General features: G+C 40.2%; 75 protein-coding genes and 2 pseudogenes (1 of these 77 only partly in view). 56 read left to right on the forward strand and 21 right to left on the reverse strand.

All coding sequences use genetic code 11. The features are described 5' to 3' along the window. From murJ to ICL16_RS14485, 13 genes and pseudogenes are all read left to right on the forward strand, one after another. Window positions 1–1,130: the 3' portion of a murein biosynthesis integral membrane protein MurJ gene (murJ, locus tag ICL16_RS14425; protein WP_190828754.1), read on the forward strand. Its footprint begins 241 nt before the window's first position; 1,130 of the gene's 1,371 nt are visible here — the last part of the coding sequence; the start codon falls outside the window, past its left edge; the stop codon is at window positions 1,128–1,130. 93 nt (window positions 1,131–1,223) lie between these two features. Continuing rightward, entirely contained in the window at window positions 1,224–2,330 is a 1,107-nt protein-coding gene (locus tag ICL16_RS14430) for a glycosyltransferase family 4 protein (RefSeq protein WP_190828912.1), read from the forward strand. A gap of 80 nt (window positions 2,331–2,410) precedes the next feature. Then, a complete protein-coding gene (locus tag ICL16_RS14435; RefSeq protein ID WP_190828756.1) occupies window positions 2,411–3,502 on the forward strand; it encodes a glycosyltransferase in 1,092 nt (363 codons plus the stop codon). A 39-nt stretch (window positions 3,503–3,541) separates the two neighbouring features. Continuing rightward, window positions 3,542–4,900, forward strand: a complete 1,359-nt coding sequence (locus ICL16_RS14440) for a hypothetical protein (RefSeq protein WP_190828758.1) — start codon at window positions 3,542–3,544, stop codon at window positions 4,898–4,900. Between the two features lie 39 nt (window positions 4,901–4,939). Continuing rightward, on the forward strand, window positions 4,940–6,085 hold the full coding sequence (locus ICL16_RS14445) for a glycosyltransferase family 4 protein (protein ID WP_190828760.1): 1,146 nt from the start codon (window positions 4,940–4,942) through the stop codon (window positions 6,083–6,085). A 40-nt stretch (window positions 6,086–6,125) separates the two neighbouring features. Then, a complete protein-coding gene (locus ICL16_RS14450) occupies window positions 6,126–7,082 on the forward strand; it encodes an NAD-dependent epimerase/dehydratase family protein (RefSeq protein ID WP_190828761.1) in 957 nt (318 codons plus the stop codon). A 27-nt stretch (window positions 7,083–7,109) separates the two neighbouring features. Further along, window positions 7,110–8,273, forward strand: a complete 1,164-nt coding sequence (locus ICL16_RS14455) for a glycosyltransferase family 4 protein (protein WP_190828763.1) — start codon at window positions 7,110–7,112, stop codon at window positions 8,271–8,273. A 51-nt stretch (window positions 8,274–8,324) separates the two neighbouring features. Then, window positions 8,325–8,864: pseudogene (locus ICL16_RS14460) on the forward strand (sugar transferase); the annotation flags it as partial. A gap of 111 nt (window positions 8,865–8,975) precedes the next feature. Beyond that, window positions 8,976–9,161: pseudogene (locus tag ICL16_RS14465) on the forward strand (ISKra4 family transposase); the annotation flags it as partial. Window positions 9,162–9,240: 79 nt separating this feature from the next. Next, on the forward strand, window positions 9,241–10,314 hold the full coding sequence (locus ICL16_RS14470) for a GNAT family N-acetyltransferase (protein WP_190828765.1): 1,074 nt from the start codon (window positions 9,241–9,243) through the stop codon (window positions 10,312–10,314). A 37-nt stretch (window positions 10,315–10,351) separates the two neighbouring features. Then, a complete protein-coding gene (locus ICL16_RS14475) occupies window positions 10,352–11,110 on the forward strand; it encodes a class I SAM-dependent methyltransferase (protein ID WP_190828767.1) in 759 nt (252 codons plus the stop codon). A gap of 1 nt (window position 11,111) precedes the next feature. Further along, complete coding sequence (locus tag ICL16_RS14480) at window positions 11,112–12,266, forward strand: DegT/DnrJ/EryC1/StrS family aminotransferase (RefSeq protein ID WP_190828768.1); 1,155 nt, start codon at window positions 11,112–11,114, stop codon at window positions 12,264–12,266. Window positions 12,267–12,355: 89 nt separating this feature from the next. Further along, window positions 12,356–14,563, forward strand: a complete 2,208-nt coding sequence (locus ICL16_RS14485; protein ID WP_190828770.1) for a GumC family protein — start codon at window positions 12,356–12,358, stop codon at window positions 14,561–14,563. A 66-nt stretch (window positions 14,564–14,629) separates the two neighbouring features. On the opposite strand, the gene ICL16_RS14490 is transcribed toward ICL16_RS14485, so the two are convergent. Both ICL16_RS14490 and ICL16_RS14495 read right to left on the reverse strand, forming a co-directional pair. After that, window positions 14,630–16,762, reverse strand: coding sequence for a pentapeptide repeat-containing protein (locus ICL16_RS14490; protein WP_337907008.1), 2,133 nt, complete (start codon window positions 16,760–16,762; stop codon window positions 14,630–14,632). A gap of 136 nt (window positions 16,763–16,898) precedes the next feature. Beyond that, a complete protein-coding gene (locus ICL16_RS14495) occupies window positions 16,899–17,903 on the reverse strand; it encodes a zinc-dependent alcohol dehydrogenase family protein (RefSeq protein ID WP_190828915.1) in 1,005 nt (334 codons plus the stop codon). A gap of 117 nt (window positions 17,904–18,020) precedes the next feature. On the opposite strand from ICL16_RS14495, the gene ICL16_RS14500 reads away from it, so the two are divergent. After that, entirely contained in the window at window positions 18,021–18,212 is a 192-nt protein-coding gene (locus ICL16_RS14500) for a hypothetical protein (RefSeq protein ID WP_190828775.1), read from the forward strand. Between the two features lie 109 nt (window positions 18,213–18,321). On the opposite strand, the gene ICL16_RS14505 is transcribed toward ICL16_RS14500, so the two are convergent. After that, on the reverse strand, window positions 18,322–18,507 hold the full coding sequence (locus ICL16_RS14505; protein ID WP_190828777.1) for a hypothetical protein: 186 nt from the start codon (window positions 18,505–18,507) through the stop codon (window positions 18,322–18,324). A 110-nt stretch (window positions 18,508–18,617) separates the two neighbouring features. On the opposite strand from ICL16_RS14505, the gene ICL16_RS14510 reads away from it, so the two are divergent. Next, window positions 18,618–18,788 (forward strand): type II toxin-antitoxin system Phd/YefM family antitoxin, encoded by a 171-nt coding sequence (locus tag ICL16_RS14510; protein ID WP_190828779.1) that lies wholly within the window; start codon window positions 18,618–18,620, stop codon window positions 18,786–18,788. A 186-nt stretch (window positions 18,789–18,974) separates the two neighbouring features. Then, complete coding sequence (locus ICL16_RS14515; protein ID WP_190828781.1) at window positions 18,975–20,117, forward strand: RRXRR domain-containing protein; 1,143 nt, start codon at window positions 18,975–18,977, stop codon at window positions 20,115–20,117. Here the strand turns inward: ICL16_RS14515 and ICL16_RS14520 are convergent. From ICL16_RS14520 to ICL16_RS14540, 5 genes are all read right to left on the reverse strand, one after another. Then, entirely contained in the window at window positions 20,030–20,737 is a 708-nt protein-coding gene (locus ICL16_RS14520; protein WP_190828784.1) for a helicase-related protein, read from the reverse strand. The two genes, ICL16_RS14515 and ICL16_RS14520, sit on opposite strands and share 88 nt — an antisense overlap. A gap of 99 nt (window positions 20,738–20,836) precedes the next feature. Continuing rightward, window positions 20,837–21,028: a hypothetical protein gene (locus tag ICL16_RS44855; RefSeq protein ID WP_202895555.1), complete on the reverse strand. Its 192-nt coding sequence runs from the start codon at window positions 21,026–21,028 to the stop codon at window positions 20,837–20,839. A 213-nt stretch (window positions 21,029–21,241) separates the two neighbouring features. After that, window positions 21,242–22,981, reverse strand: coding sequence for an ABC transporter permease (locus ICL16_RS14530; RefSeq protein ID WP_190828786.1), 1,740 nt, complete (start codon window positions 22,979–22,981; stop codon window positions 21,242–21,244). A gap of 13 nt (window positions 22,982–22,994) precedes the next feature. Continuing rightward, complete coding sequence (locus tag ICL16_RS14535) at window positions 22,995–24,335, reverse strand: AAA-associated domain-containing protein (RefSeq protein WP_190828788.1); 1,341 nt, start codon at window positions 24,333–24,335, stop codon at window positions 22,995–22,997. A gap of 100 nt (window positions 24,336–24,435) precedes the next feature. Then, window positions 24,436–25,293 carry a hypothetical protein gene (locus tag ICL16_RS14540; RefSeq protein WP_190828790.1) on the reverse strand — a complete coding sequence of 286 codons (858 nt, stop codon included), beginning with the start codon at window positions 25,291–25,293 and terminating at the stop codon, window positions 24,436–24,438. A gap of 407 nt (window positions 25,294–25,700) precedes the next feature. Between ICL16_RS14540 and ICL16_RS14545 the strand changes: the two genes are divergently transcribed. The 17 genes from ICL16_RS14545 to ICL16_RS14625 all read left to right on the forward strand — a co-directional run bounded on the left by ICL16_RS14545 (window position 25,701) and on the right by ICL16_RS14625 (window position 48,268). Beyond that, window positions 25,701–26,105, forward strand: a complete 405-nt coding sequence (locus ICL16_RS14545) for a hypothetical protein (protein WP_190828792.1) — start codon at window positions 25,701–25,703, stop codon at window positions 26,103–26,105. A gap of 155 nt (window positions 26,106–26,260) precedes the next feature. Further along, window positions 26,261–28,048, forward strand: coding sequence for an aspartate--tRNA ligase (gene aspS / locus ICL16_RS14550; protein WP_190828794.1), 1,788 nt, complete (start codon window positions 26,261–26,263; stop codon window positions 28,046–28,048). 1,480 nt (window positions 28,049–29,528) lie between these two features. After that, the gene (locus tag ICL16_RS14555) at window positions 29,529–29,954 is read left to right on the forward strand and encodes a hypothetical protein (protein ID WP_190828920.1); all 426 of its coding nucleotides are present in this window, start codon (window positions 29,529–29,531) and stop codon (window positions 29,952–29,954) included. 49 nt (window positions 29,955–30,003) lie between these two features. Next, on the forward strand, window positions 30,004–32,232 hold the full coding sequence (locus ICL16_RS14560; RefSeq protein WP_190828796.1) for a GumC family protein: 2,229 nt from the start codon (window positions 30,004–30,006) through the stop codon (window positions 32,230–32,232). Window positions 32,233–32,304: 72 nt separating this feature from the next. Beyond that, window positions 32,305–33,642 carry a flippase gene (locus ICL16_RS14565; RefSeq protein WP_190828798.1) on the forward strand — a complete coding sequence of 446 codons (1,338 nt, stop codon included), beginning with the start codon at window positions 32,305–32,307 and terminating at the stop codon, window positions 33,640–33,642. After that, window positions 33,639–34,844: a hypothetical protein gene (locus tag ICL16_RS14570; protein WP_190828800.1), complete on the forward strand. Its 1,206-nt coding sequence runs from the start codon at window positions 33,639–33,641 to the stop codon at window positions 34,842–34,844. The genes ICL16_RS14565 and ICL16_RS14570 overlap by 4 nt, the downstream gene beginning before the upstream one ends. A 222-nt stretch (window positions 34,845–35,066) precedes the next feature. After that, window positions 35,067–35,984, forward strand: a complete 918-nt coding sequence (locus ICL16_RS14575) for a glycosyltransferase family 2 protein (RefSeq protein ID WP_190828802.1) — start codon at window positions 35,067–35,069, stop codon at window positions 35,982–35,984. Between the two features lie 102 nt (window positions 35,985–36,086). Then, window positions 36,087–37,340: a glycosyltransferase family 4 protein gene (locus tag ICL16_RS14580; protein WP_190828804.1), complete on the forward strand. Its 1,254-nt coding sequence runs from the start codon at window positions 36,087–36,089 to the stop codon at window positions 37,338–37,340. A 129-nt stretch (window positions 37,341–37,469) separates the two neighbouring features. Next, window positions 37,470–38,720 carry an O-antigen ligase family protein gene (locus tag ICL16_RS14585; RefSeq protein WP_190828806.1) on the forward strand — a complete coding sequence of 417 codons (1,251 nt, stop codon included), beginning with the start codon at window positions 37,470–37,472 and terminating at the stop codon, window positions 38,718–38,720. Between the two features lie 269 nt (window positions 38,721–38,989). Further along, window positions 38,990–39,673, forward strand: a complete 684-nt coding sequence (locus ICL16_RS14590) for a methyltransferase domain-containing protein (protein ID WP_190828808.1) — start codon at window positions 38,990–38,992, stop codon at window positions 39,671–39,673. 119 nt (window positions 39,674–39,792) lie between these two features. Next, entirely contained in the window at window positions 39,793–40,671 is an 879-nt protein-coding gene (locus tag ICL16_RS14595; RefSeq protein WP_190828810.1) for a glycosyltransferase family 2 protein, read from the forward strand. Window positions 40,672–40,734: 63 nt separating this feature from the next. Continuing rightward, window positions 40,735–41,913, forward strand: a complete 1,179-nt coding sequence (locus ICL16_RS14600) for a glycosyltransferase (RefSeq protein WP_190828812.1) — start codon at window positions 40,735–40,737, stop codon at window positions 41,911–41,913. Window positions 41,914–41,994: 81 nt separating this feature from the next. Then, complete coding sequence (locus ICL16_RS14605; RefSeq protein WP_190828814.1) at window positions 41,995–43,167, forward strand: glycosyltransferase family 4 protein; 1,173 nt, start codon at window positions 41,995–41,997, stop codon at window positions 43,165–43,167. Between the two features lie 181 nt (window positions 43,168–43,348). Beyond that, entirely contained in the window at window positions 43,349–44,158 is an 810-nt protein-coding gene (locus ICL16_RS14610) for a WecB/TagA/CpsF family glycosyltransferase (protein ID WP_190828817.1), read from the forward strand. A 65-nt stretch (window positions 44,159–44,223) separates the two neighbouring features. Beyond that, a complete protein-coding gene (locus ICL16_RS14615) occupies window positions 44,224–45,399 on the forward strand; it encodes an endo-1,4-beta-xylanase (RefSeq protein ID WP_190828819.1) in 1,176 nt (391 codons plus the stop codon). A 165-nt stretch (window positions 45,400–45,564) separates the two neighbouring features. Beyond that, window positions 45,565–46,992 (forward strand): sugar transferase, encoded by a 1,428-nt coding sequence (locus ICL16_RS14620; RefSeq protein ID WP_190828821.1) that lies wholly within the window; start codon window positions 45,565–45,567, stop codon window positions 46,990–46,992. A 199-nt stretch (window positions 46,993–47,191) separates the two neighbouring features. Then, window positions 47,192–48,268 carry a glycosyltransferase family 47 protein gene (locus tag ICL16_RS14625; protein WP_190828823.1) on the forward strand — a complete coding sequence of 359 codons (1,077 nt, stop codon included), beginning with the start codon at window positions 47,192–47,194 and terminating at the stop codon, window positions 48,266–48,268. Window positions 48,269–48,381: 113 nt separating this feature from the next. On the opposite strand, the gene pirA is transcribed toward ICL16_RS14625, so the two are convergent. Continuing rightward, window positions 48,382–48,537 (reverse strand): arginine synthesis PII-interacting regulator PirA, encoded by a 156-nt coding sequence (gene pirA, locus ICL16_RS14630; protein ID WP_190828825.1) that lies wholly within the window; start codon window positions 48,535–48,537, stop codon window positions 48,382–48,384. A 181-nt stretch (window positions 48,538–48,718) separates the two neighbouring features. On the opposite strand from pirA, the gene ICL16_RS14635 reads away from it, so the two are divergent. From ICL16_RS14635 to ICL16_RS14645, 3 genes are read left to right on the forward strand one after another with little or no spacing between them, the layout of a single operon-like run. Beyond that, window positions 48,719–49,510: an SAM hydrolase/SAM-dependent halogenase family protein gene (locus tag ICL16_RS14635; RefSeq protein WP_190828827.1), complete on the forward strand. Its 792-nt coding sequence runs from the start codon at window positions 48,719–48,721 to the stop codon at window positions 49,508–49,510. A 45-nt stretch (window positions 49,511–49,555) separates the two neighbouring features. After that, window positions 49,556–50,197, forward strand: coding sequence for a DUF2301 domain-containing membrane protein (locus ICL16_RS14640; protein ID WP_190828829.1), 642 nt, complete (start codon window positions 49,556–49,558; stop codon window positions 50,195–50,197). Window positions 50,198–50,215: 18 nt separating this feature from the next. Further along, window positions 50,216–50,893 carry a YdcF family protein gene (locus ICL16_RS14645; RefSeq protein WP_190828831.1) on the forward strand — a complete coding sequence of 226 codons (678 nt, stop codon included), beginning with the start codon at window positions 50,216–50,218 and terminating at the stop codon, window positions 50,891–50,893. Here ICL16_RS14645 and ICL16_RS14650 read toward each other — a convergent pair. The 7 genes from ICL16_RS14650 to ICL16_RS14675 all read right to left on the reverse strand — a co-directional run bounded on the left by ICL16_RS14650 (window position 50,879) and on the right by ICL16_RS14675 (window position 56,816). After that, complete coding sequence (locus ICL16_RS14650) at window positions 50,879–51,133, reverse strand: UPF0175 family protein (protein ID WP_190828833.1); 255 nt, start codon at window positions 51,131–51,133, stop codon at window positions 50,879–50,881. The two genes, ICL16_RS14645 and ICL16_RS14650, sit on opposite strands and share 15 nt — an antisense overlap. 145 nt (window positions 51,134–51,278) lie before the next feature. Further along, window positions 51,279–52,148, reverse strand: a complete 870-nt coding sequence (locus tag ICL16_RS14655) for a glycosyltransferase family 2 protein (protein WP_190828836.1) — start codon at window positions 52,146–52,148, stop codon at window positions 51,279–51,281. A gap of 81 nt (window positions 52,149–52,229) precedes the next feature. Then, entirely contained in the window at window positions 52,230–53,408 is a 1,179-nt protein-coding gene (locus ICL16_RS14660) for an acyltransferase family protein (protein ID WP_190828838.1), read from the reverse strand. A gap of 444 nt (window positions 53,409–53,852) precedes the next feature. After that, a complete protein-coding gene (locus ICL16_RS46815; protein WP_273038741.1) occupies window positions 53,853–53,981 on the reverse strand; it encodes a hypothetical protein in 129 nt (42 codons plus the stop codon). Between the two features lie 134 nt (window positions 53,982–54,115). Next, window positions 54,116–54,835, reverse strand: a complete 720-nt coding sequence (locus ICL16_RS14665) for a diacylglycerol/polyprenol kinase family protein (RefSeq protein WP_190828922.1) — start codon at window positions 54,833–54,835, stop codon at window positions 54,116–54,118. Between the two features lie 8 nt (window positions 54,836–54,843). Continuing rightward, on the reverse strand, window positions 54,844–55,998 hold the full coding sequence (locus ICL16_RS14670; RefSeq protein WP_190828840.1) for a family 10 glycosylhydrolase: 1,155 nt from the start codon (window positions 55,996–55,998) through the stop codon (window positions 54,844–54,846). A gap of 2 nt (window positions 55,999–56,000) precedes the next feature. Beyond that, on the reverse strand, window positions 56,001–56,816 hold the full coding sequence (locus ICL16_RS14675; protein WP_190828841.1) for a DUF1206 domain-containing protein: 816 nt from the start codon (window positions 56,814–56,816) through the stop codon (window positions 56,001–56,003). A 174-nt stretch (window positions 56,817–56,990) separates the two neighbouring features. Here ICL16_RS14675 and ICL16_RS14680 point away from each other — a divergent pair, with 174 nt between their 5' ends. From ICL16_RS14680 to ICL16_RS14690, 3 genes are all read left to right on the forward strand, one after another. Continuing rightward, complete coding sequence (locus ICL16_RS14680) at window positions 56,991–57,860, forward strand: alpha/beta fold hydrolase (RefSeq protein WP_190828843.1); 870 nt, start codon at window positions 56,991–56,993, stop codon at window positions 57,858–57,860. 363 nt (window positions 57,861–58,223) lie between these two features. Continuing rightward, the gene (locus ICL16_RS14685) at window positions 58,224–58,682 is read left to right on the forward strand and encodes a pentapeptide repeat-containing protein (protein WP_190828845.1); all 459 of its coding nucleotides are present in this window, start codon (window positions 58,224–58,226) and stop codon (window positions 58,680–58,682) included. Between the two features lie 837 nt (window positions 58,683–59,519). Then, window positions 59,520–59,966: a CAAD domain-containing protein gene (locus ICL16_RS14690; protein ID WP_190828847.1), complete on the forward strand. Its 447-nt coding sequence runs from the start codon at window positions 59,520–59,522 to the stop codon at window positions 59,964–59,966. A 79-nt stretch (window positions 59,967–60,045) separates the two neighbouring features. Here ICL16_RS14690 and ICL16_RS14695 read toward each other — a convergent pair whose 3' ends face one another. The 3 genes from ICL16_RS14695 to petH all read right to left on the reverse strand — a co-directional run bounded on the left by ICL16_RS14695 (window position 60,046) and on the right by petH (window position 63,960). Continuing rightward, on the reverse strand, window positions 60,046–61,074 hold the full coding sequence (locus ICL16_RS14695) for an S-layer homology domain-containing protein (protein WP_337907007.1): 1,029 nt from the start codon (window positions 61,072–61,074) through the stop codon (window positions 60,046–60,048). 113 nt (window positions 61,075–61,187) lie between these two features. Then, window positions 61,188–62,513, reverse strand: a complete 1,326-nt coding sequence (locus ICL16_RS14700) for a homoserine dehydrogenase (protein ID WP_190828852.1) — start codon at window positions 62,511–62,513, stop codon at window positions 61,188–61,190. Window positions 62,514–62,652: 139 nt separating this feature from the next. Beyond that, a complete protein-coding gene (petH, locus tag ICL16_RS14705; RefSeq protein ID WP_190828854.1) occupies window positions 62,653–63,960 on the reverse strand; it encodes a ferredoxin--NADP reductase in 1,308 nt (435 codons plus the stop codon). A 665-nt stretch (window positions 63,961–64,625) separates the two neighbouring features. Here petH and ICL16_RS14710 point away from each other — a divergent pair. From ICL16_RS14710 to ICL16_RS14720, 3 genes are all read left to right on the forward strand, one after another. Beyond that, window positions 64,626–65,627: a phosphoribulokinase gene (locus tag ICL16_RS14710; RefSeq protein WP_190828856.1), complete on the forward strand. Its 1,002-nt coding sequence runs from the start codon at window positions 64,626–64,628 to the stop codon at window positions 65,625–65,627. Window positions 65,628–65,888: 261 nt separating this feature from the next. Then, window positions 65,889–67,151 carry a methionine adenosyltransferase gene (gene metK / locus ICL16_RS14715; RefSeq protein WP_190828859.1) on the forward strand — a complete coding sequence of 421 codons (1,263 nt, stop codon included), beginning with the start codon at window positions 65,889–65,891 and terminating at the stop codon, window positions 67,149–67,151. A gap of 245 nt (window positions 67,152–67,396) precedes the next feature. Then, complete coding sequence (locus tag ICL16_RS14720; RefSeq protein WP_190828861.1) at window positions 67,397–69,052, forward strand: ATP-binding protein; 1,656 nt, start codon at window positions 67,397–67,399, stop codon at window positions 69,050–69,052. 86 nt (window positions 69,053–69,138) lie between these two features. Here ICL16_RS14720 and ICL16_RS14725 read toward each other — a convergent pair whose 3' ends face one another. After that, entirely contained in the window at window positions 69,139–69,510 is a 372-nt protein-coding gene (locus ICL16_RS14725) for a hypothetical protein (RefSeq protein ID WP_190828863.1), read from the reverse strand. Between the two features lie 160 nt (window positions 69,511–69,670). After that, window positions 69,671–70,831, reverse strand: coding sequence for a chymotrypsin family serine protease (locus ICL16_RS14730; protein ID WP_190828865.1), 1,161 nt, complete (start codon window positions 70,829–70,831; stop codon window positions 69,671–69,673). Window positions 70,832–71,195: 364 nt separating this feature from the next. On the opposite strand from ICL16_RS14730, the gene ICL16_RS14735 reads away from it, so the two are divergent. The 14 genes from ICL16_RS14735 to ICL16_RS14800 all read left to right on the forward strand — a co-directional run bounded on the left by ICL16_RS14735 (window position 71,196) and on the right by ICL16_RS14800 (window position 83,767). Then, the gene (locus tag ICL16_RS14735) at window positions 71,196–71,528 is read left to right on the forward strand and encodes a helix-turn-helix domain-containing protein (protein ID WP_190828867.1); all 333 of its coding nucleotides are present in this window, start codon (window positions 71,196–71,198) and stop codon (window positions 71,526–71,528) included. 26 nt (window positions 71,529–71,554) lie between these two features. Further along, window positions 71,555–72,871, forward strand: coding sequence for an NB-ARC domain-containing protein (locus tag ICL16_RS14740; protein WP_337907009.1), 1,317 nt, complete (start codon window positions 71,555–71,557; stop codon window positions 72,869–72,871). A 5-nt stretch (window positions 72,872–72,876) separates the two neighbouring features. Then, window positions 72,877–74,517 carry a serine/threonine-protein kinase gene (locus ICL16_RS14745; RefSeq protein ID WP_190828877.1) on the forward strand — a complete coding sequence of 547 codons (1,641 nt, stop codon included), beginning with the start codon at window positions 72,877–72,879 and terminating at the stop codon, window positions 74,515–74,517. Beyond that, entirely contained in the window at window positions 74,514–75,431 is a 918-nt protein-coding gene (locus ICL16_RS14750; RefSeq protein WP_190828880.1) for a tetratricopeptide repeat protein, read from the forward strand. Before ICL16_RS14745 ends, ICL16_RS14750 begins: the two co-directional genes overlap by 4 nt. A 167-nt stretch (window positions 75,432–75,598) precedes the next feature. Further along, window positions 75,599–75,886 (forward strand): hypothetical protein, encoded by a 288-nt coding sequence (locus tag ICL16_RS14755; protein ID WP_190828882.1) that lies wholly within the window; start codon window positions 75,599–75,601, stop codon window positions 75,884–75,886. A 143-nt stretch (window positions 75,887–76,029) separates the two neighbouring features. After that, complete coding sequence (locus ICL16_RS14760; RefSeq protein ID WP_202895557.1) at window positions 76,030–76,224, forward strand: hypothetical protein; 195 nt, start codon at window positions 76,030–76,032, stop codon at window positions 76,222–76,224. Next, complete coding sequence (locus tag ICL16_RS14765) at window positions 76,221–76,481, forward strand: type II toxin-antitoxin system VapC family toxin (protein ID WP_190828884.1); 261 nt, start codon at window positions 76,221–76,223, stop codon at window positions 76,479–76,481. The genes ICL16_RS14760 and ICL16_RS14765 overlap by 4 nt, the downstream gene beginning before the upstream one ends. A gap of 33 nt (window positions 76,482–76,514) precedes the next feature. Continuing rightward, window positions 76,515–76,775 carry a hypothetical protein gene (locus ICL16_RS14770; protein ID WP_190828886.1) on the forward strand — a complete coding sequence of 87 codons (261 nt, stop codon included), beginning with the start codon at window positions 76,515–76,517 and terminating at the stop codon, window positions 76,773–76,775. Window positions 76,776–76,833: 58 nt separating this feature from the next. Continuing rightward, the gene (locus ICL16_RS14775) at window positions 76,834–79,701 is read left to right on the forward strand and encodes a tetratricopeptide repeat protein (RefSeq protein ID WP_190828888.1); all 2,868 of its coding nucleotides are present in this window, start codon (window positions 76,834–76,836) and stop codon (window positions 79,699–79,701) included. Window positions 79,702–79,918: 217 nt separating this feature from the next. Then, the gene (locus ICL16_RS14780) at window positions 79,919–82,219 is read left to right on the forward strand and encodes a cytochrome-c peroxidase (protein ID WP_190828890.1); all 2,301 of its coding nucleotides are present in this window, start codon (window positions 79,919–79,921) and stop codon (window positions 82,217–82,219) included. A 250-nt stretch (window positions 82,220–82,469) separates the two neighbouring features. Continuing rightward, window positions 82,470–82,640, forward strand: a complete 171-nt coding sequence (locus ICL16_RS14785) for a hypothetical protein (RefSeq protein WP_190828892.1) — start codon at window positions 82,470–82,472, stop codon at window positions 82,638–82,640. Continuing rightward, window positions 82,630–82,848 carry a cysteine hydrolase family protein gene (locus tag ICL16_RS14790; RefSeq protein ID WP_238360780.1) on the forward strand — a complete coding sequence of 73 codons (219 nt, stop codon included), beginning with the start codon at window positions 82,630–82,632 and terminating at the stop codon, window positions 82,846–82,848. Before ICL16_RS14785 ends, ICL16_RS14790 begins: the two co-directional genes overlap by 11 nt. A gap of 266 nt (window positions 82,849–83,114) precedes the next feature. Beyond that, a complete protein-coding gene (locus ICL16_RS14795) occupies window positions 83,115–83,486 on the forward strand; it encodes a GIY-YIG nuclease family protein (protein ID WP_190828897.1) in 372 nt (123 codons plus the stop codon). A gap of 5 nt (window positions 83,487–83,491) precedes the next feature. After that, complete coding sequence (locus tag ICL16_RS14800; protein ID WP_190828899.1) at window positions 83,492–83,767, forward strand: hypothetical protein; 276 nt, start codon at window positions 83,492–83,494, stop codon at window positions 83,765–83,767. Window positions 83,768–83,867 lie beyond the last annotated feature (100 nt).

The following is an 83,867-nucleotide window of genomic DNA, read 5'->3' on the forward strand; positions in this document are numbered from 1 at the left end:
TTAATGCTGCTCTTATCCCTACCTACATTAAAGTGCGAGAGCAGGAAGGTACAAAGGCAGCGCAAAAACTTTTTTCTGGAGTCATAGTCTTGAGTTTGGCACTGCTGTTAATCACAACATTATTCATCGTGATGACAGCATCGCTGTATCTGCCCAGGATTGCTACAGGGTTCAGTGCGGAAAAATTAGGTCTAACTTTTCAGCTACTCTGGGCGATCGCACCAACTGTTGTGCTGTCAGGAATCATCACTTTATGGAGTGCTGTTTTGAATGCCGGAGAGCGTTTCGCTTTAGCTGCTGTTTCTCCAATTATCACTCCAGCTATTAGTATCTTATTTCTCTTACTGGCTAATTCTTGGGGTGTGTTTGCCTTGGTAGCTGGTTTAGTTTGCGGTGCAGTGCTGGAAATGATTGTTGTCGGAGCAGCACTACACCGACAAGGTATTTCATTGCTGCCAAAATGGTATGGATTTGATGCTCACCAGCGTGAAGTAGCTAACCAGTATCTCCCCATGATTGCTGGAGCTTGTTTAATGTGCAGTGCAGGTTTAGTGGATCAATCAATGGCGGCGATGTTGTCACCCGGAAGTGTGGCGGCACTAAACTACGGTAATAGGGTGACGGCATTGCCAATTAATCTAACTACCACAGCTTTAAGTACTGCTGTCATGCCCTATTTTGCCAAAATGGTCGGTCATCAAGATTGGCAAAGTATACGTCATACACTTAAGCGCTACATGGGACTCGTATTTGCAATTACTGTACCACTGACGGTATTATTGGTTGTATTCTCTGAACCTATAATTCAGATACTCTTCCAAAGAGGTTCCTTTACAGCTAACGATACTCAACTAGTAGCTCAAATTCAATCTTGTTTGGCTTTACAAATACCTTTTTATGTAGCAAATATATTAGTAGTTAGATTAATTTCTTCTCTGCAATTTAATCAAATATTAATGTGGGTATCTGGATATAATTTGCTAATAAATGTAGTTTTAAACTATCTATTGATCCAGTGGATAGGAATTAAGGGAATTGCTTTATCTACAAGTTGTGTATATGTCTTTTGTTTTTTCTACTTATTAAGTTTTATTATTAGAAAAATCCCCAAATATAATAATGTTGATTAAAATCAGGTGAAATTAAATGAATTCAAAAACTTGTTTCTCGGCTATTTCTAATCGGTTTGATATCTCTTTAACGATGAATTGTGGGAAAGAATGATGCATTTAACATTAGTAACCCCATCTCTAGCATGTGGTGGTGCCGAGCGATCTGTGGTTTTGCTAGCTGAAGGCTTTGTGAAAAAAGGTTATCAGGTATCTCTAGTAACAATTTCTGGACAAGAAAAGGATTTTTTTAGAGTACCAAGTGGAGTTAACAGATTAGCTCTGAACATAGATAGGATTTCACCAACACTGATTCATTCCTTGTGGAATAACTTGTATCGCCTTTCAATATTAAGACGAACTATTTGCTCAATTCAACCAGATATAATTATCTCTACTTTAGATAGAACTAATATATTAACATTGCTAGCTCTCTTTAAGACCAAATATTCCATAATAGTGAATGAGCAAAATAATCCAATTGCAACTGAAAACTTATGGAAGAAGTTGCGACGTTTAACCTATCCCCTAGCTACTAAAGTGGTTAGCTCAAGTCAAGGAGTTGATAACTATTTTCATTGGTTGCCAAAAACAAAAAGAACAGTAATCTACAACCCATTAGCAGCAGTTGAAGATAACCGAAGCACAATCAACTTACCTAAAGGTGCCGATCCAAACAAAAAGTGGATTATTTCTATAGGACGCTTAACCTATCAAAAAGGTTTTGATATTTTATTAACTGCATTCCAAAGAATTGCTGACAAATATCCAGACTGGCAACTTTTAATCTTAGGAGAAGGGGAACTACGCTTAGAGCTTGAAAATCTTAGAGATAATTTAGGCTTAACTTATCAGGTTTTTCTACCAGGGTTGATCGACAATCCCTTCCCATTTTTAAAACAATCCAAGTTATTTGTCTTGTCTTCTCGTTTTGAAGGTTTTGGAAATGTCTTAATCGAAGCAATGGCATGTGAGCTACCAGTAATCTCTACAGATTGTCCTAGTGGACCACGAGAGATTATTCGTAATAATGTAAATGGAATTTTAGTACCGAATGAAGATATGTCGGCATTAGCCGCAACAATGGATCGTCTTATGTCTGATGGGGAAGAGCGGCAACGTCTAGCTACTCGTGCACCAGAAGGAGCGAAACTTTTCAGTTTAGAAAAGATAGTGGAAATGTGGGAAGCATTATTCAGTGAAGTAACACAAGAGAAATGAATCTGGTTTACTTAAGGGGTAAACACATTTATTACCCTCTCTTTTAAAGTTTAAATACCTTGATTTTTACTTAAAAATTTATGAAACGAATTGCTTTTTTTCTTCCTACTTTAAATGGCGGTGGTGCAGAGAGGGTAACAGTTAATCTTCTCAAAGGAATGTTAGAACGCAATCTATCTTTAGATTTAGTTATAGCTACTGCTAAGGGACCGTTTTTGAAGCAAATACCTAAGCAAGTGCATGTAGTTGATTTGACAGCAGGACGGGTGATCAAGGCTATCCTACCTTTATCACGTTACTTACAACAACACAAACCCTGTGCGCTAGTGTCACATACAAGTGATGCAAACGTGGTGACAGTATTAGCCAAAAAGCTTGCTCGCACAAAAACAAAATTGATGTTGGTAGAACACAATACCTTATCAGTTGATAAGTCAAAGTTATTCCGAGCTAAATTTGTACCACCGTTGATGAAATGGTTTTATCCTAGCGCAGATGATATCGTGGGAGTTTCTCAAGGCGTAGCTCAAGACTTGGAGTTGCAACTTGGTTTTCCAAAAGGAAAGGTTAGTGTAATCTACAATCCAGTTGTTGATCGTGAGTTGATTACTAAAGCAAAAACTCCCCTGAATCATCCTTGGTTTCAAACAGGCACTCCCCCTGTGTTTTTGGCTGTAGGGCGGTTAACGGAACAAAAAGATTTCCCAACTTTAATTAAAGCTTTTGCACTATTAAGAAAACAAAGATTAGCTCGGCTACTAATTTTAGGTGAAGGGGAATGTCGGGCTGAACTTGAGAGGATGATCGATCTTCTGGAAATCGCTAATGATGTCTCCCTACCTGGGTTTGTCGAAAATCCTTATGGATACATGCACAACGCTAGTGCATTCATACTTTCTTCTCTCTGGGAAGGATTGCCAACGGTGTTAATTGAAGCAATGGCTTGCGGTTGCCCTGTAGTTGCTACAGATTGTCCTAGTGGACCAAACGAAATTTTAGCAGGAGGAAAATATGGGCGTTTAGTGCCTGTTGGCAATTCTGAAGCGTTGGCGGCTGCAATGTTTGAAGTGCTTGAGTCTCCTGTAAGTCGCGATGTATTATTGCAACGGGCAATGCATTTTTCTGTTGAGTCTGCAGTTTCTGAATATTTAGCACTATTGGGCTATCCTTAAATTTTCCTGAGCGCACAAACTAATTTAATAAAATTATATATGCTAGCGATAACTTACTTAGGACTAATAATTTTTATAGTTTTTTTTGAGATTACTCGCTCGAAAGAAACCAAAATCGATTTTTTAACTTTGTTTCATCTTAATTTTTGTCTTTTCTATGCTTTGCCTGGAGCTATTTTGGAGGCTTCATTAGGAACATCATCTTCAGCAACTCGGTTTAATAATGAATTTCAGGTAAGTGATTTACAAATTGCTTTGGCAATATTTGGAGGATATTTTTTCATACTACTCGGCTTTCATTCAAAAACTGCTGAAAATTTAGGTAAAAAAATTATTATTAAATCCTCTAGTCCCACAAAAGTTTTTTTATATGCTGTGTGCTTACTCTTATTTGCTTGCTTTTCAATTTATATATACAGCTTGCAGTATGGTGGATTTATGGTTGCCATCTCAAAAGCAAATTTAATCCGAGCGGGGGCAGAAGAACGTGGCATATTTTCCTTTTTTAAAAGGTTTATCTTGTGTTCATTTGTTTCTGCTTATTTATTAGGTTCTTACATATTTTGCCAAAAAATCAAAAAAGGAAAGTGGGCATACATAATTTTTGGTATTTCTGTCATTGCTTCAATTATTGCGTTTTTAATGTCAAGTTCTCGCGCACCCTTAGTCAACTTTATCCTCGTATTTTATTTAGGTTACGTACTGAAAACTGGAAAATTCTCCTGGTTGTTTACTATTTCTTTTACCTGGATTGCTGCTCTTTTTATTTTTTATGGTAAAGCATTCTTTTTTAGTCTTACTGCACTACCGGAAGGATTTACTGCCTTTATTAATAGATTTGTAGAAGCAAATAATTCTCCAGATAGTTTAGGATTTAATGTTTACGAATTATTAAAGCAGAATTTTGCTTATCCTGTTGATTCACTATATGTGGCTTTTCATAAAGTGTATAATCCACGGCTTTTCGTCGATTGGTATTATTCTTTTATTTCTTTAGTTCCCGAAAAATTATCAAATATAGAGAAACCAGAAACTATTAGTGAAATAAATACTAGGTATCTGACACAAGGAAATGAGTATGTCATACAACCCGGTTTACTAGCCTATGGAATTTATGTTATGTCATGGCCCGGAATGATGATTAATTGCATTGTATATGGATGGTTTGGTCGCTACGTTCAAAGTATTTTAAGCAATTATCTTCAAAAAATATTTTGGATGCCATTTATTTATATATTAATAATACAAATATGGATAGATATTCTGCTGGTAGGAGATCCAGTACTTTTGATCCAAATTAATTTTTGGTCTTTGACATCAATTGGTTTATTACTTTTATTAACTACAAAATTATCCATAATTAACCAAATAATTACTTTGCCTAAAAGGCTGAAATAAAAAACATTAGAATACTAACTTAAGAGGAGAAGAGAACACATGAAAAACGCTTATTTTACAACTGGACTTTACACTGGTGGCGCTGAAATGATGCTTTATCATCTCCTATCTAAGATGAATCGAGAGCGGTTCAGTCCGGTTGTGCTTTCTTTAATGGATGGTGGTACGTTGAGCGATCGCATTGCCGCCTTAGGCATACCTGTTTATACCATCGGCATGAAACCAGGATTACCACCTACACCCGCTGCCCTTTGGCGGTTACTCCACATAGTGCATCACCTTAAACCCGATCTCATTCAAGGATGGATGTATCATGGCAATCTTGCGGCACTATTAGTAAGTATTTTTTCTTTCCATAAAATACCTGTTTTATGGGGAATTCATCATTCAATTAATTCCTTACAATCTGAAAAGAAAATGACCGCAATGATTATTAACTTTTCCGCCAGTATTTCTAAGTGGGCAGAGAAAATTATTTATGTATCTCACAATAGTAAAATTCAGCATGAAGCCATTAACTATTGTTGTAAAAATAGTTGTATAATTCCTAATGGGTTTGACACATCGTTATTTAAACCATCGCTTGAAGCTAGATTAAACCTTCGCTCAGAACTAGGTTTGTCCAATGAATCTTTTCTGATTGGTTTGATATGTCGTTATCATCCAATGAAGGATCATGCTAATTTTCTTAGAGCAGCTGCACTGTTATTAAAGAACTTTCCCAATGTACACTTTGTTCTAGCTGGCACAGATGTTAATCAAGAAAATCCTGGTTTGCAGCAGTTAATCAAAGAGTTGGGAATTGTGAATAACATCCACCTACTAGGAGAGCGTAAAGATATGCCTCGTCTCACTGCTGCTCTCGATATTGCTACCTCCTCCTCTGCCTTTGGTGAAGCATTTCCTTTAGTTATAGGAGAAGCAATGTCTTGTGGTGTGCCTTGTGTGGTTACAGATATCGGTGATTCAGCTTGGATTGTCGGCAATACAGGGCGAGTCATACCTCCACAAAACTCCGAGGCTTTAGCTAAAGCTTGGCAAGAGTTGATTCTTCTAGATGCAGAAAGTAAGGAAGCTTTAGGAAAAGCAGCACGCGCCAGAATTATTGAATCCTTTTCTTTAGAAACTGTTGTTACTCAATATGAAAAATTGTATGAAAGTGTGTTAACTAAAAAATTCAACTAAAAGACAAAAGCTTACAAAAAATCAACAAAATTCTGAATTTATGGCTAAAAGTATCGTTACCGGATCTGCCGGGTTTATTGGTTCTAATCTTGTAGAAGCATTGTTGCAACAAGGTGAAGAAGTCATTGGCATTGATGAATTCAATGATTACTACTCCCCGGTATTAAAGCGTAAAAATATTGCGCACTTGCAAAACCATCCTAACTTTCAACTAGTAGAGGGAGACATTCAGTTTTTAGACTGGCAGACACTCCTAACTGATGTTGACGTAGTTTACCATCAAGCAGCACAAGCAGGCGTAAGGGCGAGTTGGGGTCAAAGTTTCCGCGTTTACACTGAACGCAATATTAATGCTACACAAGTATTGCTGGAAGCGGCAAAAGATGCAAAACACCTGAAAAGGTTGGTATTCGCTTCTAGCTCTAGTGTATATGGTGATGCCGAAACCCTGCCCACATCTGAGGAAATATGTCCCCGGCCCGTTTCGCCTTATGGTATTACCAAGCTAGCAGCCGAGCAATTGTGTGGACTATATCATCAAAACTTTGGCGTACCGATTGTAGCCTTGCGTTATTTCACAGTTTATGGTCCCAGACAGCGCCCCGATATGGCATTTCATAAGTTTTTTCAAGCGGTTTTGCTGGGGGAGGCGATTCCTATCTATGGCGATGGTTCCCAAACACGAGACTTTACATTTGTCAGTGATGCTGTCGCTGCTAATTTAGCAGCCGCCACCATACCTGAAGCTGTGGGCGAAATCTTCAATATCGGCGGCGGTAGCAGGGTGGTTTTAACACAAGTTTTAGACACACTTGCAGAAATTGTTGGGCGTACCGTGAAAATCAATCAGATTGAAAAGGCGATGGGAGACGCCCGTCACACTGCGGCAGATGTCTCTAAAGCGCGGAAGATACTCGCTTATCAACCGCAAGTTTCCCTGAGGGAGGGTTTAATTCAAGAGTGGTACTGGGTTAAGGAGTTGTATGCATCCAAATGATTTGAATAAATATAAATAGGTATCAGCATGAAAATTTTACATATTTGTGCAATTGCGCCCACTGCCACAATCCTTTTACAACCTCAGCTTAAATACTTGTTGTCCCGCCAATTAACAGTAGGAATAGCTTGTTCTCCGGCATCGGAATTAGCAGAGCTACAAAAAAATGGCGTCAAAGTACATCCAGTTAAGATTGAGCGGAAGATTTCTGTAAATTCTAATTTACAAACCATCTATCAGCTCACAAAAATTATCCGAGAGCATCAATACGATCTCGTTCATGTCCATACTCCAATTGCTGCTGTCTTAGGACGCATAGCTGCTAAACTCGCTCAAGTTAAACGAATTGTTTATACTTCTCACGGTTTTCCGTTTCACGATTTATCATCTCCCAGCCAATATCTTTTCTACTTTACAGTGGAAAAACTTACTGCTTTAATCACTGATTTGATTCTGAGCCAAAATCATGAAGATATCGCCACTGCTGAAAAATTTGGTCTTTGTCCCCCAGACAAACTACGTTACCTTGGCAACGGTATAGATATTGATCGTTTTCAGCGCTCGCGCCTTAATTCCACTACTCAACAAGAATTACGCAAATCCTTAGGTATCCCTGAAACTGCTAACTTAATAATTGGCACTATTGGACGTTTAACCCGTAAAAAAGGCAGTGGATACCTAATTGAAGCCGCCGCCCAGCTACTTCCTCACTTTCCTAATTTGCATGTTCTATTAATTGGTAGTCAACTTAGTAGCGATCCGGAACCTTTCCAAACAGAACTGATCGAAAGAATTCACACTCTGGGAATTGAGAAACACGTTACTCTTACAGGCGAACGTCAAGACATACCAGAGCTTTTAGGTCTTTTGGACATCTTTACCCTACCTACCTTTACTCATGAAGGATTACCGCGCTCTATTCTCGAAGCCATGTCAATGAGCTTACCAGTTGTTGCCACAGATATTAGAGGTTGTCGAGAAGCAGTAGTGCATGGAAAAACAGGCGTAATTATACCGCCGAAAAACAGTGAAAAGTTAGCTTCTGCTTTGCGAACACTTCTAGTTAACCCTGCATTAAGACAAAGTTATGGAGAAGCAGGGCGTCAGCGCGTTGAAGCTGAATATGATGAACGCTTCGTATTCCAAAGACTAGAGGATTTTTATCAAGAACTGGGGATTTCGTTCTCATAAAATTTTTGGCAAAAATAGTCTCAAAAATTACACACGTTTACTTGAAAGGATATGAACAGATTGCAGAAGCTGATTAAAATAATTGCAGATAAAGTCGTGTCTACCATCGCCTTAATTGTTCTTTCTCCTGTGTTCTTGGTTGTGGCGATCGCTATTTACAAACGCATGGGTTTCCCGATTGTTTTCACCCAACCCCGTCCCGGTAAAGACGCTCGAATTTTCAACTTCTACAAGTTCCGAACAATGACAAATGAACGGGATGCCGAAGGTAATCTTCTTAGTGATGAAAAACGCCTAACTTCCTTTGGTAAATTCCTTCGTAAAACTAGTCTTGACGAACTTCCTCAACTTTGGAACGTCCTCAAAGGTGACATGAGTTTTGTTGGTCCGCGTCCCTTATTGGTAAGGTATCTTGATCGCTACACTCCTGAACAAGCACGCCGCCATAATGTTATACCCGGAATCACGGGTTTGACTCAGGTGAAAGGTCGCAATGCCCTAAGTTGGGAAGAAAAATTCAAACTAGATGTCTGGTATGTCGATAATTGGAGTTTATGGCAAGACTTGAAAATTCTTTTCCTTACGCTGTTCAAAGTATTGCAACAAGAAGGAATCAATCAAGAAGGTTACGCTACAGCCGAAGAATTTAAAGGTCAAGGAATACCAATTCTTGGCGGTAGAGAAATACTGAAGCCCTACGCTATGACTCCGGAAAAACAAGAGCGTCTACAAATCTGCTTGCAAGAACTAGCTACCTTGCTATATGAACAGACAAACAAGAGTGAACTGAAGGACACAGAAAGCATTGAAAAAACCGTGCGGACTCAGATTTTAGAATACGTTAGTCCCCAAATCGCCCTTTTGTATCAAACAAGAACTAAAACAGGTGATGTACATTAGGATCAATATGGCTGGTACAGAGCAAAAAAGATTTTCTGCGCTGAAATATTAGGAAATGGATAATGTTATGAATAGTCAGGTAATTAGTTTGTCAGATAGTGTGTGGATAAATATTTTGCAAGAGTTACGTCATGATATTTATCATTTACCAGAGTATTTAGATGTAGAAGCAAGAAAAACCACTGCCATTCCCGAAGCTATTTTAATATTTGAGGATGATAAATTATTTTGTTTACCTTACTTGTTGCGTTCTTGTGATAACTTATTTGATGAAGGTATAGCAAACCAAGAAGTTTTTGATGTGGTATCTCCTAATGGATATCCGGGAATTTTATTGAATGACGCAGCGGCTAGTACACCTGAGTTTTTAAAGTCGGCGATCGCGCAGTTAATCAATTTATTGCAAGCGAGAAATGTCTGTTCAGCATTCTTACGACTGCATCCCATACTTAACCACGGCTTTCATGAAGTTTTATCTTCTCAATTGTGTGAAGTCAGCGGAGAAACTGTATCTATCGATTTAATGCTTTCTGAAACAGAAATGTGGCATCAAACTCGCTCAGAACATCGCAATCATATCAATCGTTGTAAACGTGCTGGATTTACAGCAAAAATCGTACCATTTAAGGAGTATATAGATGAATTCATTTTGATATATAATCAAACAATGGATCGCGTAGACGCGAAACAATATTTTTATTTTGAGCGTGAATATTTCACAATTCTAGCAAATCTGAATGAAAAAATTCACTTGTGTATTGTAGAGTTAGACGCTCAAATTGCCTGTGCCGGAATCTTTACAGAATGCTGTGAAATTGTTCAATACCACCTGGGCGGAACAAAAAATGAGTTTTTGAAACAAGCTCCCAGCAAGTTAATGTTTGATTACGTTAGATTGTGGGCTAAAGAACGTGGGAACAAAGTTTTGCATTTAGGTGGTGGTGTTGGCTCTGCTAAAGATAGTCTATATCATTTCAAAGCAGGCTTTTCTAAACAGAGGCATCCTTACTTAACAATGCGCCTGATCACAGACAAAGAAAAATATCATTCTTTAGTAGAATTACGGGCAAAATCTTTAAAAACTCAGCCAGAAGTTTTACTTGATGCCAAATTTTTTCCAGCCTATCGTTCTCTTAAATAAGGGAGAACAACGTCAAATAATTTAGGAGTTTATACTGATGGTTAATAATAAGGAAGCTTATCGCACTGTAGATTTTGATTACTGGGCACATAAAGAAACTTTATCAGAACAGGAAAAATTTCTGATCGAAACTTATTTAGATCGGCGTGGTAAAACGGTAGAGGCTGGGACAGCAGGAGGCAGAATAGTATTAGAAATGCAAAAATTAGGGTTTACATCCCTTTACGGCTTTGATTATGTACCAGAATTTGTTGAACAAGCTAAACAGAGAGATTCGACAAATAGCATTTCTTTTGCTGTAGAGGATGCCACGGCATTAAACTACGATGATGGTTTTTTTGATCAACTAGTTTATCTCCAGCAAATCATTTGTTGTATTGAGGATGACTTAGGCAGATTAAGTGCTTTTAAGGAAGCTTATCGCACTTTAAGAAAAGGAGGTACTGCACTATTTTCATTTTTAAATTTTGATTATAGGGCGAGAAAGCCAGCTTATCTGCCATACTTAATATATATACGAATTTTGAGACAGCTTGGTAATTCTCCCTGGTCACTTCAATACATTCCTAGACTAAAACTAGGCGGAAAATTGAATTTTAATGCCCTGACTGATAAACAACCGTATATGTATTGGTATAAACTAGAAGAAGCATACCAAAGTTTAAAAGCAGCAAATTTTGAGATAGTTGGGGTTGGCTCAGATTTTCAGCTTAGTCAAAGAAAAATACTTCCGTCTTGGGAAACTGTCAGGCTTGAACCAATTCAAGGAATGTTGTACTTTATTTGTAAAAAATGAAATGAGCAAACGAATTCTCCTCTCAACACCTCATATGGGCGATCGCGAACTAGAGTTCGTATTGGAAGCCTTTGACACTAACTGGATTGCCCCCGTTGGGCCCCATGTAGATGCTTTCGAGCAAGAATTCGGTGAAGTTACTGGCGCTAGTCATGCAGCAGCTTTGAGTTCTGGCACAGCGGCTCTGCATTTGGCTTTACAATTAATAGGTGTCGAGTCGGGAGATGAAGTTTTTTGTTCTACCCTGACTTTTGTTGCCACCGCTAACCCAATTACTTATTTAGGGGCAAAGCCAGTATTTATTGATAGCGATCGCACTACTTGGAACATGAATCCCGACTTGTTGCGGGAAGCGCTCGAACATCGCGCCCGCATGGGCAAATTGCCCAAAGCCGTTGTGCTTGTACATTTGTATGGTCAAAGTGCGGATATCGACCCCATATTGTCAGCGTGCAATCAATATAATATTCCCTTAATTGAAGATGCTGCCGAATCTTTAGGAGCTACCTACAAAGGGCGTTCCCCAGGAACATTCGGACACATCGGCATTTACTCATTCAATGGTAATAAAATCATCACCACCTCTGGCGGTGGGATGTTAGTTTCCCAAGACTCAGAACTAGTAACCAAAGCCCGTTTTTTAGCAACCCAAGCACGCGATCCCGCTCCCCATTACCAACACAGTGAAATTGGCTACAACTACCGCCTGAGCAACGTTTTAGCTGGTATTGGGCGCGGTCAATTGCGCGTTCTGAGTGACCGAGTAGCCGCGAGAAGACGCAATTTTGAGATTTACGCCTCTGCCTTGGCAATGCCAGGAATAGAATTTATGCCAGAAGCTAGTTTTGGACAAGCTACTCGCTGGCTTACATGTCTAACAATAGATCCTGAGGCTTTTGGTGCAGATCGAGAAAAAATCCGCGTAGCACTAAACGAACAGCAAATTGAAACTCGTCCAGTGTGGAAGCCATTGCATTTACAGCCTGTGTTTGCTGAATGTGAATGTATTGGCGGTGCAGTTGCTGAAGACTTATTTGCACGCGGGCTTTGTTTGCCTTCTGGATCTAATCTTACAACCTCAGACTTAGAGCGAGTTATTGGTGCGATCTCTTCCCACAATAAAACTGGAAAAACTTACACTCCCCTGATGGTTTAGTAAATTTACTTGTGTTCTTTCATCTGCTGGCAAAATTTAATAGTCTACTATAATAGCATCTATATATACTCAACAATTTTAAGTGATTTATGGAATCACGTGAATCTTTTGTCTTTGATAAATACTGGCAAGTTATGAAGCGCCGTTGGCTGCCTGCTTTTGGAATATTTTTGCCAGTTTTCCTGATTTCACTAACAGCTTCATCTTTGAAAAAGCCTTCTTATATAGCAGAAGGAAAACTACTGTTTAAAAGAATAAATACGACGAGTTCCCTCACAGGAGTAGGAACAGAAATAGGTAAGCTAGAGCCACTAGTGCAAGACAAAACTAATCCTCTCAACACAGAGGCAGAAGTTATACGTTCTTTGCCTGTTGTGCAAAAAACCATAGAAACACTCAACTTAAAAGACAAAAATGAAACACTTCTAAAACCAAAGAAATTTCTGGAACGGTTGACTGTAAATGACATTCAAAAAACAGACGTTCTGAAAATTTCCTACACAGACACAAACCCTAAAACAGCCGCACAGGTTGTTGATACCCTAATTGCTGTTTATTTAGAACACAACATATCTTACCACCGCTCCCAAGCGGCGGCTGCCCGTAAGTTTATCGAAAAACAGCTGCCAAATGCTGAATTAGTGGTTCGCAGAGCAGAAGCACAACTAGCGGAGTTTAAAGAAAAGAACAAAGTTGTTTCCTTGCAAGAAGAAACAACTAAGGCAGTGAACGTGATGGCAGATTTGCAAGAGCAAATTAACCAAACTCAATCTAAAATTGCCGATGTCAATTCACAGTCTCTTGAAATCCGCAAGCAATTAAATATGAACTCCCAGCAGGCGGTTACTAATACTTCGCTCAGCCAGTCTGGTGGAGTGCAAGATTTACTCAAAGAAGTTCAGCAGCTAGAGTCGCAACTTGCAGGTAAACGCACTGTTTTGCTCGATACCCATCCGGAAATTATTAATTTAGAAAACAAATTACAAGCTTTAAAAGGGATACTACAACAGCGAATCAAACAAGTTGTGCGATCAAATCAACCACAACTAAATGGTAATCTGCAAATTGGAGCGCTGCAACAACAACTCACCGCAGATCTGATTAAATTAGAATCAACCCGTCAGGGTTTAGCTAGTCAAGCCACCATTTTATCCAACGTCCAAGCTACCTACAAACAACGGCTAAATATTCTGCCCAGATTGGAACAGCAACAGCGCCAGTTAGAACGCCGAGTACAAGCAGCCCAAACTACTTATTCACTTCTGCTCCAAAAGCTAGAAGAGAGCCGAATAGCAGAAAGTCAGAACTTAGGTAACGCTAGCTTGGTATCCAAAGCCGAAGTTCCTGACAAACCGATTTCTTCTCCTACGGTTTCCTACGTAAGTGCAGGTATACTAGGTATATTGGCTGCTTTGGCAACTATCTATGTTTTAGAAGCAAGAGATAAATCAATCAGGACTGTTGATGCGGCGAAGGAATTACTAGGATTGACTTTATTGGGGGTAATTCCCACATTTAACAAGTCGAAAAAATCTAGTCGTGGCAGTGAAGAGCCAGAATTATTTAGCGCTAGGCTTGTTGTTAGGGATACTCCTCGCTCCCCAATTAGTGAAGCTTACCGGATGCTACGGGCAAATTTAAAGTTTTTGAGTGCCGATAAAGAGCTAAAAGTTATTGTTGTCACTAGTTCTGTACCTAAAGAAGGTAAGTCAACAGTAGCTGCTAATTTAGCTTTGGCAATGGCTCAGATGGAGCGTAAAGTTTTACTGGTAGATGGAGATTTACATCGTCCAGTACAGCATAAAATCTGGGAACTGCATAATAGTGAAGGTTTAAGCAATGTGATTGTCGCTCAAGCTGAAATCAAAACAGCTACCAAAAAAGTTACGGATAATTTGTCTGTCCTCACTTCTGGAGTAGTGCCACCTAACCCAGCATCCCTCCTCGATTCAAAACGAATGGCTAATTTAATAGAAAGTTTTGCTGCCAACTACGACTTCGTAATCATTGACGCTCCATCGTTGACAGTTGCCGCTGATGCTGCTACTATCGGTCAAATGGCTGACGGTGTTTTGTTGGTAGTTCGACCAGGGGTTGTTGATTCTGTAAATGCCGCTTTTGCCAAAGAGCTTTTGGAAAAATCTGGTCAGAATGTGCTAGGACAAGTGGTGAATGGAGTTATTCCCAATAATGAGCGCCATAGCTACTACTACTTTGCCAAGGAATACTATCCTCAAGAAAAAGATACTACGGATGAATCGCCAGAATACAATCGTAGAGATGGGATGGTAAATTGACTAACCAGGAGTCAGGAGTCAGGAGTTTTGGATTAAGGTAACAAAACTCAATGCTCAAATTACTAACTACTTTAAATAGATTAACAAGTTCAATCCGGGAATTGTGCGGGAGAGTGTCCACAGAAGTAGGGTGAGGTAAAGTAGTCCAAGTGTCCATTGATACCATGCTAATATGGTGATGATACCAGGGAGGTGTTCGTCGCGCAGGCGAATGTCGTTAAAGCCTAATCGCAGCAGGTTGTTAAGGCTAAAGTCGTAGTAGTTGAGCCAGTTCCAATCGCGATGCCATAATAGGGGCAGGTATCGATCGCGGAATGTATCATATCTGGGGATGACTGGTAAGCGTCCAATTAGTAAGCGTAACTGCCGCATTGTACCATCTTCTGTAAAGTAGGATACGTCCATTAAGTCATGATATCTACCTTGTTGGTACAGTCGGAACAATAGAAATGTTGGGATGGGGATGATGACAATGAAAAGACATAAGAGTGTGAGCCACGGTTTTTCTGCTGTGTGAAAGATGGCAAAGATGCTAAAAAATGATAAACTAGTAAAGCTAGTTAGGATCCAGATTGTTTCGTTAGTGGTGGGAATAATTGCTACTGGACGCAGGCGGCGCATTCGATCAACTAACCAAAATAATAAGCCGAAGTAGGCGATCGCTACTCCCCCTACTCCAAACACCAACCAAAAATTCGTACCATACCCAGAAAGTAGCAGCAGTAGACTCAACGCCAACCAACTCAATGAGTTTAATAACCACCCAGTTGGTGAGACACCAACTACTACACGGGAGTCTATTTTGTGATAAGTTTCTAAATCGATATCTGCTAAAGTAAGTAACTCACTTTGATTGCGAAACGGTTTGATTTGACGGCGCTGAATAATAGCTTTTGCTTGAGTTGGGGAAAAACCTAAATTTCTCAGTTGAGATGGAGAAGCACTATTGATATTCGTACCAACTAGACGACGGCTTAACTCTTCTAGCCGCAACCGTTGCTTTGTGTATTCCAAGTGATTAGCATCAGCAATTTGTTGCAACTGACGGAAATTTTGCCCTAAATTACGCAAGACGTTTTGATTACCTTGCAAAGAAGATACAGCCAGCATTTTGCCAATTTCTCCGGGATTACCTAAAATTTTGGCTTGGTTGGAGTTAAAAGCTAAACCAGATACATTTAAATAAGCTTCCTCGGCAAAATCAGTATCGCTAAAATCTGCTTGGTTGAGAATACTTGCACCTTGCAGATTCACTGGTTGATTAAATTGTGCTTCTCGGAAACTGACAGCTTGCTCAAACGTAGCTTCGCTCAGGAGTAATATCTGATAGAAAATGGATTTAGTAAACTGTGCTTGATGGAAGCGCACCTGGGAAAAATCAGCATTTCCTTGCCACTGCACAAGATTGAATTTAGCCAACTCCTGAAAATTTGCCTCGTTAAAATTAGCAATGTTCTCAAAGGTACTTTCTTGAAAATAAACGCTGTCTTGAAATTGCGTTTGTTTAAAATTCGCCTTATCAAAGAAAACGCTACCATAAAACTTACTTTTTTGGTGAAAAGTAGTACCTGCAAAGCTAGCTGTACGACTAAATCTTGTTTCACTCCAGTTGACTGATTGGTCAAAAATAGCACCTTGAGCATCTACAGGCTGGAGAAAAAATGTATTGGGAAACTCTACATTACCATCGAAGCGCGTTTGCACTAATGTTAACGAACCACGGAAAACACTGATTTCACTAGCTGCAGTTGTTGCCAAAAGTGATTTACAGTCTTTGGAACTAGGTATCGTTACGGCAAGTGACTGTAAACAAACTATACGCAAGCGTTCTAGTTGTTCTTGTTCGCTTGGGGTGAAAATGGGAGCAATGGCTTGCGCGTATAGGGGTGTTCTCAAACCCAAATCACTACCAATAAAATCTCCTTGAATGAGAGAATAGCTCAAGTCTAACCCTAAAGGTTTTGAACCAGCTTTTTGCAGTTCTTTACGTAGAATTTGGTAGAAAGCATCGCGGAAGCTGGCATTTTCTGGTCGCAAATCAATCACCATCTCCCGCAAATCTACTGTCAAGTTACCTTCACGGATTGTAGGTGTATGTATTCTCTCTTGCAATAGTTCTAAAGTCAAGATAGTGCGCTCTGGTTGTGCAGGTGCGCCCCACGCTGGTAGAGGTAGTATTAAAATAAACAGCGTACATATACAAATTAGCGAGACTATCTCGTTACCAGGCTCCTGCCTGGTAATGCACTTCCAGAGGCTCTGCCTCAACTTGAACAACTGGAGGCTCTGCCTCCTAGTTTTCGTTACCAGGCTCAGCCTGGTAACGAGGTGTAAATCAATCATCACCCATCAGCAGAACAATCTTACCCATCGTAGATCCAGTTTCAAGTAACTTGTGCGCCTCTTTTGCATCTTCTAAAGGAAAAGTTTGACTAACGTGAATTTTCAACTTGCCCGCATCCATCCATCTCGCACATTGTTCTAAAATTTCTGCGTGGTGTTGTTGTGCTTCCACCATTCCCAGTAACATCGGTGTGAGCATTAATTCTAAGCCAATGCGGAGATTGCGTTGTCGCGCTACTTTCCAAATTGTATTGGCGTCTGGTTCCAAAATCGTCACTACATCGCCATATACCCTTACTGCCGGAAAAGTTTTATGCAAAATCTCTCCGCCCACGGTATCAAAAGCCAAGTCTACACCTTCGCCATTCGTCCAGTTTAATACTTCTTGCACGAAGTCTGTTTGTTTGTAAAAAATTACGTGGTCAGCACCTAGTTGTTTGACAAAATTAGCTTTTTCTTGAGAACTTACCGTTGTACAGACTTCAGCACCTTTAAGTTTAGCTAATTGAATCGCTACATGCCCCACACCGCCAGCACCTGCATGAATTAATACTCGTTCTCCAGGTTCTAGTCGTCCCCTTTCATACAAAGCCTCCCAAGCAGTGATGAGTACTAAGGGTGCTGCTGCTGTATCGTTAAAGGATACTGAAGCACCTTTGCGGGAAACAAACCGCTCATCTACAGTCGTGTATTCAGCATAATTGCCTTGGTGTGCGCCTAAACCACCATTACAAAAGTATACTTCATCGCCTACGCGAAATTGCTGGACGCGATCGCCTACTGCCTCAACCACACCTGCACCATCACAACCCAGAATAGCAGGCATTTGTTCGGGGTAGAAAGTGCCGCGTTTACGTAGTTTGGTGTCAATTGGGTTAATACCGGCTGCTCTCAATTTTACCAGAAGTTCAGTTGGTTCGAGAGAATCAGGTTTTGGTACGTCCTGCACTTGCAAAACTTCGGGACTTCCGGCTGCTGTCATTAATACTGCTTTCATCATATACACATTATTATGCCAATAAATGATTATAAAGCTGCACTAAGACAGGTAGGAGAATTATTCTATAAAATTAATTAGAGTTAAATCATTTATATATATGTTGGATAACTGCCAATGAAACTATCATTTAAAGACATTCAATTTATCATCGAAGCAATTGATAATTTAATTAAGACATACGAAGAACGCCTTAATAGAGAAGATATAAATGAAGATGATACTTCTGCTCTAGGCAATGATTGTATGTTTTTAGAAGCACTTCGCAACGACTTAGCTAAAAGTTTGGAGAATAATTATTCAAAATAAAAAAATAGACAATTATTCTTGTGGAGGCAGGCATCCCTGCCTGCTTTTATATAGGGGCGGGCAAGGATGCCCACCCCACAAATTGGATAATTTATTTCTTGGTAATCCCTTATTCTTTTTCAGTCTCTGCAAACAAATCGTCAACACCCAAGACTCCACCTACTTCAGAACTCTTGAAAAGGGTTTGCCAGTCATCATAAGTTCTAACTACCCCTGTGCCTGCTCTAACTTGCTCCTGTGTCAAGTAATTTTGGGACTCCCCATTCCTCAAGCTGCTGTGAGTACGCCGTTGCATACGTGCGCGAAAACCCTCCAAGTCCCAAGTCTACAGTATTGTCATTCTCACGTCTAGTGACAACAGGGGAAAAGGTTATAATAGTGTACACTTAAATGTATACTTTTTATATGCCAAAGTACTTAACAATTACGGAAGCACGACGACAACTGCTAGATTTGCCGGATGAGTTGAAGGATGAGCCAGTAATTATTACTAAGCATGGCAAACCTGTGATGGCGGCGCTTAGCTTCGAGCAATGTCAACTACCTACACCAACCGATAGCGGCGGTATGGTGTAGGCTTGGAAGAAACAGCTTGCAACGTAAGAGATGACTAGCCCTTAAGCCATTACCTGGTACGCACTTCCGAATGTTTCTCCTAGTTCGGATTATCTGCAAGCTATCTGATTAATAGCGCCTGAAGAAGGGACATCTTGGTAGCGGTGGGCTAAGGGACTTATTACTTTTACTCGGAGGTTTATCACCATGCAACGAGTACCCGTATTATCACCAGACGGCAAGCCACTTATGCCAACAAAAAGCAGTCGTGCTAGACGTTGGCTCAAGGAGGGTAAAGCCAAAATTGCACATAACGACCTGAATGTTTTTTGCATTCAACTATTAGTAGAGCCATCGGGAACGGATATACAACCAATTGCTTTAGGCTTAGACCCTGGCAAGAAATTTACTGGCGCTGCGGTGCAATCCGCAAAGTTTACATTGTTTATGGCACACCTAATTCTGCCTTTTCCTGAAATTACTAAAAAAATGTCAGTCCGACGTATTTTACGTAGGGCTAGACGAGGTAGACGCATTAACCGTAAAGTACCATTCGAGCAAAGAGCGCACCATCAAAAGCGTTTCAACAACCGTAAACAGAACAAATTGCCACCAAGTATTCGCGCTAACAAAGAGTTGGAACTACGAGTAACTAAGGAATTAGTAAAGTTATTCCCCGTCTCACAAATTACTTATGAATATGTCAAAGCTAAGGGGGATAAAGGGTTTAGTCCTGTTATGGTGGGACAAAAAGTGATGATAGAATGGATTTCTTCACTTGCTCCAACCAATACCCAAGAAGGTTGGCAAACCTCAATCTTAAGGCAGCAATTAGGATTAGCTAAAGACAAGAAAAACAAAGAAAAACAAACCCCAGAGACTCATGCTCATGATGGGATTGCATTGGCAGCAAGTAATTTTATGCAGTTTGAGAAATTCCATACTGCCAACAGTCATGGACACCTTTGGGTAGGAGAAGTCACCATTACCAATTCCCTATTTTGTGTTATTTCTCGTCCTAACTTGTTTCGTCGTCAACTACATTTTGAGAATCCAGTAAAGGATGCAAAGTCTGCCGGACAGAAGTTTCGTGGGAGCGAGCTTTGCACTCCAAATAACAGAAAACGCAAAGGCGGAACGGTAACACCATTTGGTTTTCGTTCTGGTGACTTAGTTAAAGCAGAAAAAGCTGGAAAGACTTATATAGGTTGGATTGGTGGTTACACTCAAACTGAGAAAACCAATAAAGTCTCTGTGTACGATCACAACTGGCACAGGCTAGGACAATTTAGTCCGTCCAAAGTTAAGTTGCTCAAACGTAGTTCACGTCTATGTGTAGCCATCTTGTAGTTGTGAATCATGGGCGCTGTCCGAATTTGACGTATTTTGGAAAGGTCCATAGAATGAGACATCAGTGCATTTTCTTCTAATAATTTCCGCAAACTCTCTATATCAAGCCGAGCCGCAGCTTGGTATGATCGTTCTCGCACATCTTGTCGATCGCCATAGCGGATGGCATCAATTAACAATTGCCGCAGTTTCTCACCATTAATAGCTTCACCTAAAACATCAAAAACCTTACCGCCCAGAGCATCTCGTGCAGTTTCTAGTTTTTCCAGCAGTGTTTTGTAAACCTCTCCCTCTCGTGTATCGTCAGCTACCAAGTTCCAGAGATGACAAACCTCTGTTTGTCCAATCCGGTGAATACGACCAAAACGCTGTTCTAGGCGATTGGGATTCCAAGGCAAATCATAGTTAACCATCAAATGACATGATTGCTGTAGGTTAATACCCTCACTAGCAGCATCAGTAGCCACTAAAACTATCACATTGGGATGTTGATTAAACGCATTCTGTATTCGCTGACGCTCCTCTAATCGCATACTACCGTAAATCGTTACTATGGCTTGAGAACCGATCAGTTTACTCAACCCCCCCTGAGAATGAGGCAGACATCTTGTGAGCCTCATCACAGATGATTAAGTCCCAGTCAATTTGTTTCAAATCTTCTTGGAGTTTTTTATCCTGAGATGATTTGTTCCTTTTTAACTTGTCCACCCTAGCAATCACTAAAGGCATCTTGGTAAAAACATTGCCAGTGTTAGCTGATTGAATATGACTGCGACTTCCTGTGCCACTACTGTATAAATGACACTTACAGCATCTGAACCATATTTTTCTACATCTACTAATGTGACGATGCTGCTTGGCAGGATACCTTTAACTTTAACGCCGCGCTTCAAATCCTCAAGTCGAGCCATGATTGAGATGCTTTCCCTTTGGGTAGTAAATAGTGCTATTGTCAATCAAATATCTTTTAAATACCTATTTACCACCGTAATAGTACGTAAAAAGAGTGAGGGCAAATTCCAGATTGCTATCAAAAATAAGCGTTAACAGCAAGCTTTGGGCGATCGCAATTGTGTTGTGAGCGATCGCTTTTGCTCGGGTTATCTTTACAACTCTATATTGTGCTAAAGCAAAAGTTGATATTTTTCTTGAGCTAAGCGGTAAAGGGGACGCCAAACCAGACGATTGGTAGTCACTACTAGCAAAGACATTACCCCTGTTGCTGCTAGAAGTAACGATAAATTACCTTTAGCTGTAGCTTGAGAAATTGTCGCTCCTAATCCATCTGTAGCAATCACTTGCCCTTGAAAGGTGACGTACTCGCTGACGATGCTAGCATTCCAAGCTCCACCTACAGCAGTGATAATGCCTGTAATTAGGTAGGGGAAAATTGCTGGTAAAATTAAAGTCTGCCACCTTTGCCAACGTGATAATTTATAAACCCAAGCGGCTTCGAGTAAGTCTGAGGGAATTGACTGCGCCCCAGCTATGACATTAAATAGTAGATACCACATTGTCCCCAGCATCATCAAAGCAACGGAACCAATTTCTAAGCCACCAGCGATGCGGGTTAAAGCTAGTAATAGTATGGGAAACAAGGCTGTAGCGGGTACGGAAGCGGCAATTTGTACTATGGGTTGTAATACTTGCGCTAAGCGGGGATTACGACCGATCGCCACTCCTACTGGTACTGTCCATAATAAAGATAATACCAAAGCAATCGTTACTCGCAAAGCTGTGAACACAGCCCCAAATAATACTGTTTGCCAATCAGCCCAATTTAAAACTCGTAGCAGCAAGACTGCTTCCCAAGTTCCCCACAAAACAATAAAAGCAAAGCCACTGACAAACACCCAATTAAATAAACTTGGCAGGTGAATGTTTCTTTGGGCGTTGACTGGTAAGGTGCGCACGGGAAACGCCCGAATTAATCCGTAGTCGAGGGCATTTTGGATGGGCTTGAATGCGCGATCGCTTATGATACGTAAAGTTGGGGATCGCCTTAATATATCCAACACTGATGATTGTGGTGTATTTTGCGCATCAACCATCTGAAACTTAAATTTTTCTGCCCAAGCGATCAGTGGTCGCCACACCAAATAATCAATAATTATAATTACCCCTATCAGTACCACCAAGCCCCAAAAAATTGCATGATAATCTCCTCGACTAGCTGCTGCTCCTAAAAAAGATCCCAACCCTGGTAAGCGAAAATCTTTACCCTCCAAAGTAAACGACTCAATCGCAATTAAAAAAAACCAACCCCCAGCTACTGACATCACACTATTCCATACCAAACCAATCACACCTGCGGGTAATTCCAAAGTCCAAAACCTTTGCCATAAATTCAGCCGATACACTCTTGCTGCTTCCAGCAATTCTGCGGGAATGCTACCCAAAGACTGGTAGAAACTAAATGTCATGTTCCATGTCATACCAGTAAATATCAGTAAAATTGCGGCTATTTCTATGCCAATACGTTGTCCGGGAAATAAAGCAATCAGCGCCAGCACAACACCAGGTAAAAACGATAACACTGGAATTGATTGTAGGATATCTAATAGAGGAATCAAAATGAGGGCGGCAATGCGCGATCGGTAAGCCGTGTAGGCATAAACTAAAGTAAACCCCAAAGATAAAAAATACGCCAAACCTATACGTACCAAAGTTTGAGCCGTATACCCAGGTAAAGCACTTAGTTCAGTAGAAATGACAAAATTAGGGTCAAAATTGCCACGGAAAGTAGCTGCTGTTCTGACAATTGCCACAATCAAGCTGATGATAGCAAGAATCAACAATCCATCTTGCCAAGTCCAATTTACACGACCAATAGTTTGATTTGCTGGAGTAAGAGGGCGAGTCATAATAATTATTTTTCTAACTAACAGCTACGGGTTCACTGGTAACAGGTTGTTCTAGGAAAATTTGTCCTGCTGGTTCGTCGTAGCTGTATATTTCGGCATAACGTCCCCAATCAATGGCGGTTTTTAATTGTCGTTGGGCTTCTTCAGGACTAAAGTGATGTTCGAGAATATCTAAAACTAATTCTTCAGGAACACGTTGATTGCGTTTTGCTTGTAGGAGGCGATAAATTTGTTGGACTATGCGAAGACGTTCGAGTAGTTGTGTGCGCATAATTTGTTTACGCTGATCGATTCCTCCTGCGATAAACTCTTGTCCAAGTGGAGTGAGGCTGATGTCACCTTCAGCAACCTCTACAAAATTCATTAATTTCGCTGCTTCAACAATAGGTAAAATGTCATCTACCTCAAGTTGTAATTCTTGCCCTAAACGATATAAATCTGTCTTGGGACGATCTTCCAATAGTTCGACAAGCCCAGCCATTGAGCCGATGCGGACTTGTGGTAAAGCTTGATATTTTGGTTCTGGTGCTGGTTGTTGGGTAGAAACTGTGGGTGGTGCTTCAATTTGCTCTAGGTCAGGATTGGTGATAATTTTGTAAACTTGATCTACTATGGCTTGGAAACTGGGGTGCTTGCGATCGCGATAATGAGGTAAAGTCACAGCGAAGTCAGAACGTATTCTCCCTGGGTTGCGCCCCAAAACAATAATTCTATCTGCCAGAATTACCGCCTCCTCAATCCCGTGGGTAACTATTAATACAGCTTGCGTAGGTATACGCCTGTCTAACCACAAATCCAACAACTCAAAGCGCAAGTTTTCTGCCGTCAGCACATCCAAAGCAGAAAAAGGCTCATCCATACATAATAATTCTGGTTCCACCGCTAAAGCTCTAGCAAATCCCACCCGTTGACGCATTCCACCAGAAAGTTCTTTAGGATAAGCATTTTCAAACCCGTCCAAACCGATAATATCAATCATCCGTGTCGCTTTTTGTCGGCGGGAATCTGAGGGTTCTCCCTTCGCCTTTAAACCTAGTTCCACATTCTCCAGTACAGTCAACCAAGGATAAAGGGCAAAACTTTGGAAAACGATCGCTACTCCAGGATTAAGTCCTACCATCGGTTGGTTATGATAAAGAATTTGACCTTCAGTTGGTGGAATTAATCCAGCAATCATCCTCATTAAGGTAGATTTTCCCGAACCCGAAGGACCTAGCAAAGCCACTATTTCCCCTGAACGTAATTCCAGGTTAATATTTTCTATGATGACGATTTGCTGACCATTGGGCTGCCGATAAGATTTACTGACACCTTGTAGGGCAATAAGGTGTTCAGTTGCTGTTTTGAGCGCCACGGCTAGTCCCTCTATACTGATAAATACACTCCTATGCAGATGTTATCTTATCAGGGAAAGGGTATTTGGGTATAGAGGATTTGCATAGCTGCCTTTTTTCCTAAACCATCTGCCTTCTGCTGTGTGCTCTTTGCCTTTCTTCCGTCAAGTAATCGCTCACATAGTTAAAACATTTCCTTAACTCAATAGCTGCTTGAGGCGACACTCGCTCTTGTGATTCCCAATCGCTGACTTGTTTCGTAATTAAATCAAATGCTTGCAAATATATTTCTACTGGTGGATGTTGGTGGGTAACTACTTGTTGATACAATAATTTCGGCTCTATACCATTTTCTAAGCAATGTCCCAGCAACTTTAAATATTGACGGATGTTACGGTTAAATTCTTCTGTGTGGGTATCATAGGGATTCAATAAGCTCACAGATAACATCTGCGCTAATTCTGCCCGATGAGCCAATAACCACTTTCCGGCTTCTAAGGATGCTATTCTTTGTAATTCTAGTTGTGGAAGTGATGAAGTTAAACTCTCTAATTGTCTGAGCGTTTGTTGCAGTCTTGATTGAATCTCTGTAGCGCTATGCTCATGTATACCCTGTTGTTTATCTTCTAGTTCGCGCTGCAAAACTTCAACTGTAGGTTTGAGGATTTGACTGATATTAACTGTCTTTTGAATGTCTTCCTCTTGGTTGGGCAGATTAGATTTGATATTTTCTATTTGAGTTTTTGTTTCCTCTTTAAATTGCTCAAGCTGTTGTTGCAATTGTCCAATCATTAACTCCAAACGTTTTTCAACTTTCAGTATATCTTTATACATATACTGTTCAAGTTGGTAGACTTTTTCTTGCAGTGGTTTGGTGTTTTTTCTATATAACCAAGGACCGATGATAAATTCAACAAGTTCTTGCAAAATTCTGTTAATCCTTGGCAACACCCTGATTTTATCGGCTTTCTGCGCCATTAATTTCTTCCCCAAAAATTACTACTTATCTAGCGGTGACATTACAACTGACTTGTCAAAATTTTTTACTTGCCTTTATGGAAAGATGATTATAAGCTAAGTTATATTTAGAGTGTATAATTAAGAATACAGCATTATTTGACTTTTTTTTATCAAATAAATAATAATTTTTGGTCAGTTTTATGAAGCAAGACTAACTGAGAAGATGCTCAAGAACGTTGCACCCTCTGGCGGTAAGTAAATGATGAGTTAAGTGGGAAAACCGTACTTAAGAGGAGCGTTATTTCTACAAGATGAATCTTTGGTAAGGTAGATAAAATCAAATTATAAATCTATTTATCACAGAATCAAAAGGTAAAAAGGCAAGAGTTAGAAGAAAAACACTCATTAGGTAAGGAGAGTTATCTATGACATACGATGCAGGTAATGGCGAAAACTTGGTAGTCGTTCAAGTCAGCCCACAAACTAATGAAGTAGTGGAAAGGGAAATGGCTGGCGAAACTGATGAGGTGAAGCAAGAAACCAAGGCGCTGATTGAAGCAATTAGAAGACGCGCCCAATCGGAGGCAGAATCGGCAGGTACGTTGACTTTGGAAACTTATTTAAATGCGGTACGTCGAGCACGGGAAGCGATTGAAGGCGATAAAATAATAGAGCGCGATCGCTTGGAACGTTCATGGTTAAATATCCAAGAGGAAGCAGAGCGCAACTGGTATCTACTAGTTAAAGAAGTATCACAATTAGGCGATCGCTTTCAAGATGCAGCTAAAGCGGCTTGGGATGCATTCACCGCTCCTCGTCCCAATTCTTAATTTTTGTTGAAATCTAGAGACGTTCCGGCGGAACGTCTCTACGGGCGGGTTTGGATTTATTGTTTTCTTAAAACGGAATTACTATATTAACAGTTGATGCTAGATAATGGGAGAGATTTAAGAGCAGTCTCTAGCATCAACTAGAATTAGTACCTATGCGAACTTACTATTGCGGCGAACTCCGAAAAGAACACATTGGAGAAACTGTCACATTATATGGATGGGTAGACCGTCGCCGTGACCACGGAGGCGTGATATTTTTAGATTTACGCGATCGCTCTGGCATTGTTCAAGTTGTCAGCGATCCCCAGCGTACTCCAGATTCCTACACCCAAGCAAACACTCTGCGGAATGAATACGTTGTGGAAATCATTGGCAGGGTAACGCAGCGCCCGGAAGAATCTCTCAATGCTCGCATCCCTAGCGGGTTTGTGGAAATTTACGCCGATAAAATTGAAATACTCAACGCTGTTAATAAACAGCTACCGTTTCAGGTATCTACTTTTGATCATGAGACAGTCAGAGAAGACTTGCGGTTGAAGTATCGTTATTTGGATTTACGACGCGATCGCATGGCACGTAATTTACAATTACGTCATCAAGTTGTTAAAGCTATCCGCCGCTACTTGGAAGATGTGGAAGGGTTCATGGAAATTGAAACTCCTGTTCTTACTCGTTCGACTCCTGAAGGAGCGCGGGATTACATTCTTCCCAGTCGCGTTAACCCTAGTGAGTGGTTTGCCCTACCACAATCACCTCAGATATTTAAACAGTTGTTGATGGTGTCAGGTTTTGACAGGTACTATCAAATCGCTCGTTGCTTCCGCGATGAAGATTTACGTGCTGACAGACAACCGGAGTTTACTCAGTTGGACATGGAAATGAGCTTCATGTCTCAAGAGGAAATTTTTGCACTGAGTGAACGGTTAGTTTATCACATTTTTAAAACAGTTAAGGGAATTGAGTTAAACCTTCCTTTTCCTCGTCTCACCTACGAGTACGCGATGGAGCGTTATGGGAGTGATAAACCAGATACGCGATTTGGTTTGGAGCTAGTTAATGTTTCAGATGTTGTGAAAGACTGTGGTTTTAAAGTCTTTCGAGAAGCGATTGCTAGTGGTGGGATCGTCAAAATTCTCCCGATCCCCAATGGTAATGATCTCATTTCTAATGTGAGAATTAAACCCGGTGGTGACTTGTTTAAAGAGGCAAGCGAAGGTGGCGCTAAGGGTTTAGCTTATATCAGAGTTAGAGATGATGGTGAAATTGATACCATTGGGGCGATTAAAGATAACTTGAGTGAAGCACAAAAACAGGAGATTCTCAGCCGTACAGGTGCAAAACCCGGTCATTTGTTGTTATTTGGAGCAGCGGATGCAACAACTGTCAATAAGACTTTAGATAGATTGAGGCAGGCGATCGGCAAAGAATTGGGGTTAATTGATGCAGAGAAAGTTAACTTGCTGTGGATTACAGAATTCCCCATGTTTGAGTGGAATGCTACTGAACATCGGTTAGATGCACTCCATCACCCATTTACTGCTCCCCACCCAGATGACATTAATGACCTCAAAACTGCCAGAGCGCAAGCTTATGATTTAGTTTACAACGGGTTTGAGATTGTTAGTGGTAGCCTACGGATTTATCAACCAGAATTACAACGACAAGTGTTTGAGACAATTGGCATCTCTGTTGAGGAAGCTTATAAGAAGTTTGGATTTCTGCTGGAGGCGTTTGAGTACGGTGTTCCTCCCCACGGTGGGCTAGCTTACGGTTTAGATCGATTGGTGATGTTGTTGGCTGGGGAAGAGTCAATTAGAGATGTGATTGCTTTTCCCAAGACACAGCAAGCCCGTTGCTTGTTAACAGATGCACCTTCCAAGGTAGATGACAAGCAGCTCAAAGAGCTACACGTTGCATCTACATATAAGCCAAAGTTGTAGAGACGCAAAATTTCGCGTTTCATGTGTAACACACTCACGGTAGGGGCAGAACAATGTTATGTCCCTACTAAAATTAAATCGTTTTTTAAAATCAATTTTTTAATCTTTTGACAGTTGCCAAAATTGAATTCTTTGACTGCTGTCAACTACCATTAGATTTATTTTTTTACTTTATAAATATTGTTACACGTGTAATTAATTATAAAGCTTATAGTACAGGGATCAAAGCCTTTTTTTTAAAGATAGTATCAAGACAACAGATTTGTTTAAAGTAAATATGAAGACAAAATCTGAGTAGTATTAAGTTATTAATTTGTTACGGATTTAAAGTAATATAATATACACCATTTAATGAAATGGTATATATTATATTACTTTGTTTTTTTATACATGTATGCTTAAATTCTTAACAGGTAATTGTTTTATTAAATTACGTACTTGAAAAATAAGTATATTTGTTTATACATATAAATTATGTATTTATCAAGCACTTATAATGTTATTTTACCAAATTAGATTGCTTATCTACTTATGATTACATAGATAATAAGAAGGTATTACCCAGAAATATAAGCGTAAGTGAAGTAAAGATAACTATATAATTACACAAACAAATACATACAAATTTAAGAATCTATGATAAGCTTTTCGGTATATCCTACAAAAAGAGGATAAGTTTCAGGGAGGGAAAGTATTTCTGTTAGTTTTCATAAAAACTACAAGTAGAGAGCTTAGTTATGACCACAAACGTGAAAGAGATACAAAATCAAGCTAAAGAAGTATTGTTGTTCATGATAGAGATTGTGTTCCTACATAAGTGTAAAGTTCCCAAGAAAAACAACTAATGCTTGATATTGTCGCTAATATAGTTTTGTGGAGTTAACTGACAGCTTTTGCTGTGATTCCAATTTTAAAAATCACATCACAACCAATCATTTGACCAAAACTGAATATTTGATTATATTGGAATATTGTTGATACATGATGGAGTTGGGCTTCGATGGTCTATTTGATCTCAGTCCCTCCAAGGTAACCTTCTGTTGACGGTATTTATTACCAAAAAAAGAAGGTCGAATTGCAGAGAAGGTGTATCTAAAATTAGGAGTTAGGAGTAAGGAGTCAGAAGTCAGAAGTCACCGAATCAGGAGAAATAAGGTTTAAGCTAATCGTCATTCATTTTTCAAAAGTAACTTGTTCGTAGTAAGGGCTAAAGCCTTTTCTTTATGCAACTTAAATGCTCATTAGCTTAGTACTCTTTCCTACCTTCACAATCATCAGGATTTTCAGATAACTTTAAGTGGTGTCAATCCTAAAACCTTCATTAACAATAGTAGGGTGGGCATTGTCCACGAACATTAAACAAGTAATTACTTTAATTAAATAGTTTTTTAGGAATTAGGCTAAGCTTTGTGCTTGGCTCTAATTCCCAATCGCGAAATATTTATTTTGGGTGGCACATTTACCAATGAGGAAAATAGAATTGCAAAAAAGGTGCGATCGCAATCGAAAGCGTTCAAAGCGTCGGGCTATTTACTGTCCAATTCATGGATGCTATCTCCATAGTGTGAGTCAAAAGTATCCATTGTTTGCCAATCACGCAGGGCAACTCCAACAACGAGGAATGAGCCGTCAGAATGCCTTGATTTTAGTAGCAGCAAAAACAGCAGTGCCGATAGAAGGTGAATGGTTAGAAGCTTTTTGGTGTGATGAGTGCGACGAAACGAAGTGGTATCACGTAAAGAAGTATGATACGACTTATAAAGTGTCATTAGCAGCACCAGAACTTTGGCAACAGGCGATTGGGGTAATTGATCCCGACGGTAATCCAACTGTGGGCGAGTTTACTCGTAGACATGCAAGGATGGTGAGTTATAACGGTAGCAAAGATTTTCGGTTTCATGGTTAAGCCAGTTGAGTTGTAATTTAAAGTACAAATACGATCAATATCTGCCATAATGGATAATTTCACAAACGCGGAAGAAATAGATCTTCAAAAATACTTACTTGTTTTACAACGACGCTGGATGCCCGCAGTCGGGGTTTTTGGAGTGGTTTTAGCCTGTGGATTTTTGTATACATTAACTTTAAAGCCCACATACAAGGCAGAAGGAAGTTTGTTGATCAAGTCAAATCATACTTCCGCTTTAACAGGTTTAGGTGAATCTATAGGAAAGATTGAGCCTTTAACTCTGACAAACAATCCGTTAGATACTCAAGCAAAAATAGTGACATCTATTCCTGTAATTCAGGAAACGATCGCAGCGCTTAATCTCAGAGATAAACAAGGTAAACTCCTCGACACCGAAGCATTAATCAGCAAACTTAAGGTTACAAGTACCAAAGGAACTGAAGTTTTGGAAGTTTCTTACACTGACAACAATCCTAAATTAGCAGCAAAAGTTGTCAATAAAGTGATGTCCGCTTATATCAAAAATAATATAGAGGCGAATCGGGCAGAGGCAGTTGCAGCACGTACATTTGTCATGCAACAACTACCTAGAACAGAGTTATCTGTTAAAGAAGCAGAGTTAGCCTTGCGTAAATTTAAAGAAGACAATAACGTAATTGCTCTACAAGAAGAAGCAAATATAGCAGTCAATGAGATTTCAAGACTAGAGCAGCAAGTTTCTCAAGCTCAAACACAATTAAGCGATGCTAATGCGCGATCGCAAAAACTACAAAATCAAGCTGCTGTAAATTCGCAACAAGCTGTAACGTTTGCCTCTTTGAGTCAGATACCTGGAGTTCAGCAAATACTCACTCAACTTCAAGAAGCACAAAGCCAGCTTGCAGTTGCACGCACCATTTTTCAACCACAGCACCCTACTGTTCTGAATTTGGAAGAAAAAGTTACTGCTCTCAACAGCTTGTTACAACAGCGGATAGAGCAGGTAGCTGGGAAGAATCAGCAGATACCTCAAGGAAATTTACAAATTGGGCAACTGCGACAAAAGCTCATAGAAGACTATGCTTTGTCGGAGGCTCAACGAGTCGGTTTAGAACAACAAATCTCTACACTATCTAGTAAGTTATCTGCCTATAGGATACGCGCAAATGTTTTACCTAAGCTAGAACAAACCCAGCGGGAGCTAGAGCGAAAGCTCAAAGCATCTCAAACTACTTATGAATCTCTGTTGACGAAACTGCAAGAAATTCAGGTAGCGGAAAATCAAAATATCGGCAATGCTCGTGTCGTCTCCCCTGCTTTAGTGCCAAATAGTCCAGAAGCTTCTCGAAAGATGTTGGTTTTTGCAGGTGCAGGAGTTCTTGGTATTATACTTGGTATAATTGCTGCTTTCTCTTTAGATTTGACCGATCGCTCGGTTAAAACTGTTAAGGAAGCTAGAGAGTTGTTTGGATACACTTTACTTGGTGTTATTCCTTCTATCGGTAGAAGTAGTAAAAAAAGTTTCGATTTAAGAGGGGTAGATGCATCAGTTCCCAAGGTAATTGGCAGGGATATTCCTCAATTTCCCGTGGGTGATGTATACCAAATGCTACAAGCTAACTTAAAGTTTTTAAGTTCAGATACGGAAATAAAGGCGATCGCTGTGACAAGTTCAGTATCTAAAGAGGGGAAATCTGAAGTTTCGGCAAATTTAGCTGTAGCAATGGCTCAAGTAGGGCGAAAAGTACTGTTAGTAGATGCAGATATGCGTCATCCCATCCAACATCATATCTGGGAAAAAACAAATGCGATCGGTCTAAGTAATGTGTTGATTGATGTGCTTTTACTCGATCAAGCAATACATGAGGTGATGCCCAACCTACACGTTTTGACATCTGGAGTTGTACCTCCTAATCCGGTTGCACTACTGGATTCTAAACGTATGGCTGCATTAGTAGATGCCTTTGCACAGGAGTATGATTTCGTCATCTTTGATACACCTCAACTATCAGGTACGGCAGATGCTGCGGTTTTGGGCAATATGGTTGATGGGATGTTATTGGTGGTTCGTCCTGGTGTAGTTGATGTTGCTAGCGCTAATGCGACTAAAGAATTCCTGCGTCAGTCAGGTCAAAATGTTTTAGGCATGGTAGTTAATGGAGTGAATACTAAAAATGAACCAGATAGCTACTTCTACTACACCAAAGAACAGGCTGAGCCAGATTCTGTGTCTCTAAATTCTTTACTTACTAGACCAGTTTCTTCTAGACGTAGAAACAATAGCAATGTCTCCTAATAGTCATTAGCTATACTTTGTAAGTTTTAGGTAACACATCATGGATATTTCCTCGTCTACTCTTTCATACTAATGCTCAACAAACTCACTGCCACAGGGAAGAAACTTAGCCCCGACCTGCGTAAAATTATCAGTAATCTAGGTTGGTTGCTAGCTGACAAGATTCTACAGATGGGCTTAGGACTATTTGTGGGAATCTGGGTAGCACGATATTTAGGACCTGAGCAGTTTGGTATCTTCAACTACGCAATTTCTCTTGTAGGAATGTTCAGTCCTTTAGTTAGCATGGGGCTGAGTTCAATTGTAGTTCGTGACATAGCTAACGATCCATCACAGAGGGATGAAACTCTTGGAACTACTTTCACGCTCCACCTACTTGGTGGAGTATTAACGCTGTTGCTCTCAGTTACATCGATTTCACTGCTAGAACCTAATAATAATTTGACTCGTTGGCTAGTAGGAATCTTTGCAGCAGGAACATTATTCCAAGCCTTTGATACTATTGACTTTTGGTTTCAATCACAAGTTCAGTCTAGGTACGTTGTATTTTCTAGGCAAGCAGCATATATATTGATGTGCGCTGTGAGGGTTGGATTGATTCAGCTACATGCTCCACTCCTAGCTTTTGCTTGGGCGAGGCTAGTTGAACTAGCTTTAAGTGGAGTAGGAATGGTAATTATTTATAGAGCGCGGGGCAATCGCCTAACCTCATGGAAGCTCAACCTTCAACGAGCAAAAGATTTACTTCGAGAAAGTTTCCCTTTAATTTTGTCAGGATTTGCAATTTATGCTTACTCTAAAATTGATCAAATTATGCTTGGTTCTTTACTGGAGAATAAGTCTCAATTGGGATTTTACTCGGTGGCGGTAAAACTAGCGGAAATATTTGACTTCTTACCAATAATAGTTGCCTCCTCTATTCTTCCTAAGCTAGCAAAGCTCAAAGAAAAAGGTGAGGATTATATGCGGAAGATGCAAATATATTTCGATGTGATGCTTTGGCTATGGTTAATAGTTGCATTACCAGTTTCTTTACTCTCTTCTTTTATAGTCACTAGATTATATGGTGAATATTACGCTCCGGCAGGACTTATATTGTCAATATATGTATGGGGACAATTTTCTTCTAATCTAGGTGTAGCCAGAAATTCTTTCTTAACAGTAGAAAATAAGTTATATTACTCTCTATACTTTAGTGTTGCTGGTGCATTCATAAACATATTTTTAAATAGTTTTCTCATCCCAAAGTATGAAGCATATGGAGCAACAATAGCAACGCTAATAACTTATTTTTCTGTCACCGTAATCCCTAACTTTTTGATTAGTGATTTAAGACCTGTTGGGACTTTTATAATACGTTCTCTTAATCTATATCGTGCCACTTTAAGAGTTTTTGAATTATTCCGATGATTGAAGTCAAACCTTTTATTCAGCATCACTCAAACTGTCCACACTGTGGTGCAGATCTAAAGCCGTTCAATCTAATATGGCAAGGTATGCACATTTGTGTTGAATCTAAGTGCATTCAATGCAATGCCAAAATTATTGAAGATCTGAAGGTTGGTCATGCTACATTATGGAACTACCAAGTTGATTTAGAAAAAAATTTGCTCTTTGGTCCTGAAGGAAATGCAAGAGTATGGTTGGGGGACACGCTTATTCAATCTCTTCGGAATCCCCTGCATGAACAGTTAAAAATAAACAAAGAAATATTGAAACAATGTAAGCGTGTTATCATATTAAATTGCCTTGATTTTCTTTATGGACATTGTTTGTTAAAATTACTTAATGCTCAAGTTTACCTAAGCCCAGTTTCTAATTATGGGCTAATTGTTATAGTGCCAACATTTTTGAGATGGATGGTTCCAGATGGAGTAGCAGAGGTTTGGACAGTCAATATACCTTTAAAACAGGGACAGTCTTATTACTTAAAATTTCATGAATTTGTTTCAACCGAAGTGCATCGTTTTGATGAAGTTTATGTTAGTAAAGCTTACTCACATCCAAGGGATTTTGATATTTCTAAATTCACTAAAGTATCCAAGCATGATTTTGATTCAGAAATATTGAGAATTACCTTTATTTGGCGAGAGGATCGTCTCTGGTTTAACTCTCTTTTCTTTCAGATATTAAGGAAGCTTGGGATGCTGCAAGTAGCCTTGTTATTCCAAAACTGGAAGATAAGGAGGCTATTCAAAAAAATGCAATTTATGCTGCCATCAGCTAAATTCACAGTTGCAGGACTAGGTAAAAAAACTAAATTTCCTGATTGGATTGAAGATACAAGAGTAGATCGGTTTGATGAAGAAACAGAGGGGCAAGCTTGTAAACTCTACAGTGATAGTCGCCTAGTTATTGGAATACATGGTTCAAATATGTTACTGCCCTCTAGTCATGCTGGTATGACAATTGACATCATGCCAAAAGACAGATGGAGTAATTTTGCTCAAGATATCCTGTATCAGGAGAAAGATTCAAGACTTGCTGCTTTCAAATATCAGTATCTACCCATAGAAATTAGTGTTAATCTATTGGCAAATATAGCCTCATCTATGATTATTAAGTATCCAGAATTTATAATGACCATGACAGCAGCAGAAAAACAGCTATGAAAATACCTTTTGCTTTTATCATCTTTAAACGAACATATATAACTGAAAGGGTGTTTTAAGCAATTTGCTAGGCAAAACCACTAAAACTTTTTGTAGCAGATGGACTACAAACCGAGAGTCCTGATGAGGTAGAAAAGTGTGAAGCTGCTTGGGCAATTATTGAGCGAGTTGATTGGGATTGCTGTGTTTTTTCCTAAAAGTCGATAATATATCAATACACTTATGAAAACTTCAATTGCTTTTATAATTTTCAATAGACCACAGACAACTGAAAAGGTGTTTGAAGCGATTCGCCAAGCAAAACCACCAAAGCTTTTTGTAATTGCAGACGGACCGCGTGCTGATCGTCCAGATGAGGCATCTAAGTGTGAAGATACTCGTGCAATTATTGAGCGAGTTGATTGGGATTGCGAAGTAATAAAAAATTACGCTGATACTAATCTGGGCTGCAAGCAACGGGTATCAAGTGGAATAGATTGGGTTTTCAATAATGTTGAAGAAGCGATCATTCTTGAAGATGATTGCTTGCCACATCCTACTTTCTTCACATTTTCTGAAGAACTACTAGAAAAGTACCGATATGATGAACGCATTATGATGATCACCGGTTTCAATATACTGGGTCAATGGAAGTCAGATATTCAAAGTTATCATTTTGCTTATTATGGCTCAATTTGGGGATGGGCTTCTTGGAGAAGGGCATGGCGTTATTACGATGTTAATATGGAACTTTGGTCGAAGCCCGAAACTAGAGAGAGACTCAGGGATATAATTTGTGAAAGTAAGCAATATTTAAACCGTGAGAAAGATTTTGAACATGTTTACTATGGCAGAATTGATACCTGGGATTATCAATGGGATCTTGCTCGTTTCTTGCAATCTGGTTTATCAGTTGTTCCAGCGCATAATTTGATTTATAATATTGGTTTCAATCAAGCAGCAACAAGAACTACAGAGGATGTAAAAGGTTTTTCTAAAATACCTTTATTTCCCATGTCATTTCCCTTAATAGAGCCATATGCTATGACTACAGATCGAGATTATAGTTATTATTTTTATAAAAAAGCATATACCTGTAGCTTAAAACAAAGAATTATTGGGAAAATAAAACGCTTATTTTATAAGAAGACTAATATTTAATAATCATATTCCGGGTCTATCAATTGAGGCTTTATCTTGAGCACTCAATCGATTGAGAAAATAGAGAAGGATTGTGAAGAATAGTTTATGCGAGGGGGAGACATGAAGGTTTTACACCTCAGCACTTTTGACATTAAAGGAGGTGCTGCCCGGGCTGCCTATCGACTACATCAGGGATTACAGGATATTGGTGTAAATTCACAGATGTTAGTGTTAGAAAAATCCAGCGATGACAAGAGCGTAATCGAACCTAGAACTAGGCTCTCTCAGGGCATAGCTCGCTCAAAAATTACATTTGATGCTTTGCCTTTAAAACTTTATCGTCAGCGGCAAAATACACTGTTGTCTCTTCAGTGGCTACCAGATAGAAGTGCACAGAAAATTGCTCAACTGCATCCCGATATCATTAATCTTCACTGGATTAGTTGTGGCTTCATGCAGATAGAAACACTTGCTAAACTTAATCGACCTTTGGTTTTTACACTTCATGATATGTGGGCATTCACCGGAGGTTGCCACTATAGTGGGGACTGCGATCGCTACACAATTTCTTGTGGTGCTTGTCCTCAGCTTGGCAGCAGTAAAGACAAAGATTTATCTCGTTGGGTATGGCAGCGTAAAGCTAAAGCTTGGAGAAATTTGAATCTAACAATTGTTTCACCTAGCTGTTGGTTAGCCAAGTGTGCCAGTTCCAGTTCCCTATTCCGGAATTTGCGAATTGAAGTAATTCCTCATGGGCTTGATACTCAAATGTATAGACCAATTGCTCAGCACCAAGCAAGAGAACTGCTTAAATTACCGCAAGATAAACAACTCATTCTATTTGGAGCGATACAGGCAACTCGTAACCAAAATAAAGGATTTAATCTATTGCAACCAACTCTACAAGAATTAAGCAAATGCGGCTGGAAAGATAAGTTGGAGATAGTTATTTTCGGTGCAGAACAACCTGAAAATCCGCCTGATTTAGCCTTGAGGACACATTACCTGGGACACCTCCATGATGACTTATCCTTAACAGTTGTTTACTCAGCGGCTGATGTGATGATAGTGCCATCTATTCAAGAAGCTTTTGGACAGACTGCTGCTGAGTCCCTAGCTTGTGGCACTCCGGTTGTTGGGTTTAATGCTACTGGGTTAAAAGATATTGTTAATCATCAACAAAATGGCTACTTAGCTAAACCTTATGAAGTTGAGGATTTAACAAAAGGAATTGCTTGGGTACTAGAAAACCCGGACAGACATCAAAAGCTATCTCACTGCGCTCGTAAAAAAGCAGAACAAGAATTTCGCATGGAAATTCAAGCACGTCGTTACTTAACTCTTTGTCAGGAGATTGCGATTGAAAGTAGTTGATAAAAACCAGGTGTCTTAACAATAAAATATCTAAAGAACCGGGTGAATTTTTACTTATTCATTTTTTTGTTTAACTTACTAAATAATTACAATTTTTTCCGAAAATGAGCGAATATTTGAGGTGATAAATTGAAGAATAAATCAGTTAATAAATTACTGAAAAATTTAGAAGTTTTTAGTGTTATCTTATTGCTTTTATTAGCCGAATTTATCAATATCCCAATTCCACCAGGTATTATCAACACAATTACTTATGGAACTGTAATTCTTCTAATTATTGGGCGGTTAAAACGGTTTGCTTATGTTGCAACGAGAGATGTATCTTTACTGCTCTTAGTTGGGGTTGCTGTTGCTTCAGTTTTATGGTCTGCCAGTCTATCTAATACTGTGGCTCAGATCAGAGCAGTAGTACGTTCAATTTTATTTGGCGTATATTTGGCGATGCAATACACGCCTAGTAATCAGATACGCTTGTTATCTTGGATAACTGGTATCGTAACTATTCTTAGTTTTACTCTTGGTTTAGCTCTACCATCTTATGCCATATCTAGTGATGTGAATCTCATTTCTGCTTGGCAAGGTATTTTTCTCCACAAGCAGACTTTAGGGCGCTATATGAGCTTTGCAGCTTCTATTTTTCTCATTACTGCTTTTGACAAAAAAAGTAACCGTTGGTTTGCTCTGGCTGTGCTTTGTTTAGTATTTATTCTTATTCTGCTTTCTCAAAGTAAAACAGGATTAGTAGCTTTCATACTCTTACTTTTGCAAATGCCTTTATACACAATTGCAAAGCAAAAGAGAATGCGAGCCTTACATATGGTTTTTGTGTTGTTACTACTTACCACTGTAGCTATCATATTTTCGCTTAATCTAGAAACTATAGTAGTTGACTTTCTTGGCAAAAATCTTGAATTTAATGGACGCACTCCAGTCTGGGAACTAGCTATCGAGAAGGGAATGGAACGTCCTTTTCTCGGGTATGGATATAACGGATTTTGGACTTCTGAAGCATCTGATTTCATCATTATGAATACTTGGTACGGTCTGTCTGAAGCGGTTGCAAATCGTACTCTAATTTTTCACGCTCATAACTCTTTTATAGACATATTTTTACAACTTGGCTTAATAGGATTAATCTTAGTTACATGGAATTTAATAGCAGTTATAATTAGAGTAGTTAAACTCATTTTAATAACTAGGAAAATAGAGTACTTTTGGATGTTTCAATTTATAGCAGTTTTTTTAGTTTATGGAATGGTAGAGGGTGGGGCAATATTAACTACGAACAGTATATTGTGGATAACATACATATCAATAGTCTTTTCATCAGCTATTGATTACAGTAAAATTAAAACTAAATTTGCCAGTAACTGGCACTAATAAGGAAGCACAAATGCACACATGGACGCAAAGTTATTGTGATAGCGTTTCTAGCAAATCCTTACGTCATATTAAGCTCTGAGCAGGCAAGATAATTTGCTTTTCCAAATCAATTGAGATGTATGACCTGGTGATTGGCTTGTTTATCAACCGTTATGAATTTAGACAGGCGATTTAATTGATACTGATCCACAGGTCTGAGGTACTACCTGTATTAGGTTCTGATTGAGAGTTTATAGTTCACATCTTTACAGTTCAACTTGATAGCCATGAAAAAACTCAACTATTACTTGAGTAAAGCCATAAAAAAGATTCCTGTACTAGGAAGTTACCAGATAGTTCCAAGAGCAGAAAAATTTAATGCTGAAACATTTTACAACAAAACAAGCTCTATTCCGCTTCTTAATACCTATAATTTGACAAAAATTCATTACGCTTGCGGAGAAAATTTTATAGCCGATTGGTTGAATGTAGATTTTACTATTAAACAAGGCATTATACCAAAGCAGGAAAGAAGTAAATATGTATGTTCTGAAGTGAATCTAATTGTAAAACATCCTTTTCCTGATAATTGTTTTTCATTTGGTTTTGCAGAAGATTTCTTGGAGCATCTCCAGCAAGCAGACTCTATAGTTTTTCTAAGTGAATGTTTTCGTACTTTAATAGCAGATGGTGTCCTGAGATTATCTTTTCCTGGTTTGGAAGGTGTACTTAACAAGCATTACAAGGTATACGATTATAGGAATACAATACAGGCAAAACAGGAAGCTTACACGATGTGGGAACATTTACATTTCTACTCTAGGGAGGAATTGAGATTAGTAGCAGAACAAATTGGATACCGGGCAATTAATTTTGTGGATTATGGTGTATCTAATTATCCAGAACTTAATGGTTTGGACACTCGTAAAGAACAAATTGGTTTAAATACATACGTTGAGCTAGTGAAATAAGAGGTGACAACTTTCAAAGACAGATGGCTAATAAAGTTTTGAAATCTATAATTTCCAAACTTTCATTAACGCTGATGAAGGCTAGTAGTTCAATAACTAACAGTACTCAGTAATCCATTATGCAAACCTTGCATTTAGCTGTAATCATGACCTGTCATAATCGGCGGGCAAAGACTTTAACCTGCTTAGAGGCGTTATACAAGCAAGAATTACCATCAGATGTTGAGAGTCAGGTCTACTTGGTGGACGACGGGAGCACTGATGGTACAAAAGAAGCAGTAAGAGCTTGCTACCCAGCAGTTAAAGTACTACTGGGAAATGGAAATTTATTTTGGAATGGAGGGATGCGACTTGCCTTTGCCTCTGCTATCAAGTCCGACTATGATTACTACCTTTGGCTAAATGACGACACACTACTTTACCCCAACGCTCTAAATACTTTGCTGAAAACATCTCGTCTGTTGATCGACCAAGGGTATGAACGAGCGATTGTCATAGGTTCTACCCAAGATCCAGAAACTGGAGTATTTACTTACGGAGGCATGGTCAGAAAGAGTCGGTGGCACCCACTCCAGTTTGCTCCACTAGAGCCAAGTGAAGAAGCAAAACCTTGCTTAACGATGAATGGCAACTGTGTCCTGATTCCTCGATCAGTGGTTAAAGCAGTAAGCAACCTTGACGAAGCTTTTACCCACAGTATAGGAGATATAGATTATGGACTACGATCTCAGCAACAAGGTTGTTCGGTTTGGGTGGCACCTGGGTATGCAGGAACCTGTAAACATAATGTAATGGGAGTCCGGGCTTGGGCTGAGCCAAATATAACTTTGCGTGAGCGATGGAATCAGGTGAATCAACCCAAAGGCTTGCCAATAAAAGAGTGGAAAATGTTTGCTTATCGGTATGCAGGTTTGCTCTGGCCAATCTATTGGCTTTTACCGTACACAAGGTTGTTCTGGAAAGCAACATTCAAAAAGATCAACAGCCAACAGGCGTGAGCATGTTTTTGACAACAAGTATTAGATGGCTGAGTATTTAGCTCTCTTGTAAGAAGAACTTAAATGGATAATAAGAGTAATATCCGGGTCGCTTGGCTGTTCCCAAGCATGAGATTAGGAAGTTATTGGCATCCCGTTTTGTCCAAATTTACTCAAAATTTCAAGAATACGATTGTCTACACTGGTGAATGGCCTGGATTTACTACAGGATATGAAGAGACTTTTACTGTTGAAGTAGTTGGAAAAACGAAACGTATACAAACAAGTCAATCACCTTTAGGTTACAATCCTGGTTTTGACCTTGTGTCTCCAGAAATTATTAGTCACCTATTTAAATTTAAACCCCAAGTTATCTTCGCAAATGCTTTTTCCCTCTGGAGTCTCTTGGCAGTGTTGTTTAAATCTTTTGGTGGTTGGCAAATTGTTATTGCTTATGAAGGCAGTACACCAACAGTTGATGCTTGTAACTCAACACTTCGCATCTTCTTACGACGTATAATTACTCGCTTTGCCGATGCCTTCATTACTAATAATCAAAGAGGAAAGCTTTATCTTACTAATATTTTAAAAGCAAAAGAAAACTTGGTTTTTGTTAGACCATTTGAAGTACCGGATGTAAAAGCGATGTCAGCACGACTGGGAGATTTTGAAATAATCAGACTAAAGTCCCAGCATCCGATTTTTCTTTTTATAGGTCAAGTCATACCTAGAAAAGGTATTCATCTACTCTTAGAGGCATGTGTACTCCTTAAAAAACAGAACTTTTACGATTACACTCTCATAATTATAGGTGATGGAGAACAACGAAATGATCTGGAGTTATTCACTCAACAGCATGGTTTACAGACATGTGTCAAATGGTTGGGATGGTTAGACTATAGTGTTTTGAGTGCTTACTTTCAAATGGCGGACGTTTTTGTTTTTCCAACTTTGGAAGATACCTGGGGTATGGTGGTGCTGGAAGCGATGGCTTTCGGTAAGCCTATTCTCTGCTCTAAATGGGCAGGAGCATGTGAAATGGTTGTTGAGGGAGAAAATGGTTATGTCTTTGATCCTCATAACCCTGAGCATTTAGCGAAGCTGATGAAGTACTTCATCGAGAATCCAAGTTTAGGAACTTCCATGGGTTATCAATCAAAACAACTTATATCTCAACATACACCAGAGGCAGCTGCAACCTTTCTAAGTGAGGTCGTAGATGTTGTATTAGGTTGCCCAAAGGAATTACTTAATCAAGTATAGAGACTTCACCCAACACGTCTTTACACTAACCACTTTGAACTAATTCGATCATTGCCTATACCTGTAAGGAAGCTCAACTTTATGAAGATACTACTTTTACATAATTACTATCAGATCTCTGGGGGTGAGGATGTAGTAGTGCATACAGAGAAACACTTGCTAGAGGCAAATGGTCATGAAGTAGTTCTTTTGGCGGTTAACAACGACAACATCATCAATCCTCTAGAAAAAGCTAAGGCTGCAGTTAATGCTATCTACTCACTTTCATCAAAGAACTTGGTGAGTGAGAAAATTGCTAGCTTTCAACCAGACCTCGTGCACATACATAACTTTTTTCCATTGCTTTCGCCATCAGTTTACTACGCCTGTAGGGAGGCGAATGTACCAGTAGTCCAAACTCTACACAATTACCGCCTGTTTTGCGCCAATTCTTATTTATTTCGCTCAGGTAAAGTTTGTGAAGACTGTCTGGGAAAATTTTTTCCTTTGCATGGCGTTATTCACGGTTGTTATCGGGATAGTAAAACAGGTACGGCTGTTGTTGCAACAATGCAAGTTGTACATCAAGTTCTGCAAACCTGGGAAAAGATGATAGATCAGTACATCACCCTTACAGAATTTGCTCGCCAGAAGTTTATTCAAGGAAATTTGCCCTCCTCAAAAATTGCTGTCAAGCCAAATTTCATCTATCCTAACCCGGGTGTTGGTAATGGGCAAGGTAAATACGCGCTGTTTGTGGGTCGCCTCTCGCCCGAAAAAGGAATAGAGACACTTCTAAAAGCGTGGGAAAAACTTGGGAAACAAATTCCGCTCAAGATTGTTGGGGATGGTCCTTTAGCAGACCAAGTGGTGGAAGCGGTAAAACGACTTGACCAGGTGGAATGGCTTGGACGCAAATCTATGCTAGAAGTGTATGCCCTGATGGGGGAGGCTATGTTTTTAGTCTTCCCGTCACAATGGTATGAAACCTTTGGTCTGGTCGCGGTTGAGGCTTTTTCCAAAGGTACTCCGGTGGTAGCTGCAAATATCGGTGCGATCGCAGAGCTAGTAGATTCTGGTCGAACTGGGCTTTATTTCCATCCTGGTGATGCGGAAGATCTCACAGCCCAGGTGGAATGGATTTTGGCAAATCCAGCAAAGCTTGCTCAAATGCGCCGAGAAGCTAGAGCTGAGTTTGAAGCTAAATACACAGCCCAGAAGAATTATCAGATGTTAATGGAAATTTATGAGCGAGCGAGGAGCCGCAAGAGATAAGTGGGAAGTTAGAAATATCTACAGCCTTCAATCTGCTTGTACTAAAAGATCTGAAATACTTTGACACTAAAGCTGATTGACTGACAAATCTCTTACTGGCGATTAAATTCGCTCGGTAAGGGCTGTTCTGTTATGTGCCTATACATTCGGTAGTTAACAGCCGCTATGGAGATACTAAGAAATGAAACTAACAAGTAGAGAACGTAATCCTATAGCGCACCGCTATATTTTAGGTATGCGAGTGGACGCTACCAGTTACGAAGACGCCACACAGCGGATTTTGGATTTGGCTCAGGCAAGAAAAAATTGCTATATCTGTGTCGCCAACGTCCACATGACTATGGAAGTTTACGACGATCCAGCATTTGCTGATGTAGTTAACAATGCTGCCTTAGTGACACCCGATGGTATGCCCTTAGTGTGGGCATTAACTGCGCTTGGTGTGAAAGATGCGAACAGAGTCTACGGTCCTACACTAACCCTCCACCTATGCTCAACGGCTGCGCAAGCTGGTATACCAATTGGTCTCTATGGTGGCACACCAAAAAGCTTGAGCGCATTTGTAACATTCTTGCACCAGCGTTTTCCTGGCATTCAGATTGTCTGTCAGATTTCGCCACCTTTTCGCCCGTTAACACCTGAAGAAGATCATACCTACACCCAGCAAATTGTAGAGTCAGGCGCACGAATTCTATTTGTGGGCATCGGTTGTCCTAGACAAGAATTGTGGATGGCAGCACACAAAAACCAGATTCCTGCCGTCATGGTCGGTGTCGGTGCCGCCTTCGACTTTCATTCGGGTCGTGTTAAGCAAGCCCCTAGCTGGATGCAGAAAAGGGGTATGGAGTGGATGTTTAGGCTGATCATGGAGCCAAAACGTTTATGGAAACGTTACTTGAAACACAATCCACGGTTTTTGCTGTTTTTTTTGATACAATGGCTAGCAAGCTGGTTTGGTTGGAGACTGTTTAAAACAAACTCTGTAGACTAACTAAACATGAGTTTAATACGGTTATTTTATTGTATTACTTTATGCATTATTGAGTTTACGTTTTTATGCTCAAAAACCGGAAACTATTTAGACGGCGCAATGTTCTGCTAGGCTTGGGAGCTTTGGCGAGTACAGTCACCTTTGCTAGTATCAATAAATTTAGAGAAGATAAACAAGTTCAAGCTCTATCTCAAAGGGATTTCTCTGTGGACGGTAATACTTCTTTACGTGAACGAGCAGCAGCTAAGGGATTAATCTATGGAGCTTTTTCAGAGGGTGGTTACAAAGTATTATCCTCAAATCAACAACTGCGGTCTACTTTCATGGAGCAGTGTGGTCTTGTCGTAGGGGGATTCTATTGGAGTGGTACTCAGCCTAGTGCTGGTACTTTCAATTTTACTGAAACTGACTCTTTTGCCCAATTTGCGTCTGAGCATAAAATGCTCTTCCGAGGACATCCTTTAATTTGGCATGATCTTAATCCTCAGTGGTTAACTGATAAATTCAAAGACCCCAACACTACCTCTAAAGAAATTGAAGGCATTTTAAGAAACCATGTGTCAACTATTGTTAGACGGTATGCTGGACGAATCCATTCGTGGGATGTGGTGAACGAGGCAATTAACCCCGATCACGGAAGAACTGACGGCTTGCAAAACACACCATGGCTAAAGTTTTTAGGTCCAGATTACATTGATCTGGCATTTCGGGTTGCTGCTGAGGCAGATCCTAAAGCGAAGCTAGTTTACAACGATAATGCAGTGGAGTATGACATTCCATCAGAAGAAGCTAAGAGAACCTTCACTCTCAAACTACTAGAACGTTTGAAATCTAAAGGAGTACCAATTCATGCCTTGGGTATTCAATCTCATCTTCGGGGTACACAAACTTATTTTAATCCTAAAAAACTCAGAAAATTTTTAGCAGATGTTGCTAGTTTGGGTCTAAAAATTTTGATTACTGAGCTAGATGTAGCAGACAATGAGTTGCCTCAAGATATAGGTGTTCGCGATCGCAACGTTGCCAGTGTCTACGAAGACTATCTTTCCGTGGTGCTAGATGAACCTGCGGTGATTGCGATCATAAATTGGGGGTTAAGTGATCGCCACACTTGGCTTGCAACTCACACTCCCCGCTCAGATAGTACACCAGTACGTCCTTTGCCATTTGACTCCAACCTCAAACCTAAGTTGGCATGGAATGCTATAGCAAGAGCGTTGGACAAAGCTCCAAAACGTTGAAGGTGGCTTTCCTTTAATTAGAAGTTTATCTTGTAGTGTCCCCACATAGGCTGTAATTCTTGACTGTAATTAAGTACACAGTAATTTTTAATTAATCTACCATGTCTAAATATCAATTTTACCAAAAGTGCATTTAACAGTAGAAATACAGGAGGGATAGGAATTATGGCTGCTAAATCTGTAACAGTAGTCAGCTTAAAGCCAGACTTAAGATCGCCTAAAGGTACAAGGATACAGAGAGGATTATCTACCAGAGTACTGCGGATATTAACACTTATTTTGCTAGATGTTCTTTCTCTCACATTAGCATGGAAGTTGGCAGTATTTTACGGAACTCCTTTAGAGTCTCCTTGGACACACGAAAAGACTTTTTTCCTACTAACACTAGCAGTTGAAATAGGCACGATCGCTGCCAAAGGACTTTACCAAGCTGGCACTCATCGTCGTAACTATTCTAGTTTAATTGTCGCCGTCTCCCTATCAGAAGTTTTCCTGTTGCTCATTGCTTTTTTCTACGAACCAAATTACTACGTTTCACGTTCAACTTTTCTATTGTTTTGGTTGTTTTCTGTAATTTTTATCTGTACTGCTCGCATTTTATTTGATTTGGCTACTAAATTGCTGCGGAACAAAGGAGCAATTCGTTATCCTGTTTTTCTCATCACTGAAAGCCAAGATCAAGAGATTCACACTAAATTAGTAGAAAAAGAGAATTGCTACATTGTCCAAGGAATAGCTGATTGTAGTTGCTTAGATAGAGCTAAAAGAGAAGCAACTTTTGAGTATCTTCGCCACCAGGAGATCGTAGAGGTTTTTGTATCTTGGAATGCCATTAAAAATCGTCTATATGTTTGCTGGAATTTTCATACAGCAGGTATTACCTTGAGAATTCTTCCTACACAAAGTGAACTGCGTCACCCCAAATCCGTAATGTGGATGATGGGTGGAGTTCCCTGTATGACAATTCCAGCCCCAATTATCGCAGGCAGTGATTTTTGGGTAAAGCGGTGTTTTGACCTTTCTTGTTCTGTAGTTTTGTTAATCATATTCTCTCCTCTCTATCTGTCAATTGCCCTCTTAATCAAGCTAGATTCTCCAGGTCCAATCTTCTTTCAACAAAAACGAATTGGCTTACATTGCAAGGAATTTAAGATTTGGAAATTCCGGACAATGGTTGCGGATGCAGAAAAGTTGCAAAAAGCTTTAGAAGCAAAGAATGAAATTAAAGATGGTGTTTTGTTTAAACTTAAAGAAGACCCCCGCATCACAAAAGTTGGCAAATTCCTACGCCTTTACAGTCTTGATGAGTTGCCGCAACTGTTTAATGTTGTACTTGGACAGATGAGTCTAGTTGGTCCGCGCCCTCTTCCACAGAGAGATGTAGAGAAGTTTCAAACAGCGCACTTTATTCGACAAGAAGTTCTACCCGGTATCACTGGATTGTGGCAAGTTTCAGGTCGTTCAAATATTGAGACGTTTGAAGATGCAGTGAAATTAGATCTTTCCTACATTGAAAATTGGTCACTTTGGCTAGATTTGAAAATTTTGCTTATGACGGTGAGGGTTGTGCTGCAAAAAACAGGAGCTTACTAACCAGTTGAGAAGAACATACACAGAACTCAGCTTGGCTTCCCATTGATAAATCCGCTCTATAAAGCTCATGCAAAGAAGCGTATCCTGTAAGAAAACCCGTACTGTCGTAGAACCTAAAGGTTAGGGTGGCGTAGAGTTTTCTTTGTGCCTTTGTGTGAGACACAAAAATAAATTCATATGTAATCAAGGATTAATAACTATGTGTGTTGACTTGATAGAGCTACATCCAGGTACTTTACGTAGTAGTTTATGGATTTCCGATATTTTTCAACACCAAATTAGAAAATTCGATGGTTGTCTCAATAAAAATACATTCCCAGTATTTATAGTACATGGAGACATGGCACTTGGACTGAAAGATAGAAGTTTAAATTTTCGGCTATTTTCCTATCTTAATCAAGAAAGTCATAGTTTTGGTTTAATTCATATATACGATGAAAACTATGACCACGATATATCTAGTTATTATCTAGAAAAATGCGTTTTGGTCTTTAGAAACTTTTTCAGACCACAGGGTGGTATGTTTCAGTTCTTAAAAGATTACAGCAAATCATTCTCTTATCCAATTTATTCTCAAAGTAAACATTCTGGTATCAAGTTGCAAGCTTCAAAATTGCGTACACGTTTTTATGGATTTCAATTCATGAAACGTCAATACTTACCAAGCTTACCTACAAAAAAAATATTTCATTTTCCTCTAGGATATATAGATAGATTTGCTATAGAAAAAAAAAATAATCTTCTTAAGATAACTGATCGAGAGTATAAATGGAGTTTCTGTGGAGATAGTTTTAAAACTGATAGAAAATTAATGGTTGAATATCTAAGCAATTGTCAACCAAATTTTATTCACGAATACAAAGGGTTCACAGGTAAAGGTAGCTTGTCTGGTGAAGATTACTGGATATTTTTAACTAAATCTATATTCATTCCCTGCCCATTTGGTAATGTTAATATTGATAGTTATCGCTTATTTGAGGCACTTGAAGCAGGTGCTATTCCTATTATTTTAAAATCCTATGCGTTTCAGCCTTATGACTACTACAAAAATTTACTAGGCGAACATCCAATTCCAACATTTTATTCCTGGCAAGAAGTAAAATTATTTATAGATAATATAAATATTACTACAATAGAAGAATTATATGAAAAAGTTAGTAAATGGTATGCAAATTTTAAATTTAATCTCAAACAAGAGATACGAGAAACTCTCTTAAAAACTGCTAAAGGTAACTTACTCTCTCATGATGTTAAACAACTTGATAAATATATGTAGCAAAGCAACAACAAATTAAGTTGTGGTAGCTCCAGCAATCCTCTAATAAAAACAAAAAAACCCGCTATAAGCGGGGTTGAACACAACAAAACTATGAACAACAAACTTTTGGTTTAACGAGAATAATTCATCTCAGCTTCTAATTGATGAATTAGTTTTTCATCGCCGTTGGCTCTAGCTACTTGCAGGCGATGCTCTAAAATTCTTTGAATATTCTGACGGTGCAGTTCTCTAGCTTGTTTCACTGCCTCCGCCCTGGTTCTGGACATGACGGTTTCCCTCTCTCAATCTTGGCTCTTTTGTTTTATTTTCCTAACATAACATATGTTTCGTTACTTATGCTACAGAAAATAAAGATAAAATAGACAAAAGCTATTCTGACCCCCCAACCCCCCTTGAAAGGGGGGCAAAAGAGGAGCTTTTGGAGAAATGGTATAAGATATCACGCTTATGTCCGAGCAGCAGAGCAAACCCCTAATCACCTTGCTGAGCGATTTTGGCTCTAGCGATGTGTATGTGGGCGTGATGAAGGGAGTAATTGCCCAAATCAACCCAAGCATAACGGTGGTAGACTTAACGCATCAAATTCCACCGCAAAACATTGCTGCTGCTAGGTTTTGTTTGATGAATGCTTACCCCTATTTCCCAGTAGACACAGTGCATGTGGCGGTAGTAGATCCGGGAGTGGGTGGTTTGAGAAGAGCGATCGCACTACAACTACCCAACGGATTTCTCATCGGACCAGACAATGGTATACTTAGTGGAGTACTCTCTCAAACTCAGGCGATCGCCGCAGTAGAACTGACAAACCCTGAATATTGGCGCACAACAGAACCTAGCAAAACCTTCCACGGTAGAGATATCTTTGCCCCAGTAGCAGCACATCTAGCCAGTGGCATACCGCTTCAACAGCTAGGAAACCCAATTGACCCAGCCACTTTGGTACAATTAGATATCAGCGAATGCCACCAAACAGAAACTGGTGTATCGGGAAGCATACAATATATTGATCATTTCGGCAACTTAGTTACAAATATTCACGGAAGTTATGTACACAGCAAAACATGGTGCGTCAAAGCAAAAGAATTGACAATACCAGGTTGCCAAACTTATAGTGAAGTCCCAGTCGGCGATGCACTTGCCCTAGTAGGCAGTCATGGCTGGGTAGAAATAGCCATCAATAGCGGTAACGCCCAATCACAGTTGCAGATGCAGTTAGGAAATATTGTAAAAATAGAGTAGAGACGCTCCGTCGGAGCGTCTCCACACCCCACCCATACATCCCACATGACTACTACATCCGCACCAGAAATTTATCAAGGACAATTTGGGGAATTTACCATCACAGATAGCGATCGCACAGGCGTTATCATTTACCGTACTGGATTAATGGTAGCCGCCCTCAGCTTTGCCATAGGCAGCGCCTTAGTTTTGTTAGATCCTAACCCAACAACCATCCAAGCAATTACCCCTATATATACCTGTTTCAGCTTAGCACTCGGAGTCAGTTTACTAACCATCCATATATATATGGCAGCGCTGCACCGAGTTTTGCAAATTTTCTGGCTGATTGGTAGCCTCAGCTCATTCATCCTCGCACATTTTGACAGTCAACCTTTTGCTATCACCATTTACACTCAACCCCTCTCCGTACTTGGAATTGGTTTTACCTTCGCCGCTTTAACAGGAATATACTTCAAAGAAGCATTTTGCTTCAACCGCTTAGAAACAAAACTACTAACACCAATCGTACCGTTACTCCTACTCGGACATTTAGTGGGAATATTACCAACTCAATGGGAACAGGTTCTATTAGGAACTTGGGCAATTTTATTTGTAGTATTTGCTCTACGTAAAGCATTGCAAGCAATTCCTCCGGATATTGGAGATAAATCTGTATTTGCCTACTTGAAAGCAAATCATGATTAGCACTGTCATCATCAGCTAATGCCCAGGAAATTTCTTAAATATAAAAAACTACCAAGAGTCCGCCTCATCAAACGTCAACAAATGTGGACTCTCACACTACAGGGATGGGGAATCTTAATTGCCACAACTGCCCTGCTAGTATTTTTTACCTTTACTCATTTATACCCATTCCTGTCAGTTACCTCTCCAGTCAAAGCAGAAGCATTAGTTGTTGAAGGATGGATATCAGACGAAGGAATCAAACAAGCTGTAACAGAACTTAATAAAAGTTCCTATAGCAAAATATTTACTACAGGTGGTAAATTCACCAGAGCATTCTACCTAGTAGAATATAAAAGTATGGCAGAAATTGCCGCCGCAACATTACAAAAATTGGGTGTACCAGAAGAAAAAATAGTAGTTCTTCCTACACCAGATGTCATCAAAGATCGTACTCGCGCATCTGCTGTAAGATTACGTCAATGGCTATCAGATTCAAACTACCCACTAGAGTCCTTAAATTTATTTACTAGTGACGCTCATGCCCGCAGAAGTTGGTTAATATATCAAAAAATATTAGCACCAAAAATCAAAGTAGGCGTAATTGCCGCGACAAACTCTAATTACGATTCAAAGAAATGGTGGGCATCCAGTGAAGGTGTAAGAATAGTCTTGTCTGAAACCATAGCATATGTATATGCATTAATTGCAAATTAGTAGACCCATTGATTGCAAAGTCCTAACATCTGTCTGGAAATCTTCCACATCATAATTGATGCAAAGTCCTCGCTTGGCAAGCTCATGTTGAAACTCAATGACGCTTAATCCAGTCCATGCACGAGCTTTGCCACTACTAATTTTGTCCTGCTTGTAGAGCAAGATAGCGATTTCTAACTTCAGTTCATCTTCGGTCATTTTCGTTGCCTGAAAGATGTCATCAGGAATCACGACGTTCATAGGCGTTCTTTGTTTTATAAGCAGATAATTACAAGGTAGCAATTAATTCCCCAATATGACGCATAATTTTTAACACATTATATAAATCTCCCTCATTTATAATGCTGAATTTACGAGATAATCCATAAACAGGAGCGCAGATAATCTATACAGGTGGTAAATAGCCAAATTTAAAGCATCCTTGTAACTGTCCAGCACGCCAAGCCAACATCGGTAGCCATTTTTGTATTGCAGAGCGATCGCGAATTTTGAGAGATACTGCTTCCAAAACAAAGTCGAGTGGTACTTTAATAAAGCTTCTTGAAGACATTAATATTTTTGGCATACCGTAATGTTTATGTTTTTTATAGAGCAATGCTTCATATAAACCCACACCCCAAGCACGCTGACAAATCGCTGAGAAACTTTTTCGTAGTCTGTAATTAACTATAGCTTCTGGTACTTCGTGTACTTTAAATCCCTTTTCTTGAATACACCACGAATAATCAATATCTTCAATCTTCGCAAAGTTCTCGTCAAAGCCACCAACAGCTTCATGAACTGCACGCTTAACTCCCATATTACAACTAATTACAAAAGGAAGATAGGGGTTCTCAATAATACCAACACTTTCTGGTGAACCGTGGAGTTGAATAACCCATGATTCATTTAGTTTGTGATGAAAGTTGCGACCACTGATAAAATCATATTTAACCAATGCTTCACCCATTGCGGCAACCCAACCTGGAGCAACTTCATCATCTGCATCGCAAAATGCGAGTGCTTCAGCTTGAGCATTCTTAGCACCGCAATTACGAGCATAAGCAGCACCTTTTTTTGCTGATGCATCGACTATCCGCAGCGATGGTATTTTTGCTTGAAATAATTCAGCAACGGCAACTGTATTATCAGTTGAACCATTATCAGCAACTATTACTTCCCAAGGTTGATGCCATTCTTGACTAGCTAGGGCTTCGAGTTGTACTGCAATTGTAGTTGCTGCATTATAGCAGGGAATAATTACACTTAATTTCATAGATTTTTTTGGTTGATAATGTTTTTGACATTCTTAACGACTAGCAAAGTTATCTGCGGTTTCTTTGCGCCAATGTAATGTTCAATTAACTACATTTTTTAATCTGCGTGTTTGCTTCACATTTGACATAAAAGGTTTCTCAAACAAGAGGTAGAAAGGGTAAGCAAACAGTAGTGATGCAATTATGCCTAATAAGTAAGATGCGGTAGCGAACATATGATCTGATAATTGTAGTTGAAATAAGCAGTAACGTACTAAAGAAAGCACTGGTCCATGAGTTAAATATAAACTGTAAGAAATTGTTCCTAGTGCGATCGCCAAAGGATGCTCGAATACCTTGAGTATTAATGGTGTTTTTTTACCATCAATTAGACAAGAAGTGCAGTAAATAAATAAACAAGCACTTGCTAAACCAAAAAAGCTATAACCTATCCATACATGTAATCCCAGCCTTCTCCACTCGGTAATGAAAGCTACTATAGTGAAAATAATACTGAGTACTCCCCACGGTAAGGAGTTTCTCATCGCTACTAATTCTGGTTTTGGAGAGAATCCAATCTCTGCTGCCACCATTCCCAAGGCAAATACGCCAATATACCAAGGTGAGGCTGATGCAAATAATCCGTTCAAAAGGTATATGGGTATCAAACCGATAAAAAAGGCTGTGATTACAGATACTAGTAAGCCAAACCGTCGCCACACTGGCAGTAATATCAGTGGAAAGATAAAGTAAATTTGCCACTCTGTTGCTACACTCCACATTGGTGGGTTAATAGCCATGTAAGAGGTGGGACTAAGATTGTGAAGTAGTAGCAGATATGATAATACATCAATTAATGTAAAGTTTGGAGAAAAAGGACCTTTCCCGGCAATTTCGTCCCACTGAAAACTACTAAATTTTTCTAGTAAAAATATTGTCAGTCCTAGTAATAAACAAAATAATAAAGCTGCGTAATAAGGTGGTAAAATTCGACGCGATCGCCGCTGAATATAATCAGTCAAACTACCAGATAAATGACCACTCGGAGAACGTGATACCGGAAGCATTAAAACATAACCAGACAGCACGATAAAAATAGCCACCGCAAACCCTCCGTATCTGAGAGTATTTTCAAACACAGACCAAAATAGGGGTAGTTGCGCTCCTATTTCTGGCTCGACATGTACAAGTACTACATACAAAGCAGCAAGTCCGCGCAAACCGTCTAAATAATGAAGACGTAGTTTGTTTGAAGAAGATTTTTCTATAGATTTAGTCATTAACTTACTCTCCTACTGTATTAACCGAAGCGAGATGTAGATGTTCTAGATGTGCTTGACACTGCACTCTGAAATTTATTTTGACTAGGATTTTCCTGCCCAAACTTAAATACGTGTGTGAAGTTGCTCAAGTTCATTTGGCAACCTCAAGATACAGCCAAGTAAACATGAAGCACTTTGCAAAAGTATGTAATTTGATAGCTATCTGTATCTGTTTAAATAAACATGATTGATTGAATACTAGCTCGTCAATTTTTCAATATTGACTACTTCCGCGCAGCGGTGCTAGCTATTCCCAGGCGAGAACATGAAGACTAAAATTATATGAAAATGCCATTAAGTTTGAGGTGAAAACTTTAAGCCTACATATGTATGTCAATATAGACCCATCAGACATACATTTTTCGGTACAAAGATTTTCCCAATCATCAATTACTTTAAATACTAAGGTGGAGTGTCGCCTACTTCAGCCATAATGTTGAAGTTTACCATCGGCGCAAACATATAAACGCTTCCCCGATTACTATAGCGGATTTCTTGTATCCAGTTTTCTGTACTTGTAGATATAATCATGTCGAATCCGTGGGTCTACTCTTGGATTTACATTTTTACCCTATAATCTGGGAAGTTTTTTGTTTTACCTTCTAAGGAGAATATCACATCTTTTGTAAAGTATGTGTAAATTAATCATGAAAAATATGATGTTTTCATAAAATTATTATATAGCTAAACCATGTAGCTATGATTACTGATATGGGAATAAGAATATTATCTACCTCTTTGGAACTGCAACCTTCAACCAAAGTGGCGATAAAAGCTAACAGCAAAATTTGGACAATATTCAAGCTGGCTGGTAAGATGAGCCAGACAAAAAACACACTGGCAAGAAAGGCAAAGATAAACATCGAAAGGCTTCCTTCCACGCTTTTTTCGCTGAAAATTTTGTACTTCAACTTACCGTATCGGGAACCAATAATCGATGCCATACCATCACCCCAACCCAGGGTTGCCATGGCGACAATTCCAGGAAAAGTTTTGTAAAAAACTGTGCCACAAATAGTTGCAACAATGACAAAATAAAGTGGACCTTTGAGGAGTTCAAGGCGATCGCCAGTACGAGTCATTGTTTTCACAGCCTCGTCATCTGGTTGGGCAAAAAATCCTTTTTGTACCAACAAAGCTATCCATACCACAAAAATTGCTACATTTAAATACTTTGACCAATCTAAATCGCTAAAAAGTGGTAAAAATCCAATCAGTGAGCCTGCACCGATATGAGTAATTTTGCGGCTAATATCCTGTGGTAGCCCATATTTTGTGACGCAAAAATTCATGAGCGCTACAAGCCCAAAGACATAAACAAAAGTTAGTGCCGTCGCTACCAAATTTCCGGCTAGTGGGTTCAAACCGAAGAAGGCGAAAAACATCAACTTACTTATCTCCTTTCTTGCGGAAAAACTTTTGACTTTTGACTTTTGACTTTTGACTTTCGCGCAGCGGTGCTGGGCTGATTTAGAGCCGACAAAGATGGGAATACCGCAGATTGGGCATAAGGACCTGTGCGCAACACTTGAGCTAAAGTATAATTATCTTCGCGCAAACCTTCGTAAAAGAAAAACACTTCTCCATTTATACCACAAGCTCTGTTATACTCAATTATCTGCACCAAGTAATCTGGGCTAATTCGATAAGAACCAACCTTCATCAAAATCCCTGGTGCTAACTTAGGCAGCGTCACATCTGTAAACTGCTCGTTGACTAACCTATCAACAATATTTTTATAGTCACTGAAGTTGCGACGATATATTTGCGGGTGTATCATATCTACTACTTTGCGCTCTAACCAAGTGGGAGAATCTTGTAAATATTCCTTAAATGCCCAATCATGTATATTTGGAGCAATTGACACGAGCAAGTGAGAATTTACAGCTTTGACTTCGTGATACAAACGTGCCCAGAATTCAGTGAGGATATCAGCACGCCATTGTAACCATTGTGTATCCTTGGGGTTTTGTGGCGGATTTTGCTCAAATTGCTGGCGGTAAAGTTCTATGGTATTTTGATCGTATCCGCCTTCGGATGGTAGTGCAGGTAAGCGATCGTCTCCTTGAATACCATCAACGTCATAATTTTTCACTACTTCTAGTACTAGATTCAACATGAAATCTTGTACTTCTCTATCCAAAGCATTCAGCCACTCAAAGCCATTTTTCTTCAGCAAATTACCTTGACTATCAAGGGCTGCCCACTCTGGTTTTTTTGCCAGCAATATTCCACCATTTGAATTGTAAGAACTAGCGAATCCGTATTCAAACCAAGGAATCACCTTTAGCCCTACTCGCCGCGCTGCTTCTACTACTTCGGCTATTGGATCTCTTCGTGTATACTGTGGATCTATTTCTATCCCAAATGTTTGCTGCATCACTTGACTAGGATACAGCGTCGCTCCCTTTGTCCAAACTACCGGAAAAACAACATTAAATCCTGTCTCGGCAAGGAAATTCATCGCTTGCGCAATATTTTCCTGGGAAAGAAGAACTTGACTATCAGTAGTAGTCAGCCATACGCCGCGTGTTTCTGTGATTGTCACTTTTAGATATTTGTTGCTAACCGACGATAACGCGCTTGAACTACCATGTAAATTCCATAGGCAACCAAACCTAATGATACAATACCTAAAAGCCAAGGACCGTATGGTTGTTGCGCTAGTGTTTGTAATGCCTCGTCTAAACCTCCCGCTCGACTGGCGTCAGAATTAATTGCTGCTTGAATTAAAAACCAGCCGATAATACAAAAGACGATTCCCCGCGCTAGCATACCAAATCGGCAAATACTTATAATCCACTTGCGTTCGCGATCGCTCAACTCTGTTAAACTGAGTTCCCGACGAAACTTACTAGTAAAAGCTTCATAAAACTGATAGAAACCCAAACCAATAGTAAACGCTCCCACTGTCCCAACCAACCATTGACCAAAAGGCTGAGAAAGTAATCTTGCCGTCCAATCTTGCGTAGAATTACTGTTACCACCGCCGGAGCCAAGAACAATTTGTACAGCGCTTAAAGCTAAACCAGCATATATAAAACCATTAATTGCATAACCAATTCGCTGTGCCAAACCTTTAGCATCTGTACCTTTATTTTCTGGATCTTTAATTGCCTGCACAAAACGCCAAATTACGTATCCAATTAAACCAATTGCTACTAAAGCCAACAAAAACTTTCCAAATGGCTGGTTAACAATTGTTTGCAGAGCGCCTTGAGTATCTGTCGTTTTTCCACCACTTCCAAAAGCTGCTTGTGCTGCAAGTAGCCCAACTATCGCGTAAACTACTCCTTTAGAAGCGTAACCAAATCGCGCCAGTCGCTCAACCCATACCGAAGGGTGGTGTATTAGCTGTTGTGTCATGGTAATAGGGTGCAATCATGGATATTTTCTACCAAAATTTCTACACAAAATACATCTTCCTCGAGAATTGTTTTACCAATCTTACAATTATTTATAGCCTGAGTTAGTAGCGATAATTTCTATGAAGATTTATCATTCATATCTTAATAGTTTAATTACTCAGGAATCTTCAGTATGTTCGTCACAGAAAGTTCTGTACAGAACGAGTACATTAATACCAACGGAATTAAGCTGCATTACGTCACCCAAGGGAAAGGTCCCTTAATGCTGATGTTACACGGATTTCCTGAATTTTGGTACTCTTGGCGCTATCAAATACCAGAATTTGCCAAATCTTTTAAAGTCGTCGCTCTTGATTTACGTGGCTACAACGATAGCGATAAGCCAAAAGAAAAATCAGCTTATGTAATGGATGAATTTATTCAAGATGTTGAGGGAGTAATTAGAGGTTTAGGTTATGACAAGTGTGTTTTAGTAGGGCATGATTGGGGAGGTGCTATTGCTTGGAGTTTTGCTTATGCTCATCCGGAGATGGTAGAGCGATTAATTATACTCAATCTTCCTCACCCTGCTAAATTCGCTCAAGGCTTACTCACACCGCAACAGTTGCTACGTAGTTCTTACGCTTTCTTCTTTCAACTTCCTTGGCTACCGGAATTACTCTTACAATTATCAGATTATCAACAGATTGAAACTATTTTCAAAAGTATGGCTGTTGATCAAAGTATTTTCTCTGATGTAGATATTGAAGCTTATAAAAATGCTGTGGCAAAGCGCGGTGCTTTAACAGCAATGTTGAACTATTACCGTAATGCTTTTAAGCAAGGAATGCTGAACAAAAGTTGGGGAATTCTGGAAGTATCAACGTTGCTGATTTGGGGAGAAAAGGATAAGGCGCTGGGTAAGGAACTAACCTATGGTACAGAAGCTTACGTGAAAGACTTTCACATTAAATATATTCCCAATTGTAGTCATTGGGTGCAGCAGGAAAAGCCTGATTTGGTGAATCAGTACATGCGCGAGTTTCTGGAGCTTTGCATTTAAGTGTAAGGCTCATAGCTTTCGGGTACTGGGTACTGGGGATTGGGCAAAGTTGTTTCTTACCCAATCGCCAATCGCCAATCCCCAATCCCTTTTAAGCTAACCACCGTTTCTGTCTTACTGCATACCCTAATCAACGCCCATAGGTATACATAAGCGTTAACTTCAATTGTTACTATTGTACGTAGCGATAGTTAATCAAAGTGCATCAGTGTACAACTAATAGCAGTTGTCCTCATCACTACTAATAATGATTTGTGTCACATCGCATTAGTGGTATCAATCAACTACCACGTCAACAATAGTGGCATAATAAAGGTGTGAGGACAAGAACGGAAGCAGTTTGAGGAAAAAGGGGAAAAACATATGATCCGCAAGATTTTGACTACTCTAGCTTTAATAACTCCCCTGTTATTCGCTAGTTCAGTGAGAGCGGAAAATCCGCAACATGTACAAAAGCTGTTATCTACTGGGGAATGTGCTAAGTGCGATTTATCGGGGGCTAACCTTAAGGGCGCTCACTTAATTGGCGCTGATTTACGCGGAGCTAACTTGCAAGGTGCTAATTTAACTAAGGCAAACCTAGAAGGTGCAGATTTAACTGGTGCTAATTTAACTGGTGCTAATTTAACTGCTGCTTTTGCCACTAACGTTGATTTTAAGAAAGCTGATCTTGATAAGGTGAATTTTACTAACGCTAAGATTCATGATTCTAACGTATATGGAGCGTCAATGACTGACCTCGTGATCACTAATGCCGATATATTTTACACTGGGATCGGGATTGGTGGCGAAGATGGTGCTACTGTTCCTGATTGGAAGTAGAAAAATCATAAACGCGAGGCAGAGCTTCGTGGAAATTAGTGGGGGCGAACAATTTTTTGCCCCTACTGTGTATCTTTGACTAAGACTTGGACTTTGACTGTGACGCCATCGGTGACGTTGACTTTGACTAAGACTTTAACTGTGGAACTAATTTTGACTAAAACGTTGACTTTAACCACAATCTCGGAAATTTTATTATAGCCTGCCCCCAGGTAAGATCAGGCAGGGATGCCTGCTTCCACAATAATAATTGTCTACTTTTTTATTTGGAAGTCTCTTAAAGGATAGTCTTTTATTCAGCAAGGTGGTTGCCAATTTGCCAATAATGCGATCGCATCACAATTCCACCCAGTAGTCAGGTGATCGCATCACAATCCTTTATCACATAACCATTTTCAAGTCAAGGATTTGTGAGCAGATGATAACTTTTATTAAGTATTAATATCAAAATTTACTGTATTAATTGAGAATTGTAGCTTAAGATTACCTAAATATCAGGTAAAATCGGCATTTAGACTTGTATAAAGGAAAGGTGGACTGATTTGACAAGATTTGTACTTGAAGATCAGCAAATTACCCCTGGCTGATCCGCCAAAGCTAGAGAAAATCTAACTAGTTATGCTGATTCCAATTCATCATAACTGCGCCACGAATTGCCATCTTACTACCGAGTTATACCTTGTAGTTGATGAAGTAGTAGTTGAAAGGCAATTATGGTAATAGTCAAATCAGCCCTTTAAATTCCATCGGTTGTGAGTGGTGCACTCGCAAATTGCACTGTTAAAGCAGCCTTTTGGTTGTAATTGTCCGGAATAAAGTAACTCAACTTTGAAAAATATGGAAGCGCAAATGCAAGAACCGGAATACGTAGAAACCAAGTCTCCACAACAAACAATGCCAGATATAAACAACCAAACAGGAACAATAACCAAACTTCAGTCATCCTCTCAGTCGCAAGAACAATGGCTGCAATATGGCGAACAAGTTTCTAGCTTTTTAGCTACACTACCCGACTATCTAGGTAGCTTCTTCAATAGATACAAACAGCCCTTGATTAGCGTTGGTCTAATTGTAGCGGCAATTGTAACAGTCAAGGTAGTGTTGGCAGTACTGGATGCATTGAATGATATTCCCTTAGTAGCACCAACCTTTGAATTGATTGGTATTGGTTATTCTATCTGGTTTGTATATCGCTATTTACTCAAAGCCTCAACCAGGCAAGAGTTGACTGGTGAAATTGCAACGCTCAAAACACAAGTTGTCGGTGAAACTACAGAAGCTTAAGAAAAGCTAAGGCAGTAGGTAGAGGGCAAAAGGAAAGAAAAAAGTCTCCCTTGTGCCTTCTGCCTTGTTGCTTCTGCCTTTAACGAGGTACTTTAACAATATTTTCGGACTGAATTGGTTGTAATCTTCCCATTTTTACCAAAGCTTGATGCACCATTGCCGCAACCTCACCACGAGTAATTTCTCGATTGGGAGCTAAGGTTTTAGTATCTGGGTAATTGACGACAAGATTATTTTCTGTAGCTGCTGCTACTTTGTTGACTGCCCATTGCGGAATTTCTTGAGCATCATTAAATATAGTGACAACTTTTTCTGGGGCAGCAGGAATTCCCAAATTCATGCCACTAGCAAGAGAAACTAAAACTTGTACTCGCGGAATTCTTTGATCTGGTTTAAAGATTTGATTAGGGTATCCTTTTAAATAACCAGTGTTAGTAGCTTTGCCTATTACTGGAATTGCCCAAAAATTTTCAGGTACATCTTTAAAGCCTACTGTAGTACCAGGTTGACTTTTGGCAAATGCTTCTTCGACTATAGCAGCATATTCTGCACGAGTTACAGGTTGATCGGGTTTAAAAGTCTGATCCGCAAAGCCCCCTAATATACCACGAGCAGAAAGAGCATCAACAAAAGGCTTTGCCCAATAGTCAGCAGGCACATCTGTAAATGCAATTGGTGTAGGAATGGTAGGCTTTTGCGTAGATGGAGTTACTACTACCTGTGGAGATGGCTGTACCTGTGGTATTGCTACCGGAGGGACATAAGAATAAGGAGGCAACACCACCTTGGGCGGAACATCAACAGATGACAATGGCGTTTGTGTAAAGATGTCCCAACGAGGCGTCTGTATAGCCCCCGGTATCGACGTCTGTGTAGTTCCCGGTACTGGTGTCTGTACAACAGTCCCCGGTAGTGGTGTTTGTACTACTTTTGGTGACGGTGTTTGTACGGTAGTAGAAGGTAGCAACCCACTTAAATTCCACCCACCATCTTTACGAGAAAATGACCAAAATAGAATCGCTCCGATAGTAGCAAAGGCAACTAAAATACCAATGAAATCGTCAAAATCAAGCGAATTATTCTGGGAATTGGGGTCGGAAGGAGGCATGTTCATCATTTTAAATGTTTTATTTCAATCCCTAGAGGAACAATTGAAAGCGCTCCCGTTCCAAATAATACCTGTATAGGTATTATCCAGATTGTACAATATAACATACCGCTTTACAGCACTCGTAGCAAGCTAGGAATACTATCTACTGCTGCTAAAGTTTCAATTTCTCTCAAAGCTTGTCGAAAATCACCTTCTTTTACATCATGGGTGACAACAACAATCTCTGCTAGTTCTGCTTGAAAGCCAGTTTGGACGATTGACTCTAAGCTAACTCGGTGATTACCAAAGCAAGTACCCAATTTACCAATAACTCCGGGTTGGTCTTTGGTGAGAAAACGGGTGTAAAATTTAGTCACTAATTCTGAATTCGGCACAATTTGACAGTAGTCTTGATGCCTACAAGCTAGTAGGGGATTAATTAAAGAGATTTTGGATTGGTGTTCTTGAGTGCTGAGTTTTTCGGTTTTTAAAGCTGCTACTATGTTAAGAATATCCGATACTACAGCACTAGCGGTTGCACCAGCACCAGCACCAGGACCGAAAAACATTACCTGTCCAATTGGTTCGCCTTCTACTAGAATCGCGTTGTTAACGTTGTTGATGCTAGCTAAGGGATGTGTTTGGGGTACTAAGGTGGGATGAACTCTGACGGAAAGGGTAGTAGAGACGCCCCGTCGGGGCGTCTGTACGGCGATCGCCAGTAATTTGATCACGAATCCCAATTTCTCAGCATAAGCAATATCTGTCTTGCTGACTGAGCGAATGCCTTCACAATAAATGTCTTCTAATTTAATTCGTCCGCCAAATGCTAATGATGCTAAAATAGCAATTTTATCGGCTGCGTCCAACCCATCAACATCAGCCGTTGGATCTGCTTCTGCATATCCTAAGCGTTGAGCATCAGCTAAAACATCATTAAAGCTACTACCTTCTTGGGTCATCCGTGTGAGGATGTAGTTAGTTGTACCATTAACAATGCCAGTAACAGTATGAATCCGATTGACGCTTAAAGACTGCTTCAATGGTTGAATTACTGGTATACCACCACCAACAGCAGCTTCAAGCATTACATATACTCTAGCTAGATTGGCGTTGGTAAATATTTCATCACCAAAGCGCGCGATCGCTGCTTTATTTGCTGTCACTACATGTTTACCCGCTTGTATCGCTTTGAGCATGAGCGATCGCGCTGGTTCCAATCCACCGATAACTTCAACTACAATATCTATCTCTGGGTCAGTGACAATTGCGTCTAAATCTGTAGTAACTACCCCTGAGGCAAATTGTACTGCACGAGGTTTGTCAAGCGATCGTACTCCTACACGATATATTTCGATCTCATCTAGTAACGGATGACGCCCAACAGTATCTTGTAACAACTGCACCGCACCCGTCCCTACAGTACCTAATCCTAGTATTCCTAAGCGTACAGCCACAAACTTTATACTCCTGTTTCCATAAAAACAATTTTAGGGTGAGCTGTAGCAACCCACCCTAATAAAGTGATTATTTTGTTCTTGATCCAAGGTAGAGACGTTCCATAAAACGTCTCTACACGAAATTTCGCGTCTGTACTTAGTAGGTTTCTACGTGCCAACGACCGGCTTTCTTGATTTCCTTTTGGTAATCAATCCAGGTTACTCCTTCCTTAGCAGCAGCAGCAGTTAGCGCAGCATCAATACCATCTTCCATACCCCGCAAACCGCAAATGTAAGTGTGGGTTTTTTCATCCTTAATCAATTGCCACAGTTCATCTGCATGTTCTGCCACACGGTCTTGGATGTACATTCTACCACCTTGGGCGTTTTTCTGTTCGCGGCTGATGGCGTAAGTGAGACGGAAGTTATCTGGATAACGCTGTTGCATTTCTTCCAGTTCTTCTTTATACAGAATGTTTGGAGATGTAGGAATACCAAATATCAACCAAGCAAACCCTTTGTATTGGTAATCTGGGTTAGCTGCTTTTTCATTATCCTTAAACATCCGCCACAGATAAGCCCGCATTGGGGCAATACCTGTACCTGTTGCCATCATAATTACTTTAGCTTCAGGATCTTGGGGTAACAACATTTCTTTACCCACAGGACCGGTAATTTTTACCTCATCACCTGGTTTGAGGAAACACAGGTGAGTTGAACAAACACCGTAGACTGTTTCTCCAGTTTCTGGATGCTTGTACTCTAACTGACGAACGCAAAGTGATACTGTCTTGTCATCTACATCATCACCGTGACGAGTAGAGGCGATCGAGTAAAGCCGGAGTTTTTCTGGCTTGCCGTTTTTGTCAACTCCTGGTGGGATAATACCGATACTTTGACCTTCTATATAGCGTAAATCCCCACCAGAAATGTCGAACTTGAGATGCTGAACAATACCGATTCCGCCGTCTTTGACTAATGCTTCATTGGAAATACATTTTCCAATGTAAGGAGCATTTGGACGGTAAATATTTACAGGAACGTCAGCGTGGGCTTCTTTTTTGGCTTTCGCTTGAGTCATGGTTTTGCCTTCAGTGTCCTTGTTCTTGGGCTTTTGCGAAGTTTGTGATTTTGTCACTTCACTGGTAGCTTGCACAGGTGGTGTGGCTTTACCATTTTCCGCATTGTTAGCAGTCTCTCCAGATTCTACACTTACTTTGGAGTTACCATTAACTTGCTCAATGGGATGGATGCTAACAATTCTGCCGCCTAAGCGAGTGATACGCCGCATTTCCTGATTCATGCGGTTGTAAGGTACTCTGATGAATACACTGCCACTATTACGAATTGGGTAGTTTGTTGTATCTGTTTCTTCGCTCTGACGTAGACCCACCACTTCGTAGACGAAGACGCGGCTACCTGATTCTGTATTGGCAGCACCTTCAACAGCACCTTTTATGTTCATTACTTCTACCACTCCGATGTCTACTTAACCTTTGCTCAAATGCCTTGTCACGTACACTCACCAATAGACACGCAGGCATTGCAAAACACACACCTGTTCACCTTCTAAAGTAGAGGATAAGTCTTTTGGAGAATGTTAATAATGAGTCAATTTAATGTTTTTTTCTTGAAATACCACCTTCCAAAGGGAGAGATTGATTCCAAGTTCCCGCCGGGTAGACCCCCCCATTAGGGAGTTGCTTTTGGATTTTAATCACGGAAACTTTCTTCCGATAACTAAATTATACTACTACCTTTAGTTTTAGCAGCCAATAAATCCACACCCTGAGAAAGAGTACGGAACTTAAATGCGATTCCGATAAGCAACTATAATAAGTTTTACTTGATGTGAAACTTCTGTCAATATTCAAAGCTCAGAGTAAGCCTTGTATGGAATACCCCCTTCTGTTAAAATCAAATATATCACTAGGACTAAATACTTACCAGCAATGCAGTTAGATCAGTGCGACGGGAAAAAGCAAACTCTTTTTGTCTGCCCGTCCAACTAGTCTTATTTATTGCTGAGTGGAAAGAATTCAGGAAAAGCCACTAAGGTCTCCTGGCTTCAAAATGCAGTGAGAAAAATATTGATTGAATCATCTTTAGTATCTATCTTAGAGGAGATTTATGACTAAGCCGGAACGCATAGTACTGATTGGAGTAGCAGGAGACTCGGGATGCGGCAAATCAACATTTTTGCGTCGCTTATCAGATTTATTTGGAGAAGAATTCATGACAGTCATCTGTTTGGATGACTATCATTCTCTAGATAGAAAGCAGCGCAAAGAGACAGGTATAACTGCTCTTGACCCCAGAGCAAACAACTTTGACCTCATGTATGAGCAAATTAAAGCGCTCAAAAATGGTCAAGCAATTGACAAACCAATTTACAATCACGAAACTGGTACAATCGATCCACCAGAGCGAATTGAACCAAATCATATTGTAGTAGTTGAAGGGCTACATCCTTTATATGATGAACGGGTACGTGAACTGATTGACTTCAGCGTCTACTTTGACATTAGCGATGAAGTTAAAATTGCTTGGAAAATCCAGCGAGACATGGCGGAAAGGGGACACCGTTACGAAGATGTCTTAGCTCAAATCAATTCCCGTAAACCTGATTTTACTAAGTACATCGAACCGCAAAGAGAGTTTGCTGACGTAGTTCTCCAGGTATTACCCACTAACTTAATTAAAGAAGACAAAGAACGCAAAGTCCTGCGGGTTCGGATGCTGCAAAGGGAAGGTAAAGATGGCTTTGATCCAGTCTACCTTTTTGATGAAGGATCAACAATTCATTGGACTCCTTGTGGACGCAAGCTTACCTGTTCCTACCCAGGAATGCAATTGTACTACGGGTCTGATGTATACTACGGTCGCTACGTCTCGGTATTAGAGGTAGATGGTCAATTCGATAACCTCGAAGAAGTAATTTACATTGAAACCCACCTCAGTAAAACATCTACTAAATATAAAGGTGAGATGACTCACTTGTTGCTGCAACACCGTGAGTATCCTGGTTCTAACAATGGTACTGGTTTATTCCAAGTATTGACAGGATTGAAAATGCGTGCTACATACGAGCGCTTAACAGCTAAGGAAGCTCAACTGGCTGCGAAGGTGTAGGAAAGAAGGCAGAGGAGCCAGTGCCGTGGGCGGGTTTCCCGACTTGAGGCATCTGGCGTGGCAGAGGGCAGAGGGCAGATGTTTTTTAACACAACTTCTGCTTTGTGCCTTTTAACTTCTGTTTTAATTTTGCCGAGATTTGTGAAGATAACATAATAGCGACGATAAATTATAAAAATATTGTTATGATCTCAGGTTGAAGCGACTGAACTAATTGTGTAAATTTAGTCAGTTTACAACCTACTCAAGGAGGAATTTAATTTGTCACGTCGCTATTTTTTTACCTCCGAGTCTGTGACCGAAGGACATCCAGATAAAATCTGCGATCAGATTTCTGATACTATTATTGATGCCCTACTGACACAAGACCCAAGCAGCCGTGTTGCAGCTGAAGTAGTAGTTAATACTGGTTTAGTATTAATTACTGGTGAAATTACTACCAAAGCTCATGTTAATTACGTCGAGCTTGCTCGCAAGAAAATTGCCGAAATTGGCTACACTGATGCCGATAACGGCTTTTCTGCTAATAGTGCAAGTGTTCTCATTGCTTTGGACGAACAATCTCCTGATATTGCCCAAGGTGTTAATACCGCTCAGGAAACCCGCGTTGAGGATAGTGATGAACTATTCGACAAGGTTGGTGCAGGCGATCAAGGGATTATGTTTGGCTTCGCTTGTAACGAAACGCCAGAATTCATGCCTTTGCCCATCTGTCTCGCGCATAGAATTGCTCGTAGACTAGCAGCAGTACGTAAAACAGGTCAATTACCATACTTACGTCCAGATGGTAAAACTCAGGTAACTGTGGTCTATGAGAACGGTAAACCTGTAGGTATTGATACGATTCTGGTTTCAACTCAGCATACAGCAACAATCGGTGACATCACTGATGAAGCAGCAGTACAAGCCAAAATTAAACAAGACCTCTGGTCTATTGTTGTGGAACCAGTATTCGGCGACATTGATGTGAAGCCAGATGCAGAAACACGCTTTTTAGTCAACCCCACAGGCAAGTTTGTCATTGGTGGACCTCAAGGTGATTCTGGTCTAACTGGGCGCAAAATTATTGTTGACACCTACGGTGGCTACTCACGTCATGGTGGTGGAGCTTTTTCCGGAAAAGATCCCACTAAAGTAGACCGCAGTGCAGCTTATGCTTGTCGCCATGTGGCAAAAAATATTGTCGCTGCAGGTTTGGCAGAAAAATGTGAAGTCCAGCTAAGTTATGCTATTGGGGTAGCAAGACCAGTGAGCATTCTTGTGGAGACTTTTGGTACAGGGAAAGTCGATGATGAGACTTTGTTGGAATTGGTGAAACAGCATTTTGAACTGCGTCCGGCAGGAATTATCCATTCCTTCAATTTACGTAATCTACCAAGTGAAAGAGGCGGACGTTTTTATCAGGACGTCGCGGCTTATGGTCATCTGGGCAGAAACGATCTCGACTTGCCTTGGGAAAAGCTTGACAAAGTAGAATTACTTAAGCAAGCAGCAGACAAGTTACTGTCGGCGGCGATCGCCTAATCCACAAACTTAATTAACTGCGTAGGGCGAACGGTAGTTCGCCCTAAAAATGTGCATATCAAAAATAATTAGCTATAATCAGGACTGTGCAGTTTGGCGTTTATGGTTTCTACACAGAAGTATAAATGTTTGTAGAGTGTCAAGATATGTATTTAGTTAATAATTAATATAATTTGCCACTTTTATGAGTAAGAAATCTAAAATTAGAAAAGTATCAGGTCTTCACCTTAGTCAATGATTTATCAGTGTCAGCCAATCAGCCCTCCACCGATGAACTCCCAACGATAGAATTTCCCTCTAGAGGGAAACTCAAAGCTAGTTCTTGGCGCATCCATCAAAAAATTGGCTATGGGTACTTTTTGGCAATTGGAATCGGTTTTTTTGGTTCACTTACTGGATTAATAATTTCTAACTACTACAGAGCATTGGAAATTAGACAATTAAATCATGCTACTTTTCAAGCTCAAATGTTAGCTGATTATAAGGAAGCATTAATAAGTGCACAAATAAATAGCTTCGGCTTAGTAGCTGTAATCGAAAATCCCGAAAAACTTGCCAGCAAGAAAACAGAATTTGAGAAAAGTGTTAAAAATGCCAAAGAAGTAGAGCGTAGAATTACCAGCTTTCTTAAAGGTAAGCCAGGAAAATTAGCAGCAACTGAATCAACTTTACAAACTTTATTATATGAGTACTCCACAAATATAGATTCATACACAAGACAAATAGAGTCCGCCTTACAACAATTGCAACAGGGACAGACTACAGCTACGCGAAATAGGCTGTTAGCAATTATGGCTGGTGATACAGCAGTAGAAATAGATCAGTTATGTAAAAGATTAAGTAACATTCTACAAAGCGCACAAGAACAAGAACAGGAAAAGAAAAAAGATTTAGATCAAGCAAAAGGAGTAGAAAGATTAATTGTAATTGCGAGTATGCTACTATCAGTGGCGATCGCCGCAATTATAGCATGGCGAACTTCGCGAGCGATCGCAGAGCCAGTAATCACAGTAACTCAAGTTGCTGAACAAGTAGCAAAAAAATCTAATTTCGATTTACGCGCCCCCATCACCACCGAAGATGAAATTGGATTATTAGCCAAATCGCTCAATCGACTGATCGAACAAGTATCTAAACACACAAAAGAATTAGAACAAGCCAAAGAACAAGCAGAATCTGCTAACAAAGCAAAAAGTCAGTTTCTTGCCAACATCAGTCACGAGTTACGTACACCATTAAATGCCATCATCGGCTTAAGCAAACTACTAGAAGATGATGCTGTCGATCTGAATTTAACAGATGACTTTATTGCCGATCTTGAATCCATCAACTCTTCAGGAAGACACTTACTAACCTTAATCAACGATATCCTAGACTTATCAAAAATTGAAGCAGGTAAAATGACATTTTACCCAGAAACATTTGAGTTAGCCGCGTTAATTAATAACGTAGTCTTCACAGTCAAACCTTTAATAGAAATCAATGCCAATGTTTTAGAAGTTGACTTCGAGCAAGAACTAGGTATCATGTATACTGACCAAACAAAGCTACGGCAAGTACTATACAATTTACTGAGTAACGCCGCCAAATTCACCACTAACGGAAAAGTAAAGCTTTTAGTAAAAAAAGAAAAAGTTGAAATAGATAACATCCTCAGTGAAATTATTATCTTTGCTGTTAGAGACACGGGAATTGGTATGTCATATGAGCAACAGCAGCAGTTATTTCAACCCTTTACTCAAGGAGATGCTTCCACTACGAAAAAGTATGGTGGTACAGGGTTAGGCTTAGCAATTAGCCGTCACTTTTGCCATATGATGGGGGGTAATATTTTTGTCGAAAGTGAACCAGGAGTGGGTTCAATTTTCACAGTTAGCTTACCTTTGAAGGTTAAAGACTAGACAATCCGCCTAGCGCCTAGAACCTAGAACTGAAGTTCTAGGCTTATAGCTAAAGTCAGAAGACAGCTGACTAAACTTTTGATTTATTAAAAGGCATCAAAAAAGCCAGTAACTTCTGTCTTCACCACAAAGCCTTCCAAATTACTAGGTATAGATTTTTGCACCCCAGCATCTCGTAAGTAAACCACAATTACTTCCTGCCCAATTTCATTTCTTTGGATACCAACGCCAACCACCCCGTCAATAGATAGTAATCTCTGCTCGTGTTTTTGCTTAACACGCTCAATTTGAGATTGAGGATTCAGCGACATAGTAAAGGGCATAGCTACTTCTTCCACCAGTGGATTCAAATTAGGATTGTCAAAACTGGGATTTTGGTCTATTTCCATTGCCGCAATAGCTCCAGTAAAGTTGAAAAGTAATAACAGTATTGTAGAAAATATTAATCTCAGCATCATGGCAAGTCGTCATTCCCCCAACTCCCCGATCCTCAGGAGGCACAAAAGGATCATGTTAAAAACTCAAGTCCAGCTTCAGCTAACTGCGTAACTCTTGCAGTCAGCTGTCTTCTGACTTGAGCTATTAGCCTTGAACTGAAGTTCAAGGCGTAGTCATCATTTAGGTATAAAGGCTAACATCCAAAGCCCGCAACACAGTACGCATCTTGTTCGCAATAGTTAAGCCGCCACCACCAGCAAATAGCAAACCAACAGGGTTACGTTGATTATCCCAAGTCCAGATGGAAGAACCAGAGTCACCGCCAGCACTAAAGTCGCCGCCAAGACCACGTATAATAATCTGATCGCAGAACAAAGCAACACGACCACTACCGTAGTTCACCCTAACGCTAGCATTGATGTCAGTAATCTGACCTCTAGTTAACTGAGTTGTGCGTCCCGACTTGCCTACAATCATGTTTAATTGAGGATCTCTAATCAGGCTGCTAATGCGGAAAAGTTCAGGCTTTCCGCCACTAAGATAGACTAGCTCACGACGAACGCGATCGGGCCAAGCCCAACCAGTGGCAGCATCAACATAGTTGCATCTGCCATCAAAGTAAATCGGAACGTACCGCTCTAAAATAGCGATGGGGTTTGGACTACAAGCATTCTTGCCACCATCATAAGGTCCAGGTTGGTAAATATGGTCGCCAAAACTAGCATTATTTGTGTTGGCAAGGACATGATTGTTGCTAAGAATCAAGAGCCGATTGGGGCGATAAGCCAGACAGCCTAATGTACCTGCTGTAATCTTGAAATGTCCCACAGAGACACCCCCAGGAGCAGGCCTCATACAGAATCGATGCGGTTGTACATCGATAATTCCAGATACAACCACATTAATAGGAACATTATCGCTGGCAGCTGCTGAAATACCCATAGAGTCAACGAGAACAGATTTGATCTCATCTACGGAAGTTTGTTCTACAACATAGACATTGATTGCCGTAGCACCAGGTGTCAAACCTAAACTCGAAGGTTCATCAGGAACACCTAAACCAACACCAACAATGTTGTTAGCTCCTTGAGGAGCGAATAAGGCTTGTGAGCTTGAAACACCAACTAGTCGAGATAGTTGACTTTCAATCTGTGTTTTAATCTGCACCAGATTTTCATCTACACCAGAATATTGATCTGCACTTGGTACAGGCATAGCTGCCTCTTCGGTATTAACATTTTCAGGTACAGCAGCTTCTTCAAACTCAGATTGCATCTGATACTGATTAGTTGTGCTTTCTGTGGGTATTTCAAATTCTTCGTTTGTTTGTGAGTTTGTCATGATTCACCTTTGTGTAATTGTAATTAAACTCTCTTTTGACCAGAGACAGGGTTTACTGAACCCATATCTATAGGTTCTTCGAGAAAATAAAAAGCGTCGATACTGATAAGTTAATAAGTTTTATTTGCTGAACTTAAGGTGAAAATTGTAGAGCAGGTCAGATAACTTCATAAAAACTCATAAAAATTTATTCAGTTGAGATTAAAAACTAGTTCAGCTTGGCGCTCTTCTCCTGGCGGAGACGCTGCGCGAAGGCGTCTTGGCGGTTCATAACTCAATTAAAATTGCCATAGCGTGACAATTTCTAAATTTAGGAAATAGAATAAGATATTAGAAAAATTTTGATAAAAAACCATCCTGAAACATGGATTTTGAAATAGTTCTACAAGTAACTGATGCCGCAGTTTTTGCCAAGATACGTAGACATTTAAAAGACATCGAAATCGCCATTCTTCGAGGATCTTGGCAAGGTCAAAATTATGATGATATCGCCAAAATTTATGGCTATACTCCCAAATACCTCAAACAATACGTTGGTCCGAGGTTATGGCATCTACTTTCAGAAGTACTGGGAGAAAAGGTAAGTAAAACAAACTTTCAAGCAGCACTGGAGAGGCGGGCAACAGTGAGGGAGTGGGGGAGTACAAGAGTGGGGGAATCTAACCCCCCTCTTCCCCCCGAAGTTCGGGGGGATTAAAGGAGGGTACAGATTGGGGAGAGGCAATTGATGTATCTGTTTTTTTTGGTCGCCATGATGAACTTACTACCCTCACTCAATGGATAATACAAGATCGCTGCCGTTTGGTAACAATATTAGGTATGGGAGGCATTGGTAAAACTACTCTCGCCGTTAAACTGGCACAACAAATCCAAGGTGAGTTTGAATACCTGATTTGGCGAAGTCTCCGTCATGCCCCACCCTTAGTCTCAATCTTGACAGATTTAAACGAATTACTGACAAAAGAGTCACAAACCGTCATACCAGAAACTGTAGATTGTCAAATCTCCTGCCTGCTAAAAATCTTGCGGCGCAAGCGCTGTTTGCTCATCCTTGATGATTGGGAGACGGTTCTAAGTAGTGGAGACATAGCTGGCTACTATCGCCAAGGCTATGAAGGTTATGGAGAGTTGCTCAAGCGTGTAGGAGAAGAACCTCACCAAAGCACATTGGTATTCTTGAGTCGGGAAAAACCAATAGAATTAGCGGAACTTGCGGGTGTTACTTTACCTGTGCGTGTTTTGCTTCTCAAAGGTTTTCCGCGACAAGATGCTATAAAGCTTTTGGCGACAAAAGGTTTTTCTGAGACAGAAAAAGGTTTAGAAGAACTAATTCAACTATACCGAGGTCATCCTACGGCGTTAAAAATTGTTGCCACCACAATTAAAGATTTATTTAATGGTAACATCTGCCAATTTATGCAGCAAAGTTCGTTAGTGATTGGAGATATTTTTTCTCATCTTTTGAACGAACAATTTGCACGTTTATCTTCTTTAGAAGAAAAAATTATGTACTGGTTGGCAATTGAATGTCAGCCAATTTCACTTGAGCAATTAAAAACCAACTTAGGGGTTGGGGTATCTAGTTCTGAGTTACTAGCAGTGCTAGAATCTCTTTCCAGGCGATGTTTGATCGATAAGGCTAGTCTTTTGCTAATGGAACAAGAACAAACCTCGGTTGATAGTACAGCCTTGTTCACCCTCCAACCTGTGATCATGAAATATGTTACTAATTTATTTGTAGAAAAAATCTGCCAGAATATTATTGAAGTAATTAGAACCAAGTCTATTGAAAAACTAGGGTTACTTAGAACCCATGCCCTCGTTAAGCAGGAATCAGATGATGTCCAGCAGTGTCGGCAAGTGCGTCTCATACTTACACGGATTCAGGAGCGTCTACATTTGGTTATGGAAAATACCAATGCTATAAAAGAGCAGCTACAAAATCTGCTTTCACAATTACGTGGGTATCCCGGACGAGGAAATGGATACGCAGAATACAATCTACAAAAGCTGCTGAGAATAACAGAAACAGGGTGGTAACCGCCATGATTTGTCCAGGAGTTATACTTCAAAATCGCTTCCGAGTTGTCCGTCAAATTGGTTGCGGTGGTTTTGGTCAGGTGTTTGAGGTGGATGATGGCGGTACACTAAAAGTACTCAAAGTTCTCAGGTTAGAGCGTTTTTATAACCCAACAGTGAAAAATAAGGCGATCGCCCTATTCCAGCGAGAAGCCCAATTGTTGAGTAAAATTCGGCATCCCGGCATTCCGCTGGTAGAGCCACCTGGATATTTTACTTGGAGTGAAGGTACAAGTGAGCCGTGGCACTGTCTAGTGATGGAGAAAATACCAGGTACTAACTTAGAAGATTGGTTGCAAGCCAGAGGTAATCAACCCATCACCACAGAACAAGCCTGTGAATGGTTAACTCAGTTAGTAAAAATTATTCAAGAATTACATAAACATCAGTATTTTCACAGAGATATTAAACCATCAAACATTATGCTCAGACCAAACGGGCAGCTAGTGCTGATTGATTTTGGTGCTGTGCGAGAAGTGACAACAAGCTACTTACAAAAACAAAAAGGTAACGAAACAGGTACTGTACTTATTTCTGCTGGTTACACACCGTCAGAACAAGCTGAAGGTTATGCTGTGCCACAATCAGATTTTTTTGCTCTAGGACGTAGCTTTGTCTATTTACTTACTGGTAAATCACCATTGGAGTTTCCCAAAAACCCCCAAACAGGAGAATTAATTTGGCGTGACGAGGCAAATGTATCACAGCATTTGGCAGATTTGATCGAGCGCCTCATGGCTCCTTTTCCTGGACAAAGACCGCAAAATTGCCCAGAAATATTACAATACCTACAACAAACTCAACCATACTCCCTTTTGTCATTCGCGCAGACGATACCAGGTATTAGCTCTCTGGTATCGAAGTGCAATGCCAAAGATACACCACGCCACAACAAAGGTTTTTATTTAGCTTTAGCTAGTTTATTGTTGTTAGGGGTTGGTGGCTTGTGGAATTTTTCCCCAACTATTGCTTCCCAATTAAATCGACAAGGGTTTGCTGACTATAAAAACAAACGTTTGAATGCTGCTGAGTTTTACTACAAATTAGCTCTAGTTTTTCAGCCCAAAAATCCCAAAGCTAATTACAACTTGGGAGTGCTTTACGAAGATCGACAAAATATGCCTAAAGCGCGTGCAGCTTACGAGATATCTGTTCAGCAGGGTTTTGATAAAGCTTATAACAACTTAGCGCGATTGTATATTTTGGACAACAAATCGGCACTCGCAATGCCTCTGCTCAATTCAGGTTTGCCACTTGCTCAAGAAACCACAACTAAATATGCAATGTTGAAAAACCTTGGTTGGGCGCAAATGAAATTGGGGCGTTACCAAGAGGCGGAAGTTAATCTGAAAAAGGCGATTGAACTGAGTGGCACGCGCTCTAGTGCTCATTGTCTCCAAGCTATGCTTTTAGAACGTCAAGGTAGTGTTTCTGTCGCTGCTTGGGATAAGTGTGATAAATATTACAAGGACAATGATCCAGATGTAAAGCAGTGGATAGCGTCTCGTACCAAGAAAGATGAAAATTCAAAGGATTACTCTGTTGTATCCTCAGTTGTTAATGAGCGCGAACCGCAAAGACACAAAAAGAAAGGAATAGGGTTATGAGGTATGCTGTAATGGGTGCTAAGGGGAAACAAAGAAGTATTTTTCTCCTATTTTTTGCTGTTTTGTTTTTGCTTTTGATTTTGGTTGTACCTGAGCGAATCGTGGCAGATGGTGGTAGGAGTAATGAGGTACTGGTTGCACAAAATTGTGGCAATGGTGATACCTCTGTAGCTCGTAGTCCTACTGATATTCCTTATGTGATTAGTCCTCGCAATACTTTATTATTATCTAATCAGCCAAAGCTACGCTGGAATTCTCTTTTGGATGCTAAAAGTTATACTGTAAGTCTGGTTAAGGGTGACAAAACTGTTTGGGAAACGACGGTAGGTAAAAATGAAGTTGTGTATCCAGGAAAACCAGTACTTGAGGCTGGGGTAGAGTATTTATTAAGTGTTAAAGCTGATAGTGGTAAGTCATCGGCAGAAGTACAAGAATCTGCACGGGGATTTAGGTTATTGCCTACTTCTGTTGCTCAAGTTGTTAAGGTGGCGATCGCTCAATTGAATAGTCAACAAATACCACAGAAGGTGAGAGGATTGGCGAGTGCTTATATTTATAGTGGTGCTGATTTGAAGTCGGAGGCGATTGAAACGCTTGAGGCAATGGTGGCTGGTGGGGTTAAGGATGTTAGCGTGCATCATCAATTGGGGAATCTTTACTGGCTTACGGGTGTGAGTTTGCTCTCGGAGATTAATTATAAGGAAGCTGTTAAGTTGGCGAAGTCTTCTCAGGATTTGCCAGAATTGGCAGAGATTTCTTCTGCTTTGGGTAGGTTGTATGTGGCGATTGGGGAGAAAGGTGAGGCTGTTAAATGGTTTAGTCAAGCACGTGATGTTTATAAGGCTTTGGGTAATACGCTACGGGTTAGGGAGTTGAATGGGCAGGTGGATTTGATGAAGAGAAGTTTGATTTGATGAACCGCCAAGACGCCTTCGCGCAGCGTCTCCGCCAGGAGAAGAGCGCCAAGGAAAGAGGAAGAGAGGAAGAGAGGGGAGGTGTATCCGGAATGTGGTGATTTGATTTGGTAGCTATGTTTGTGCCAATTAATTTTGAAATCACTCTCGAAGTGGAGCTTTGTTGTATGAGTTACCAAGGTTTATCTCAAGATAAAGATGCGCGTAAAGTTGAAGCGACTCTGTTGGTTGAACATGCTAATCGGCAGTATGAGGAAGCTTTAATAGCTTACCAAAAGGCACGAGATATTTATCAGGAAATTGGTGAGCAGGTTTTTGCTACTCTTATTTCTCATCTGATTCAAGGCAACATTTCTAATGTTTCCAATACACAAGAGTTTGTTTCTCCTGTCAGACATACGAAGAACGATCAAGGCATTTGGGATAATCCCCCAATTATTAATGGTCCTAAGTAATGGAAAAAATCGCTCTCATGCGCTTTATGCTATGCTGGTATAACCGTTAGACTTGTAGTCTACAGCATTTCACAGCAGGGTTGCAGCGGCAGCGCGATTTTTCCCAAAAATTCAAGATATGCAATTTTGAGACGTTATAGCTTATGACTACCAATTTAGTCAAAAATATTACTGATAAGTCAAAATCTGAGCATCCTTGGATGAAATTTGCGGGTAAGTATAAGGATGACCCACAATTCGATGATATGCTGGCGGATATAGAAGTATATCGACGTGAACGAGATGCAGAAATGGCAGAATATTACCGACAACTGGACGCTGAGGAAGAGCAAGCGTGAGTTTAGCTTTAGTATTAGCTTACACACAATTGCAAGAAACATTAGAAGATTTTAAAACTATCAACGTACTCGAATTCAATCCAAATGCTGCTAATTGCTACACAAAATTACTCAAGCAAAAAATTCGTATCGGTACGCAAGATTTACGAATTGCGGCAATTGTAACTTCTCTTAATGGCATTTTAGTAACGCGCAACCAACGAGATTTTTTGCCTGTACCTGGCTTGCACTTTGAAGATTGGACAATCGAGGATTAGTGCGCTCAAAATGACATTGAATAATTAATTACTATGCAGAAAACTGACACAAACGCACTTAAACCTATCTTGGACTATTTACCAGAACGTATTAAACAGGCAATAGAGGAATACTCTCAAGAAACCCAACTTCCCCCGGAATTGGTGATTGAGTTGGCGATAGCTCATTTCTTAGATGTAGACTCTGTGACTTTTGACGATTGTCGGATTGAGTCACCAGGTATTCTTAGAGAACAGAATAAAATCCTCAAGATTCAGTTAGCAGCTATCGAGGGTGCTCGCTCAAGTACGTAGTTCATCATTTTCTCCTAACCTGTCATCAGCGAGATAAAATTAAGGTAAAGCTTTTCTCATGCGTTTACCCGATCTTAACTGGCGCTTGGCGATCGCTGCAATGCTTCTCGGACTGACTTCGCCACTGTATCCACAACCAGTATTAACAACCACTATCTCCCATTCAACCTTTCAACAAGCAAAGCAATTGTATGACTTGGGGGTTGAGCAATATAATCAACGTCAGTTCTCACAAGCTCTCAAAACTTATCAAAAAGTTCTCGAAATTTATCGGCATGGTAAACAAGAGGATATTGCCAAAACTCTCTACGCTATCGGAATCACTTACATCCAACTAGCTCAATATCAAAACGCCAGCGATTTCCTCAATCAAGCATTGGTACTTTACCGTAATATAGGCGAGCGCCACAGAATTTGTGATACTCTCAATAGCTTGGGGGCAGTTTACAATCATCTCGGTAATTATTCACAAGCACTCTCTTACTATCAGCAAGCTTTGGCGATTAGCCCAGAAGTAGGTGTAACTGCTGATATCCTTAATAATATTGGTGGAATCTATCAAGCTACAGGGCAGTATAATAAAGCATTAGAATACTATCAGCGCACTCTTGATATCCACCAGAAAATTGGTAATAAGACAAGTATAGCCCACACTCTTAACAGTATTGGGGGAGTGTATTATGAACAGGGGCAGTATTCCCAAGCACTTAAGCTTTCTCAGCTTGCTTTAGCGAATGCTCAATCTGCTCAAAATTTGCGAGAGCAAGGCAATATTCTTAATAACATTGGATTAATTGAGAGTGAACTCGGTCAATATATTTCAGCTATACAATATTATCAGCAAAGCTTGGCAATCCGCCGCAAAATAGGTGACTATTCAGGCGTTGGTACGACACTGAATAATCTTGGCTTCGCCTACAATCACATGAAGAAGCATTCCCAAGCCTTAGAATTTTATCAGCAAGCTTATTCTGTTTTTAGAAGTATTGGTAATCAGGCAAATGTTGGTAAAACTCTCAATAATATTGGCTTTACTTATCAAGCTTTGGGGCAGTATTCTCTAGCACTCAAGTCTCTTGAAGAAGCGTTGGCTATTCTTCAAAAAGTAGGCACTCGCCCTTCGGTTGGGCGTACTCTCGATAGTATAGGAACTGTTTACAAAAGTTTAGGTAAGTATTCCCAAGCTTTAGAAGCATATCAACAAGCGTTAGTCATTAGTCGGGAAGCAGCGCAACGGCAAACTGTTCGAGTTATCTTAAGTAATATAGGCGATGTGCTAGCAAAACAAAACCAGCCAAAATTAGCCATTATTTTCTACAAGCAATCAGTTAACGTTACCGAAGCCATTCGCAAAGAATTGCGATCGCTTGCACCTAAACAACAGCAATCTTACACAGTAACCATAGCTGATACCTATCGCCGACTTGCAGATTTGCTGTTACAAGAAGACAGAGTGTTAGAAGCACAACAAGTTTTGGATTTACTCAAAGTACAAGAATTAGATGATTATCTACGTAATGTACGGGGAAACGAAAAAACTGCCTTGGGTATTGATGCATTACCACCTGAGAAACAAATTAATGATGGCTTAGATACCATTTTAAATAGACAAATTCAACTAGGTAAAAAACTTGCTGAATTACAAAACATTCCCCTCGACAAACGCAATCAAGAGCAAGTTAACCAGATAGCACAGATTACTAAACAACAGCAGGAAATTAGCCAAGAATTTAACGAATTTCTCAAGAGTGAGGAAGTTGTTGCGGCATTAGCACAGTTAAATTCTACAGCAAGACAGCAAAGTGTGCCTCTTCGGTTACTGAAAACCTTGCCAGATAACTTACAACGGTTGAACCAAAATGCCGTATTGCTGTATCCTTTAATATTAGAAAATCGTTTAGAATTGGTATTAACAACGCCTTACACACCCCCAATTCGTCGTAAAGTTGAGGTGAAAAAGGAAGAACTCAACCGGGCGATTGTTGAGTTACGGCAAGCTTTAGAAAATCCCGATGCAAATGTCAAAGTTGCAGCACAAAAATTGTATAACTGGTTAATTAAACCGATAGAAAAAGAACTTGCTGCCGCCAATGCCAAAACTATCATTTACGCGCCCGATGGGCAGTTACGTTACATTCCTTTATCTGCTTTATATGATGGTAAACAGTGGCTGGTACAACGTTTCCGTACTAACTATATTACTGCTGTGAGTTTAACAGAACTCGACACTAAACCTTTACCAAAAATTCAAATTTTAGCAGGGGCAACTACAGGTCGTCACATTGTTACAGTTGGATCTGCTGCGTTAGCATTTTCTAGTTTACCATATGCAGGAGCGGAAGTAGAAAATTTGGCGGCGATGATGCCGGGAACTAAGAAACTTTTAGATAGTGAATTTAGTCGCGAAAAAACTATCCCTTTTTTGAACAATTATACTTTTGTACATATGGCGACTCATGCCATGTTTGTGACGGGAAAGCCAGAAGATTCTTTTATTTTGTTGGGTGATGGTGATAAGATCACGTTGGCTGAAATTCAAAACTGGTCACTTCCTAATGTAGATTTAGTAGTTTTAAGTGGTTGTCAAACAGCTATAAGTGGTAATGGCGAAGAGATTTTGGGGTTTGGCTATCAGATGCAAGATGCAGGCGCAAGAGCAGCAATCGCTTCTTTATGGAAAGTAAATGATGGTGGTACACAAGCGTTGATGAGTACTTTTTATGCAGCGTTGCGTCAAGGCATTACCAAGGCAGAAGCTTTACGCTACAGCCAAATTGCCATGATTACAGGCAACTACTCAGAAATAGCGCCACAAGACAGAGGAATTCTTCAATCAACACGCGATCGCTTACCGCCGAAGGTGACAGATCGTCTCAGTCACCCCTATTACTGGGCACCTTTTATTTTAATTGGCAATGGTTTGTAAACATGGACATTTTTCGTAGTCAGGGCTTTAGTCCTTATTATCTCTGTAAAATGTAAAATTTGATATATTCTGAAATTTAAATAGCTAATACAAATTATACTTTGGAATAAGTCAGAAAAAAATCTGTTCAAAGGAACACACGTTTTTGTCAAAAAGCAAGTATAAATTCACACAAAATTTGACAACAAAATAAGCAAAATAGAAAAAGAATTTAGCCATGAGCAATGGTAAAAATACGAACCATAGCGGCTTGCCTAAATTAGAATTGGAAGACAATCAAAAGGCAAGTAGGAGCAGGAACCGCTCCGCTCCCCCCTCGATCAATCTGCTGTCAAAACTTCTACAAGTGATTACAAACTTGGCAGCAAAGATAGTAACTGGACTCACCCAGCTATCTTCTCAATTGTCTAGGAGCATGAAAAGAGGCGCGTTGATCACCACGCTCCTGACAGTAACCATTATAGTTGGACACAGTGTCTCAGCGCAGATCACTGCGCTACCTCCACTTAACCAGGTAAAGGTTCCAGAACCAGATAATCTTGGGGACTTTATCCAGAACAAGGTAGCGGCGATCGCACTAGGAAAGTCTCTTTTCTGGGATATGCAGCTGGGCAGCGATGGCATTCAATCTTGTGCCAGTTGTCACTTTCATGCCGGAGCAGACAACAGATCCAAAAACCAGATCAGTCCAGGTTTACGGGATAGAAATTTCACTACTGGAGGTGGTCCGAACTACCAACTGACAGCAGCAGATTACCCCTTCCATAAGCTGGCAGATCCGAATAACATATCCTCAAATGTTGTTTCTGACAGTAATGACGTGACTGGCTCTCAGGGAGTCTTTAGATCAGAATTTGTTGATGTCGTTCCAGGCAGTGACAAAGACAAGGTGACGCCTCTAGAGGATGACGTCTTCAATGTGAATGGTACAAATGTACGCAGAGTAACGCCCCGCAATTCACCGACAGTGATCAACGCAGTGTTCAACTTTCGTAACTTCTGGGACGGACTGGCTCAGAACACTTTTAACGGGGTGAATCCCTTGGGGTTGAGAGATAAAAATGCTTTTGTTTTAAAAGCAACTAGACCAAGGCGGCTAGAAGATGTGGCAATCAGTCTCAATAATTCGTCTCTAGCTTCACAAGCAGTAGGACCGCCACTCAATGCTCTTGAGACTGCGTCTGAAAACTTACCGATCGCGCCATTTAGGGTTGAAGAGTCCGAAACAGAGGATACAGTTAGTGTGTTCAACGCACAAGGTCAGACTGTTAACAATAACGCTGATGCGGAGCGCTCAACGGATGCTAACTCCACAGAGCAACAACTTCAGGCGTCAGATAGTCCGCGTTTTAGAAGGATAGGTAGGAAACTTGGTAAGAAACTACTTTCTGTACAGCCCCTTGCTAAGCAGATTGTGGCTTATGATGACAGCGTTTTGGGTTCTTTAAGCAAATCTACTGCGCGATCGCCTAGACCTGGTTTGAAAAAGTCTTATGAGGCGCTGATCGAAGATGCCTTCAAGCCGGAGTGGTGGCGTTCCAATATCATCATCCGCATCGATCCACAAACTGGCAAGCGAACTTTCTTGCGCAAGCCGCAGCGACGCTTGAGTACCATCGAATACACGCTGATGGAGTACAACTTCTCGCTTTTCTTTGGGCTAGCAGTTCAGGCATACGAGTCAACACTAGTGTCTGCTAATACACCATTTGACCAGTTCTTAGCTGGAAACACTAATGCTCTGACTACCCAGCAACAACAAGGTTGGAACATTTTCCAAAACAAGGGTTTGTGCATTGGCTGCCATGCCGGAGCGGAATTGACGCAAGCGTCAGTAAGCAGCGTCGCTCAAAGGGGACGAATTACTCGTGCGCCCTTTGGTCCAAGACGCCCTGAGGACACTGGCTTCTTCAGTATCGGTGTCAGACCTGCTAGCGAAGACCCCGGTTTGGGTGGTAATGATGGTATAGATGGTAATGATGAGTTCGGAAATCCACAGGGCAATCCACTGTCGGAGGTACGACTAGCTCAGCAAGGGACATTTCAGCAGCTCTTGGGCGAAAACCCTCCTACCCTCAATCCCCCGCTTAGCTCTACTGAACCTGTAACTGCAGACGGAGCCTTCAAAACACCGGGACTCCGCAATGTGGAACTCACTGCTCCCTACTTCCACAATGGTGGTCAGTTGACTCTAGAGCAAGTAGTTGATTTTTACAATCGGGGCGGTGACTTTGGCGGTTTACCTGTGCTGAACCTCACACCAGAGGAAAAACAATCGCTAGTTGCGTTTATGAAAGGGTTGACTGATGAGCGAGTCCGCTTTCAAAGAGCGCCCTTCGATCACCCGCAACTGTTCGTTCCTAACGGACATCCAGGAAACCAAAACTCCGTCACCAACGATCCCAACGTCCAAACCCAAGACGGTGTTCGGCAAGCTACGGATGCTCTGTTAGAAATCCCGGCTGTTGGTCGTAACGGTGGTAATCCTCTGCCAAACTTCCTGGGAGCAACTCCCTAAATAGGAACACTCCCACCCCTTGGGTTGACTTGCTTTAAAACACGTAGTTCCTAACTGATCAAAAGCCTGGTAAACCAGGCTTTTTTAGTGCCAATGAAGCCCAGAGATCTCTTTGACGATCTCAATGATCAACATAGCAAACTAATAAACACGTGTATTCAGGCATGGTGGCGACTGACTCTATTTCGATGCCAGCCACCGATGATGTTAATTGTTTGTATTAGTGGCAACAACAGAGGGAAACAGCACAATGAAAGTTTCTAACTTCACCCAAGAAAACTCGGCTCTGCTTCTGATCGATCATCAAGTTGGCACTATAAAGCTCATCAAAAACTTGCCAAGCCGCGAGGTGGAGAAAAACACTCTTGCACTTGCAATCATTCGCAAAGGTACTCAAGATACCTGTGGTTTTGACAAGTAGCCAGGAGGAGCGGTTTCAAGGTTTGCTAATGACTGCTCTAGCAGAAAGTCTACCCGAAGCCTACTCGGCAAGAGTCAAACGTGCAGGCATCGTAAATGCTTGGGACGATGAGAACTTTGTCAAAGCAGTCAAAGACACAAATCGCACTAATTTAATCATGGCTAGCATTACCACGGACGTTTGCCTGGTTTATCAAGCAAGCTTCTAACCCGTCCTGGTTCAAGGGCGAGCTAGAAGCAGCCTCAAGAACTACAATCGCTTTCATGCTCTTCTATGCTATAGTAGTAAAGCTGTTATGCTTGTATTCTAGCAGGGGTGCAGGAAAAGCGCGGTTTTTACTCAAAATCAAAGATATGTAACCTTTAGGCGCGACAGCTTATGACTACTAATTTAGTAAAAAATAGCTGATTATACTGGGTTATGCTTATGAAGATCGTTACCCACTCGTAGCCCCTAAACTGAAAAAATAGGAGCATGACCGAAACTGAAATTAGGGAGGAAGCCGACAAGATTCTCGAAATCCTCATTTCAAAGCCATTTGCTGAATGCTTCCCTTTAACAAGAGATTTTAAGCAGTTGCCCACATCCCCAGGTATATATGCCCTTAAATCTAGGGATGAGAAAATTCTGTACATTGGCAAATCAGGTGGGATAAGAGCGCGATTCCGAAGTGGGCATAATGCCTTAACCCAGGCTTTTTTTGATAGATTAGATCCAACAGATTTAAGAATTGCGGTTTTTGTTGTAACAATTCAACGGGTAAGGTTGCTATCAGAATTAGAATCATTAATTCTCCAAAAAATTGATAAACCAAGATATAACAGTAGAATCCCATCGAGAGAGTAAGTACTATGCAGAAAACTGACACAAACGCACTTAAAAATATCTTGGACTATTTACCAGAACGTATTAAGCTGGCAATAGAGGAATACTCTAAAGAAACTCAACTCCCCCCTGAATTGGTGATTGAGTTGGCGATCGCTCACTTCTTAGATGTGGACTCGGTGACTTTTGACGATTGCCAGATTGAGTCACCAGGAATACTTAGAGAACAGAATAAAATCCTCAAGATTCAGTTAGCAGCTATTGAGGGCGAGCGCTCAAAAACTCAAGCAATGCCGAGGTAATTAATACCACACAAGCAATTGTTGGGTCTTCAGAATTAATGGTGATGAATTTTTTTAATATAAAACAGGACTGACTAGTTTAAACAAGCTAAAATTTATC

This window comes from Iningainema tapete BLCC-T55 (assembly GCF_014698965.1).
GTDB classification, from domain to species: Bacteria; Cyanobacteriota; Cyanobacteriia; order Cyanobacteriales; family Nostocaceae; genus Iningainema; species Iningainema tapete.

Bases quoted from the DNA above. Each gene is read 5' to 3' on its own strand.
- ICL16_RS14430 (WP_190828912.1), top strand. From the start codon at position 1,224: ATGCATTTAACATTAGTAACCCCATCTCTAGCATGTGGTGGTGCCGAG.
- ICL16_RS14435 (WP_190828756.1), top strand. From the start codon at position 2,411: ATGAAACGAATTGCTTTTTTTCTTCCTACTTTAAATGGCGGTGGTGCA.
- ICL16_RS14440 (WP_190828758.1), top strand. From the start codon at position 3,542: ATGCTAGCGATAACTTACTTAGGACTAATAATTTTTATAGTTTTTTTT.
- ICL16_RS14445 (WP_190828760.1), top strand. From the start codon at position 4,940: ATGAAAAACGCTTATTTTACAACTGGACTTTACACTGGTGGCGCTGAA.
- ICL16_RS14450 (WP_190828761.1), top strand. From the start codon at position 6,126: ATGGCTAAAAGTATCGTTACCGGATCTGCCGGGTTTATTGGTTCTAAT.
- ICL16_RS14455 (WP_190828763.1), top strand. From the start codon at position 7,110: ATGAAAATTTTACATATTTGTGCAATTGCGCCCACTGCCACAATCCTT.
- ICL16_RS14470 (WP_190828765.1), top strand. From the start codon at position 9,241: ATGAATAGTCAGGTAATTAGTTTGTCAGATAGTGTGTGGATAAATATT.
- ICL16_RS14475 (WP_190828767.1), top strand. From the start codon at position 10,352: ATGGTTAATAATAAGGAAGCTTATCGCACTGTAGATTTTGATTACTGG.
- ICL16_RS14480 (WP_190828768.1), top strand. From the start codon at position 11,112: ATGAGCAAACGAATTCTCCTCTCAACACCTCATATGGGCGATCGCGAA.
- ICL16_RS14485 (WP_190828770.1), top strand. From the start codon at position 12,356: ATGGAATCACGTGAATCTTTTGTCTTTGATAAATACTGGCAAGTTATG.
- ICL16_RS14495 (WP_190828915.1), bottom strand. From the start codon at position 17,903: ATGAAAGCAGTATTAATGACAGCAGCCGGAAGTCCCGAAGTTTTGCAA.
- ICL16_RS14500 (WP_190828775.1), top strand. From the start codon at position 18,021: ATGAAACTATCATTTAAAGACATTCAATTTATCATCGAAGCAATTGAT.
- ICL16_RS14505 (WP_190828777.1), bottom strand. From the start codon at position 18,507: ATGCAACGGCGTACTCACAGCAGCTTGAGGAATGGGGAGTCCCAAAAT.
- ICL16_RS14510 (WP_190828779.1), top strand. From the start codon at position 18,618: ATGCCAAAGTACTTAACAATTACGGAAGCACGACGACAACTGCTAGAT.
- ICL16_RS14515 (WP_190828781.1), top strand. From the start codon at position 18,975: ATGCAACGAGTACCCGTATTATCACCAGACGGCAAGCCACTTATGCCA.
- ICL16_RS14520 (WP_190828784.1), bottom strand. From the start codon at position 20,737: ATGAGGCTCACAAGATGTCTGCCTCATTCTCAGGGGGGGTTGAGTAAA.
- ICL16_RS44855 (WP_202895555.1), bottom strand. From the start codon at position 21,028: ATGGCTCGACTTGAGGATTTGAAGCGCGGCGTTAAAGTTAAAGGTATC.
- ICL16_RS14530 (WP_190828786.1), bottom strand. From the start codon at position 22,981: ATGACTCGCCCTCTTACTCCAGCAAATCAAACTATTGGTCGTGTAAAT.
- ICL16_RS14540 (WP_190828790.1), bottom strand. From the start codon at position 25,293: ATGGCGCAGAAAGCCGATAAAATCAGGGTGTTGCCAAGGATTAACAGA.
- ICL16_RS14545 (WP_190828792.1), top strand. From the start codon at position 25,701: ATGACATACGATGCAGGTAATGGCGAAAACTTGGTAGTCGTTCAAGTC.
- aspS (WP_190828794.1), top strand. From the start codon at position 26,261: ATGCGAACTTACTATTGCGGCGAACTCCGAAAAGAACACATTGGAGAA.
- ICL16_RS14560 (WP_190828796.1), top strand. From the start codon at position 30,004: ATGGATAATTTCACAAACGCGGAAGAAATAGATCTTCAAAAATACTTA.
- ICL16_RS14565 (WP_190828798.1), top strand. From the start codon at position 32,305: ATGCTCAACAAACTCACTGCCACAGGGAAGAAACTTAGCCCCGACCTG.
- ICL16_RS14570 (WP_190828800.1), top strand. From the start codon at position 33,639: ATGATTGAAGTCAAACCTTTTATTCAGCATCACTCAAACTGTCCACAC.
- ICL16_RS14575 (WP_190828802.1), top strand. From the start codon at position 35,067: ATGAAAACTTCAATTGCTTTTATAATTTTCAATAGACCACAGACAACT.
- ICL16_RS14580 (WP_190828804.1), top strand. From the start codon at position 36,087: ATGAAGGTTTTACACCTCAGCACTTTTGACATTAAAGGAGGTGCTGCC.
- ICL16_RS14590 (WP_190828808.1), top strand. From the start codon at position 38,990: ATGAAAAAACTCAACTATTACTTGAGTAAAGCCATAAAAAAGATTCCT.
- ICL16_RS14595 (WP_190828810.1), top strand. From the start codon at position 39,793: ATGCAAACCTTGCATTTAGCTGTAATCATGACCTGTCATAATCGGCGG.
- ICL16_RS14600 (WP_190828812.1), top strand. From the start codon at position 40,735: ATGGATAATAAGAGTAATATCCGGGTCGCTTGGCTGTTCCCAAGCATG.
- ICL16_RS14605 (WP_190828814.1), top strand. From the start codon at position 41,995: ATGAAGATACTACTTTTACATAATTACTATCAGATCTCTGGGGGTGAG.
- ICL16_RS14610 (WP_190828817.1), top strand. From the start codon at position 43,349: ATGAAACTAACAAGTAGAGAACGTAATCCTATAGCGCACCGCTATATT.
- ICL16_RS14615 (WP_190828819.1), top strand. From the start codon at position 44,224: ATGCTCAAAAACCGGAAACTATTTAGACGGCGCAATGTTCTGCTAGGC.
- ICL16_RS14620 (WP_190828821.1), top strand. From the start codon at position 45,565: ATGGCTGCTAAATCTGTAACAGTAGTCAGCTTAAAGCCAGACTTAAGA.
- ICL16_RS14625 (WP_190828823.1), top strand. From the start codon at position 47,192: ATGTGTGTTGACTTGATAGAGCTACATCCAGGTACTTTACGTAGTAGT.
- pirA (WP_190828825.1), bottom strand. From the start codon at position 48,537: ATGTCCAGAACCAGGGCGGAGGCAGTGAAACAAGCTAGAGAACTGCAC.
- ICL16_RS14635 (WP_190828827.1), top strand. From the start codon at position 48,719: ATGTCCGAGCAGCAGAGCAAACCCCTAATCACCTTGCTGAGCGATTTT.
- ICL16_RS14640 (WP_190828829.1), top strand. From the start codon at position 49,556: ATGACTACTACATCCGCACCAGAAATTTATCAAGGACAATTTGGGGAA.
- ICL16_RS14645 (WP_190828831.1), top strand. From the start codon at position 50,216: ATGCCCAGGAAATTTCTTAAATATAAAAAACTACCAAGAGTCCGCCTC.
- ICL16_RS14650 (WP_190828833.1), bottom strand. From the start codon at position 51,133: ATGAACGTCGTGATTCCTGATGACATCTTTCAGGCAACGAAAATGACC.
- ICL16_RS14655 (WP_190828836.1), bottom strand. From the start codon at position 52,148: ATGAAATTAAGTGTAATTATTCCCTGCTATAATGCAGCAACTACAATT.
- ICL16_RS14660 (WP_190828838.1), bottom strand. From the start codon at position 53,408: ATGACTAAATCTATAGAAAAATCTTCTTCAAACAAACTACGTCTTCAT.
- ICL16_RS46815 (WP_273038741.1), bottom strand. From the start codon at position 53,981: ATGATTATATCTACAAGTACAGAAAACTGGATACAAGAAATCCGCTAT.
- ICL16_RS14665 (WP_190828922.1), bottom strand. From the start codon at position 54,835: ATGTTTTTCGCCTTCTTCGGTTTGAACCCACTAGCCGGAAATTTGGTA.
- ICL16_RS14675 (WP_190828841.1), bottom strand. From the start codon at position 56,816: ATGACACAACAGCTAATACACCACCCTTCGGTATGGGTTGAGCGACTG.
- ICL16_RS14680 (WP_190828843.1), top strand. From the start codon at position 56,991: ATGTTCGTCACAGAAAGTTCTGTACAGAACGAGTACATTAATACCAAC.
- ICL16_RS14685 (WP_190828845.1), top strand. From the start codon at position 58,224: ATGATCCGCAAGATTTTGACTACTCTAGCTTTAATAACTCCCCTGTTA.
- ICL16_RS14690 (WP_190828847.1), top strand. From the start codon at position 59,520: ATGGAAGCGCAAATGCAAGAACCGGAATACGTAGAAACCAAGTCTCCA.
- ICL16_RS14695 (WP_337907007.1), bottom strand. From the start codon at position 61,074: ATGCCTCCTTCCGACCCCAATTCCCAGAATAATTCGCTTGATTTTGAC.
- petH (WP_190828854.1), bottom strand. From the start codon at position 63,960: ATGAACATAAAAGGTGCTGTTGAAGGTGCTGCCAATACAGAATCAGGT.
- ICL16_RS14710 (WP_190828856.1), top strand. From the start codon at position 64,626: ATGACTAAGCCGGAACGCATAGTACTGATTGGAGTAGCAGGAGACTCG.
- ICL16_RS14725 (WP_190828863.1), bottom strand. From the start codon at position 69,510: ATGATGCTGAGATTAATATTTTCTACAATACTGTTATTACTTTTCAAC.
- ICL16_RS14730 (WP_190828865.1), bottom strand. From the start codon at position 70,831: ATGACAAACTCACAAACAAACGAAGAATTTGAAATACCCACAGAAAGC.
- ICL16_RS14735 (WP_190828867.1), top strand. From the start codon at position 71,196: ATGGATTTTGAAATAGTTCTACAAGTAACTGATGCCGCAGTTTTTGCC.
- ICL16_RS14745 (WP_190828877.1), top strand. From the start codon at position 72,877: ATGATTTGTCCAGGAGTTATACTTCAAAATCGCTTCCGAGTTGTCCGT.
- ICL16_RS14750 (WP_190828880.1), top strand. From the start codon at position 74,514: ATGAGGTATGCTGTAATGGGTGCTAAGGGGAAACAAAGAAGTATTTTT.
- ICL16_RS14755 (WP_190828882.1), top strand. From the start codon at position 75,599: ATGAGTTACCAAGGTTTATCTCAAGATAAAGATGCGCGTAAAGTTGAA.
- ICL16_RS14760 (WP_202895557.1), top strand. From the start codon at position 76,030: ATGACTACCAATTTAGTCAAAAATATTACTGATAAGTCAAAATCTGAG.
- ICL16_RS14770 (WP_190828886.1), top strand. From the start codon at position 76,515: ATGCAGAAAACTGACACAAACGCACTTAAACCTATCTTGGACTATTTA.
- ICL16_RS14775 (WP_190828888.1), top strand. From the start codon at position 76,834: ATGCGTTTACCCGATCTTAACTGGCGCTTGGCGATCGCTGCAATGCTT.
- ICL16_RS14780 (WP_190828890.1), top strand. From the start codon at position 79,919: ATGAGCAATGGTAAAAATACGAACCATAGCGGCTTGCCTAAATTAGAA.
- ICL16_RS14785 (WP_190828892.1), top strand. From the start codon at position 82,470: ATGAAAGTTTCTAACTTCACCCAAGAAAACTCGGCTCTGCTTCTGATC.
- ICL16_RS14795 (WP_190828897.1), top strand. From the start codon at position 83,115: ATGACCGAAACTGAAATTAGGGAGGAAGCCGACAAGATTCTCGAAATC.
- ICL16_RS14800 (WP_190828899.1), top strand. From the start codon at position 83,492: ATGCAGAAAACTGACACAAACGCACTTAAAAATATCTTGGACTATTTA.